The sequence below is a fragment of the Sphingobium sp. TomTYG72 genome (assembly GCF_055394715.1).
In genome coordinates this window covers 1-111,579 of the sequence record NZ_AP027336.1, presented here as the reverse complement: position 1 = coordinate 111,579, position 111,579 = coordinate 1, and the positions used below count along the sequence as shown (strand labels likewise).

Genomic DNA, 111,579 nt, shown 5'->3' with positions numbered 1-111,579 from the left:
AGCGCGCGGAAGAAGGCGGCGGCGATGGGAAGACCCGCCAGCGTCACCGCGTCGCGGCTGTCCATCACGCCATCGAAGATCGCGTCTGCGGGGATTACCGCTTCGCTGGTGACGTCGCGGGCTTCCGAACCGAGGTCTTCGGCAAGGGTTGAGGCGATGAAGGCATCGAGGTCGAAGCCGGGTAAGGTGAAGGTCATCGCGTCGCTCATCCTAGCTTCATTTCTGCGAACAAGGCAGAAAGTCCATGGAAATGACCAAGTATTTTCAAGCGATGGGTTTCTGCAACTTCCGCCGTACCATGGCTGTTCTCAAAAAGGTAATTGTCCGCATCGCTCTTGATTGCTTTGAGCCCAGCCAAAACCTGCGGCTCAAACAAAAATTTAGCCTCACCCATAGCGGCAAAGAAACCTAGGTTAGTCACTTCATCCGGCTGATCCGCGTGCTGTAAAATTTGCAGAATATAGCCTTCAGTCCGTTTGAAGACCGAATAGCGCCGATCAAACAAGGATTCCTTAACTGATATCTTTTGTAATTGGGTCTGCTTCTTGCCGATATAAAAGGCCGCCCCAACGGCCAAAGCGCCTGTCACCAACGTTGCAAAAGCTTCCCAATTAAAGCCGCACCAATTTATCCCCCCGGGGCACATCAGCGATTACCCACATCGCCCTTCCCTACCGTGCCGCTGGCGAGTTCCAGCATGCGGTCGAGGCTCTTCTTGGCGGCGAGACGCAGGCCCTCCTCCATCTCGATGCGGGGCTGAAGGTCGCGGAGGGCGAGGTACAGCTTTTCCATCGTGTTGAGCGCCATGTACGGGCAAACATTGCAGTTGCAGTTGCCGTCAGCGCCGGGCGCGCCGATGAAATTCTTGTCCGGCACCGCCTTTCGCATCTGGTGGATGATGTGCGGTTCGGTGGCGACGATCAGCGTGTCGCCGGTCATCGTCTTGGCATATTGCAGGATGCCGCTGGTCGAGCCGACATAATCGGCATGATCGACGATGTAAGGCGGGCATTCCGGGTGCGCGGCGATGGGGGCGTCGGGATGCTGGGCCTTGAGCTTCAGCAGCTCGGTTTCGCTGAACGCCTCATGGACGATGCAGACGCCGGGCCAGAGCAGCATGTCGCGGTTGAATTTGCGCTTCAGGTAACCGCCCAGATGCTTGTCGGGGCCGAAGATGATCTTCTGGTCGCGGGGGATCTGGCTGAGGATCGTTTCGGCGGACGAGCTGGTGACGATGATGTCGGACAGCGCCTTCACCTCGGCCGAGCAATTGATGTAACTCAAGGCGATATGATCGGGATGGGCCTCACGGAACGCCTTGAACTGGGCGGGCGGGCAGCTGTCTTCTAGCGAACAGCCAGCGTCCATGTCGGGCAGGACGACGATCTTTTCCGGGCTTAATATCTTGGCGGTCTCGGCCATGAAGCGCACGCCGCAGAAGGCGATGACGTCGGCGTCGGTTTCCGCCGCCTTGCGCGAGAGTTCGAGGCTGTCGCCGACGAAGTCGGACAGGTCCTGGATTTCAGGCTTCTGGTAATAATGGCCGAGGATGACGGCGTTGCGTTCCTTGCGCAGGCGGTCGATCTCCGCGCGCAGGTCGGTCCCCTGCGGGATTCCGGTGATGGCGTTCATGTCCCTAACTCCTCACGGCCTTTGAACGCGCCCCTAGCGGGCGGCGCGACGGTTGGCCAGTAACTGTTTCCCCTAGCGCAGTTGCCAGCGGCCATCCCCTGCCACCTCCGCCACGCCCCGGCCGTCGAGGTCGATGAGGTGGGCAAGGACCGAACGCCCGGCGGCGGGATGAAGGCGCGGATCGACGCCTTTATACATTTGCGCCACCATCGCCGGGATTTCGGATGCGCCATTACGCTCAAGGAAGCGCATGATCTGCCCTTCGCGCTGCTTGCGATGCCCCATCATGCCGCGCACCAGACGGCGCGGATTGGACACCGGATCGCCATGGGCGGGATAATAGATCGCATCCTGCCGATCGAGCAGGCGCTGCATCGATCGCATATAATCTGCCATGTCGCCGTCCGGCGGCGAGATGACGCTGGTCGCCCATCCCATGACATGATCCCCGGTAAAAAGGGCGTTCTCCTCTATCTGGGCGAAGCAGAGATGATTGGAAGTGTGGCCGGGCGTGGCGACGGCTTCCAGTGTCCAGCCCTCCCCCGCCACTTGTTCGCCATCGGCGAGGATGCGGTCGGGTTTGTAGGATGCGTCAAAGGGTGCATCGGCGCGCGGGCCGTCGTCGTGCAGCACCAGCGGCGCGCAACCGATGACTGGCGCGCCAGTCTGCGCGGCGAGCGGCCCGGCAGCCGGGCTGTGATCACGATGCGTGTGAGTGCACAGAATCGCGCGCACTGGCCGATCGCCGATGGCGGCGAGCAGCGCGACCAGATGATCGTTAGAGGCTGGACCGGGATCGATAACCGCAAGCTCCTCCGTCCCGACCAGATAGGTCTGCGTGCCGGTGTAGGTCATGGGCGACGGATTGGGCGCCAGAACGCGGCCGATGCGCGGGGAGATTTGCAGCAGCGTGCCCGTGGGCATGTCGGCCATGTCAGGTGCGGTTGCCATGCGCCTCATGTGCCTATCTGGCCGGGATTTTCAAGGGCCGGTTATCGGGGGGATTCCGTTTGGCGGACGTGTACGGTAGGATTGCCATCACAAGCCCTCCGTTCGTGTCGAGCGAAGTCGAGACATGTGGCGCACTTCCGCTTCTCGACTTCGCTCGAAGCGAACGGCGGTAGGGAGTTGGGTGTTGCAGAACCTCGTAGAAGCATGGCGGCAGCATCTGGCGCTGGACCGGCGGCGATCGACGCATACGGTGCGCGCCTATATGGCGACGGCCGAGCGACTGATCGCTTTCCTGACAGAGCATCGCGGGGAAGCGATGACGGCGGCGGCTCTGGCCCGTGTGGATCAGGCGGATCTGCGCGCCTTCCTGACGGCGCGGCGGATGGACGGGATCGGCAACAGATCGGCGGCGCGGGAATTGTCGGCGGTGCGCGGATTCCTGAGGTTCGTGGGCGGCGAGGATGCGCGGGTGCCGGTATTGAAAGGCCCCAAGGTGAAGCGGGGTCTGCCCCGGCCGATCTCGCCCGATGAAGCGGTGGCGCTGGCGGGAGAGATTGCGGAGACGGCGCGGGAGGGATGGATCGGTGCGCGCGACTGGGCGGTGCTGCTGCTGCTCTATGGCGCGGGGCTGCGGATCGGCGAGGCGATGGGGCTGATGGGCGATGTGCTGCCGCTGGGCGATACGCTGCGGGTGACGGGCAAGCGGGGCAAGACGCGAATTGTGCCGCTGCTGCCGCAGGTGCGGGCGGCGATCGAGGCTTATGTGGCGGTTTGTCCTTATCCTGTGGAGCGGGATGAAGTGCTGTTCCGGGGGGCGCGGGGGGGGCCTTTGTCGGCGGCTTTGATCCGGCGGGCGGTGCAGGGTGCGCGGGGAAGGCTGGGGCTGTCGGATCGGACGACGCCGCATGCGTTGCGGCACAGCTTTGCGACGCATTTGCTGGGGCGCGGGGCGGATTTGCGGTCGTTGCAGGAACTGCTGGGGCATGCGAGCCTGTCATCGACGCAGATTTATACTCAGGTGGATGCGGCGCATTTGCTGGATGTTTATCGGAATGCGCATCCTCGGGCTTGAGGGGGGCGGTGGGTGGCATGGACCTGTCCCCCTCCCGCAAGCGGGAGGGGTTAGGGGTGGGCGCGAGCGTAGCGAGCTTTCCGGCCTTTGCGGTTGCAGAACGCCTCTGACGTTGCGCTGACCCACCCCCTAGCCCCCTCCCGCCTGCGGGAGGGGGAACAAACGACTGTCAGCCCCTCGGCTTCCACGTTGCCAAGCGCCAGAGGTAGAGCGCAATCGCGCCCACCACGCACGCCGTCGCCACAGGCCCCACATATTTGTCGATGTCGCGGAAATTCTGGCCGAGGACATAGCCTGCATAGGCAAGGATGATGTTCCAGATCAGTGCACCGCCAGCCGTCCAGGCGAGGAATTTCACATGCCCCATGCGGAATAGCCCGGCGGGCAGCGAGATCATGGTGCGGAAGGCGGGCAGGAAGCGGAACACGAACACGACGATCTGGCCATATTTGCCGAAAATATGGTCGAGCGCCTCGACATTCCGCCATTCCAGCGTGGCCCAGCGGCCATAGCGGTCCACCAGCGGCTTGAGCCGTGCGAAGCCCAATATGTGGCCGACCAGATACCAGAAATAATTGCCCACCGTGGTGCCCAGCGTTCCCACGAGCAATAGCCACTCCATCGCCATGCGGCCCTGACCCACGCGGATGCCGCCGATGCCCATGATGAGTTCGGACGGAATCGGGGGAAAGACATTTTCCAGCACCATGAGGGCGAAGATGCCCCAATAGCCGCCCGCATCGATGAGATGGAGGACCCAGTCAGTCAAAGGTCGGCTCCCCCGCTTGCACGTTCACGTGCTCCTGCGAAGGCAGGAGCACATTGTGCTATCCAGATCAGACGGCAGCCCTTGCCGCCAGACGCGCATCGATGGCATCCCAAATCATGGCGCCCGTGTCCGTGCCGTTGAATGCATCTATCGACACGATGCCGGTCGGGGACGTCACGTTGATTTCGGTCAGCCATTCGCCGCCGATCACGTCGATGCCGACGAAGAGCAGGCCCCGGCGTTTGAGTTCTGGCCCCATGGCGGCGCAAATTTCCAGCTCCCGATCCGTGAGTTCGGTGCGCGCGGCCGATCCGCCCACCGCGAGGTTGGAGCGTATCTCGCCCGCGCCCGGAATGCGGTTGATCGCGCCTGCGATTTCCCCGTCGATCAGCACGATGCGCTTGTCGCCTTGCGCGACGCCGGGGATGAAGGCCTGAACCATGAAGGGCTCGACCCATGAAGCGTTGAACAGTTCCACGAGCGCGGAGATGTTCGCGCCGGACTGACCGACATGGAAGACCGCGTTGCCCGCATTGCCATAGAGCGGCTTCACGACGATCTCGCCATGTTCGGCAAGAAAGCTCTTCACCTCGGCCAAATCGCGGGTGATCATCGTGGGCGGCATGAACCGCGCATAGTCGAGCACGAACAGCTTTTCGGGCGCGTTTCGGACGGACGCGGGATCGTTCACCACCAGCGTTTCTTCCTGCACCCGCTCCAGCAAATGGGTGGCGGTGATGTAGCTCAGGTCAAAGGGCGGGTCCTGCCGCATCAGCACAACATCGACGTCGCGGCCAAGGTCCAGCAGTTCGGGCGCACCAAGGGCGAAATGGTCGCCCTCTTGCCTTTGCACCTTCACGGGACGTGCCTTCGCCAGCACGCGACCGTCGCGATAGGTGAGGTCGGGCGCGAGATAATGATAGAGGCGGTGCCCCCTCGCCTGCCCCGCCAGCATGATGTGGAAGGTGGAATCGCCCGCGATGTTGATCCCTTCCATCGGGTCCATCTGCACGGCGACGGTGAGGGGGTTGAGCTCAGTCATCCAGAAAAGGCCTTTTCAACAATCTCCGTTCGTTTCACGCGCAGTCGAGAAACGCTTGGGCAACGTCTCCCACTTCTCGACTGCGCTCGAAGCGAACGGGTGTGGAGCATGAGGCGGGTTTCACCCCCCATGCCAGACATTCGCCAGATGGCGTGGCGGGCGCCCCGGCGCAAGGAGGATCACGTCGATCCGCATGTCATCGCCGGGTTTGGCGAGGTCGTAGAAGAGCATTTCAGCGGCGGACGCGACACGGGACAGGCGGCGTTCGTCTATCGCAAGGTCAAGATCGGCGGCGGTGGCGCGGGCCTTTACCTCGACAAAGGCGAGCATCGCGCCCCGTCTTGCGACAAGGTCCACTTCCCCCGCAGGCGTGCGCAAGCGGCGGCCGACGATCTGCCAGCCTTTAAGGCGCAGCCACCATGCGGCGATCCGCTCCGCCTGCCGTCCGCGTTGTTCGGCCTGTTGGCGCTTCACCCTTTCAGTTCCAGCGCGCGGTCGTAGAGGGCGCGGCGGTCTAGGCCGAGTTTCTTGGCGACTTCTCCGGCCGCCTTGGAGACGGGGAGCCGCTGCATCGCCTCGATCAGCGCAGCGTCGGCGTCCTCGGCGCTGGCGGGCGGGGCTTCGCCGGGTGGGCCGACGATAACGACAATCTCTCCCTTGGGCGGGGCGTCGGCATAGCGGGCGGACAGTTCGCTCAATGTGCCGGTGCGGGTTTCCTCAAATGTTTTGCTGATTTCTCGGCTGACGGCGGCTTCGCGGTCGCCCAACCCCTCCGCCATGGCGGCGAGGCTTTCCGACAGGCGCGGGCCGCTTTCGTAGAAGATGAGCGTGGCGCGCAGGGCTGCGACCTCGGCGAGCGTGTCGGCGCGGGCCTTTTGCTTGGCGGGGAGGAAGCCCATGAAGAGGAAACGGTCGGTGGGAAGCCCCGACAGGGTAAGCGCGGCGATGGCGGCGCTGGGGCCGGGCAGCGTTATGATGTTGCGACCGGCGGCGCGCGCGTCACGGACGAGCTTGTAACCGGGGTCGGAGATCAGCGGCGTTCCGGCGTCGGACAAGAGCGCGACCGATTCGCTCGCCATCCGCTCGATCAGGCGGGCGCGGACGCCTTCGGCGCTGTGGTCGTGATAGGGGATCATCGGGCGATCCGATCCCGCATGGCGCAGCAAACGTGCGCTCACCCGTGTATCTTCCACGGCGATCACATCGGCAAGGCGCAGGACTTGCGCGCCGCGCGGGCTAAGGTCTCCGAGGTTGCCGATCGGCCCCGCAACGATGTAAAGCCCGGGCTCCAGCCCAGAAGTTGTATCTTCCATAAGGACGCCAGATGACAGAGACGGATGCCCTCCGGCAAGCGGACATGTTCGCGGCAATGAAGCGCGGTGCGCGTATCCTGTTTGCTGCCAGCGCTTTGCTGGTCGCCGCCTGTCAGTCGATCGTGCCGCGTGGACCGGGTCCGGTGCGGCCGACGGAGCCTGTTCCGAGTGGCCCTGACGTGACGCAGGGCCTGCCCACCGACACGCTGCGCCATCGCGTCGCACTGCTGGTGCCGATGAGCGGTCCTAATGCCGGTGTTGGCCAGTCGATCGCCAATGCGACCACGCTGGCGCTGCTGGATACCAAGGCGGACAAGGTGCGCATCACCACCTATGACACCAGCATGGGTGCGGCGGCGGCGGCGAGCAAAGCGCTGGCGGAGGGCAATCGCCTGATCCTGGGGCCGCTGCTGGCGGAAGATGCGCGGGTCGTGGGGCCGATCGCTGCAAAGGCCAATGTGCCGGTGATCAGCTTTTCCAATGATGTGAGCGTCGCGGGGAACGGCGTCTACATCATGGGATACAACCCCAACCAGTCGATCGAGCGCGTGGTCGAGTTCGCCAAGGGCAAGGGGCTGTCGAAGTTCGCGGCGCTGGTGCCCAAGGGCACGTATGGCGAGCGGTCGGGCACATCGCTGCTGCGCGCGGTCGAGGGCGTGGGCGGGACGGTCGTGTCGATGCAGACGTTCGACCGGACGCCTGCTTCGATGACGGCAGCGGTCAAGAAGTTGCAGGCGTCGTCCAGCTATGACGCGCTGCTGATCGCTGACAGCGGGCGCGTGGCGTTGCAGCTTGCCCCGATCGTGCGGAAGAATGGCGGCGCGACGGCGCGGCTGCTGGGGACTGAACTGTGGAATACGGATCGCGGGCTGGCGTCCGCTCCGGCTTTGCGGGGCGCATGGTTCGCCAGTGTGTCGGACGGGCTGTATGGGCAATTGGCGGGGAAGTATCGGGCGCGTTATGGCAGCGCGCCGTTCCGCCTGTCGGCGCTGGGTTATGACGCGGTGCTGCTGACCGTGCGGATTGCGCGGGATTGGAAGCCGGGGACGGTGTTCCCGACGGCACGGCTGCGCGATTCGGGCGGCTTTTCCGGCATTGATGGCGCGTTCCGGTTCGGGCGCAGCGGGATTGCCGAGCGGGCGCTGGAAGTGTCGGAGGTGGGTGCCGGGACCTATACGGTGGTGGCTGCGGCGCCCAAGGCTTTTGGGGAATAACTCACCTCTCCCCGTTCGGGCTGAGCTTGTCGAAGCCCTTCTCTTCAAGAACAAGAAATGGGCTTCGACAAGCTCAGCCCGAACGGGGTTGGTTTAGTTCTTGATCCGCCCGGTCGGGAGTATCAGCGGCCATTCGCCGTCAGCCTCGATGCAAGCCGATATGCCGTATACTTCGGCAAGGCTCTGTTCGGTAAGGACCTCCATCGGCTTGCCCTCGGCAATCAGTCGACCGTTGTCCATCAGCAACAAGCGGTCGCAATAGCGTGCCGCCATGCCAAGGTCGTGCAACACCGTGACCACCAGCGACCCGGCCCGCGCTTCGGCCTTGAGCAGGTCCATGACGTCCAGCTGATGCCCCGGATCAAGCGCGGCGAGCGGTTCGTCGGCGATGAGAGCAGGCGCGCCCACAGCCAGCGCGCGGGCGAGGAGGACGCGGGCGCGTTCGCCGCCTGATAGCTCGGTTGCGATTCGGCCTTTCAAATGCAGCACATCGGCGCGGGCGAGCGCGGCATCGACCATCGCTCCGTCTTCGGGCGAGAGGCGGGACAACGGACCCAGATGCGGCATGCGGCCGAGCGCCACCAGCCGTTCGACGAGCAACGGCCAGTGCAACGTCTGGCCTTGCGGCAGATAGGCAACCCGGCGCGCAATATCCTTGCGGCTGAGACTGGCGATGGGAAGGCCGTCGATCGACACACCGCCGCTTTCCATGCGGACGAGGCCGAGCAACGCGCGGATCAGCGTCGATTTGCCAGCGCCATTGGGGCCGATGATGCCGATCAGTTGCCCCGGCTCCAGCACCGTAGTGACGCCGGTCACGGCGGCATGGCGGCCAAGGCGAACGGACAGGTCTTGCGTGCGGATGGTCACCATAGCCGCCGCTCCCGCATCAAGTGGACGAGGAAGACGGGGACGCCGAGCAATGCAGTCAGGACGCCTAGCTTCAATTCGCTGCTGGTGGGGATGAGGCGCACGCCGATGTCGGCCAGCGTCAGTAGCGCCGCGCCGCCGAGCAGCGAGGGGAGCAGAATGGCCGAAGGGGAGCGATCCGTCAGTGGGCGGACGAGGTGAGGGACGATCAGGCCGACGAAACCGATCGCACCCGACACCGCCACTGCTCCGCCGACGCCGATGGCGACGCCCAGCATCATGCGCAGCCGCGCTTTGGACAGGTCAACGCCCAGCGCCTGTGCGCCCTCCTCCCCCAAGGTCAGCGCATCGAGGCTGCGGCCGTCGGCGATCAGCAGCGCAGCGCCGAGAAGGACGCAGGGCAGCGCGATCCATACATGGGTATAGCTGCGATTTTCGAGGCTGCCCATCAGCCAGCTCATGATCTCCATGGCCGCGAAGGGATTGGGCGAGAGGTTGAGCGACAGACTAATCCCCGCCCCGGTCAACGTCGCGACGGCGATGCCCGCGAGAATCAGCGTCAGCGGACTTTCGGACGGCCCCGCCAGCAGGAACAGGGCCGAGATCGCGATAAGGCTGGTGGTGATGGCAAGGACCGGCAGGATCGCAGGATGAAGCTGCGCAAGGCCGAAATATAGCGCGCACACGGCGCCGAGCGCAGCCGCGTTGGAAGCGCCAAGAACCGACGGTTCGGCGAGCGGATTGCGGAGGTAACCCTGAAGCGCGGCTCCCGCGAGACCAAGCATCGCGCCGACGATGAGGCCGAGCAGCATGCGCGGCAGGCGCAGGTCGATGAGGATGGCGCGCGCGACCTCATCCCCTCCGCCGGTGAGGACAGCAAGGATGCGGGCGGGAGAGAGAGGCACCGCGCCCAGCGTGAGCGAGCCCAGCCCCGCCAGCAGGGTAAGCATGATCAGGATGGGGAGCAGTAGCGGGCGGCGGCGGGCGCTCATGGCTTGCTTCTCCGCTGCCGCTGGCTAGAGCAGAGCGCGTGCGTGCTACAAGGATCATCGCGGCGCTGCTGGCGCTTGGCCTGACCGGCGCTGCGCCCGCGCCGCCACGCCGCATCGTGTCGCTCAACACCTGTTCCGACCAATATGTGCTGGCGCTCGCCGATCCGGGCCAGATCGCGGCTCTCAGCCCCTATGGTCACGACCCCGAACTGTCGGCGGCGGTCGCCAAGGCGCGGCGCTTTCCGGTCCTGAAACGCCCGGCCGAAGAGGTGCTGGCGTTGCGGCCCGACATTGTGATCGGCTTTCCCGATGGCGCGGGCAGCGTGGTCGGCGCGCCGGATGGCCGATGGCGCAAGCTGGGGCTGGCGAGCGCGGACAGCTTCGCCGCCATCCGCGACCAGATCCGGCAAGTGGCGGCTGTGGTGGGCCACCCCGCGCGGGGCGAAGCGATGATCGCGGGCATGGAGCGCGACCTTACCGCCCTGCCCCGGTCCCGGCGCGGCGGCGTCGCTGCCTATTATCAACGGCGCGGCTATATGACCGGGACCGGCACTTTGGTCGATGAGCTGATCCGGCGCGCGGGCCTCACCAACCTTGCGGCGAAGCTTGGCAAACCCGCGCTGGCGCAGGTGCCGCTGGAGCAGATGATCGCGGCCAAGCCCGACTATCTGATCGTGGAAGAGGGCAGCGAGAGGGTCGTCGATCAGGGGACGGAAATGCTGCATCACCCCGTGCTGCGATCCATCCCCCGCATCCGCGTGCCGCAAGCCTGGACCGTGTGCGGCGGTCCCGCCTATGTGCAGGCCGCGCGCAGCATCATCGCGCAGGCGGATGCCGCAAGCAAAGGCAGGGCGCAGCCAAAGGCCGCGCCCCTGCGATGAAGGGGGGCGGTCGCCCACCCCCTTCACCTTCTACCGTCAGAAGCGGACACGCACGCCGCCATAGGCCGACCGGCCGTAGGTGCTGTAGCCATAGACGGTCGCATATTCTTCATCCGTAACATTGTCGATGCGGCCGTAAATCTCCAGATGCTCGTTGATCGGCAGCGACGCGCGCAGGTCCAGCCGCGCATAGCCATCGATCCGCTGGGTGCCGGACGCATTATTGTAGCTGTCGCTGGCCATCAGCAACGTCGCTCCGGCCGACAGTCCGAACTGCCAGCGATAGTCGGCCGCGAGGCTGACAACATTCGTCGGGCGGCGCGGAAGGCGAGCGCCCGTGTCGCGGTTCCGCGCATCGACATAGCTATAGGAAGCCGTGACAGTCAGCGCTTCGACAGGCTTCAGCGTCAGCATGGCCTCCACGCCCTTGGCACGCGTGCGGCCCAGATTGAAATATTGCGAGGTGCCGAAGTCGAAATCGATCTGGCCGTCGATGGTGCGGCGAAACGCGGTGATCGAGATCGTGGCCTGATCGCCGCCAAGCTGCTGGTCGATGCCAATATCATAGCTTTTCGACCGCTCCGGATCGAGCGCTGCATTGCCATAAGTCGGATCGTAAAGCTGATACAGCGACGGGGCGCGGAACCCCTCGCCATAGCTTGCGCGCACATTGGTGAGGCCCTGATTGGGCGAATAATTGGCGTTGGCGCCGAAGGTGGTCGCTCCGCCGAACTGGCTGTGATCGTCATGGCGCACGCCGCCGGTCAGGGACAGACCGGCGAAGGGCTTGACCACGGCCAGCGCATGAACGCTGTCGATATTCGCGCCAGCATCGCTGTAGACATTCTGGCCTGCGAAGGAATCGAAGAAGAAGGAGTCATATTCCGGCCGTTCATGGTCATATCCCAGCAGCAGCTTGGCCCTGTCGATGGGTTGGAAGACGGCTTGATATTCGAACCGCAACGTCCTGCCAGTAAAGCCGGAAGGCCCGAAGGGAGACTCATAGCTGCGCTCCGCGCGGAACCAGGTGACCGCCGCCCGCTGCGTCAATTTGGCGTCGAAAGAGGCAAGGTTCAGCCCTGCATAGCCGATATATTGGTCAAGCTTGCTGCTGTCGGTTGTGTCCGCAGGCGCGCCGAAGAAGATGTCGGTGTCGAGGTCCGCATGGATATAATAGCCGCGCAGGTCGAGGCTGAGATTGTCGGTGAAGGCGAGCTTCAGCTTGGCATGGGTGGCGATGTTCTCATAGCCGTCCTTCTCCGTGCCGCCTTTGGCCGCGGAGATGCCATCGGTACGGAAATAGGCGACGCCAGCGCTGGCTGAGGCAATCCCCGCGCTGCCCGAGATGTCGGCTTTCGCATTCAGCGTATCGGCATAGCCATATTCAACCGAAGCGTTGCCGCCCAAGCCTTCGCCCGGTTCGGCGGACATGATGTTGACGACGCCACCGATGGCCTGGCTGCCATAGACGACCGAGTTGGAGCCACGCAGGATTTCGATGCGACGGATGTTGCCGGTCAGCAGATTGCCGAAGTCATAGGCGTCGCCGATGACGCTGGGGTCATTGATCTTGACGCCGTCGAGCAGCACCAGCGTCTGCGTCGTTTCCGCGCCCCGGATCGAAATGCCAGTCACGCCGCCAACGGCATCGGCGCGGTTGAGGCGAATGCCGGGGGTCGTGATCAGCAGGTCCGCGACGCTGACATTCTGGCGCGTTTCGATCGTCTTTTCGTCGATCACGGTCACCGCCTGACCGACCTCGTCGGTGGGTTGCTCGATGCCGAGCGCGGTTACGACGATCTCGTCCGCGTCTGCGGCGAGCGCGGGGGTGGCGGCGAGGAGCGCCAGCAGTGAAATTCCGGTCCTGATCATGTTCTGTCTTCCCTGAGCGCCATGCGACATGAGCCCAGGGCCTGCCGCTTGCGCGGCCGGTGTGCGGGAAGAAGAGACGCCAGCCCCGTCACGCGCACCGATGCGGCCCTGCGCCGCTTCGTCGCTCAGACGGAAAACCGTGCCCGGACCGATCCCTGGACCCAAGGCAAGAGCGACCATGCGCCGGTAGGTTTCCTGGCTCGCGGGTCGTCGCGGTGATGCACGCCTTCCCGGACTTTTGGTCCAGTGGCTGGTCCCCCTCGCCTCCCCCTTTGAAGGCTTGCGGGTTTCCCTGTGCATCGCGCTCGCCGCTTACAGTTGCAGGGACAGCCGCGGAGTTGGACGGTGATCCCGTCCGCACCGCATTCCCTTTCCCGCGCGATCTTCATGTCAGCGGTTGCCCGCTCACGCGGCGCGCCATAGGGGAAAGTGAGGCTATTGCCAAGGAGTGGATCGATGCGATTGCTGGGCGCGGTGCTGGCGGGTGGGCAATCCAGCCGGTTCGGGAGCGACAAGGCTTTGGCGCTGATGCCGGACGGGCGCACGCTGATGGAGCATGCGGTGGCGGCCATCGCGCCGCATGTGGAGGCGGTGGTGGTCTGCGGGCGGAGCGTCGATGGGCTGACGGGGCTGGCGGATCGGCCAGCGGCGGATATGGGGCCGCTGGGTGGGCTGAACGCGGCGCTGCATTACGCGCTGGGCCAAGGCTATGACGCGGTGCTGACGACGGGGTGCGACATGCCCTTCTATCCGGCGGCGCTGGTGGAGGCGCTTATGGGTGAAAGTGCGGCAGTGTTGAAGGGGCAGCAGTTGGCGGGCTTCTGGCCTGCGTCGCTCGCGGACGAACTGGACGCGCATCTGGCGGAAGAGAATAGCCGCTCGATCTATGGCTGGCTGGATCGGATCGGCGCGCGGCTGGTGGAGCGGCCGGAACTGGTGCTGCCGAATATCAATCGGCCGGAGGACTTGGCGCACTGGCGCGAGCCGAACTGAGCTTGCCGAAGCCCCCTCCCTTCCTTCCAACTAAGTTCGGGGGCGTTCGGCAAGCTCAGGGCAAAAGTTGCGGCGAGCCGGTCTTCAAAGCGGAAGAGCGACGCTGGCTGCAACCTCTACTGGCATGGACGTGCCCGCCACCGCTTCGCCGATCAGCAGCAGGGTCGGGTCTTCGTCGCTGATCGTGGCAACGAGGAAGGCAAGCGCAGACAGCTTCCCCCGGATCAGGCGTTCGGTGGGGAGGGAGACGTTGACCGCCACCATAACCGGCGTTTCGGGATCGCGTCCGGCGGCGATCAGCTGGCGGCTGATCTCTCCAGCGGCGGCACGGCCCATATAGATGCCGAGCGTACCGCCGGGACGGGCCAGCGCTTCCCAGTCGAGCTTGAGCGGTTCACCGGCTTTCAGATGCGCGGTCACCAGCGTCAGGCCCCGTGCCTTGCCGCGCAGGGTGAGCGAGGCGCTACCGCTTGCGGCCGCTGCGCTGGCGGTGGTGATACCGGGGCAGATGTGGAAACGGATGCCGTCGGCGGCCAGATGCTCCATCTCTTCGGATGAGCGGCCGAATACCGACGGGTCGCCGCCTTTGAGGCGCACGACGCGCTTGCCTGCTTTGGCGGCGGCGAGGAGGAGGTCGTTGATGCTTTCCTGCGCCTTGCTGTGGCGGCCGGAGCGCTTGCCGACGCTGACCCGCTCGACGCCTTGCGGGATAAGGTCGAGGACGCCGGGGCCGACGAGGGCGTCGTAGAAGACAATCTCGGCGGCGGCGATCAGCTTTTCGGCCTTGCGAGTGAGGAGGTCCGGGTCTCCCGGCCCTGCGCCGACCAGCCAGACTTCACCGGGGGCGATAAGGTCATTCTGCTGCATGAAGGGCCTCCTGCGGGATTTGGGCGAGGATGTTGGCGAGTGCGGGACGGCAGGACCCGCAATTGGTGCCCGCGCCGATCGCCTTGCCGATGGCGGGCACGTCGACCAGGCTCTGGTCGCGGATGGCGGCGACGATCTGGTTCAGGCCGATGTCGAAGCAGACGCAGATGGTCGGCCCCTTGTCGGGCTGGTTACCGGGACCACGCGCGGCGAGGACGGATGCGCCAACCTCTTCCGCTTCCAACTGGCCAATGAGCCAGTCGCGTGAGGGGAGCAGGCCGGTGCGGGTGACGAAGAGGACCGCTGCCAACTTGCCTTCGCGGATGATGGCGATGCGGCGGGTGCCGCGCGTCATGTCGACGGCCTCGACACGGTCGCCCTTGGGCAGGCAGGCTTCAAGACGCACGGGGTCGCCATTGCCCGCGACTTCGTAGAGCGCACCGCCCGGAACGGTCACCTTCGTGGCCCATAGGCAGGGGATTTTGGCGGGCTGCTCTCCGCGCAGGATGAGGAAGCCCTTCCACTCCGTCGCGACCTTTTCGATGCTGGCGGGCGTCGATTTGAAGCCCGGCTGACCCGAATGAGGATCGACCAGCGGGCGCGGCAGCAGGCCGGTGCGACCGCCGGTCGAGACCTGATCGGTCCAGTGGATCGGGGTGAAGATTTCGCCCACGCGCTGGCCTTCGCTGAAAGCCACGCGGAAGATGCTGTTGCCCTGCGCGGTCTGGACCCGGGCGAGGTCGCCGTCGCAAATGCCCAGTTCCTCGGCATCCTTGGGGTGGATATCGACCAGCGGCTCTTCGCGATGGCGGGCGAGCTTGGGCGACAGGCCGGTGCGCGTCATGGTGTGCCACTGGTCGCGATAGCGGCCGGTGTTGAGCGTCATCGGCCACTGCTTGAGCGGCTCCTGAAGGTCCATCTGCTTGGTGAGGACCATCCGCGCCTTGCCGTCCGGCGTTGAGAAACGGCCGTCGGCGAAGGGCTTCTCACCACCCCAACGGAATGGCTCCATCGCTTCATAGGCATCATTGCCGATGGTGGCGTGAGCGCGCAGGTTGAGGACACGCTGGCCGTCATTCTGATAGGCGGTCAGGCGCGCATGTTCACGCCAGATATCGGCAGGCCGGTCATAGGCAAAGGCATTGCGCCAGCCCATGCGGCGGCCGACTTCCTTGATGATCCACCAGTCGGGCTTCGCCTCGCCCGGCAGCGCCAGGAAGGGGCGCTGGCGGCTGATGGTGCGGTCGCTATTGGTGACGGTGCCATCCTTTTCGCCCCAACCGGCAGCGGGCAGGCGCACATCGGCATGGACGCTGGTGTCGGTGTCAGCGATGATGTCCGACACGACGAGGAAGGGGACGGACTCCAATGCCTCTCGTACGCGACCCGCGTCGGGCAGCGAAACGGCGGGGTTGGTCGCCATGACCCAGAGCGCCTTGACCCGGCCTTCGTTGATCGCGCGGAAGAGATCGACGGCTTTCAGGCCCGGCTTCGTAGCCATGTTCGGCGCGGCCCAGAAGCGGCCGACGCGTTCCACATTTTCCGGCGCGAAGTCCATGTGGCTGGCGAGGGTCGAGGCAAGGCCGCCGACTTCGCGGCCGCCCATGGCGTTGGGCTGGCCGGTGATCGAGAAGGGAGCAGCGCCCGGCTTGCCGATGCGGCCCGTCGCAAGGTGGACGTTGATGATCGCGTTGACCTGATCGGTGCCACGGATCGACTGATTGATGCCCTGGCTAAACATCGTGACGGTACGCGGGGTGGCGGCGAACAGCTTGAAGAACTGCTCCAGCAGCGCGGGGGCAATGTCGCAGGTCTTCGCGGTCGTCCACAGGTCGTGGCCGGTGCGGATATGCTCCCAGAAGCCTTCGGGCGCGTTGACGTGATCGCCCAGGAAGGCGGGATCGGTGATCCCCTCTGCGTCGCACCACGCCAGCAGGCCGTTCATCAACGCGACGTCGGTGCCCGGCTTCACCGGCAGATGGAGGTCCGCGCCTTCGCAAGTCTCTGTGCGCCGGGGATCGATCACGACCAGCTTGGTGCCGCGCGCCGCACGGGCGGCCTGAATGCGCTGATAGACGATCGGATGGCACCAGGCGGTGTTCGAACCGACCAGCACGATCAGGTCCGCTTCCTCCAGATCGCCATAGGTGGCGGGCACCACATCTTCACCGAACGCACGGTTGTGCCCCGCCACCGCGCTCGACATGCAGAGGCGGCTGTTGGTGTCGATATTGGACGTGCCGATGAAGCCCTTCATCAGCTTGTTGGCGACATAATAATCTTCGGTCATCAGCTGACCGGAGACATAGAAAGCCACGCTGTCGGGACCGTAGCGGTCGATGGTATCGCGGAACTTCTTCGCGACGAGGTCCAGCGACTTGTCCCAGCTGGCGCGCTTGTTGCCGATCATCGGGTGCAGCAGGCGGCCGGTCAGGCCCACCGTCTCGCCCAGATGCGTGCCCTTGGAGCAGAGGCGCCCGCCATTGGCCGGATGCGCCTCATCGCCCTTGATCGTAACCGACCGGGGGCCGGTCGGCGTGGCCGAGATGCCGCAACCAACGCCGCAATAGGCGCAGGTGGTGCGGATGGCCTCTGTCATGTTCTTACCTCTTCGTCCCGAGGAACAGGAATTGGGTGGAGGCGCTTGCCGCAAGGGATGGCCAACAAGACACCCCCACCCGGGTCCCCGCCGTTATGGCTAGGGACCGGAAGCTTGATGCTCGTCAGGCTGCTGCCTTCATCGCCGTCGGGCGAGCGATCAGGATGCGACCGCCCTCCTCTTTCACGGCGATCGTCGGCGTGCAGCCTTCGTCATTGCCCTGCGCCTCGCCCGTTTTCAGAGCGATGTTCCAGTTGTGGAGCGGGCAGGCGACGCTGTGGCCATGGACGATGCCTTGGCTGAGCGGACCCTGCTTGTGCGGGCATTCGTTGACCAGCGCGAAGACCTTGTCGTCGCTGGTGCGGAAGACGGCGATTTCCTTTTCGCCAGCGATTTGCACCGTGCGAGCGCCGCGCTGGGGAATGTCGGCCAGCGTTCCGATGTCGATCCATGTCGTCATGTCGTTCACTCCGCAGCGATGGCGATGGGGTCGAGATGCTGGTGCAATTCTGCATTCGCACCGGCTGCGCGTTCGGCCCAGGGATCTTCCTGAGAGAAGCTCTGCGAGTAGAGGAAGCGTGCCCGCAGAGCCTCACGGCCTGCTTCATCTTCCACGATACGCTGCTTCACATATTCGACGCCGACACGCTCGATCCAGGGCGCGGTGCGCTCCAGATAGCGCGCTTCCTCGCGGTAAAGCTGGGTGAAGGCGGCGCAATAATCCAGCGCCTCCTGCTCGGTCGCGACCTTGCAGAGGAAGTCGGTGGCGCGGACATGGATGCCGCCATTGCCGCCGACATGCAGTTCATAGCCGGAGTCCACGCAGACCACGCCAAAGTCCTTGATCGTCGCCTCCGCGCAGTTGCGGGGGCAGCCGGATACGGCGATCTTGAACTTGTGGGGCATCCACGACCCCCAGGTCATCCGCTCCGTCTTGACGCCAAGGCCGGTGGAATCCTGCGTGCCGAAGCGGCACCATTCGGACCCGACGCAGGTCTTCACCGTGCGCAGCGACTTGCCATAGGCGTGGCCCGACACCATGCCAGCGGCATTGAGGTCGGCCCAGACGGCGGGCAGGTCTTCCTTCTTGATGCCGAAAATGTCGAGACGCTGGCCGCCGGTGACCTTCACCATCGGCGCATCATATTTCTCGACCACATCGGCGATGGCACGCAGTTCCTTGGGATTGGTCAGGCCACCCCACATGCGCGGTACGACCGAGTAGGTGCCGTCCTTCTGGATGTTCGCGTGCATGCGCTCATTGACGAAGCGGCTCTGCTGATCATCGACATACTCGCCGGGCAGCGCGCAGAGCAGATAGTAATTGAGCGCCGGGCGGCAGGAGGAGCAACCGTCGGGGGTCGACCAGTGCAGCTTCTGCATCACTTCGGGGATCGAGCGCATATTCTGCGCGACGATCTCGCGGCGAACATCGTCATGGCCGAAGCTGGTGCATTTGCACATCGTCTTGGGACCGGACTGGACGTCGTCGCCCAGCACCACCGCCAGCAGGTTCTCGACCAAGCCGGTGCAGCTGCCGCAGCTGGCCGACGCCTTGCAGGTGGCGCGCACCGCATCAAGGCTGCATGCGCCCTTTTCGATGCAGCCGACGACCTGGCCCTTGCTGACGCCGTTGCAGCCGCAAATCTCGGCATCGTCCGAGAGCGCCGCAACGGCCGCCTTAGGGTCCAGCGCGCCTCCTCCAGAGGCGAAGGCCTGACCGAAGATCAGCAGGTCGCGGATTTCGCCGACATCCTCCTCGCGCTTCAGGAGGTCGAAATACCAGCCGCCATCGACGGTATCGCCGTAAAGAACGGCGCCAATGATCTTGTCGCCCTTGACGATGACGCGCTTGTAAACACCGCGCGAGGCGTCGCGCAGGACGATGTCCTCGCAGCCTTCGCCGCCCGAAAAATCACCGGCGGAGAAGACGTCCAGACCGGCGACCTTGAGTTTGGTCGAGGTGACCGAACCCTTGTAGCCGGTGTGCTGATCGGTGAGGCCGTCGGCCAGGCTGCGGCACATGTCCCACAGCGGCGCGACGAGGCCATAGACATTGCCGTCATGCTCGACGCACTCGCCGACCGCCAGCACGTCGGGGTCGCTGGTGACCATATGGTCATCGACCTTGATGCCGCGATTGACTTCCAGACCGGCTTCCCGGGCCAGCGCCGTCGAAGGACGGATGCCCACGGCCATGACGACCAGGCTCGCGGGGATTTCCGTGCCGTCCTTCAGGCGGACGCCCTCGACCTTGCCGTCGCCATAGATGGATTCGGTGTTGGCACCGGTCAGGATAGTCTGGCCCCGGCCTTCCAGCGCGGACTTCAGCAACCAGCCAGCCGCTTCGTCCAGTTGCCGCTCCATCAGCGTGTCCATGAGGTGGATCACGGTGACCTTCATGCCGCGCAGGGTCAGGCCGTGTGCGGCTTCCAGACCCAGCAACCCGCCGCCGATTACCACTGCATTGCCGCCCTTTCCGGCGGCTTCCAGCATGGTATCGACATCCTTCATGTCGCGGAAACTGATGACGCCCGGCAGGTCCTTGCCCGGAACCGGGATGATGAACGGATCAGAACCCGTCGCGATCAGCAGCTTGTCATAGCCAACAGTGCGACCCGACTGACTCGTGACGGTTTTTGCGGTGCGGTCGATTGCCGTCACCGGATCACCAGCGATCAGCTCGATGCCGTTCTCATCATACCATTCGCGGCTGTTGATGACGATGTCGTCAAAGCTCTTCTCGCCCGCCAGAACCGGCGAGAGCATGATGCGGTTATAATTCACATAGGGCTCAGCGCCGAAGATCGTGACGCGATAGCGCCCCGCATCCCGTGCCAGCAGTTCCTCGACCGCGCGGCAACCGGCCATGCCGTTGCCCACAACAACCAGATGTTCGCGAACATCGTCGGAGGGCACGAAGATATCCTCTTCGTTGGCCGTCTCCGGTCCGGTGTTGTTCTGAAAATCCATCCCTTGACTCCAGACAATAAAAAAAGCCGCCATCCGGACCCCTGGGCTTTGAACCCAGGAGTCTGGATGGCGGCTTTGCCATCATTAACGCTTTGACGATCCAACCGTGGATCACCGCAGCTATGTCAGTAGAGGACAACCTTGTCCTTCGCAGCGCAGCATAAATGAAACGTAGCTGGGGTCAAGCGATTCGGCAGAAAAGTTAGAGATTGCGCTCAGCTTCCACCTTTTCACCGTTCGCCCTGAGCTTGTCGAAGGGCTTCACTTCTGAGGAAGAAAAGGGCTTCGACAAGCTCAGCCCGAACGGAGGTAGAGCGGTTCTCATTGCCCAAAAACAAGGGCGGCGGCTCCTCTTTCGAGTGCCGCCGCCTCTCCTCTCCGGTAAGCGTTGATCAGATGCGCGCGCCGGTGCTCCAGGTCGCGCGCCACTTGGCACGCACCAGCGAGATGCCGAGGAAAGCGACCACGGCAAGGCCCGCGAAGATCAGGAAGCCGGGCGCGAAGCTGCCGGTGAACTGCTTGGCGATACCCAGCGAGGAAGCGAGGTAAAAGCCGCCAATGCCGCCCGCCATGCCGACCAGGCCGGTCATGACGCCGATTTCTTCCTGGAAGCGCTGCGGCACCAGCTGGAACACCGAGCCATTGCCCACGCCCAGCGCGAGCATCGCGGCGACGAAGAGGCCCAGAGCAGCGACCAGCGTCGATGCATAGGACACGCCCGCCAGCGCCAATGCAGCAGCGATATAGACGATCATCAGCGCCTTCACGCCACCGATCTTGTCAGCCAGCGCGCCGCCCATGGGGCGAACCAGGGAGCCAGCGAACACGCAGCCCGCGGTGCAGTAACCCGCGATGATCGGGGTAAGGCCGAACTGGTCGGTGAAGTAGATCGGCAGCGAGGCGGCCAGACCGACGAAACCGCCGAAGGTCACCGAATAGAAGCCCATCAGCCACCAGGCGTCGGCGGTCTTCAGCGGGCGGAAATAATCCACCAGCTTCTTGGGCGCGGGCGCGTTGGGCGCATTCTTCGCCATGAACATGTACAGGACAAACACGATGGTCAGCGGAATGCAGGCAAGACCAAGCACCGCGTTCCAGCCGAACAGCTTGCCAAGGATCGGCGCGAACAAGGACGCCAGAACCGTGCCCGAATTGCCCATGCCGGCAAGACCCATCGCCTTGCCCTGATGCTCAGGCGGATACCAGCGGCTGGCCAAGGGCAGCGCAATGGCGAAGCTCGCCCCGGCAAAGCCCAGGATCACGCCCAGCGCCAGCGTCCCGCCGAAGCTGTTCACGCCCATGAACCAGGCGGTGAAGAGGCCAACGATCACGATGACCTGGCTGATCGCGCCTGCTTGCTTGCAACCGATGCGATCCACCAGCAGCCCGTTGACGACGCGCAACAGCGCCCCCGCCAGCGTGGGGACAGCGACCATCAACCCCTTTTCAGCGGGGGTGAGGCCCAGCGTCATGGAAATGGAGGGCGCAAGCGGCCCCAGCAGCACCCACACCATGAAGGCGAGGTCGAAATAGAGGAAAGCGGCAATCAGGGTCGGCGTGTGGCCAGCTTTCCAGAAGCTGGTCGGGCCGGTTTCCCCCTCGGCGCCTTTCTCGCGATCCCAATAAGCAGTTGCCATGACGAGGTCCTTCAATCTTTGTGAAATGGACACAAAAAAAGCCGCTCTCCGGACGCCCGTTTGCGACGGGACCCGGCCAGCGGCTTTGCTGCAAATAGTGTTTGGGGAGAGCGCGACCCCATCCTTGGGCGTGCTCATCCATAAACGCGCTTCGTCGCGCGACCTTTGCCTTATCTAATGATTCGCTTCATGTTGCAAGGCACAATTTTTCTGATCCTCCCTGCGCCGAAGGCGTGGGGAGGGGGACCAGCCGCAGGCTGGTGGAGGGGACAATGCGCAACGTTGCGAACTTCCCCTCCACCACTCGCTGTGCGAGCGGTCCCCCTCCCCATCTGCCGATGGGGAGGGTTTAGAAACTCTTCAGGAAATCCTCGATATGTTCGGGGTCGAATGTGCGGCCGTCGAAGAAACGATCGGGGCCAAGCGTCAATTCGCCCCGCTTCGAGCCCACCGCCAAAGGAGATGCGACGGCGCCTTCCACCTTCATGCTGGCGCCGGGAATCGGCACATTGCTTTCGGCCAGCGCGCGGCGGAAGATGTCGGGGCGGAATACCGATGCCGCCTTGGCCGCGTTTTCAGGCGTATGATCCACCATCTTCCAGCGGGCGAGTTGCGAATAGAGCCACAGCGCCTGACTGCGCCAGGGAAAGGGCGTCGCTTCGCGGGAGAACAGCATGAAGTCCGGCCTGTCGAGCGGTGGCATTCCCGGCCGTGCGACAATGCGGCCAGACAGTGCGCGCAGGATAAGGTCGGCGGGCTGATCGACAAAATGCGGCTGCGACAGGAGGTGCGCGAGCGCTTCATGATTCGCCGGGTCGTCGCACCATGCGGCGGAACGGACGAGCGCGCGGATCAGCGCATCGACGGTTTGCGGATTTTCCTCCAGCCAGGGCGTGCGGAAGGCCAGCACCTTTTCCACGCCGCGCCGCCAGATGCGCTCGCCAATGGCGACAGCTTCGGCAAGGCCCGCTTCGACGGCAGCGCTGCCCCAGGGTTCACCAGCGATGAAACCGTCAATTTCGCCCCCGCGCAGGGCCTCCACCGTCAGCGAGGGCGGCACCACGCGCAACAGCACGTCGCGATCCGGATCGACGCCCGCGCTCGCCAGCCAGTAACGCAGCATGATGGCATGGCTGGAAAAGCGGTGGACGACGCCGATCACCGGCTTGCGTTTCCACAGACCGATGGCGGCAGCGAAGTCATGGGCGGTGCCCAGCGGATCGTCGAGCCGGGCGGCGACATCCGGGTCGAGCGCCTGCGCGAACTCGCGCGCCATCACCAGCATGTTGCCATTGACATTGAGCTTGTAGGGCGCGGCAAGCGGCGCGGGCTGCTGGCTCAAACCCAGCGTTACCGCGATGGCGAGCGGGGCGAGCATGTGCGCGGCCTGCACCTGACCGAAGATCAACCGATCGCGCAACGTCGCCCAGCTGACCGTGCGGACGAGATCGAGGGCAATCCCCTCCTCCTCGGCGAAACCCTTTTCCCGCGCAACCGCCAGCACGGCGGAATCGGTCAGCGGCAAATAGGCGATGCGCAGGCAAGTCGTCCCAATGCTCGTCATAACCCCCCTCCCAACAGGTCGCTGGCGGTGATCAGTGCCTGGGCGACATCCACGATCTTTTTCCCCTGATTCATCGCACTCGACCGCAACAGCGCATAGGCGTCCGGTTCGCTGATACCACGCTGGCTCATCAGGATGGACTTGGCGCGGTCGATGATCTTGCGGTCGGAAAGCTGCGTCCGCGCCTCGTCCAATTCGGTCTGGAGCCGGGCGAAGGCGTTGAAGCGGCGGACGGCGAGCTCCAGCACCGGCTTCACGCGCTCCTTGCGCAGGCCATCGACCACATAGGCTGACACGCCCGCGTCGATCGCCGCGCCGATCATGGACTCGTCCGACTGATCGACGAACATCGCAATCGGCCGGGCGAGCGCGCGGCTGACCGACAGCATTTCTTCCAGCGTGTCGCGGCTGGGGCTGCCAAGGTCCATCAGCACGACGTCGGGCGCCATGCGTTCGAGCCGCGCGACGAAGCCGCCGCGCGGGGGGACGATGTGGATATCGTCATAGCCCGCCTCACGCAGTCCTTCTTCGAGAACCGTCGCGCGCAGGCCGCTGTCATCGATGATGACGATTCGCATTTGGACCCAGCCCTTTTGGCCCTTCAGTGACGGCGATGCTGCGCCGCGTCAATCGGGGCAAACGCCGCCGGTTGCCAGTGGAACGCCCCTGCTATATTAGCACAAGCCTGTTTCCGGAGGATCATAATCATGGACTTGCACCTGATCGCACAGCCCCAACGCTCTGCTTTCAGGAAGTTTTTTGTCCATGCCTGCGATTACTCTCTCTCATATCAGCTGGTCCGCGCCTGACGGGACCACCGTCCTTAGCGACCTTGATTTTCGTTTCACTTCCGAGCGGATCGGACTTGTCGGACGCAATGGTGTCGGCAAATCGACGCTGCTCGCGCTCATTTCGGGAAGGCTGAAGCCCAGCGGCGGCAGTGTCCAGCTGGACGGGACGGTGGCCGAACTGCGGCAGACGGTGCAGGTCGAGCCGAGCGAGACGATCGCCGACCTGTTCGGCGTGCGCACAGCGGTGGAGCTGCTCTCCAAGGCCGAGCGGGGCGACGCGGACATGGCCGAGCTGGAGGCGTGCGACTGGACGCTGCCTTCCCGCATGGAGGAGGCGCTGGCGGAGGTGGGGCTGAGCGTTGGACCCGATGCGCTCCTTTGCCAATTGTCAGGCGGCCAGCGGACACGGGCGGCGCTCGCGGGGGCGATCTTTGCCCGGCCCGATTTCCTGCTGCTGGACGAGCCCACCAATAATCTGGATGCGGAGGGGCGCGCGGCGCTTATCGCTTTGCTCGCGCGATGGCGGGCGGGCGCGATCGTGGTCAGCCATGACCGGGCGCTGCTGGAGGAGATGGAGGCGATTGCCGAGCTGACGACGCTGGGCATCAGCCGTCATGGCGGGAATTTCTCGTCATGGCAGGCGCGCAAGGCGGTCGAACTCGCGGCGGCCGAGCAGGACTTGGCCCATGCCGAACGGCATCGGAAGGACATCGCCAAGCGGACGCAGGTCGCGGCAGAGCGAAAGCAGCGGCGCGACGCCGCCGGGGCGCGCAAAGGGGCCAAGGGCGACATGCCGCGCATATTGATCGGCTTGAGGAAGGACCGGGCCGAGGGCTCAGGTGGAGAGGCGGCGCGGCTGGCCGAGCGTCTGCGCCGGGAAGCCATACAGGCGGCCGAGACCGCGCGGCAACGGATCGAAGTGGTCGAGAGCCTGACCGTCGCCCTGCCCTCCACTGCCGTTCAAACGGGTCAGAGGATCGTGACGCTGGACCATGTTACCGCAGGACATGATGCCGACGCGCCGGTCCTGCGAGAATTGTCCCTGCGCGTCAACGGGCCGGAACGGATCGCGATCAGCGGGCCTAATGGCGCGGGCAAATCCACGCTGCTCCATGTGATCGCGGGTAGCCTGCCTCCCCTGGCGGGGAAGGTCGAGCGGCCGGTGGCCTGCGCGCTGCTGGACCAGAAGGTGGCGCTGCTCGATCCGGGAGCCAGCATCGCGGATAATTTCGCCCGCCTGCACCCAAATGCGACACATAACGAAGTGCGGGCGGCACTGGCGCGCTTCCGCTTTCGGGCGGATCTGGCGTTGCAACAGGCGGGTAGCCTTAGCGGCGGGCAGCTGCTCCGCGCCGGGCTGGCTTGCGTGCTGGGAGATGCCAGCTTGCCGCCGCTGCTGATGCTGGACGAGCCGACCAATCATCTCGACCTCGACAGCATCGCGGCGATCGAACAGGGCCTGCTGGGCTATGACGGCGCGCTGATCGTGGTGAGCCATGACGCGGCTTTCCTGCGCGCCATTGGCATCAGCCGGGAGATAGGCTTGCCTTAAGGCGTAACCCTTAGTGAGCCGCCGACATATCCACCTGCCCGGTCGGCTTGGGCGCGAACCAGACCAGCGCGCCCGCCAGGAGCAGCACCAGCGCGGCCACGAAGAAGACATGGTTCATCGACAGGATCGCTGCTTGCTGATCGACCAGATTGGCGATCATCTGCGGCGTCTGCTCAGCCGACAGCCCGGAACCCGCGAGCTGCGAACCCACGTTCGGATCCAGCGCGGACACCATCTCGTTGCGCGCGACACGCTGGCCATTGCCCCAGCCCGTCAGGACGATGGATGTAGAAATCGCCACCGCCAGCGTGCGCAGGAAGCTTTGCATGCCCGCCGCCGACGCCATCTCTTCCGGCCGCACCGATCCCAGCGTCAGGGTGGTCAGCGGGATCATGAAGAACGGCATGGCAAAACCCTGGACGATCTGCGGCATCGACAAAGTCCAGAAGTCGGCCGTGCTCGTCCATTCCGATCGCCACATGGTCGCCATGCCCATCCAGATCACCGACCCCGATATCAGCAGGCGCACATCAATCCTGCCGACCGAGCGACCGGCAAAGGGTGCGGCGACGATCGCGGTCATTGCCGTGAAGGCGGTGACGAACCCTGCGGAATAGGCAGGATAGCCCATGGACATCTGAAGCCATTGCGGGGTGATGACGATCCCGGCGAAATAGGCGCCGAAGCATAGCGACAATGTCAGTACGCCCGATGTGAAGCCGACATGGCGGAATACCCGCAAATCGACGATCGGATGCTCCTCCGTCAGTTCCCAAATGATGAAGACGAGGAAGCCGATCGCGGCCATCACGGCCAGCGCGACGATCATCGGATCGCCGAACCAGTCATGATCGCGGCCGGTGTCCAGCATGATCTGGAGGCAGCCGATCCAGAATATCAGCAGGGCAAGGCCGATAAAGTCGATGGGGAGCTTATGCCGTTCGGTTTCGGCGGGGCGCAGCAGCGCCATCGCTGCGAATACGCACCCCGCCGCGATCGGCACGTTGATGAAGAAGATCCAGTGCCAGCTCCAATTGTCGCTGATATAGCCGCCGACGATCGGCCCGACCGCCGGCCCGGCGAGCGTGGTCATGGCCCACAGCCCCATCACCTTTGCCCGCTGTTCGGGTGGGTAGATGCGCATCAGCAGCGTCTGCGACATAGGCATCAGCGGGCCGCCGCACAGCCCCTGCCCGATACGGCAGGCGACGATCATGCCGAGCGTCGTCGAAAGGCCGCAGAGCAGCGAGAATAGCCCGAAGCCGATCATGCCCCAGATGAACAGGCGCACCGTGCCGAACCGCTGGGCGAGCCAGCCGGTCAGCGGCACGCAGATCGCCTCCGCCACGGCATAGGATGTGATGATCCAGGTGCCCTGGTCAGGCGTGATGCCCAAATTTCCGGCGATGTGCGGCACCGACACGTTCGCGATCGTCAGGTCCAGCACGACCATGAAATTGCTAAGCGCCAGCACGAACCCGGCCAGCATTCGCCGCCGGGGGTCGAGGAAAAATCTCTCCGCCGCCTCGGTCACGCCAAGCTACCTCAAGCGCCCGAAAGGTCGATCTCGACCTCGGTCGAGAGGCCCACGCGGAGCGGATGCGCAGCAAGTTCCTTGGGATCAAGCGCGATGCGCACGGGCAGGCGCTGAACCACCTTGATCCAGTTGCCCGTCGCATTTTGCGCGGGGATCAGCGCCAAAGACGATCCGGTTCCTCCCGAAAAACCGACAACCTTGCCATGATAGACGACGTCGCCGCCGTAGATGTCAGCCACGACCGTGGCGGGCATGCCGACGCGCACCCGGCGCAACTGCCGTTCCTTGAAATTGGCATCGACATAAACTTGGCTGAGCGGGACGATGCTCATGATCGGGCTACCCTGCGCCACCCGCTGTCCAACCTGCACCTGACGGCGTGTCACCACACCATCGATCGGCGCACGGATGATCGTGCGGCCAAGGTCGAGCCGCGCATTTTCCAGCTTTGCCTTGGCGGCGAGGACGGCGGGGTCCGTTTCGACCGTAGAGCCACTGACTAAGGCATCATTCGCGGCAAGCTGTCCTTCGGCAGCGCCCTGAGTCGCGCGTGCCGTCGCCACGCCTGCGCGTGCCTGTTCAAGGCCCGCTCGTGCGGCGGCAAATGCCTTGCGCGCGCTGGTGACTTCTTCACCCGACACGGCTCCTTCGGGTGCCAACGCCTCGCGCCGCTGAAGATCGACGCGCGCCTTGTCATAGTCCGCCTGCGCAGCGGCGAGCTGCGCGCCCGCCTGCGTGATGTCGGCACTGCGCGCCTGCACCTGAGCAGCGAGCGATGAACTGGTCGCGGCGGTCTGGCGGAAGCGGCGGCGCGCTTCGGCAAGGTCAGCCTCCGCCTGCGCGACGGCGATGCGGGCGTTTGTGGGGTCCAGCCGCACCAATATGTCGCCGCGCTTCACCGCCTGCGTGTCGGTCACCCGCACTTCGATCGCCTGCGCGGAGATGAGCGGCGTCACCTGCGCGATCTCGGCATTCACATAGGCATTGTCGGTGCCGACATGATTGCGGCCGATCAGCAGATACCAGAGGGCATAGATCGCGCCGATGACGAATACGGCCAGGGCGAGGCGAACCAGCCACTTCTTGCGCTGCTCCATCCGCGCGCTCTTGTCGGCACTGCCGGTATCAGCTGTAAATTCGGGGGCTGCATCAGCCATTGGGCAGGTCCTTGGACGATGTGCCGCTGGTGGCGAAGCCGCCGCCCAGCGCGCGAATGAGGGCAATATCGGTCGAAAAGGTGAGGGCCTCAAGCTCCGCAACGGACTGGCGGGCCGAAAGCAACTGGTCCTCGACATTCAGCACGTCGAGGAAGGTGAAAAGGCCGCCTCTGTAGCGCTTCTGCGCTATGGCATAGGCTTCTTCCGATGCGGCCAGCGCGGCGCGCGCCTCCGTCAGCCGCTGACCCAATATCCGGCGGCCGGTGACGGCGTCGGCCACGTCGCGATAGGCGCCAAGGACGGTCTTGTCATAATTGGCGACGGCTTCGTCGAAAGTCGCCCGCGCGCCACGATAGCGACCACGCAGTTCCCCACCATGGAAGATAGGCAAGCTGATCGCTGGCCCGACATTGCCGAACAGCGAATCCTTGCTGAACAACGTGTCGAGGAAAGAACGGGGACCCGTCACCGACTGGTCCGTGAAAGATGTGTTGTAGCCAAGCGACTGCGCCCCGACGAGGGCACTCAGGCTGATGGCGGGGAAGAAGTCGGCGCGGGCAACCTTGATGCGCTTGGCAGCGGCTTCCGTGCGGGCGAGCGCGGCGGCGACATCGGGGCGCCGTGCCACCAGATTGGTGGTGACATCGGCGGGCAGGCCCAAATCCGCGACCTTGCCCAGATGCGGCTGCGCGATGGCAAGGCTGCGGTCGGGGCCTGCACCGATCAGCGCCGCGATCTGATGCTGCCGGACCGCGATGGATTGGTCGATTCCCGCCAGCACGGCGCGGGCGGCGGACACGGTCGCATCGGCTTGCCGCACGCTACCCCGCGTTTCCAGCCCGTTACGCTGCCGCTCCGTCACGAGTTTCTGGCTGGCGGATCGGATGTCCAGCGCGCGCTGCTGGATCGCCCGTTGGTCGAACAGGCGGGCAAGGTCAGCATAAGCATCGGCGATCCCCGTCGTCAGCGCCAGCCGCGCCTGCTGCGCATCGATGCGCGCGGCCTCCGCTTCCGAAGTTGCGGCGGCCAGCGCCGCCCGGTTCCGGCCCCACAGATCAAGGTCGAAATTCATATCGAGCGCGACTTGCCCCGTGCCCAGCCAACCTTTGGGCACGAAATCCTTGGGGAAGCCCATATTATAGCTCTGCTTCGTCGCGGCAGTCGATCCGGTGAGATCAACCGACGGCAAAAGCGGGGCTCCGGCCTGCTGCGCGGCGGCGGATGCCTGACGAAAGCGGGCCGAGGCGGCGGCGATGTCGGGGGAGGCGGCGAGCCCCTCCTCCATCAACGCATCGAGTTGCGAGTCGCCATAGCTTTTCCACCATCCATCGGCTGGCCACAGCGCCTCGCCCTGCCCCAGCGTTTGCGATGCCGCGATGCTGGACGCTGTCCGGGGCGTTGGGGCCTTGCCCAGGTCTGGCACCGCCGCGCAGGCGGAAAGCGCCAATATCGCCACCGGCAAAAGACCGGCTCGCGTGGAACGAATGAGACAATGCAGGGACATAAGAAACCGTACCATGTGGTATGAAAACCGCCTTTGCGCCTGCCGCACGGGCTTGTCAACAATATTATCGTACTCTATGGTACACCTTTATGACTGACCAGACAGACATGGCCACCCTATCCCGTCGTGAAGCGAACAGGCGCGATCGTCGTGACGCGATCGTCGCGGTCGCCCGGCGGTCGTTCCTGGAAAATGGCTATGCCGCGACCACCATGTCCTCCATCGCAGCCGAATTGGGTGGGTCGAAGGGCACCTTGTGGAGCTACTTCCCCGGCAAGGAAGAATTGTTCGCCGCCGTCCTGCGGGACGCGACGGAGACCTATCATGCCAGCCTTGCCCAGCTTCTCGATACGGGTGGCCCGCTTGAACAAAAGCTCCTGCGCTTTAGTCATGACCTGTTGCGCAAGGTAACATCGCCTGACGCGATCGCGCTGCATCGGCTGGTGGCCGCAGAATCGAGTCGCTTTCCCAAAATGGGGGAGATTTTCCTGGAACTGGCGCCTTTATATACCCGCAACCTGCTGGCCCGTTTTCTGGAGGTAGCGATGGAGCGGGGGCGGTTGCGGCGTGCCGATGCCCTGCTTGCGGCGCGGACGCTGATCGTGCTCACCTTGTCGGGCAGTCACCAGCAGATGATCTGGGGCAATGGTCAGCCGCCCACGCCCGAACAGGTGGACGCCGACGTGGCCTTCGCGGTCGATTGCTTCCTGCGCGCCTATGCGCCCGAAGCGGAGGCACCTTCACAGGGAAGATCGCATTAACCATTTATTTGCGCACTTATCCTAGATCAAGGCGTGTGAGGAGACGCACGCCATGCAGTTTTTCAAATCCGCTGCGAGGACGCTCAATACAGACAGCGACAAGGTAAAGAGCGCTCGCCCGCTCCGCCGCCGCAAGCTTCTACTGATCGAGGAAGACGACACGGCCCGGGCCGTGATCGCGCGCCGCCTCTCCCATCTCCATTATGATGTCGTGCTGGCCGAAAACGGCTTCGTCGCGCTGAACCGCCTTCTCTCTCGCTCGGTGGACATCATCCTGATCGACATGGGACTGGCGATCCTGCCGGGCATAGCCACCATGAAGAAAATCCGCGCCGCTGGCCTTGCCGGTCAGGCGAGCTTCGTGATGATCGCGGGCAAGCAGGATAACGCCAGCGTCGTGGAGGCTTTGGAGGCAGGCGCGGACGATTATGTGACCAAGCCTTTCGACTTCGATGTGCTGGACGCGCGGCTGCGCCATCTGTGCCAGCGCGCCGATGAGTTGAACGCCCTCACCCGGCACAATGCCGAACTCGACGCTCGCATTGCGCGACGCGCCGTGGAATTGGGCGAGACACGCGACGCGCTTGAGGAAATGCAGGTCGATAGGGCGCGACTGGTCTCGTCGATCCAGGCGTTGAATGATGAAATCGCCCGGCTGAGTGCTGCCCGAACCTGAAACGATCAGAGCTTCAGCGCTTCAACCAGCGAGTCGCGGTGAACCAACCGCCAATCCCGATCGCCATGGCGACGCAGACCGCCACCACGCCCCAAAAGGCCCACGCTTCATGGGCAAAGGGAATGCCGTTGACGTTCATGCCGAGCAGCCCCGTCAAAAAGGTGAGCGGCAGGAAAACCAGCGCCACGACCGATATGATCAACGCCTGCCGGTTCATCTGTTCCGCGCGCAGGTCCGTCAGCTCTTCATGCGCCAGCGCCGATCGCTCGCGCACCGCCTCCAACTCCTCCGCCATGCGGGCGCAGCGATCCGCCGCTTCCTGCAAATGCAGCCGGTCATCGGGATGAAGCCAGGGCGCATCCGCCGCCGACAATCTTTCCAGCGCCTGACGCTGCGGTGAGATGAAGCGGCGATAGCTGATCGCCGACGCACGAATTTCCGAAACCTGCCGCCGTACCTCCGCCGCGCCATTATCGCTTAGCGTGCTTTCGATCTCGTCCAGATCATCGCCAAGCTGCGCCACTTCCGGATCAAGCGCTTCGGTGATTTCCTGCGCAAAGGCCGCGATGAGGTCGCCCGGATCGCGAATCTCTCCGGCAAGCATCTGCTTCACCACCGGCTCCATCGCCGCGAGCGGACGGTAGCTGACGGTGATGACGCGCGCATGTTCCGCCCATAGCCGGATCGACACCAGCGGATCGCCGCTTGCCTCGGCGTCCGCCCCCAGGCCGCGCAGGTTGATGAGCGCGCCATGCGCCATCACCGTGCAACGCGGCCGGGTTTCCTGTGCCAGCAGCGCGGACAGTGCCGCCTGCGGCATATGGTCGCAGCGCGAGACGATGCTCTGCGCATCCTCTCGCCAGCCATCGGCATGAATCCAGCTGAAAGGCGCATGGTCGGCCTGCGCGCAAAAATCATCGAGGGAGATTTCGCGAGCATGGCCGCCTTCATTGACGAACACCCGGCTCATTGCGGCATCTCCAGCCAGAGCGAGAGCCCCTCCCCCGGTGTTTCCGGCGGCGTGGTGGCGGGAATGCGCACAGCGTCGGCGCGGGCACGGTCGAGGATCGCCGCTGGCACATCGGGCCTATGATAAATGCGATCGGCCTCCCCGAGCAGGCGCGCCGCGCGGAGCGTCAGGTCATCGGGATCGCTCGACAGCAGGCGCAGCGCGACAAGACGGGAGGGTTCCGCATCGCCCTGCTGAGCAAGCCAACGGGGCACCTCGTCAGCGGCATCCTCGCGCAACGGATCGATCAGGCCGCCAGCCGACAGCCCAGCATCGATCGCGCGGCGGCGAGCGCTGGCATCGGGCCAGCGTGCGCGGATGGCGTCTCGGGCAGCGTGCAACGCGGTCGCGAGCGCGCCCAGCTTTTCCGGCAATATTGCCTCGATCCGCTGGCGCAGCGCCTTTGCCAGCCCCGCCGACGCACCGCCCGTGCCGATGGCGATCAGCACCGGCTCACGGTCGATGATGGCTGGCAGAGTGAAGTCGCAAAGCTCCGGCCGGTCGGTCGCATTCACCAGCACGCCCCGCGCCTTCAGCCGCGCAGCCGTCGCATCATCGCCATCCGCGACAATCGCGATGGCCGCGTCCTCAGCCTCCCCGACGACGCGCGCGCCCGCCCGTTCCAGCAACCGCCGCTTGGCATCCACAGCCTCGCCGCTCCCCGTCAGGATGACGGCCCTGCCCTTCAACACCAGGAAGACGGGCAGGCTTTGCATCAGCCCTGCACCCAGTCGGGGATCTTGTCCGCCTCGATCAGCGCCTCGATCGGCGGGCGGGCGCGGACCACGGCCCATTTGTCGCCGGACACCAGCACCTCGGGCGTCAGCGGGCGGCTGTTGTAGGTGCCCGCCATGGTCGCGCCATAAGCGCCCGCCGTCATGAAGGCGACGAGATCACCCGCCTGCACCACGTCCATGTCGCGATGCATGGCGAAGGTATCGCCTGTCTCACAGACCGGCCCCACCACATTGGCGGTCTCCCGCGCGCCCGAAGGATCAACGGCGCGAATGTCATGCCAGGCGTCGTAAAGGCTAGGCCGCATCAGGTCGTTCATCGCCGCATCGACGATGACGAACGGCGCCTGCGCGCCTTGCTTCACGCGCACCACCCGCGACAGCAGCGCACCCGCATTGCCGACGATGACGCGGCCCGGCTCGAACATCAACCGCACATTCCAGCCCTGCGTCACCCGCGTCACCATCTCGCCATAGACAGCCGGCAGCGGCGGAATCGGGAGCGACGGGTCGTACGGGACGCCCAGTCCACCGCCCAGATCGGCGGTGCGGATAGCATGCCCAGCGGCGCGCAGCTGCTCGATCAGGACGCCGACCTTCGTGAAGGCCGCCTCAAGCGGCGCAAGATCGGTCAGCTGGCTGCCGATATGGACGGCGACGCCCTGCACATCCAGACCCGGCAGGTCGCGGGCAGCGGCATAGCTTTCCAGCGCCCGATCATAAGGAATGCCGAACTTGTTTTCCGACTTGCCGGTCGAAATCTTGGCGTGCGTCCCCGCGTCCACATCGGGGTTGATGCGATAGGCGACGGGCGCCTTCTTCCCCATCGACAGCGCCACCTCGGACAGCATCTCGGCCTCCGGCTCGCTCTCCAGATTGAACTGGAAAATGCCATGCTCCAGCGCCAGCCTCATCTCTTCGGCGGTCTTGCCGACCCCGGAAAAGACGATGCGATTGGCCGGAATGCCCGCCGCGATCGCCCGTAGCAACTCCCCGCCCGACACCACATCAGCGCCCAGCCCCAGCTTGGCCAGCGTCGCCAGCACCGCGCCATTGGGATTGGCTTTCACCGCAAAGGCGATCAGCGGATCGTCCAGCCGCGACAGGGCATCGCGAAAGACATTGACGTGGCGCGTCAGCGTCGCGGTCGAATAGATATAGACCGGCGTGCCGACCGCCTGCGCGATGTCCGCCATCGGCACCTGCTCCACATGCATGGCGCCGTTCACATAGTCAAAATGGTCCAAGGCTTGTCTGTCCTAGCGAAGCGTATCAGGGCTGGTTTTCAGGCGGCAGGTCGAACGCGTCATCCTTGCGCTCCTCCGACTGCGAGAGGATGTCGACGCTGCGTTCCGGCCGCGACTGCATGGATGGCGTCATCAGCTGCTGCGCGGTGGGTGAGGCTGCGGCCCCGACCGGCACGGCGGGCAGTTTCTGCCCTTCGACGGGTTTCAACGGCTGACGGCCACCGCAGGCGGCGATGGCGAGCGTCAGCACTGTGACGGCGATTGCGCGACCGATGCCGATCCTCATGCCTGTCCGTCCTTCCGTGCTTGGGCGATACGCGCGCGCACCTGATCGGGCGCGGTGCCGCCATGGCTCTTGCGGCTGGCAACCGACGCATCGACCGTCAGCACCGCATAGATGCGCTCATCGATGCGGGCGTCAATGGCTTTCAGCGTCTCGATCGGCAGGTCGGCGAGCGGCGTGCCCGCGCTCTCCGCCGCCGCGACCGCGCGGCCGGTAATATGATGCGCCTCACGGAACGGCACATTGGCCTCGCGCACCAGCCAGTCGGCAAGGTCGGTGGCGGTGGCAAAGCCGCTCTCGGCAAGGCCGCGCATCCGATCGGTGCGGAACGTTACCGTCTCGATCATCCCCGTCATCGCCGCGATCGACAGGCCCAGCAGATCATGCGCCTCGAACACCGGCGGCTTGTCGTCCTGCATGTCCTTCGAATAGGCGAGCGGCAGGCCCTTCATCGTGACGCAGAGCGCCGTCATGCAGCCCATGATCCGCCCGGCATGGCCGCGCACCAGTTCGGCCGCGTCCGGATTGCGCTTCTGCGGCATGATCGAGCTGCCGGTCGAATAAGCGTCGGGCAGCTTCACGAAGCCGAAGGGCTGGCTAGCCCAGATGATGAATTCTTCCGCCAGCCGCGACAGATGCAGGCTGCATTGCGTCGCCGCCATCAGATAATCGAGCGCGAAGTCGCGGTCGCTGACGCTGTCGAGGCTGTTGTCAGTCGGCTTGGCAAAGCCCAGCGCCGCCGCCGTCGCATGGCGATCGATCGGAAAGCCCGTCCCCGCAAGCGCCGCTGCGCCCAGCGGACATTCATTCAGCCGGTCGCGCGCATCGGCAAAGCGGCTGCGATCACGGCGGATCATCTCATAATAAGCCATCAGGTGATGGCCCAGCGTCACCGGCTGCGCGGATTGGAGGTGCGTGAAGCCAGGCATCACCGCATCGGCATGTTCCTCTGCGCGGGCGAGCAGCGCCTGTTGCAGCGCCCACAGCCCCGCCGCCACCTCATCAATGGCATCACGCACCCACAGGCGGAAGTCGGTCGCCACCTGGTCATTGCGCGACCGCGCCGTGTGCAGCCGCCCCGCCGCCGGGCCGATCAGTTCGGCCAGCCGGGACTCGGTCACCATGTGGATGTCTTCAAGGTCCAGATTCACCGGCACGCCGTTCGCTTCATATTCGGCAGCGATGCGGTTCAGCCCTTCGGTGATTGCCTGCGCGTCCTCGCCTTCGACGATGCCCTGTTTGGCCAGCATCGCGACATGCGCCTTGGACCCGGCGATGTCCTGCTTCCACAATCGCTTGTCGAACGGGATGGAGGCATTTATCTCGCGCATGACCGAAGCCGGACCAGCTGCGAAGCGTCCGCCCCACATGCTGTTGGAGCCGTCTCCCGTGCGACCTTCCCCGTCCCGATCAACTTTGCCCTGCGTAATGACACTGCTCCTGCTGGCTGGCCTCGGCGCGTGCGATAGGCAATCGCCGGGCGCGGGGCAAGATCAAGCCAATAGCAGCGCGCCAGTCCCCCCGACAAGCGGCGAGGCAACAGGTGCCCCGCAAAGCGGCAAGGGCGCGTTCAGCTTCACGCTCGACCGTTCAAAGGCAGGCACCCCTGCCCCCGATTTCGCCTTCACCGGGCCGGATGGCAAGGACGCCACCTTGCAGGATTTCGCGGGCAAGCCGTTGCTGGTGAACCTGTGGGCAACATGGTGCGCACCCTGCATCGCGGAAATGCCGACGCTCGATGCCGTCGCCAAGGCTTACGGGGCCAAGGGTCTGGCGGTGCTGACCATCTCTCAGGACAGCCAGGGCGAAAGCGTGGTGAAGCCGTTCTTCGCCAAGCACGCGCTGCCGCACCTTAAAAGCTTCATCGATCCGGAAAACCAGTTCGGCTTCCACTATGCGACCGGCATGCTGCCCACGACCGTGCTGTACGACCGGCAGGGCAAGGAGATGCTGCGCGTCGTCGGCGCGATGGACTGGAACAGCAAGGAAGGTCGGGATCTGATCGAGGCGGCGTTGGAGTCTTAGAGTCAAATCCTCCCCATGCCGAGCATGGGGAGGGGGACCATGCGAAGCATGGTGGAGGGGAAAATTGCACGACCTGCGCGTTCTTCCCCTCCACCACCGCCATTGGCGGCGGTCCCCCTCCCCATCTTTCGATGGGGAGGATTTTCTAGCCTAGCGACCGCGCCTCGCGCACCACCATCACTGGCACGCCATCCCGCACCGGAAAGGCCAATCCCGCCGCATCCGACACCAGCTCGCTCCTTTCCGCATCCCACCGCAACGGCGTCCGCGTCACGGGACACACAAGCTTCGCCAGCAAATAGGGGTCAGGCGAAATCATTGCATCGTCGCCCCGCCATCGGGCTCCATCCGGCCGACGATCTGCATCAGCTGAATGATCCGGTCGCACCGCTCGCTTAAGCTGTCCGCCTCCAGCAAGGTCTGCTTGGCGGCAGGATCGAATGGCGCGATCTGGGCAATGCCGTTCACCAGCGACGTGTCGTCAAGCCGCGACACGGCGGTCCAATCCACGACATAGCCCAACGCGTCGGCAAAGCGTCGCGATTCCTGTTCCAGCGCCGCGCGTTCGACGGAGTGCAGCACCTCATCCTCCGGCGCCTGCTCGACATCGGCCTCGATCTGGCGGAAAGCGGTGGTGACGTCGAGTTCGCGGATCACCCGGAAACGCGCCAGCCCTTCCAGGATGATGTTGAAACGGCCGTCATCCAGCACCTCGAACTCGCTTATGCGGCCCAGGCATCCGACATCGTACAGGGCGGGCTTGCCCCCCTCCCCGCGCGGCTGGATCATGCCGATGCGGCGGTCCCGCGCCATGGCGTCATGGATCAGCGCCCGGTAACGCGGCTCGAATATATGCAGCGGCATGTCCATGCCCGGCAGCAACAGCGCCCCGGACAGCGGAAAGATGGAGACGCGGGCGCGGTTCACCGGCCGCGCCGTCAGGAAAAGAGGATCTGCGACAATTTGCGCCGCTGTCCCGCGACCCACGGATCTTCAAGGCCCGTAGCCTCGAACAGCTTGAGCAGTTGCGCCTTGGCCGCGCCTTCATTCCATTCGCGGTCGCGGCGGACAATCTCCAGCAGTTCCTCGGCGGCCCGGTCCCGCTCGCCATTCGCCATCAGGCCGCCCGCCAGTTCGAAACGCGCCCCATGATCGTCTGGATTGGCGGAGACCTTCGCCTCGACCCCGGACAGGTCGGCGACGGGCTTTGCGTCGCGCGCCAGAGCAATGGCGGCGCGGGCGCGGTCGATCGCCTGATCCTTGGCGACATCGGCGGGCAGCGCGGCGAGCACCGCCTCCGCCTCGTCCAGTCGCGCAAGCGCCACCAACGCGCGGGCATGGCCCGACGCAACCTCACCATTGTCCGGCGCCATCTGGCCGATCTGCTCGAACACCGAAAGCGCCCGGTCGGGCTCCCCACCCGCCAGCATTTCCTCGCCCATTTCAATGAGCGGGGCGATTTCCTCCAGCTGCGTCTTCTCATCCGATTCGATCGGCAACTGCGCCAGCAACTGGTCGAGATATTGCTTCAACTGCCCCTCGGTCCGCGCCTGGCTCAGGTCAGCGACCGGCTGGCCCTGGAACACGGCATATACGGTCGGGATCGACTGGACGCGGAACTGGGCGGCGATGAACTTATTCTCATCGACGTTGATCTTCACCAGCTTCACGCCCTTCGGCGCATAGTCGGCGCAGACCTTCTCGATGACCGGCGTCAACTGCTTGCACGGGCCGCACCATTCCGCCCAGAAATCGACGATGACGAGGCTGGTGCGCGACGGATCAACGACGTCGCGCCGGAACGCCTCCACCGCTGCCTTATCGGTGTCGCTCATTCCTAGGGTCGCCACTGCCGTATTCTCCTGCCTTGCTGCGCTTGGGTGCCGCGTCCATACAGCGCCTTATGTGGGGCGTCACCCTATCCGCACAAGATCAGAAGGTATAGCCAACGCCGACCGCGCCGATCCATTGGTTCTTCGACCCCACGATGCTCACAATGGGCGAGTCCGCATAGTCGCCCAACATCCGCGAATAGCCGCCCAGCGCGAACAGCGCCCAGCCCTTGCGGATATCGCCCGACAATGACACGCCACCTGTCAGATTGACGCCGACCTTCTTGAAACCCGCCCCATCGCCCGCGCGCGAATATTCCGGCAGGCCGGATGCCAGCGCCCCGGCGGCATCGACATCATAATAATAGCGGCCATATTTCTTGCCCACATAATCGGCCGAAACGCCCAGGCCCACGAAGCTGCGGGTGGAAAGCGGGGTGAAATATTCGATCGCTGGCGTTACGATAAAGCTTTCATGCGCGCCCGCGACATCCTTCGTCATCGCCACGCGCACCGACAGATTGTCGTAGGCGCTGGTGATGATGCCGGTCTTGCCGATGCCGACAAAGCCGCCAAGCTCCACCGCCCTATCGCGTTCGCCAAGCGCGCGCACTGCGTCATCCTTGATATTCTTGCGGCTCGACCGATCGAAACGGACGCCCGCCACCGGCCCCAATTGCAGGTCGATGTCCTGCCCCCGATTGGGGATGACATCGAAATAAAGGCTCGGCCCGCGCGTCCAGAAAGCGAAATCACTCACCTTGCCACGCAGTTGGGGCACGGGGATCACCCGATAGTCGTCCGACCCTTCATAGCTCGGAACAACGGCGGCGCCGATGCCGACCGTCAGCGCATTGCTGTCCTCTACCTCCTGAGCAAAAGCGGTGTCGGCGGCACCCAGCGCAATAAAGGCGAGGCCCGCGAACAATATCTGTCGATGATTCATAAATCCCCTGTTCCCAGCAATATGGTCAGCGCCTAGAATGTTTCGCTGTCATTACAGTTCCGGCGGCCCACAGTCAGAGGAAATATTTGACCTTTATATCCTGACGCATCGCTGCCCCCGTCACGGTAAATTGCGCGGAGCGGAAGCTGGGCGCGCCGAACCTTATGGCGGGGTTCCGGGAAAAGCCCACGCCCTCGCGCGGGATGCCGACGAACGTGTCGAGCTTCCCATTGCCATTTTCATCATGAATGATCGCGACGCTATAGGTGCCGGGCGCCAGATCGCCCAGCGGGATCGCCGCTGATGTCGTGGCGACGACCAGATGGCGCTTGTCCGGATCATCGCTGCAATCGGGAAAATAGGCGGGCGACCGGGCGACGCAGACGAGCAGGTTTCCCTTGTGCGATCGCAGGCCTTCAACCCCGATGCTGATCGGCTGCGGCTGTCCCACGGGCGCGGCGCCGGGCAGGATCATCATGGCCACGACCGCGAGCAGCAATTTTTCCTTCATCCGTGCGTCTTCCTAAAATCGCCCAGTCCCCGGTCGGTCCCACACAGACGGTCCCAGACACGGAAATAAAGCCCGTAGTTGCAGCTATATTGTTCATGATGCCGCTGGTGATGGCTGGCTGTGATCAACCAGCGCCCCGCAAACCCATGCACGATCCAGCGCGGAAACATCTCCCACCCCATATGGTTCGACACGCCCATGATTGTCATGATCGCCAGCACGGCGCCCAGCGCTGCCACATGGATGGGAATAAGGAAAACCAGCGCCGGGACGACGATGGCGCCGCTCAACGCTTCCCATGGGTGAAAGCTCATCGCGGCCCAGGCCGTTGGCGGGCGGCTCGCATGATGCACGGCATGCGCGACCCGGAACAGGCGCGGCCGGTGCATCCAGCGATGCGTCCAGTAAAACCAACTGTCATGCGCCGCGAGATAGAGCAGCACCGAAACCAGCAGATACCAGAGCGGATAGGCGGCAGCGTCAGTATAGATGCGCGTCCAGCCCTGCGCCTGCCAACCCCATGCGACCACGCCCGCCGGGATGCCGTAGACCAATGCCGACGCCAGCGACCAGCCGATCTCCCGCCGGATCTGCGGGTCCAGCCCGGCATAGAGTCCCGGCTGCCGGACACGCGTCGCCAGCGCAAAGCCACCACTGGTGATCAGATAGCGCACCGCCACGATCGCGCTCATGGCAAGAGCGGAAAGAAGGATCGCGGCCAGCATGGGATCGACTATAGGCAGCAGCGCCCGACCCGTCACCCCATCAGGTCCGGGGCCGCGCCTGACGATAGCTGCCCAGCATGCGCACCCACTTGCTGTGGAATTCCAGTTCGGCCAGCGCGCGATCCACGGCGGGGTCGCCCGGCATGCCCTCAATGTCGCAGAAAAACTCCGTCGCGGCGAAGCTTGCGCCCCGCTGGTAGCTTTCCAGCTTCGTCATGTTGACGCCGTTGGTCGCAAAGCCGCCCATCGCCTTGTAGAGGGCAGCGGGCACATTCTTCACCTCGAACAGGAATGTCGTCATCACCGGACCATCATCGGCCTCCGGCATGGTCGGCTCGCGCGACAGCACCAGGAAGCGCGTCATATTGTCGTCGCTATCCTCGATATTCTCCGCCACCATCTTCAGGCCATAAAGCTCGGCCGCCAGATAGGGCGCAACGGCGCCCTCCCCCGGCTTGCGCGATTCCGCCACCAGCGCCGCCGCCCCCGCCGTATCGGCATAGGTGACCGGCTGAATACCCCGCTCGCGCAGATAATGGCGGCACTGCCCCAGCGCCTGCGGATGGCTGATCGCGCTTTTGACCGGGCTATCGTCGATGGCCATCAGGCAGTGGCGGATGCGCAGGAAATATTCGTCAACGATATGCAGCCCCGATTCGGGCAGCAGGAAATGCATGTCGGCGACCCGGCCGTGCAGGCTGTTTTCGATCGGAATGATCGCCCGCGCCGCCAAACCATTGCGCACCGCGTCGATCGCATCTTCAAAGGCAAAGCAGGGCAGCGGCACCCAATCGGGCGCATATCCCAGCGCGGCAAGGTGCGAATTGGCGCCCGGCGCGCCCTGGTAGGCGATGGCGCGCGACGGGTCGGCTGCGGCCTTTTCGGCGAGTTCCGCGACCAGCGCGCGGGCGGGGGCAGGATAGTTTTCCATGGATGAAGCGCGCTTAGGCACTCCTCCGCGCGCGCGCAAGCGTGTCGAAATCCCCGACTGAAACCGGGCAAGGTGCCATAGCTGCCAACCATGCTTGCACGTTCGCTCTTGCGTCATTATGGCAGCGCGCTAGAGGGGGCGCGGAAACCAAGCCGCCAGAACAGAAATTCAAGGGAATCCAAGCGAAATGGGTGATCGTTTCAACACAGTTGCAGGCTGGGCGTTGTTTGCGGGGATCATTGCGCTGGGTGGCGGCATCGTCAGCTCCAAATTATTCCATTCCGAACGGCCCGAAAAAATGGGCTACGCAATCGAAGGCGTGGAGGCTGAGGGCGAAGGCGGCGCAGCTGCTGGACCGGGCCTGAACACCCTGCTCGCCAGCGCCGATGTTGCGGCCGGTGAAAAGGTCTTCGCCAAGTGCGCGGCCTGCCACACCGTCAACCAGGGCGGCGCCAACGGCATCGGCCCCAATCTTTTCGCAACCGTCGGCGAACCGATCGGTCAGGGCAAGGGCGGCTTCGCCTTCTCGGACGCGCTCAAGGGCAAGGGCGGTAACTGGACCTTCGAGAATCTGGATCACTGGCTGAAGAGCCCGCGTGAATTCGCGCCCGGCACCAAGATGACCTTCGCGGGCCTGGGCAACCCGGCCGACCGCGCGAACCTCATCGCCTGGATGAACACGCAGGGTTCCAACCTGCCCCTGCCCGCCGCCGATGCCGCACCCGCCGAAGCGAGCGCAACGCCTGCCGAAGCTGCTGCGAACGCCACGAACGCCGCCGAAAGCGTCGAGGGCAAGGCTCCCGCCAACGCGGCTCCCGCGACTGGCCCGGCTGCTGCTGGCAAATAAACCGGAGGGGTCAGCCCCTCCTGTTGAACCTGACGGGCGCGGCACTGATTGCCGCGCCCGTTGCGTTTGGGAAGTGCGCCTTTGTGAACCTCGGGTCGCCTCAGGGCTTTACGATCTCACCATCCTCCTTGGTGAATCGATCGGGCTGGCGGTCCAACAGGGTCAATACGACCTCTGATGGACGACACAGTTTTGTGCCCAGGGGGGAGACCACAATGGGGCGGTTCACAAGGATGGGATGCTCAACCATCGCCGCCAGGATTTGATCATCCGTGGCATCCGCGCCCATCAAGCCGAGTTCCGCGGCAGGCGTGCCCTTTTCTCGCAACAGATCACGCGGCGACACGCGCATATCGGCGATCAGCTTCTCCAGTAGGGAACGGGTCCAGCCGATGTCGCGATACGCAATGACCTCGGGACGATAGCCCGCAGCCTCGATCATCGCCAACGCGTTACGCGACGTGCCGCAATCGGGATTGTGATATATCGTAATGGGAAAGGCATCAGACACGATGCGGGTCCTCCTGTAAAAGCCAGCCAAACACCATCAGCGCGACTATGGCGCCTGCACTTTGGCCGCCGATGAACAAGGGGATCGATGATGGCGCAATCCCCGCAAAGCTGTTCGTAAAGCCACGAGCCACGGTCACGGCAGGATTGGCAAAGGATGTGGACGCCGTGAACCAATAAGCGGCGGTGATGTAGAGCCCCACCGCCGTCGGCGTGAATTCGGGTCGGGACCGCTGCGTCGTCAATATCGTTCCGATCAGGCCGAAGGTGGCGACGGCCTCCGCAAAACCTTGCCCCCAGCCGTCGCGCAATTTGGTCGAGATTTGCAACACCGGCTCGGCGAACATTGCGTGCGCCATCCATACACCAACAACAGCGCCGCAAATCTGTGCGACCACATATTGCAACGCCTTTTGGAGGGTGACTTCACCCCGCAGCAGGAAAACAAGCGTTACCGCCGGATTGAAATGTGCGCCCGACAGCGGCGCGAACATATGGATCAGGACGACAAGGCCCGCCCCGGTCGCGACCGTGTTCGCCAATAATGCAATCGCATCATTACCGGCGGCAAGTCGCTGTCCCATGATGCCCGATCCCACGACGACGGCCAGCAGCATGGCCGTGCCCAAGGCTTCAGCGGCAATGCTGCGGATGACTGTCATTGAGGCGAACAGCAATTTGCGGTGTCCACCATGGCGACCAAAGGTGCGCAGATTTCCGGACGTCCTGCGCAGCAGTCGGAAACGAGAAACTTCAAAAGATCACCCATCCCCTCAAAATCGGCGGAGTAGATCACCGATCGCCCCTCCCGTCGGGACTGGATCAGGCCAGCATGTCCCAGAATAGTGAGATGCGTCGAAAGCGTGCTTGGCAATGCGCCCACTTCGCGCGCTATTTCTCCGGCCGGGATACCTGAGGCGCCTGCACGAACAAGCAGGCGGAAGACGGCCAGCCTGTGATTATGCGCCAATGCCGACAGTGCCTCGACGGCATCCGGTAACGAAATCTGCTGACTTTCACCTGCCACGGACGGCGACCTTCCGATTCGACTATTCGATAAAATCCGAAATATCGAATTATACTGCCCAAGCCAATGGGTGCGTTCGGCTAATCAAACGTCCTTATGACCGGCCTTGGTCCTTAGTCGCCGTCCCCCAGATTTGAGACATTAGCCCCTCTCCTTCAGGGGAGGGGTTGGGGTGGGGGCACGCCGTTACAGGTCAGCTTTCCCTTGGGGCACGCCCCCACCCCTCAGTCCCCTCCCCTGAAGGAGAGGGGACGAAGGATGTCCGCGACCGGTCACACGCCAACCCCTAATCTCCTGCAACGTCGCCAGAAGGCCCTTCTAACGCGCCGCCACCAGCAGTTTGTCGATCTTCCGCCCGTCCATATCGACAATCTCAAATCGCCATCCCTGATCGTCGATAAAATCGCCAACCTCGGGCAAGCGCTTGAGTAGCCACAGGGCATGGCCCGCGACCGTGGCATAATCGCGGTCTTCGGGCAGGTCGATGCCGATCCGGTCGGCGAGCAGGTCGACGGGCATCTGGCCCGATACCAGCAGGCTGCCATCGTCCCGTTCCACAATGTCGGGTTCGTCATGCAGGTCGCGATCGGATGCGAAATGCCCCGCGATCGCTGACAGCAGGTCGGCAGGCGTCGCGATGCCTTCGAAATGGCCATATTCGTCATGCACCATTACCATCGGCACATCGGCCCGGCGCAGCACTTCCAGCGCGTCCATCGCGTCGACCTGATCGGGCACCACCTCCACGCGGCGCATCAACGACCCCAGGTCAAGCCGTTCTCCCCGGAACAGCGCCGTCATGATGTCGCGTGCCTGCACCACGCCGATAATATCCTCGACCGTTCCACGCCCCACCGGCAGACGGGTGTGCGGCGTTTCGAGCAGCCTTGCCCGGATGGTCTCCTCATCCGCGCCGATGTCGATCCAGTCGACGTCCATGCGCGGCGTCATGACTTCGCGCACCGGCCGGTCGGCCAGCCGCACGACGCCTGAAATGATCGCGCGCTCGCTTTCCTCGATCACGCCCGACCGGCTCGCTTCCGCGACGATCAGGTGCAATTCCTCGGCCGTCACATGATGTTCCGACTCCCGCCTCATGCGCAGCAGACGGAAGATGATCGCGCTCGATCCGTCGAGCACCCAGACGATCGGCGCGGTGATCCGCGAGAGCAGCAGCATCGGCGTCGCCATGAGCACCGCGATGGGTTCAGGCGAGCGCAGCGCGAACTGCTTGGGCACCAACTCACCAATAATCAGCGAGGCGTAGGTGGTGAGGCCAATGACAATCGCAAAGCCAAGATTTTCGGCCGCATTGGACGACAGCCCCAGCAGTTGCAGCCGCTCGCCCACCGGCCCACCAAGGCTCGCGCCAGAATAGGCGCCCGCGACGATGCCGATCAGGGTAATGCCGATCTGGACGGTGGAAAGGAACTTGCCGGGATCGCTCGCCAGCAGCAGCGCCGTGTTCGCGCCGCGACGACCCGCCTTCTCCATCGCCTGCAACCGGGGGCGGCGAGCCGACACGATCGCCAGTTCCGACATGGCGAAAACGCCATTCAGAGCGACCAGCGCCAGAATGATGACAAGGTCTGCCCAGGGAAAGGGCGTCGGAGCGTGCGGGGGGATCGTGGCCATGGTGGTCAGCTACGCCCTATAAACCTGTTCCTTACAGTTTCACAACCATCGCATCACCTGCCGTTCAGTTCGCCTGTGGAACAAAAGCATGGCTTTGACGATTGGGGCCTGCATCCGCGCTTTCGGGTGCAAGACAAAAAGGGAATTGAATCTATGCGGATTTCTCATCGCATCATGGGTACGGCAGGTCTGGCCGCCATGCTCGCCACCGCCGCTTGCACGACGGATCCCAACACCGGACAGCGTCAGATTTCCAAGGCAGCGATCGGCGGCATCGGCGGCGCACTGGGCGGTTATCTGCTCGGCGATCTGGTCGGAGGCAAGCGTGACCGCACGGAAAAGATCCTGGGCGCAGGCATCGGCGCGGTCGCAGGCGCGGGCATCGGCGCCTATATGGACGCGCAGGAACGCAAACTGCGTGAGGAAACCGCCGGCAGCGGCGTCGATGTGATCCGCGATGGCGACAATCTGGTGCTGCGCATGCCGTCGGGCATCACCTTCTCGACGGACAGCGCGGCCGTGCAGCCGCAATTCCGTCCCACGCTGGACGAAGTATCGTCAGTCCTCGCGCAGTACCCCAAAACCTATATCGACGTGTACGGCCACACCGACAGCGATGGCGCCGACGCCTATAACCAGACCCTGTCCGAACGCCGCGCCCAGTCGGTCGCCGACTATCTGACCAGCCACGGCGTCCAGTCGGCCCGCATCGCAACGCGCGGCTTTGGCGAAACCCAGCCCATCGCCTCCAACGCGACGGCAGAAGGCAAGGCCAGCAACCGCCGCGTAGAAATCAAGATCGCGCCGGTCACGGAAAGCGACGTCAGGGCTTAAGCCTGTCGCAACACCAAACGGAGCCGGGACGCGCCCCAAGCGCTCCCGGCTTCTTTCGTGGGCGAGGCACCTCCCCAAAAAACTCCGTTCGCCCTGAGCCTGTCGAAGGGCTCTTCTTTTCTTAAGAGGAGTGAGTGGCTCCTAACGGCTCAGCCCCACGGGCAGGGCTTTGATAAAACGAACCGAACCTCAAAAACTCGCCTTCAACCCATCGATCACGAACTGCGCAGCCAGCGCCGCCAGCAGCACCCCCAATAACCGCGTAATCACTGCCTCGATCTTGCTGCCCAGCCGCGCCATGATCGGCCCCGCCGCCAGCAACGCGCCCAGCATCAGCACCAGCGTCACCAGCACCGCGCCCATGACGACCAACCGCTCGCTCAATCCTTCGGCCTGCGACATCAGCAGCATCACGGTGGCGATCGACCCCGGCCCCGCGATCATCGGCATCGCCATCGGGAATACCGACACATCCTCGACCTCGGGCGTCTCGGCGATCTTGTGCGCCCGGTCCTCGCGCCTTTGGGTGCGCTTTTCGAACACCATGTCCATCGCGATGATGAACAGCATGATCCCGCCCGCGATCCGGAAGCTGTCGAGCGCGATGCCCAGCACCCCCAGCAGCTGCTTCCCCCACAGCGCGAAGATAAACAGGATCACCGCCGCGATCCCAACCGCGCGGATCGCCATCGCCCGCCGCTGCGCATGGCTCGCCCCGGTCGTCAGGCTGGCATAGATGGGCGCGCAGCCGGGCGGATCGATGACCACGAACAGCGTGACGAAAGCGGAGATGAACAGCTCGATCATGCTCCGGGCGCCGCCACCCTGTCGTCGATCACCACATCATACCCCGCGCCGTTCCAGACGCGCACCATGACATGGCGGCTACCATCGGCCGCAACCTCCGCATTCCACAACAGGCTTTCATCGGCAGGCGGCACCGCTGCTTTCGCCTCGGCTCCCACCGCCTCAGGCGCTTTACCTCGTTTGCAAGTCGCGACCTTCCCCACCAGAAACTCCGGCGCAGGACGCGGCGCGGCAAGCGTATCGCCATGATCCAGCACCCATTTCCACGCGCCTTGCTTGTCCCGCCGCCAGATCGTCGTGAAATAGCCGACAGAGCCATCCGGCCGCTGCCAGTTACCCGTACTTGCCGCCAGATTGCCGTCGCACGACACATATATGGTAGCAGGCGTCCAACTCACCGGCTTGGGCGGATCGGCCCGCCCTTTCAGCCATTGTTTCGCCATCACCCGCTGCGGCACGAACATCACCGCATCCTCGGCCGCCGTTTCGCGAAAGGCGGTCCACTGCCCCTTGTCCCGCGCCAGACGATTAAAGGCGATCTCTGCGGCGAAGACGGAACTGGGATCAGGCTGGTGCCGCATCGGCGGCCGCGCCGCGACCAGCCCGACAAGGCAAGCCGCGATCAGGACGGTCCGCCTTGCCGTCACAGCCCCTCCGGCTTTGCCAGCCCCGCGCGCGCATGCGCCGCCACCAGCGTATTACGCAGCAGCACCGCGATCGTCATCGGCCCAACCCCGCCCGGCACCGGCGTGATCGCCCGCACATGGGCCAGCGCCTCGGCCGTGGCGACGTCGCCTACGATCCGGCTCTTGCCATCCTCGGTATCGGTCACGCGGTTGATGCCGACGTCAATCACGGTGGCGCCCGGCTTGATCCATTCACCCTTCACCATCTCGGCGCGGCCTACGGCAGCCACCACAATGTCGGCGCGATGCACGACCGAAGCCAGGTCCCGCGTGCGGCTATGCGCAATCGTGACAGTGCAATTCTCGGCAAGCAGCAGCTGCGCCATCGGCTTGCCCACGATGTTGGACCGGCCCACGACCACCGCCTCCATGCCGGACAGATCGCCCAGCTCATCCTTCAGCAGCATGATGCAGCCCAGCGGCGTGCAGGGCACCAGCGCCTCCTGCCCCGTCGCCAGCCGCCCGCTATTGACGACATGGAACCCGTCCACATCCTTGGCCGGGTCGATCGTGCCGATCACCGCCGCCTCGTCAATATGGTCGGGCAGCGGCAACTGGACGAGGATGCCGTCCACCCGGTCATCGGCGTTCAATTCCTCGACCAGTTCGAGCAACGCATCCTCGCCGATGCTGGCGGGCAGCTTGAACTCCAGGCTTTCCATGCCGGCCTCGACCGTCATCTTGCCCTTGTTGCGGACATAGACCGAGCTGGCCGGGTCCTCGCCCACCAGCACGACGGCCAGACCCGGCTTGCGCCCCGTACGTTCGACAAAGGCGGCGACGCCGTCCGCCACTTTCGCGCGCAGCGTGGCGGCGAAGGCTTTTCCGTCGATGATCTTGCCGATGGTCATGCTGCCTCAACCCGTTCCTTGATAATGGCGGACAGGCGCGCCAGCGCGTCGATACCGCCCTTGATACGAAGCCGCTTTAGCCGGTTGCTGTCACCCGATTCCAGCGAAATCGCGCTCCTCGGCCAGTCCAGTGTCTTGGCGAGCAGCGCAATGAGCGCCACGTTCGCCCTGCCCTTTTCCGGGACGGCGCGGACGCGCGCGCCCAGCCATTGCGCATCCTTCTCATCCGTCCAGCACCCGCTTATGTCTTCACGCGCCGCGCCCGGCGTCAACCGGACAGACAGCAGCAGGTCGTTACCGTCCTGCCTCCAGACGCTCACACCAGCCCGAAGAGCGGCGGCAATATGGCCTGTCGGATGATCAGGATGGCGAGCAGCACGACCATCGGCGACAGGTCGAGCGCGCCAAGATCAGGCATCACCCGTCGGATCGGATTGTAGATCGGCGCCGTCATCCGGTCGAGCGCCACGATGATCGTGCGCACGATGTCGCTGGACGTGTTGATGACATTGAAGGCGATCAACCAGCTCATGATCGCCTGGATGATGATGATCCACCACAGCACATCGAGCAGGATGACAATGATCTGATAGAGCGCGTAGGCCATGCGGTCTCCAAATTGACTGCCGCTGCTCTAGCCGAGGGACAGGCTCCGCGACAAGCCGGGAGCAGGTGCTTTCCGATGATTGGGATTTTGCGACCCATCCCCGTTCGTATCGAGCGAAGTCGAGATACGGATGCGCATACAGCTTCTCGACTTCGCTCGAAGCGAACGGTCGCTGCTTCCAAAACCCCGGCTCACCGCCGCACTAAAGTACCGGCACCGCGCTTGGTGAAAATCTCCAGCAGCATCGCATGCGGCACCCGTCCGTCCAGGATAACGGCAGCATCCACGCCGCCCTCGACCGCCTTCACGCAGGTTTCCAGCTTCGGGATCATCCCGCCGCTGATCGTGCCATCCTCTTGCAGCACCTTGATCGCCGCCGGGTCGAGGTCAGTCAGCAACTGCCCCTGCTTGTCCAGCACACCCGCCACATCGGTCAGCAGGAAGAAGCGCGAAGCCTGAAGCTCCGCCGCGATCGCGCCCGCCATGGTGTCGGCGTTCACATTATAAGTGTGCCCGTCAGCGCCAATGCCCACCGGCGCGATGACCGGAATGATGCCGCTCTGCGTCAGCGTGTCGAGGATCGACCGGTCGACCTTCACCGGATCGCCGACAAAGCCGAGATCGACATTGCGCTCAATACCCGAATTGGGATCGGGCGCGCGCGTATCGCCAACCTTCTCGCACAGGACGAGCCCGCCATCCTTGCCGGAAATGCCGACAGCCTTGCCGCCAGCTCCGGAAATCCAGCCGACAATCTCCTTGTTGATGGAGCCCGCCAGCACCATTTCGGCGATTTGCGCGGTTTCCCTGTCGGTGACACGCAGGCCGTTCACAAAGTGCGATTCGACCCCCAGCTTCTTGAGCATCGCGCCGATCTGCGGCCCGCCGCCATGGACGACGACGACATTGATGCCGACCGCCTTCATCAGCACCACATCCTCGGCGAAATCGCGCGCCGCTTCGGGATCGCCCATGGCGTGGCCGCCATATTTCACGACGAAGGTCTGCCCCGCATAGCGCTGCATATAGGGCAGCGCCTCCACGAGCGTTTCGGCCTTGGCGAGGAGAGCGGGGTCGGGGGCGTGCTTGCTGTTCATGGGCGCGCGCAATAGGGCCTTATAGATGCGGGGGCAAGTTGGTGGGTAAATGCTGTCATTTCCACTCTCCCCTTTAGGGGAGAGGGTGCCGAGCGAAGCGAAGGCGGGAGAGGGGACTGTCAGACACTGGCGTTGCCCCGGCCCTGTCCCCTGAAGGGGAGAGGGAGCAGGCCGTCCTTAGTACCCACTCACCAAGCCATCCGATACTTAACCCCCATGGCCTGCGCCAAATGCCGCTGCCGCCGCTCGACCGCCTCGCCGAACAGGTCCATGTCCACGCCTTTCAGCCGCAATTCGAGCGTGTCGCCCACCATCTCCAGCTTCGACGCCAGCAAAGGCCCCTCGACCCCGCCCGACAAGCGCTGACCAAGACGAATCGCCAGCCCCCATAAGGTCGCCCGCTTGAGCGCCGCGGCAGAGGCCAGTTCGCCAATGCCAGCGACCGGCGCGGCAGCCCCTCCGAAATTGCTATGCAACGCCTGCGCCAACATCGCCCGTTCGGGCGCCGTGATGCCCACCCAATTGCTGTGCAAGGCAATCTCCACCCCACGTTCCGCGCGGAAATCCGGATTGGCGCGCCAGCCGACATCGGCCAGCAAGCAAGCCGCCCTACGGATGCGCCGCCATGACGGCTCATCGTCCCGGAACAGCGGCCCGATCCAGCGATCGATCATGTCCCCATGCCCCGCGAAGCGCCCCTGCGCCTCGCCCTCCGCCTCTGCCGCGACCAGCAGCGGGTCATGCGTGCGAATGTCGGGGGGCAGATCTTCGAACAACAACCCTTCGCGCAGGCCATAGGCCGACACAACCAGTTCACTGGATTTCAGCTGCCGGACGACCACCGACAGCAATGCCGCCGCATCGGGCAAAGTCGGCACGCGCGATCCGGTGATCGACGGAATATCCTTCAACCGCGCCCGGCCCACATGGGACACGATGCGCGTCAATTGCTCCGCGCGCGCGGCGGGCATGGCATATTGATGCACCACCGGCAGCGGGAAGTTGGTCAGCTGCATGTCGAACCGGGCCAGCGCGCGCCACGACCCGCCCACCAGATAGAAGGGCAGGTCAGGCCCGGCATTCCAGCCCGCCTTCGCCAGCATCTTCTTCACCTGCCGCTCCAGAACGGCCGGCCCCTTCGCCCGGATCTGCGGCAGGCGCAGCACACCCAGCGGCAGCGAGATGGTCTCATGCACCGCACCGTCGCGCACCCGCGCAAGCTCCAGACTGCCGCCGCCCAGATCACCGACGATGCCATCCGCACCGGGTATGCCCGACAAGACGCCATAGGCCGCCGCCACCGCCTCCTGCCTCCCGGACAGCAACTCGACTTCGAGGCCCATGTCCTTGGCGCGCCGGATAAACTCATCGCCATTGGCGGCGTCGCGCACGGCGGCGGTGGCGACGCAGCGCACGTCCCGCACCTCCATCTCGCGGCACAGATGCGCAAAGCGCCCCACCGCCCGCAATCCGCGCTCCATCGCCTCCGGCTCGATCCGCCCCGTTCGCCCAAGCGACGCGCCCAGCCCCGCCATCACCTTTTCATTGAACAGGATGAAGGGAATGCGGCGCGGCCCGTCATAGACGACCAGCCGAACGCTGTTGGACCCGATGTCGATGATCGCCGTGCGCGCCTTGGCATGGGCGGGTGAGGTCACCATCGTCTCGGCGATGGCGCGCACCTGGCTCAGCATCGAATTCATGACCGTTCAGGCCCGTCTGCGCAGGCGCAATGTCGGCACCGCCCCGCTGTCCAGCGCCGCGCCCCGGCCCGAAAGCGACGGATTGGTCATGAAATAGCGATGCAGGTTGAAGGGCCGGTCGGTCGGATCGAGCCGGTCATAATGGCCATCGCTGTCCAATTCCCAACTCTGTTCGGTGTCGATCAGGTTGGCGACCATCACCTGGTCCAAAATCTGGTCGTGAACGGTCGGGTTCTCCACAGGAGCCAGAAATTCGACACGGCGGTCAAAGTTCCTCGGCATCCAGTCGGCTGAACTGATGAACACCTTCGCCCCGTTGTTCGGCAGCGCCTTGCCATTGCCGAACGCCGTGATGCGGCTATGTTCCAGAAAGCGGCCGACAACCGATTTCACCCGGATATTTTCCGACATGCCCGGCACGCCCGGCCTCAGGCAGCAGATGCCGCGCACGATCAGGTCGATCTGAACCCCCGCATTGCTGGCCGCATACAGCTTCTCGATAATCGCCGGATCAACCAGCGAGTTCATCTTGGCCCAGATATCGCCGGGGCGGCCAGCGCGGACATGCTCGATCTCCGCATCGATCAGCTGACAGAGCCGATCGCGCAGGTCGCGCGGGCTCATCACCAGCTTCTCCAGCGCCTGCGGCTCGACATAGCCGGTGATATAGTTGAACAACGCGGCGGCATCGCGGCCATAAGCCGGATCGGCGGTGAAGAAGCTCAAATCGGTATAGATGCGCGCCGTCACCGGATGATAATTGCCGGTGCCAAAATGGCAGTAGGTGCGGAACGCTTCGCCCTCGCGCCGTACGACCATCGACACCTTGGCATGGGTCTTCCAGTCAATGAAGCCATAGACCACCTGCACGCCAGCCCGCTCCAGCGCGTCGGCCCACATCAAGTTCTGCTCTTCATCGAACCGCGCCTTGAGTTCAACGACCGCCGTCACCGACTTGCCCGCCTCCGCCGCGTCGATCAGCGCACGGATGATCGCCGACTGCTTGCCCGCGCGATACAGCGTCTGCTTGATCGCCACCACATCCGGGTCAGACGCTGCTTGTTTCAGGAACGAAACAACCACGTCGAACGCTTCATAGGGGTGATGGACGACAATGTCCTTCGCCCGGATCGCCGCAAAGCAATCCCCGCCATATTCGCGAATGCGCTCAGGGAATCGCGGCGCATAGGGTTCGAACTTCAAATCCGGCCGGTCTTCCTCGACAATGCCGCTCAGGTCGCCGATGCCGACAAAGCCCTCGACCTCGGCGATGATCGCCTCATGCCCCTGAAGCATGTCCTGCAACATTTCCTCGACCGGCTCGGGAATGCGCTCCTCAATCTCCATGCGGATCACGCGGCCCCGGCGGCGGCGCTTGATGGCGCTGCGGAAATAGCGGACCAGATCCTCCGCCTCTTCCTCAATCTCGATGTCGCTGTCACGGATGATTCGGAACACGCCGCTGTTGCGCACCCGGTATCCGGGGAAGAGATCGCCCGAAAAGCGACGGATCACCGCCTCCAACGCCATGTAGCGCGCCGGATTGCCAGGCATACGCACGAAGCGGGCCAGCGAAGACGGGATCATCACCAACTCGCGGATCGGCTGCTTGTCCGACAGCCTTTCGAGGTCAAAGACGATCGACAGGCCCTGATTGGGGATGAAGGGAAAAGGATGCGCCGGGTCCAGCGCCTGCGGCGTCAGGATCGGGAAGATCTGGCCCAGGAAATGCTCCCGCAGCCATGTCTCGCATGACGGATCGAGCGGGCTCGACGGGCCGATAACCTCGATCCCGACCCGCGTCAGCTCACCATGCAGCGCGCCCCAGACCTTCTGCTGCGCCGTCATCAGCCGCGCGGTTTCATCGGTGATCGCGGTAAGCTGCTGCGCCGGGGTCAGCCCATCGGCCGACCGCATGTCGACATCCTGCAACTGCTGGCCTTTCAGCCCCGCCACGCGCACGCTGAAAAATTCATCCAGGTTCGCGCCAGAAATCGACAGGAATCGCAGCCGCTCCAACAATGGATGGGCGCGGTTCATCGCCTCTTCCAGCACGCGCTGGTTGAACGCCAACCAGGACAGCTCCCGGTTGAAATAGCGGTCGGTGGGCAGTGTCAGGCTGGCGGACGGATCAGCTTCGGCCACGTCTCTCTCACTATGATGAGGGGTGCGGATCGTCCGCCACTATAGGCAGGAAACCAGCCGCTTGCAGACTCTCTTTAGCCATAGCGACAGAAATTTTACGTCCCGATGACAATGCCGCCTCATTCAGCAGCCGCGTCACCGACTCGATCGCGGCGTAGCTGCGCTCGATTCGGCGCAGCAGCCACTCCGGCAAATCCTGCGCATATCGCGAACCGGCGCGGCCCAGCGCCCGTTCGACAAGCGCCCGGGCAAGCGGTTCGTCAGGCTGCTCGATCGCGACATGCGGCGCGGCGGCCAGGCGCGATCGCAGGTCCGGCAGAGCCACACCCCACAACGTCGGCGCGCTGTCCCCGATCAGCAATAGCGGCTTGCCGCTCGTCTGCGCGTCATTCCAGGCGTTGAACAGCAGCCGGTCTTCCTGACCCTGCGCATCGTCGATCGCCATGCCGCCGCTCATGGCAACGAAACGGCGGCCGAGCATCGATCGCCCCGACCGGGCCGGACCACTCAACACGCTGATCGCCAGCGGCCATTCGCGCCAATTTTCCAAATGGCGGACGGCCACCTGATTGGCGTCGCTGACCAGGAAGTCATCGTCCGTCCCCTGCCCTGGCCATTCGAACGGCAGGCTGATCTGGCTCATTGCGGCGCCGATGCTCCCGCTCCAGAAGGCGCCGCGCCGCCCCGCCGAATGCGTAGCACATTTCCGGAACCGGACACGGTGAAGCCCCGCGCCTGAAGCCCGGCGCGCAAGGCATCGACGCTACCGTCGAAGCTGACCTGCATCACCGAAGTTCCGCCAAGCGCAAGGCTGCTGGTCGCCGCCGACCTGACGCCCAGGATGGACCGCACCGCCGCCTCGCCCTGCGCCACCGATCCCACATCGGGCGTGTCGAACTGGATCGAAACGCTGCTGCTGGTCGCGGATGACGTCGGCGTGTCGAGCGTCTCCAACGGCAGCTCGGTCGCATTTTCGATATCGAGCGCGTCCGGATCGACGGGCTCTTCAATGATCAACGACGGGTCGGGCCGCAAACGGCCGTCATTAAGGGCAGCGGTATAAAGCTGATCGATTCGCCGCGCCGCTTCATCCATCATCTGAGGGATCGCGCTCTCGGCCGACGCGCGCAGGGAAAAGCTGCCGATCAACGTATCGTCCGGCCCATAGCGCGCCGTAAAAGTGCCCCTCACCGGACCACCTGGATATTCGCGCACAAGCCGCGCGATCGGCACCACCACATCGGCCGCGCCATATTGATCCAGCAACACGCGCCACCACAGCCGCCCGCGCCGCCCCACCTGCCCCGCATTCAGCAGGATCGGGTCGGCGATCGATCCGCTCACCCGCACATAGTCGATCGCGCTGTCCCCGGTGCGGAACCGCGCCCAAGCCTTCTGCCACTCATTGATCCGCTCATAGGAAACAGCGGACCCGCCATCCCACATCACCGGAATCACCAGCAGCGGCGGCGAGCGCATGACATGGCCGGATACGCCCAGCAGCTGCCCCGTCCGCGCGCGATCGAACAAAATGCCGAGCGTCGCAACATAGCGGGTCGGCCCGATCTGCTCATATTCGATCTCGATGCCGGAAATCATCGCCTCCAGCTGCGAATCGGACAGGTTCGGCACCCCGGCCGCGCCATGGGTGCGCGTCCAAAGCATCCGCCAGCCCTGCCGCTGCGCCAGTCGCCAGCCCGCGACGCGCGCGCTATTGGCGTCCTTGCCCAGCACATCGACCTTGATGCCGCCAACCTGATAATCGCCCCCGCTGGCGATCGGCGGCACGCCGCGTTCGCCCTCCATCTGCGCGAACAAGGCTGCGGCAGCGAGGCCCAGCATGATCGCGCCCAGAATCTGGACGGGCCGCGACAAGCGGCGGATCAGCGACGAAGGCCGGAAAATCTGGCTTTGGAAGGCAGTGGACAGGCTCACGCGCGCCCTTTTGGCGAGATTTCCCCCATCTGCCAAGCGGCAACCCATTTGCCGTTCCGTTTTCCGCATCATTGCTATAGTGGGCGCGGGCATGAGCGACACCGAATCCTACAGCTACGCCAAGGCTGGCGTCGATATCGCGGCAGGCAATGCACTGGTCCGCGCCATCGCCCCCTTGGCCAAGGCCACCCGCCGCCCCGGCGCTGATGCTGAACTGGGCGGCTTTGGCGGTTTCTTCGACCTGAAAGCCGCTGGCTATGACGACCCGCTGCTGGTCGCCGCCAATGACGGCGTCGGCACGAAACTCAAGCTAGCGATCGACCATGACCGCCATGACGGTGTCGGCATCGACCTCGTCGCCATGTGCGCCAACGACCTCATCGTGCAGGGCGCCGAGCCGCTCTTCTTCCTCGACTATTATGCCACCGGCAAGCTGGAGAGCGGCGTCGCCGAACGCGTGATCGCTGGCATCGCCGAAGGCTGCAAGCAGGCCGGTTGCGCCCTCATCGGTGGCGAGACCGCCGAAATGCCGGGCATGTACGCGGCAGGCGACTATGACCTCGCCGGATTCTGCGTCGGCGCGGTTGAACGGTCGAAGGCGCTCACCGGCAACAAGGTGAAGTCAGGCGACGTCCTGCTCGGCCTCACCTCCTCGGGCGTCCACTCCAACGGCTTCTCGCTCGTCCGCCGCCTCGCCGCGGACAAGGGCTGGAAGCTCGACCGCCCCGCGATCTTCGACAATGAAATACTGCTGATCGACGCGCTGATGGCGCCGACGCGCATCTATGTGAAGCCGCTGCTGCCGCTGGTGCGCGGCGGCAAGATCAACGCGCTGGCCCACATCACCGGCGGCGGCCTACTCGAAAACATCCCCCGCGTCCTGCCCGAAGGCTGCCATGCCGTGGTGGACGCCGACGGCTGGGAACAGCCCCGCCTGATGGCGTTCCTGCAAGCGCAAGGCCATATCGAACCGGAAGAAATGGCCCGCACCTTCAACTGCGGCGTCGGCATGGTGCTGGCGGTGGACGCTGACGCGGCGGACGCCGTTACCGCCGAACTCGAAGCCGCAGGCGAAACCGTCGTCCGCGTCGGCATGGTCGAAGCGGGCGACAAGGGCTGCACCGTGAAGGGAAGCCAGGAGACCTGGAGCGCCAAGGCCGACTGGACCGCCACGCATTTGGGGTAATCAGACGCCCAAGATAGGAAAAACCGTTCGCCCTGAGCTTGTCGAAGGGCTTCACTTCTCTTCAAGAAAGGGAGGGGCTTCGACAAGCTCAGCCCGAACGGGGAATCGATGCAAAAGGCCAAAGTCGGCATTCTCATTTCCGGGCGAGGGTCCAACATGGCAGCGCTGCTCTACGCCGCCAAGCATCCCTCCTGCCCCTATGAAATCGTCCTCGTCGCCGCCAACGACCCGCAAGCCGCTGGCCTCACCCTCGCCCAAGCGGAAGGCATCCCCACCTTCGCCCAAAGCCATAAGGGCCTGAAACGCGCCGAGTTCGACCAGATCATCGACGCGCAGCTACGCAAGGCTGGCGCGGAATATGTCGCGCTCGCCGGTTACATGCGCCTGCTCTCCCCCGAATTCGTCGCGGGATGGGAAGGCCGGATGCTCAACATCCACCCCAGCCTCCTCCCCAAATATAAGGGCCTCGACACCCACCAGAAGGCGCTCGACGCAGGCGACAGCCATGCAGGCTGCTCCGTCCATGTCGTCACCAGCGAGCTGGACGACGGCCCGGTACTCGCCCAAACGGAGGTCGCCATCCTCCCCGGCGACACCGCCGACACCCTCGCCGCGCGCATCCTCATCGCCGAACATCAGCTTTATTCCCGCACCCTCGCCGACTTCGTGACCCGCGAGCGTCACCTGCCCCTTTCAAAATAGGATTTCCCCTGATCTATCCTGCCGGATGGAACAGCCTTCCCCGACCACGCCCGCCGCGCGCGACCTGACGCCGCAATCCAGCCATGTAACTCGCCCGACAACGGTGTGAACTTCGCCCCGCCCACCTCTTTCCTTACCCGCCCGCGATCCCCATAGAGATCAGCCATGACCGAAACGACCCAAGCCGCGATCGAGATCACCAACCTCACCAAAGTCTATGCTGGCGGCAAGCGCGCGCTCGACAATATCAGCCTCACCATCCCGCGTGGCCAGATTTACGGCCTGCTCGGCCCCAATGGCGCGGGCAAGTCGACCACGATCAACATCCTGGCTGGCCTCGTCAACAAGACCAGCGGCACCGCGAAAATCTGGGGCTTCGACATCGACCAGAACCCCCGCAATGCCAAGAACAGCATTGGCATCGTACCGCAGGAGATCGTCTTCGATCCCTTCTTCACGCCGTTCGAAACGCTGGAGAATCAGGCAGGCTATTATGGCGTGCCAAAGGAACGCCGCCGCTCGCTCGAACTCCTGCGCGCCGTCCATCTGGAGGACAAGGCGAACGCCTACGCCCGCACCCTGTCCGGCGGCATGAAGCGCCGCCTGCTGGTGGCAAAGGCGATGGTCCACTCGCCCCCGATCCTCGTGCTGGACGAACCGACCGCAGGCGTCGATGTCCAGCTTCGCCAGCAGCTCTGGGCCTATGTCCGCGAACTTAACGCGCAGGGCGTGACCATCGTCCTCACGACGCACTATCTCGAAGAAGCCGAAGAGCTGTGCGACCGCATCGGCATCATCAATCACGGCCGATTGATCACCGACAAGCCCACCCGCGAACTGATCGCGATGGCGCAGGAAAAGGTCGTGCAGGTGACCGTCGACCGCGACATCACCGCCGCGCCGGACGCCCCCTGCTTCGAAAAGGTCGAACTCTCCGACCCGCGCACCCTGACCATCACCTACATGAAGGACCGCGCCAACGCCGGGCAGGTATTGAGCGCCGTGCAGGCGAGCGGGCTCTCCATCGTGGATGTGGTCACAAGGGACCCGGACCTGGAGGATGTATTCCTCAACCTGACGGCAGCGGCGTGACAGGTGGCATACCTGTTCCCCCTCCCGCTGGCGGGAGGGGGTTAGGGGGTGGGCCAGCGCAACCTTTCAAACCACGCAACACCCCTCGCGCCAAAGAGCTCAGAAACACCGCCCCGACTCCCGAACGCCTTCTGTGGCAACAACTCCGCGCTCGCAAACTCGGCCACAAATTCAGCCGCCAGATGCCGATAGGTCCTTACTTCGCCGATTTCCTGTGTCGCGAACTGGACCTCATCATCGAGATCGATGGGGGAAGCCATGACCACCGCGTAGCGTATGATCAGCATCGAGAAGATTACTGTCGCTCCCTAGGCTATCAAATCTTGCGCTTTTCCAATGCCGATGTGATGAAAAATCTTGAAGGCGTCGTGTCGCACATTCAAACCACCCTTGCGCAGGCCCACCCCCGGCCCCTCCCGCAAGCGGGAGGGGAGCAGTAGAAGTAATGCCCACCACCACCCACGACGTCGTCATCATCGGCTCCGGCGCAGCAGGCCTAACCGTCGCCATCAACCTGGCGCAAGACCGCAAGGTCATCGTCCTCGCAAAGGCCGCGCTCGACAGCGGCTCGACCAACTGGGCGCAAGGCGGCATCGCCGCCGTCCTCGACGCGGGCGACAGTTTCGAAGCGCATGTCAACGACACCATGGTCGCGGGCGCAGGTCTCAACAACCGCGAAACGGTGGAGTTCGTCGTCTCCGAAGCCCCAGCCGCCATCGACCGGCTGGCGGCACTCGGCGTCCCCTTCAACGGCGGCGAGGAGTTCGGCGAACGCTGGCACCTGACCCGCGAAGGCGGGCACAGCCACCGCCGCATCGTCCATGTCGACGACGCCACCGGCCACGCGGTGCAAGTCGCGCTGCTGAAAGCCGCCCGCGCCAATCCCAACATCACCTTGATCGAAGACATGGTCGCCATCGACCTCATCACCTCCCGCCATGGCGAGCGCTATTCGGGCGACGGTCATGTCTGGGGCGTCTACGCCTTCAACAAGCGGACCAAGCATGTCGACGCGCTGCTGGGCAAGGCGACGATCCTCTGCACCGGCGGCGCGGGCCGCACTTACCTTTTCTCCACCGCCCCGCGTGGCGCCACGGGCGATGGCATCGCCATGGCCTGGCGCGCGGGCTGCCGCGTCTCCAACATGGAGATGAACCAGTTCCACCCGACCTGCCTCTATAATCTGGAGGTCAAGAATTTCCTGATCACCGAAGCCGTGCGCGGCGAAGGCGGGCATCTGAAGCTCCCCCCCGGCGTCCCCGGCGGCGGCGAGCGCTTCATGCCCCGCTTCGACCCCCGCGCCGAACTTGCGCCGCGCGATGTCGTCGCCCGCGCCATCGACCATGAAATCAAGCGCCTCGGCCTAGACTATGTCCATCTCGACATCAGCCACAAGGAACCGGAGTTCGTCAGGCAGCACTTCCCGACCATCTACGCCCGGCTGCTCGATCTCGACATCGACATCACCAAGGAGCCGATCCCCGTCGTCCCGGCGCAGCATTATACCTGCGGCGGCGTGATCATCGATCTGGATGGCCGCACCGACATGCCCGGCCTCTATGCCGCTGGCGAAGTCACCGAAAGCGGCCTCCATGGCGCCAACCGTCTGGCCTCCAACTCGCTGCTCGAATGTTTCGTGTTCGGCGAGACGGCGGCGCGGCACATCCGCGCCCATTGGGACGATCTGCCCGCCCCCCCGCCAATCCGGCCATGGGACGAAAGCCGCGTCACCAACAGCGATGAAGAGGTCATCGTCCAGCATAACTGGAAGGAAATCCGCCGCTTCATGTGGGACTATGTCGGCATCGTCCGCACCACCAAGCGGCTTGAGCGCGCCCAGCACCGCATCGACCTGCTCGCCAAGGAAGTGGACGAATATTACGGCCATTTCCGCGTGACGCCCGACCTCATCGAACTGCGCAACCTGCTGGAAGTCGCCCGTCTGGTCGTCCGCTCGGCGCTCCGCCGCAAGGAAAGCCGTGGCCTGCACTACACGCTGGACTATCCCGACATGTTGCCTGAAGCAGTGGACACGGTGCTGGCGCCCTGACGGTGGGCGGCTCAACTGGACAGGAATTGCTTCACCGCCGCGCTGAACCGCGCAGGCTGATCCGCCATGATGACATGGCCGCCCGGCCCGATCGGCGTCAGCGTCAAATCCTTCTTGGCAGCATAGGCCGCGCGGAAGTTGCGGCCGATCTGCGCCGCTTGGGCGGCATCGGCCCCGGTGGCATAAATAACGTCCATGGGCACGCTGATGCGGCCAAGCTGCGGACCAAGGTCGATATTGGCGAGGTCGCGAAGCGCATTGGCGATGACGTCCGGGTCACTGCCCCTCGCACCGGGAGCTTGCGCCAATATCTGCGCAAGGTAACTCCGTCCCGCCTTGGTCCCGGTAAAATATTGGCTAAGTTGATCGGCCAGATAGCCCATGCCGCGCGCCGTGCCGCCCACCATGGCCGCGCCGTCCGGCAGCATATCGACCACCATCAGTCTGCCAGCCACCCCTTTCAGCCCCAGCATCATCGCCAGCGTGCCGCCCATGGAATGTCCCACGACCGCTGGCCGCCGCAGCCCGGTCGCACTGATGTAGCGCGCAATCTCGTCTGCCAGCGGCTGGATCAAAGGTCCGCTGGCATTGGCATCGGCGGCCAATCCGGCAAAGCCACGCACATGGACAAGGTGCCAGCGATAGCCCGGCAAAGCCGCCATCACGCCGTTCCACAGCCCCGGCCCGCTCGCCAGCCCCGCTATCAATATCACGTCGCGTCCGGCGCCCCGAACCGTCACGGCGATCCTGCGCGACGCGAACGGCGCCGCCGTGGCGGCACTGCCGAACATCAGTGTGCCCGCCGCAGCCGCGCCACCCAGCAAGAGCGTTCGCCGGTCCATAACCTCGATTTTCATCCCGTCTCCATCACCGGCCACGGCTTAACCTTAACTGAGCGCAAGAAGCATTCCGTTCAGGCTCCTTACATCGCAATTGTGGAATCATTCGTCGCATGAACCTTGTCAGCCGAAGGGCTCGCGCCACCAAGAGAGGTAGGGAGAGCGCGGGGACGCAGATGAAGAATGGAAATGACGGGCGCGACGCGCGTCCTTATGGCGGTTCGGTCCGTCTTGTGTTGTTGATGGCGGCGCTTTCGGCTTGTGTCAGCGCGCCTGTTGAACATCAGGCCCGTGCCACGCAGCGGGTACAACCGACGACATCAACCTTCCCCATCAAGCCTGTCGCCAATCCGCCAAAGCCTTTCCAGGCGCTGGACGTCGATCAACGCGAAACGCCGCCCCCTGCGCTCGTCAGCGTCGTCCGCAATCTGGGTCAGAGCTTCAACGGGAAAGTCGGCATCGCCGTTCGCCGCATCGGCAGTGATTGGACGGTAGCGTGGAATGGCAACTCGCTCTTTCCGCAACAGAGCGTGTCGAAGCTCTGGGTATCGATGACGTTCCTCGACGCGGTGGATCGCGGCAAGATCCGCCTGTCCGATTCGGCAACAATCACGCGGAAGGATCTGACGCTGTTCCACCAGCCAAGTGCCGCGCTGGTGGGGAATAGCGGTTGGACGACGACCTATTCCGACCTGATGCGCCGGGCGATGATGCAAAGCGACAATACGGCGAACGACACCCTGCTACGCGCGGTTGGCGGGCCGGAGGCTGTGCGATCCTATCTTTCCCGGCGCTACATAAAGGATGTTCGCTTCGGGCCTGGGGAACGGCTGCTGCAGGCCACCACCGCCGGCCTTGAATGGCGGCAGGATTATTCGATCGGCCGCAATTTCTACGCGGCCCGCGCCAGGCTGCCGATGGCGGCACGAGCGAAGGCGCTTGATAATTATCTCGCCAGCCCGCCCGATGGCGCGGCACCGGTTTCGATCGTCAATGCGCTCGCAAAGCTCAAGGAAGGCGACATGCTGTCCCCCGCTTCGGCCCAATTGCTGATGTCCATCATGAGCGAAGCAAAGACCGGGCCGCAGCGTATCAAGGGCGGCGTGCCCGCTGGCTGGCGCTATCTGCACAAGACGGGCACGGGTCAGCAGTTGGGCGCCCGCTCCACCGGCTATAACGACATCGGCATCATGACTGCGCCCGACGGCACCAGCTATGCCGTGGCGGTGATGATCGGCAGCACGACCGAGCCCATCCCGGTCCGCTGGCAACTGATGCAGGCAGTGGCAAAGGCCGTCGCGGCGAACCACGAGAAGCGATAGCGCAGGCTTATTTGTCCAGCATTCGGTCGAGCGCGTCGGCGATCGCCGTCATGCCCGGCAGCGTCGGATGATAAGGCGCGCCGACCGTTTTGCCGGGCATCGGATAGCCGCTCATCCACGGATCGGGCGCGCAGGCGTCATGCCCGGCCGTCAGCCGTGATGCGGCAAGGATCGACCCGCCCGCCTCCTTCGCCACGCGCGCCGTCAGCGCGGCCAGTCGCTTCGCCATGACACGCGCCGCATCCGCCTGCTCGGCAGTAAGCGGCGTCGCCGGGCAGATGCCCCGCTCGGGCAACACGACGGGATAGTCGACCCACACCAGCCGTGCCTGGGACGAACGCTGCCGCACCTCGGCCGCGATCCGGCGCAACGCGGCCTCCAGCGCCGCCCATTTCTCCTCGGTAGCTGGAAGCGCAGGTGGACAGCGGACACTGCTCGCCGCGTTCGCTTGGGCACAGGATGCCGCCATCAATCCGCCGATATAGCCCACGTCATTGCCGCCGATGGTGATCGTGACCAGCCGCGTCTCAGGAGTCAGCGCATTGATCTGAGGCGCAATCCCCGCCCACCCATCAAGCACGCCGCGTGTCGTCGCCCCACTGCAACTGACATCGGCAAGCCGCAGCCCCCGGCGCTTCGCCAGCTGCTGAGCATAATTATTGGCCGACCGCGCGCACATGACCGGCTTGCTGCCGGCAGAAGGCGCTATGCCCGGCCCTGCGGCAAAGGAACTGCCCATCGCCACATAAGACGCCCCGACAGGAATCGCAGTATCGGGGCGGCTGTCCCGATCATGCGCGCAACCCGCTGCGGCGACGATCAGCCCCGTCAGCAGAAACAATCTTGAGGCATATAGGGTCAAACGGTGACGCTCCCTCAATCCAGGTTCGGCCGCAACCAACGCTCCGCTGTTTCCAGGTCGATCCCGCGCCGTTGCGCATAATCTTCCAACTGGTCCCTGCCCACGCGCGCCACGCCGAAATATTCGGCCTGCGCGTGACCAAAGTAAAAGCCGCTGACCGCTGCGGTCGGCAGCATCGCGAAGCTCTCCGTCAACGTGATGCCCGTCGCATGATGCGCATCGAGCATGTCGAACAGCAGCGACTTCAGGCTGTGCTCCGGACAAGCCGGATAGCCGGGCGCCGGACGAATACCGCGATATTGCTCGCGGATCAGCGCCTCGTTGGTCAGCTGCTCGCCTTCCGCATAGCCCCACAGAGCAGTGCGGACATAATGATGCAACCGCTCGGCAAAGGCTTCCGCCAGACGGTCGGCCAGCGCCTTTAGCAGAATGTCGGAATAGTCATCGATAGCCGCCTTGAAGCGGGCCAGATGCGGCTCGATGCCGTGAATCGACACGGCGAACCCACCCATCCAGTCACCATTGGGGCTGATGAAGTCGGCAAGGCACATATTCGCCCGGCCTTCGCGCTTGGCGATCTGCTGGCGCAGCATCGGCAGCGTGACATGCTTTTCATCCTCGACATGGACGATGATGTCATCGCCCTCGCGACGGCACGGCCACAGCCCCACGACCCCGCGCGCCGTCAGCCACTTCTCGCTGACGATCTTGTCCAGCATCTTCAGTGCATCGTTGAACAGGCTGGTCGCGCTTTCGCCGACGACCTTGTCCTCAAGGATAGCCGGATAATTGCCCGCCAGTTCCCACGCGCGGAAGAAGGGCGTCCAGTCGATATAGTTGATCAGGTCCTTTAGGTCCCAATCAGGGAAGCTGTGAATACCGGGCAGCAGCGGACGGGGCGCCTTCAGCGTTTCATCCATCTCGAATGCGTTGGCACGGGCATCCTCGATCGACAGCAGCTGGCTCTGCCCCTTGCCTTCGCGCGCCTTGCGGACGTGGTCATAATCGTCCTTGGTCTTCTGGACGAAGTCGGCCTTTTGCGTTTCGGACACGAGCGCCGTCGCCACGCCCACCGCGCGGCTGGCATCCAGCACATGGACGACCGGCCCGGTAAAAGCGGGATCGATGCGGAGCGCCGTATGCACGCGAGAAGTCGTCGCCCCACCGATCAGCAGCGGCATGGTCATGTTGGCGCGCTGCATTTCCTGCGCCACCGTCACCATCTCATCGAGCGACGGCGTAATCAGGCCGGACAGCCCGATCATGTCGGCATCATTCTCGTTCGCCGCCTTGATGATGTCCTGCCACGGCACCATCACGCCCATGTCGATCACTTCAAAGCCGTTGCACTGGAGCACGACGCCGACGATATTCTTGCCGATATCATGGACGTCGCCCTTGACGGTCGCCATGATGATCCGGCCCTTGCCCTTCGCGCCCGGCTCCTTCGACGCTTCGATGAAGGGCAGCAAGTGCGCCACCGCTTTCTTCATGACGCGGGCGGATTTCACCACCTGCGGCAGGAACATCTTGCCCGCGCCGAACAGGTCGCCGACGACATTCATGCCGTCCATCAGCGGGCCTTCGATGACTTCGATCGGCTTCACGGCGGCCAAGCGGGCTTCCTCGGTATCCTCGACCACATACATGTCGATGCCCTTGACCAGCGCATGCTCCAGCCGCTTGGCGACCGGCCAGCCGCGCCATTCCTCGGCCGCCTTTTCGGACGCCGCATCCTTGCCCTTGAAGCTTTCGGCCAGTTCCACCAGCCGGTCGCCCGCCTCGGGATCGCTGTTCAGCAGCACATCCTCGCACGCCTTGCGCAGCGCGGGGTCGATGGCGTCATAGACGTCCAGCTGCCCGGCGTTGACGATCGCCATGTCCAGCCCCGCCGGAATGGCGTGGTAGAGGAAGACCGAGTGCATCGCCCGGCGCACCGGCTCATTGCCACGGAAGGAGAAGCTGAAGTTCGACAGCCCGCCCGAAATATGGACATACGGGCAGCGCGCCTTGATCTCCCGACACGCCTCGATGAAGTCGACCCCGTAATTATTATGCTCCTCGATCCCCGTCGCCACCGCGAAAATGTTAGGATCGAAGATGATATCCTCCGGCGGAAAGCCGATCGACATCAGTAGCTTGTAAGCGCGCTCGCAAATTTCGACCTTGCGCGCCTGCGTGTCCGCCTGCCCCGTCTCATCGAAGGCCATGACGACCACCGCCGCGCCATAGGCCATGCAGAGGCGGGCATGATGCAGGAAAGCTTCCTCGCCCTCCTTCATGCTGATCGAGTTCACGATCGGCTTGCCCGACACGCATTTCAGCCCCGCCTCGATCACTTCCCATTTGGAAGAGTCGATCATCACCGGCACGCGGCTGATGTCCGGTTCCGACGTCATGAGTTTCAGGAAGGTCGTCATCGCCTCCACGGCGTCGAGCAGGCCTTCGTCCATGTTCACATCGACGATCTGCGCGCCATTCTCCACCTGATCGCGGGCGATATCGATGGCGGCGGCATAGTCGCCCGCCATGATCAGCTTCTTGAACTTGGCCGATCCGGTGACGTTGGTGCGCTCACCGATGTTGACGAAAGTGGCGGTCGATTGGGTCATTTCATACTCTTCCCCCCTCCCGCAAGCGGGAGGGGCCGGGGGTGGGCTTTCCTGGGAGCAGCGCCTGGACCGGCCCACCCCTAACCCCTCCCGCCTGCGGGAGGGGGACTTTCTAATTACGCCGCGATGTGCATGGGCTCCAGCCCGGCAAGCCGCGTCACTACCGGCAACTCAGGCACCACTCGAGGCTTATGCCCCGCCAGCGCCTTCGCCACCGCGCCGATATGCGCGGGCGTGGTGCCGCAGCAGCCGCCGACCATATTGACCAAGCCCTCATCCACCCACTGACGGATGAGCGAAGCGGTCGTCTCCGGCAACTCATCATATTGCCCCAGCTCATTGGGAAGCCCCGCATTGGGATAGGCCAAAATCAGCGTATCCGCATTCTTCCCCAGTTCGCTCAGATAAGGCCGCAGCAAATCCGCCCCAAAGGCGCAATTCACCCCGATGGTCAGCGGCTTCAAATGCCGCAGAGAATACCAGAAGGCGTTGATCGTATGCCCCGACAGGTTCCGCCCCGACATGTCCGTAATCGTAAAGCTCAGCATCAGCGGCACGGGCCGCCCCGCCGCCGCCTCGGCCTCCCGCGCCGCCATGCCCGCCGCCTTGGCATTGAGCGTGTCGAAGCAGGTTTCGACCAACAGGAAGTCCACCCCACCCTCGATCAGCGCGTCGCACTGCTCGCGATAGTCGGCCTTCAACGTGTCATAATCGACCTCGCGATAGGCCGGGTCGTTCACATCGGGCGAGATCGACAAAGTCTTGTTCGTCGGCCCGATCGACCCCGCCACGAAGCGCGGACGTCCATCCTTCGCCGTTGCCGCCTCGCAAGCCTTGCGGGCGATCTGCGCGGCGGCGATGTTGATCTCCCGCACCAGATGCTCGCAGCCATAATCGGCCATGGCGATCTTCGTGGACGAGAAGGTGTTCGTCTCGATCATGTCCGCGCCCGCGTCGAGATAGGCGGTATGGATGCCCTCGACGATGTCCGGCCGGGTCAGGCACAGCAGGTCGTTATTGCCCTTCTGGTCCTTAGCGAGATCGAGCGACCCCCGATAATCCGCCTCGGTCAGCCCATGCTTCTGGATCGACGTGCCGTAGCCGCCGTCGAATATCATGATCTTTTCAGCGGCCACTTTACGAAATTGTTCTTCGGCAGTCATTTTCGCATCCTTCTCCCTCTCCCTTCAGGGGAGAGGGTCGGGGAGAGGGGAATATCAGGAGAAGTCGCCCCACGGCCCCTCTCCCGCTGCGACTAACCTTGCCTTACGGCTCGGCAAGTCTCGCTTCCCTCTCCCCTGAAGGAGAGAGGGAAAATTTGGTCACGCTGACTTTGGCTCCTTCGCCTTCGGCCTCAGCCCCAACAAATGGCAGATCGCATAGCTCAATTCCGCTCGGTTGAGCGTATAGAAATGAAAGTCACGCACCCCGCCCGCGTACAGCTTGCGGCACAGTTCCGCCGCCAGCGTCGCGGACACCAGCTGCCGCGCTGCGGGCAGGTCGTCCAACCCTTCGAACAGCTTGCCCATCCAGCCCGGCACATCGGTGTTGCACATCGCCGACATGCGCTGAACCGCCGCGAAATTGCTCACCGGCATGATGCCGGGAATGATCTCCGCGTCGATCCCCGCTGCCGCGACCGTGTCACGGAAGCGGAAGAAGGTTTCGGGCTCAAAGAAGAACTGCGTGATCGCCCGCGTCGCACCGGCATCCAGCTTACGCTTGAGATTATCGATATCGCTCTCTGCGCTCAGCGCGTCCGGGTGGGTCTCGGGATAGGCCGCCACCGAAATCTCGAACGGGTGACGCTTTAGCAGCCCCTCGACCAGTTCGGCGGCGCCTTTATAGCCCTCAGGATGCGGCTCGAACTTCGCGCCCATTTCCGGCGGATCACCGCGCAACGCGACGATATGCCGCACGCCCGCTTCCCAATAGGCGTCCACCACCTCGTCGATCTCGGCCTTGCTCGCCGCCACGCAGGTAAGATGCGCCGCTGCCGACAAGGGCGTTTCCTTCGCGATCCGCGCCACGGTGTTATGCGTCCGCTCCCGCGTCGAACCGCCTGCGCCGTAGGTTACGGAAACGAACTTCGGCGCCAGCGGCGTCAACGTCTCGATCGCCGACCAGAGCTGCTCCTCCATCTTCTCCGTCTTGGGCGGGAAGAATTCGAAGCTGACATTCAGATCGCCTGCCAGATCGGCGTAGAGCGGCGCTTGCCAAGCCCGCGCGGCTTCTTCGACGGATGGAAAGCTAAGGGTCATAGGGAAAGTCGTCCTTCGATAGGCAGGATTCGCGCGCCCCGGCGGCGGCCCAGCCATAATACTACCGTCAATTCCTGGCCGGGCAGAACCTCCACCCGTTCCAGCTCCAAACCTGCGTCCGCAAACCAGCTTTCGATCTGCTCGTCCGAAAAGCCAAGCCGCGCATGTTGATCGCGCAGCCGCAATTCTTCCCGTTCATGCGCCGCGAAATCGGCGATCAGCACCCGGCCGCCAGCCCCGGTGACGCGCGCCGCTTCCGCAATCACCGCTTCTGGCGCCTGCGCATAATGCAGAACCTGATGCAGAACCACGGTGTCCACGCTGCCCGGCTCCAACGGCAGAGCCCCGAAGTCGCCCAGCACCAACGCATATTTGTCACCTGCATCGGCAGGCAGCTTGGCCCGCGCCAGCCGCAACATATCGGGGCTGCGGTCGAGCGCTGTAACCTGATCCGCCGAGCGCCCGAACAGCTCGATCATCCTGCCCGTACCCGTGCCGATATCGAGCAGATGGCCGATGGCTTCAGCGCCCAAGAGCGCGGTCATGGCCGCTTCGACATCGACATCGGGCACATGCAGCGACCGGATCGCGTCCCATTCCTCGGCATGTTCCGCAAAGTAGCTTTCTGCGGCCCGTGACCGATCCGCACGGACCGCCGCCAGCCGGGCAAGGTCGGCCTTCTGCCACAAATCCTCGCTTTCCGACGGCACCAACTGATCGAACAGGGTCAGGAAAGGCACCATGGCTTCACCCCTGACCAGTCGCAGGAAAACCCAATTGCCTTCCTTGCGCCGTTCGACCAGACCCGCCTCCGCAAGGATACGGACATGACGGGACACGCGCGGCTGGCTTTGCCCCACGACCTGCGCGATTTCACCAACCGCAAGCTCCATGGCGCGCAGAAGATAGATGATGCGCAGCCGCGTCGGATCGCCAAGGGCGCGAAAGATGTCGAGTGCGGCGCTCATGGGCACATCATATAAAGAAATCTTTATATACGTCAATGGGCCTGCGGCCTTCCAAACAGGCCATAGAAGTGGAAGCCCGGAAATTGGCGAGTCGCACTATGGGGATTGCCTTGAGTGATCCAAGGCATTACGAATCGGCCCCGCAGGCGCAATGGGGGGTGAACTTTTCTCCGAGAGTGGTCTGCGACGTTTTTATCTCTGAGAGGGGTTTGCCCATGTCCAAGTCGATTGCTCTTTCGCTCGTTCTCGCCGCTTCGCTCGGCCTCGCCGCTTGCTCGAAGGGCGAAGACAATGCCGCCAATGCTTCGGCCAATGCTGCTGAGAACGCTTCGAATGCTGCTGACAACGCCATGAACGCTGCCGAGAACGCTGCTTCGGACGCCGCCAATGCTGCTTCGAACGCCAGCAACACTGCCGCGAACGCAGTTGCGAACGCGATGTAATTCCCTTCTCGGGATATTATATTGGAAACAGGGCCGCACCGGCGACGGGCGGCCCTTTTCTATTGGGCCGCGTAATTTCAATGAAAAGGGCCGCCCTTTTGGGGCAGCCCTCCTCTATCCAACATCAGGCGACGATCAGCAGTCCCGGTCGATCGCCCGTCCGGCCAGCGCACCTACGCCCGCGCCGACAATCGCGCCCGTGGTGCCGTCACCCCGGCGCCCGTAGCGGCCACTACCCTTGCCGATCTCATTGCCGAGCAGACCACCGGCGATTGCACCTATGATCGTGCCGCCCGTGCCATTGTCCCGGCAGCGATAGCCGCCGCGATAGCCGCGATAATAATTGTCGCGATAATAGCGGTCGCCACGATAGCCGCGATAATAGTCACCCCGGTATCCGCGATAGCCTCGATCGCCCCGATAATAGTCGCCGCGATCATAACGGCCCCAGCCGTCACGGGCCTGCGCAGGCGCTGCGGTTACGGCCAAGGAAGCAACGCCCATTGCCAGCGCGGCCCCCATATTGATCAGAAACTTGGTTTTCATGGCGTGCTCCTCAATCATCTCGTTACCGACTCCGGCGCGCCTTCGCCGCCCCATCGATTGCACCCCTTTTGGCCGATTCGCATTGAGCCAAGCCTGAATGGGCGTGTCAGCCACCGTTCAGATAGAAAAGCACCCTCTCCAGCCGATGCCGCTCATCAAGACCTGACCGAAACGCTCTTCACCATAATGGAAAAATTGGCCTCTGTCCCGCAAGCGAACAGCGTACAGGGGTAATCAGCCGTTGGTCCGGCGGGCCGGATTGCCTATGGCGGGGCGATGCGCCGTATTCTGATCGTCCTGCTGCTTGCGATCCTGCTTTTGCCGGCGCCCCACAAGAACAAACCTGAACTATTTGGGCCTGGTCCGCTGCTCGTTACCACGCGCGCCCTGCCACTAAACGCGTCCGATCCAGCTGTTCGCAGCGTCGGCGCTCTCGATTATCTGGGAGGCTGGCAACTCAGCAGCCCGCACCATGGATTTGGCGGCATCTCTTCCCTGCTTATAGATCAGCAGGGACAGGTCCTGGCGCTGAGCGATTCCGGCACTCTCCTGGGTTTCGCAGTCAATCCCGCACGCGATAGCCGCCATCCCTTCATCGCTCCCCTGCCAATCAGGGCGCAGGACGGATCGCAGCCGTGGTGGGCGTGGGATTCAGAGGCGATGGCGCATGATCCGGAATCGGATCGCTATTGGGTCGGCTTCGAAATGCTTCAGCGCATCTGCCGCTACGCCCCCGGCTTTTCGCGGGTGGAAACGTGCCGCACATGGCCCGAGATTGAAGCCTGGCCGGAAACGGGCTCGATCGAATCCATGGCGCGCCTGCCCGACGGGCGCTTCCTCGTGATCGCGGAAATGGGAATGACGGCGGATGGAAGCCATGACACGCTGCTCTTTGCCGGAGATCCGGCGGAGCAAAGCACCGCATCACCCCTACGCCTTCGCTATGTAGCGCCACGGGGCTATCGTCCGACGGATGCCGTCGCTCTGGATGATCGCCACCTTCTGGTGCTCAATCGCCGCGTGACGCTGCGCGATCTGTTCACGGCCACTCTGGCCCTCATAGAGCTGCCATCCCATCCGGAATCCGGCGATCGGTTGACCGCCCGCACGATCGCCCGCCTTGCTCCGCCCCTGCTGGCCGATAACTTCGAAGGGCTGGCTATCACGCGTGAGACCGGGCGCACTATCGTCTGGATCGTGTCAGACGATAATCATGAATTTTTCCAGCGCACCCTGCTGCTGAAATTCGCGCTGCGCGGGGCGAGCCGGACCCGTTGAGAGAAAAGCGGCATCAGGCAGCGCCGCACATGCAGGAATAATGCGCGGGCGCATCCTCCCGGCACGCAAAAAAGCGGCCCGTCGCCAGGCCGCTTCTTAAAGCCGAAACGAATCGAACCGAATCAGGCGGCTGCGGCAGCCTGCTTCTTCACGATGTCGCGCTTCAGACGGCGCGCCTTCAGCGACAGCTTGTCGTCGTTGGTCTTCAGCAGCCAGTTGTCCAGCCCGCCATTATGTTCAACCGAACGCAGGCCATGCGTCGACACGCGCAGCTTGACGGTGGTTTCCAGCGTTTCGGAAATCAGCGACACATTCTGCAGGTTGGGCAGGAACACGCGCTTCGTCTTGTTATTGGCGTGGGAAACATTGTGACCCACCTGGCGGCCCTTGCCGGTCAGCTCGCAAATGCGCGACATAGTCAATCAACCTTGTAGTTCATGTTCGTTCGGAAAGCGGCGCCAGTAGCGGGATTCCGGAAAGCCGTCAACCCGCCCACCGGCCAGATCGGATCGCTTTCGCAACCCTTTCCACGGCTCGGACGTTTGCAGCCGATAGACGAAAGGAGGGCGCAATGCGACTCATTGGTGGCTTGTTGGTGATTGTTTTGCTGGTGTTGGCCGCTGGCATCGCGACCGGCTTCATCGATCTGCAAAAGACCCAGGAGGGCAGCCTGCCCAAAATCGCCGTGGAAGGCGGGCAAATGCCAAAGTTCCAGGCCGACGTGGCCAAGGTCGAAGTGGGCACGCGGAACGAAACCGTCGAAGTGCCGACCGTCGATGTGAAGAAGCCCTGATCATTCCGTAGACGATGGCTATGCTGTAAGGGCTGGCGGATGGCATCGCCCTTTCCGCTTCCCGAACCCATGCGCCGCGCGCTCGACCTCGCACGCGCCGCCGAACTTGCGGGCGAGGTGCCGATCGGCGCCGTCGTTACTCTCGATGGTCGGGTCGTCGGCGAAGGAGAAAATCGTAACCGGCGCGACTGCGACCCCACCGCCCATGCCGAAATCGTCGCGCTTCGGGCAGCGGCGGAACGGCTGGGCGATTTCCGCCTCACCGGCTGCGACCTTTGGGTGACGCTGGAACCCTGCCCGATGTGCGCGGGGGCCATATCCCACGCGCGCATCGCCCGGCTATACTATGGCGCTGCCGACCCCAAAGGTGGCGCGATCGAGCAAGGTCCTCGACTTTTCACCCAACCCCAATGCCTGCACCGCCCTGAAGTCTATGGCGGACTGGGCGAAGCGGAAGCGTCAGCGCTGCTGCGTGACTTTTTCGCTGCCCGCCGCTGAATAATCGATGCGATAGAGGGTGTAGGGCAAGGCAAAGCCGCTCTTCAACGCCACGGGATGCAGCCATCCGGGAACATCGCCCCGCATCAACCCGGCATAAAAGCCGCGCGGGCTGCGGGATTGGTAAACCGTCCCTTCCGGAAAGCCGGGGCAGATCAACAGGTAGGTCGCATGATGCCGCGCGGCGATCGGCCGGAATGCGTCCGGCGGTCCGTCGAAGGCATGATGCAGGTCCAGGATAACCTTGCCGTTGCGATGATAGGGACCCGCGATCGCGCTATGATGCGTGGTCGCGATCAGGCGCGGCCCCAGGTCCACCATCGTGAAAATGGTAGCGGAAGGAAGCTGGTTCAGCACCTCCAGCGCTGGCAGCGACCGGCAGCGGCCATTGGCCTTGCTGATCGATTGTAGTCGAGCCTTCGCCGCTGGGCGCTGCACTTTGGGCTTTTCGCCAGTCGCTGCTGCCCAGAGCTGGTTGATCTGCGGGTAAAGCGGCGTCGCGAACGCTGCTACGGCGAGCAGCGCGGTTCCAATGATGCCGAACACCCGCGCGAGGGGCCTACCAAAGAAGACAAGCTGAAGCACACGATGCGCCGCCCATGCCGCCGCCGGGATAGCGAGCAGCTGCGCCGCTGGTCCGGCCCGCAATTGCCAGAACAGCAGCGCCGTCGAGAACAGCATCATCAGCCCGACCGTCGCCCAGGCCCACAGCCGGTCGCTGTCACGCCGCGACTCCCAAAGCGCCCAGATCAGGCCGAACAGCCCCGCAACCGGAATGGCCATCAGCGGCACGATCAGGCTCCACGCTTGAACCGTGATCGGCTTGGCCTCACGAATATTGGCGAGCCACAGCCGCTCCAGTTCCGGCGAAATCTGATAGGCGCCCGTCAGGCATTGCGGCCAACTGAGCCATGCAAAGGCCGCGACGGCACCCCCCACCAGCACGCCCGCGCCCAGTCGGGCCTGCCAGCTGCGTAGTGGCAGCAGTGCCAGCAGCGTCATGCCCGCGCCAACCGCGCCGAATATGGCAACCCAGATGGGCGAGATGGCGTCGCAAACCATCTGCCGGTTTGCGTAGCTGGCAAACAGCAGGAAAAGGATGGAAACCGATCCGGCAAGGCTCAGCGCATAGGGCAGCATCCGCCTTGCCGCGCCTTCCTTGAATACCCAGCGAAGCGCGATCAGCGCCCCGCCCGCCGCCAGATAGACGATCATCTCCATGCCGATGGTGATCGACAGCGCGCTGCTCACCCCGGCCACGATGCCGCCGCGCAGCCAGTTACGGTCGATCAGCCCCGCGAGCATCAGTACCGTCAGCGCCAACTGCCACCCATGATGATCGATCCGCATCGGCAGGAACATGCTGATGCCCATCTGCGCCGCGAAGGGTGCCAGGGCGGCCAGTATCCAGCCATTGCCGCCAGCGAGGCGGCGCGCAATGAAACCCAGCCCCAGCATCAGCGGCAATAACGGGATCATCGGCGCAATCGCGCAGGCCAGCCGATCCGCCAGCCCCTGCTCCAGAAAAGCGCGGAAAAACAGCATCAGCGCCGCAATCGGCAAATCGACCAGCCGCGACCAGTGGATGTTGAACCCGGCAGGCGGGTCCAGCCGATATTGCTTCAGATCGTACCAGCTCTGCCCCGCCAGCCAGTCCTTGACCTGCAAATACCGCATATTGTCGTCGGTATCGTTCAGCGTCAGCCAGTGGATGGAGGGCCAGCGCGAATAGAGCAGCCAGGTCACGGCCGCGACCCAGATGAGGAAGGTCAGCCATTTCCAGTGCACCTGCGCCCGTGCAGACGTCCAGACCAGGGCGCGCCGGGATCTTTCCCGCAGGGTGAAGCCGCTTTGCAAGTTCATGGCCGGTGGATTAGAGCGTTCGCATCAAATCGCAACGGGGCCTTCATGAAATTGCTGTCACGTCTGACGCCGGAACGGCAGGCCCTGTTCTGGCAGATCGTGCGATATGGCCTCAGCGGCCTGTTCATCACCGCCTGTCAGGCCACCATCTACTGGACGCTTGCGGCTCTAGCCGGATGGCATCCGCAGCTTGCCAACACGACTGGTTATGTGGCGGCGGTCCTGATCGGCTATGTCACCCACAGCCTCTTCACCTTCCGTGATCAGGATAGCGACGGAAACCATGCCGCGCGCGGCGTCAAATTCGTGGCCGTGTCCCTGCTGAGCTATGCGCTGAACGCCCTCTGGGTCTTCCTCTGCGTCACCCATATGCGATGGCCGGAATGGTCGCCCATCCCGGCCATGATATTCGTGACGCCAGCCATAGTGTTCGGCCTCAACCGCCAATGGGTATTCCGCTAGACGCGCCTCAATGGACGAAGCGGGCGACGACATCCCTGTACGACCGGCTGACCTTCACCTGAGCGCCTGATTCCAGCACCAGGAAGCATTCGCCATTGGTGTGCGGCTTCACCTGACGCACTTGGCTGAGGTTCACGATGGTCGATCGATGCACCCGCTGGAAATTGCGCGGGTCGAGCCGCTTCTCCAGATCCTTCATCGTCTCGCGCAAGATGAGCGAATTGTCGGCCGTATAGATGCACATATAGTCGCCCGCAGCGTCGATCCGCTCGATCGAGTCCACATCGACGCGGAAAATCTGCCCCCGGTCCTTGATGTTGATAAGCTTCTCGAACCGATTTGAAGACGGCGCCTCTTCATCCGCATTGAAATCGTTCATCGCGTCGGGCGCGACCTCCGCCAGCACCTCGCGCAGCTTCTCTGCTTCCTGCACCTGCTTCTTTTCCGACAGTCGCTGACGCACGCGGTCCAGCGCGTCGGCAAGGCGGCCTTCATCGACCGGCTTCATCAAATAATCCACCGCCTGCGCCTCAAAGGCACGAATCGCATGATCGCTATAAGCGGTGCAGAAGATGAACAGCGGCGGCTCGACTTCCATCAGGCCCTGAACGACCGAAAAGCCATCGAATCCCGGCATCTGAATGTCGAGGAACACAAGGTCGGGTTTATGCGTCTTTATGGCGCGGATGGCTTCGCGGCCATTCGAGCAGGTTTCAACAATTTCGACATCCTCATGCGCTTCCAGACGGAGCTTGAGGCCTTGGATAGCCAGGCTTTCGTCATCGACGAGGATTGTTCTGATGGTCATGCGGCCACTTTCGATGGTTCATCCAGATTAAGCGGCATTTCGATATGGACCGAAAAGCCGCTTGGCGTGGAACGCGTTTCAAAGCTCTGTCGTTCCCCGAACGCCTGAATCAGGCGATCGCGGATATTCGCCAGGCCAACGCCTGTTCCCTCGCTCATGGGGATGTTCGGGCGAGTGAACCCCTCGTTCAATCCCGGGCCGCTATCCGATACGACGATCCGGACATTTTCACCGGCAGGCTGCGCCGTAATGGAGATTTCGGCGCCTTCTTCCTTGGGGGTGACCGCATATTTGATGGCATTTTCCACAAGCGGCTGGAGCAGCAGGGAAGGCAATCGCGACTGCGCGACGGCCGGATCGATGTTGAACACCGGCCGCAAGCGGTCCTCGAACCGCATCTTCTCAATCTCCAGATAGAGTTTGAGCGTCTCCACCTCCTGCTCGATCGTCACTTGCGCCGTAGGTTCATTGATCAGTGTATAGCGCAAAAAGGACGACAGACGTGAGAGCATAGCGTTCGCGCGATCCGTCTGCTTCAACAGCACCAGCGTCGATATGCTGTTCAGCGTATTGAACAGGAAATGCGGATTGAGCTGATAACGCAGCATCGCCAGTTGCGCGCTCGACGCCTGATTTTCCAGATGCAGCAGCTGATCCGCCTGCTCCTCCACCTGAAGGTAGAAGTTGATCGCATAATAAAGCGCCGACCAGGCACCCAGCAGCGTTATGCTGAGATAAAAGGCGCCCAGAAAGAGTTGCAGCCCGGCCGTATCACTCCCCCGGTTCTGGGTCGAAAAAACCCAGGCGTCGATAAAGGCCACCAGTCCAGCCGCCATCACCACGGTCACGATCGATGCGCCCCAGGTGATGATCGGCCGCTGCCTTTGCAGAAATCGGAAGATGACCGCGATCAGCAGGGTCACCGAATATCCCGACACCGTAGAAATCATCACCGGGATCAGGCTGGAAAGCGGCTGGCCATTGGCGATGGTGGAGGAGCCGCGCAGCAGAAACGCACCCGCCCAACCGACGGATTGCAGGTTCCAGAAAGCGCGGTTCTTGTCAGCGAAAAAAGGCTGAGGCTGAATGGGTTGAACAGACATCGCCACCAGACTAGGCGAATTCAGGCCCAGGGTGAAGCCACCCCCGTCACGCCGCCGTAGCAGCTTCCTGGTCCATGGGCGTTACTTCATCGGGGCAAAGCCAGACAAGGTCCTTCAACTCCAAAGGTCGGCCGTCATGCGCCTGAACCGTCACCCGGCGGATCGGCTGGCCGTCGCGCTTGTCGGCCAGCACCTGGCAGGACAGGGGACCGCATCCCCATTTTTCGCCCCATTGGCGCAGTGCGATCATGACGGGGGCCAGCTCCTGCCCCTTTTCCGTCAAACGATACTCGATCTTGCGCCGGTCGCACTGCATCGGCTGACGCACCATGATCCCATTCTCGACCAGCCGCGAAAGCCGGTTCGCCAGGATGTTGCGCGCAATGCCGAGCGACGACTGAAAATCTTCAAAATGCCGGATGCCCGACAATGCGCCGCGCAGAATGAGAAACGACCAGCGCTCGCCCATCGCTTCCAGCGCGCTGGGGAGCGCGCACTGTTCCAGGTCCTGCGCCAGATTATGTTTCATCGTCCGTCTAGATAGCTCAAAGCCACAGCCCATGCAAAAGAGCAGCCATTTTGCGCCAAGATGGGATTTTTTTGTTGCACAGCAAGATGCTTCCCGGACAATCGGGCTACGATGCTGCGTCAATATGAACTTGTTGAACGGGTGAAGCGCTACGATCCGGATGCGGACGAGGCGATGATCAACCGCGCCTACGTTTTTTCCGTCCAGAAACACGGGTCCCAGAAGCGCGCCAGCGGCGACCCCTATTTCAGCCATCCGATTGAAGTCGCTGGTATTTTGACGGATTTCAGCCTGGACGACCAGACCATCGTCACCGCCCTGCTGCACGACACGATCGAGGATACGCTCGTCACCTATGACGAGATCGAAAGCGCGTTCGGCAAGGACGTCGCCAAGATGGTCGATGGCGTCACCAAGCTGTCGAAGATCGAGGCAATGTCGGAAAATGAGCGGGCGGCGGAAAATCTTCGCAAATTCCTGCTCGCCATGTCGGACGACATCCGCGTTCTGCTGGTGAAGCTCGCCGACCGCCTCCACAATATGCGCACGCTGCACTTCATCAAGAATGAGCAGAAGCGCCGCCGCATCGCCCGCGAGACGATGGACATCTACGCCCCGCTTGCCGAGCGGATCGGCATGTACGACTTCATGCGGGAGATGCAGCTGCTCGCCTTCCGGGAACTTGAGCCCGAAGCCTATGACAGCATCACCAAGCGCCTCGAACAGCTGAAGGAAGGCGGCCACGGCAAGGTCGATCGCATCGGCGCGGAGCTGCAACTGCTGCTCGGCGGCAAGAACCTGTCCGTCACCGTGTCAGGCCGCGAAAAGCATCCCTATTCCATCTGGAAAAAGATGCAGGAAAGGCACATCAGCTTCGAACAGCTGACCGACGTCATGGCCTTCCGCGTGATCACCGAAACGACAGAGGATTGCTACCGCGCGTTGGGCGTCATCCACCAGACCTACAAAATGGTTCCGGGCCGGTTCAAGGATTACATCTCTACGCCCAAGCGCAACGGCTACCGTTCATTGCACACCACGGTGATCCATCAGGATAACGCCCGCATCGAGGTGCAGATTCGCAGCCGCGACATGCACAACGACGCCGAACTCGGCCTGGCCGCACACTGGGCCTACAAGCAGAAGGGCGACGCGGCCGACCATCATGCGGCATGGCTGCGCGACCTCGTCGAAATTCTGGAACAGAGCCAGGATGCGGATGAACTGCTCGAACATACCCGCATGGCGATGTATCAGGACCGGATCTTCGCCTTCTCACCCAAAGGCGAGCTGCACCAGCTACCCAAGGGGTCAACGCCGGTGGACTTCGCCTATGCCGTCCATACCTCGCTGGGCAACCAGACGGTCGGCGCCAAGGTAAACGGCCGCGTCGTGCCCTTGCGTACCGGCCTTGAAAATGGTGATCAGGTCGAAATCCTGAAATCGGAAGGACAGGAGCCGCAGCCGGGCTGGCTCACCTTTGCCATCACCGGCAAGGCCCGCGCCGCCATACGCCGTTATATCCGCCAGAAACAGCGTGGCGAGGAAGTGGCGCTGGGTGAGAAGCTCTATGAGGAAATCATCGGCCGCTTCTCGCCCGAACTGGCGAGCGAATTGGGTGACAAGGCGCTGAAGGCGGCGCTGAAGCGGCTGAAGCTGGATGATCGGGCCTCGCTGATGGTGGCCATCGCTACCCATCGCCTGCTTGATTCAGAGGTGATGGAAGCTCTTATCCCCGGCTCCACCAGCGTAGACGGGATAGAGGAAGCCCATCCGCGCCAGCACGCGCCCGTCTCGATCCGTGGCCTGACGCCCGGCATCGCCTATAATCTGGGCGACTGCTGCCACCCCGTACCCGGCGACCGCATCGTCGGCGTTCGCCGCACGGGCGAACCGATCGAGGTGCACACCATCGACTGCCGGTCGCTGGAAGCCGGGCAGGACGACGATTGGGTCGATCTCAGCTGGGACAGCAAGTCCAAGGGCGGAACCGCCCGCCTTCAGGTCATCGTCAAGAACCAGCCCGGCGCGCTTGCCGCCGTCGCCAACGTATTCGGGGCGACCAAGGCGAACATTCTGAACCTTCAGCTCGTAAACCGCGAAGGCCCATTCCACACCGACATCATCGACCTGGAAGTCAACGACGCCCAGCACCTGAACCGCATCCTCTCGGCGCTGCGTGCACTGGACGCGGTGGTGCAGGCCGACCGGGTCTAACGCGGAGGCGTACCTGCTCCCCCTCCCGCAAGCGGGAGGGGGTCAGCCTGGTCTCTCCCCCTCCCGCAAGCGGGAGGGGGCCGGGGGGTGGGCTAGCGCAACGCCGGAGCTTATTCATCAGCGGCCTCGCCAAAGGCTCGCTACGCTCGCGCCCACCCCTAGCCCCTCCCGCTAGCCGGAGGGGAATAAAGCGCACTAAACACCCCCTGCCCGTCACTCACCCCCCCACCTGTATCCCCCAAACCACACCCCCCACAAAAACCATCCTATTTCCCCAACACCCTCCCAATTCCGCTGTCCTACACAGCCCAACCCGCTTATCCCCCAGCCGTCTTTGAAAACGTCGAACCGCTTCCCACGACGCCCACGCGCGCCCGGGCACGCGCGCGCATATGGTGTGAACTTCGGGACAAAAATGGCGCTTTTCCGCCATTCCCTACGTCACTTTCAACTTTCGCGTGACAGGAAACCTCCAATTCTGTAGAGGCCCGCGCAGCAGACCCTTCGGGGTCTTCCGTCCGAGACAGTCGGTGAAGGGAATTTGCCCTTCTTAATTTCCGGCCTAGACGGGGAAAAGCTCTTTACCGGCCGGGCCTTGCGTCCTGTCCGGGTCTGCCTGTTCTCCTCAAGGGATACGGGCCAGTCGATCTCTCCCCTTCGGACTTTAAGTGCCCCGCGTTCGCGCGGGTTTTAGTCGTTTGCTGGTTCGCCAGCGAACATGAAGTGGAGAATGGCATGGATCGTAATCAGAAAGCTGAGGTCGTTTCCGCGCTGAACGCACATCTGGCAGAAGTTGGCGTGGTCGTCGTGACCCGCAACCTCGGGCTGACGGTCGCCCAGTCGACCCAGCTGCGTCAGAAGATGCGGGAAGCCGGTGGCACCTACAAGGTTACGAAGAACCGCCTCGCCAAGATCGCCTTTGAAGGCACCAGCTACACCAACCTCAGCGATCTGCTGACTGGTCCGGTTGGCCTCGCCTCCTCTGCCGATCCGGTTGCAGCCGCCAAGGTTGCAGTCGATTTCGCCAAGACCAACGACAAGCTTGAGATCGTTGGCGGCGCAATGGGCGAAGTGCTGCTGAACGCGGAGGGCGTCAAGGCGCTCGCCTCGATGCCGTCGCTGGATGAACTGCGTGCGAAGATCGTTGGGCTGCTCGTTGCACCCGCGACCAAGCTCGCGACCGTCACCCAGGCACCGGCTGCGCAGCTCGCGCGGGTCTTCAACGCCTATGCGGAAAAGAACGCGGCCTAATCGCCGCGGTCCTACCGACAAGACAGGTTATCAACTTTCAATTGAGGGGCATATGCCCCGCCCAGAAGGGAATGTATTAACATGGCAGACATCAACGCACTGGTCGATCAGCTCTCGGCCCTCACCGTCCTCGAAGCCGCTGAGCTCTCCAAGGCTCTGGAAGAAAAGTGGGGCGTTTCGGCCGCCGCTGCCGTCGCCGTCGCCGCTCCGGCCGCTGGCGGCGCTGCTCCGGCTGCTGAAGAGCAGACCGAATTCGACGTGATCCTGACCGGCGACGGTGGCAAGAAGATCAACGTCATCAAGGAAGTCCGCGCCATCACCGGCCTGGGTCTGACCGAAGCCAAGGCGCTCGTCGAAGGCGCGCCCAAGGCTGTCAAGGAAGGCGCCAGCAAGGACGAAGCCGAGAAGATCAAGAAGCAGCTGGAAGAAGCCGGCGCGACTGTCGAGCTCAAGTAATCGGCTTTGCTCCGCTTCGCGCGGAGCACCGATCCAGCTCAGCTGGAACAAGGGCGGTGTCTTCGGATGCCGCCCTTTTTCTATACGGATACAGCGCAGCAGCCTGCCTGAGTCCTTCTGGATCAGTCGACCCTAAACGCGCCCCAGCGCTTCTATAAGCGCCTGCCCAAGTCCCTTTACGGCCGCATCACCAACGCCCGCGTCCAAAGCCTCCTCCAACGCGGACGCATGACCGCCAATATCGGCATAGCCAAAAATCCCGGCCACGCCCGCCAATCCATGGGCAAGATGCAAAAGGCGGGAGCGATCCTCTGCTTCAAGCGCCGAAATGATGGCACTCAGATCGGACGCGGCCCGCGCATGGAAGCGCTGTCGCAACTTCTGCATTTGCGCTTCAGCATCGCTCATGGCTCCAGCAATGTCCGCACGGTCCCCGCAAGGCTCATCGGGTCGAACGGCTTGGCAAGCACCGCTCGCGCACCGAGGGCCTTGAGGTTCGTCACGTGCCGTGGATGCGTTTTGGCCGTGATGAATGCGACGGGAATTGTCGCGGTGGCGGGGTCAACCTGCAACGCCGCCAAAGTCGCAGGCCCATCCATGCCCGGCATCATCACATCAAGCAGGATGAGAGCAGGCTGCCACTGTCTCGCCTGCTCCAGCGCTTCCGCACCCGAGGCCGCCGTTCGCACCTCGAACTCCGGGTCCAGCTCAAGCGACATGGCCGCGATCTCCCGCAGGTCTGCCTCGTCATCAACATAAAGAATGCGGGTCAACTCGGGCCTTTCTGTCAATTCGGCATCACAGCGGCAATTCGACAATAAACGTCGCCCCTGTATCCGCCGCAGAATCCAGCGCGATGCTTCCGCCATGCGCCTCTACGATGCCCTTGCTGATCGCCAAGCCAAGGCCGGTGCCCGCATGGCCATGCTGATGCGCACCATCTTCCTGCTCGAAACGCTTAAACAGCCGCGCACGAAACTCCGGCGAAATCCCCGGCCCCTCGTCAGCGACGCTGATCCGCGCGACATCCCCCGCCCGCTTAAGGGAGACATGGACGGTCCCACCCGAGGGCGAGAATTTGCAAGCGTTGGACAAAAGGTTGGCCATCACCTGACACAGGCGATTGCCATCAACCTTCGCGACGACTGCTTCAGCCGGGCGATCGAATTCAACCTTAACGCCGAAACGCTCCGCATATGGCCCAATCTGTTCGATCGCCTCGGTCAGCAGCAAGCCCAATTCCCGCTCGTCAAAATGAAAGACCAGCTTCCCGGATTGAAGCTTGTCCATGTCGAGCAGGTCATTGACCAGATGAATCAGCCGCTCCGCATTCTTGCTGCCGATCGCGACCAGTTGTTTGGCCCTGTCAGGCAATTCCCCAGCAACGCCACCCGCCATTAGTCCCAATGCGCCAGAGATCGCGGTCAACGGCGTGCGCAATTCGTGACTGACGGTCGATACCAGTTCGTCCTTCAGGCGGCTGATCTGCCGTTCCTGCGTCACATCACGCGCCGTCATGATGAACCGCCCCCCACGGATCGACTCGCGCCGTATATCGAGGATGCGCCCGTCCCTGCGCTGAATCTCCAACCGACGACTGTCGCTGGTGCGGATGGACTCGACGAATCCCGCGACAATCTGATCCGGATCGCCGGGTCCCAGTTCGCCGCGCTGTGCGGTCAGACGGATAAGCTCACGTGCGTCCCTTCCGCCCGTCACGCTATCGGGAGCATAATCGAACAGATCGACAAAGGCCTGGTTCCACAGCATCAGCCGCAGGTCCCGATCTACCACCGCGACGCCGCCGCTCACATTCTCAACTGTCAGCTTCAGCAACTGGCGTTCGTCATCAAGCTTGCGTCGATGTTCGTCAGCCGCAAATCCTTCGACCCGCAATTCTATCAGGTCGATCACCGTTCGTGCCAGCTGGGCTAGGCGCTGCCGATCCGCCTCGCTGAAATCACGTGGCTTGTAATCGATGATGCACAAGGTCCCAAGCGGCTGGCCATTGGTCACCCGCAAGGGCGCACCGGCGTAGAAGCGGACATGCGGCGGCCCCGTGACCAATGGGTTGCCGCGAAACCTCGGATCCTTCGTCGCATCCGGCACCACCATGACCTCCGGTTGCAGAATGGCGAAGGCGCAAAAAGCAACATCCCGCGAGGTGTGGGTCTCATTGATGCCGCACGCACCGCGAAAACATTGCGTGTCAGATCCCACGATCGACACCAGCGACATGGGCACATCGAACAGGTCGGCTGCGAACTGGGTTATATGGTCGAACGGGCGTTCCCGCCCGATGCCGCCAAGCCGGTAATGTTCCAGTGCTCGCAGTCGATCCGCCTCATCCGCCGGGATGGGAGGCTTCACCGCCTCGGTGCCCTCGGGCTGGCGCTCCTGCATCGTTGGCATCGGTCCTCAGGTCCCGCTCATGATCACGGCACCAATCGACACCTTAACTGGAATGAAATCAACACCTTCCTTGAGGATCAATGTCAAAGCGGGTCGGGATCGAGATGATCGCGGGTAACGCCGGTGCCATTGTGAAGATCGAAATGAAGGCGGCGCATGGCATGGGGAACGCCGCCTTTGACGGTAAGTGTCACGCTGCTCAAGACGCACATTTCATGCCGCGCGCCTGGAGCCGCCTCTTTCACTATCTAGCGCGCCGCGAGGAGGATCGGCCGATCGGCGGCCGCCTGCGCAAAATGTTCGGCGCGCAAGCTGCTCAGCATATTGTCCCTCTCCGTCGCATCATTCGCCACAATCACCCATGCCTCGAACTTCGACCCAGGGCGCACCTCCTGCGGTAAGGGGTAAAGCGATCCCATCGATCGGATAGCGCGCATCGATATGCGATCGACACTGCGGGATGCCGAAGAACCCGCCAGAGAAATATTCTCCGGCCGACCCTGTTCGCTCAGCCGGAACTGCACGCGGGAATATCCGACCGATGCTCCGTCACGATAAAGGGACGTTGCCTGACGGATGCTCCGCGACAATCTTGATGCTGTTCGATCCGTCCACTTTTCATAGCTTATGGCGCTTTTATCGGGCGCTACCACCGTCAGTTGCCCAGATCCCTGCCTGGCATCTGCCACCATCGGCACCGCCAAGCAGACGCAAAGCGCCGCCATCACAGGCTTGGCATACATAGAGGCCTCCTCTGTTTCTCTAGCAATTTTTTACTGAAAGGCCGCTGCGGCAGCGTCGGACCAGCCGAGAGCAGCGGATGCTTATATATTGCAAAGCCGAGTGGGCGGGTAACAAATTATCGCCAATGAAGTCATGGGCATAAGAATTATTTCATCGGGGCTTAATTTATCGATCAAAAGTAACTTGCGCGCTTAACTTGTTTGAGCTTGCCAGAAGACAGCGTTAAACTGCTACCCTCATTGGATTTTGATGGACTTCTCGTACGGCGACGCTGCACGACTCAGGTGGAAATCGCCAAGCCGACGGCTTCCCCAACCTTGATGCCATCAATGGCCGCCGACAATATGCCACCTGCATAGCCTGCGCCCTCACCAGCCGGATAAAGTCCGGCCACGTTGAGGCTCTGAAAATCCTTGCCGCGTGTGATGCGGATGGGGGATGAGGTTCGGGTTTCGACACCAGTCATGACCGCATCGGGGTGATCATAATTGGCAATCTGTCGGCCAAATGCAGGCAGCGCCTCGCGAAAGGCGTCGATCGCAAAGTCAGGCAGGCAAAGGGACAGATCGGTCATGGTGACGCCCGGCTTGTAGGAAGGAACGACCTCCCCCAGCGCCGTGGAGGGACGCCGCGCCATGAAATCGCCAACCTTTTGGCCTGGCGCCCAATAGGAGGAGCCGCCCGCGACAAAGGCCTGGCTTTCCCAATGCCGCTGAAGGTCGATGCCCGCCAAAGGCCCTCCCGGAAAATCCCGCTCCGGCTCTATGCCAACCACCAGACCTGAATTGGCGTTGAATTCCGCACGGCTATATTGGCTCATGCCGTTGGTGACGACACGTCCTTCTTCAGAGGTGGCAGCGACCACGCGCCCACCGGGACACATGCAAAAGCTGTATACGGTGCGGCCATTTTCACAATGGTGCGCAAGGCTATAGGCAGCCGCCCCGAGTACCGGATGTCCCGCACATTTGCCGTAGCGAGCTCGATCGATCCAGCTTTGTGGATGTTCGATCCGCACTCCTATTGAAAAGGGCTTGGCTTCGATATGAACGCCGCGCCGGTGCAACATCTCGAAAGTCGGGCGGGCGCTGTGTCCGACGGCAAGCACAACATGGTCGGCCTCTATAAAGCTTCCGTCGGAAAGGTGCAGTCCGCGCAGGCGCTGCGTTCCGTCGCCTTGCCGCTCCATTTCCAGTTCATCGACCTTGTGCTGCCAGCGATATTCGCCGCCCAGCTGCTCGATCTGGCGGCGCAGGCTTTCGACCATGCTGACAAGGCGAAACGTCCCGATATGGGGATGCGCTTCGGTCAATATGTCTTCAGGCGCGCCCGCAGCGACAAATTCCTCCAGCACCTTGCGACCCAGGAATCGCGGGTCCTTCACGCGACAATAGAGCTTGCCATCCGAGAAGGTACCCGCGCCACCTTCCCCGAATTGAACATTGCTATCGGGGTTCAGCTCGGCCCGCCGCCACAGGCTCCAGGTGTCCTTGGTCCTCTCTCGCACAACCTTGCCACGGTCGAGGATGATGGGCCGGAAGCCCATCTGCGCTAGGATCAGTCCCGCGAAAAGCCCACATGGACCTGCGCCCACGACGACCGGGCGCTTCCCCGACCAGCCTTGCGGCGCATGCGTGACAAAGCGGTAGTCGGTGTCCGGGCGGCGGCGAACGTCATGGTCACCCCCAAGCCGTTCAAGCACCGCAGCCTCGTCCACCAGCTGGACATCGACGGTGTAAACCAGCTGGATTGCACTCTTTCGCCGGGCATCATTGCCCCGGCGCACGATTACATGGCGTAGGAGGTCCGATGCCTCAATTCCCAGCCGCTCGCAAATGGCGGCAGGCATCGCATCGGCCGGGTGGTCGAGGGGCAGCTTGAGGCCGGAGAGACGCAACATGGCGCCGCCTCTAGCCCCATTTACCGCCCCGCTCCACCCCCTCATGAGGATAGGCCGCTGCCTTTTCAGAGACGCGCGCGCAGGCCCGCGTAGACCGCCCGGCGTTCGATGGGATAGAAGGCCGCACTGGCCTGGTTTCCCGGCGTAAGTGGATCATCCGGCTTGTAGCTTACGAGCGCTCCGATATCGCCTATCGCTCGCTTACCCGTCAGATTGCGTGCATCGACGAACAGGCTGATGCCCTTCGTCAACTGCGCCTGCGCCCCGAGGCTGAAAGTCGCATAGTCATCAACCCGCTTGCTATTGTTATAATCGACCCAGGCACCCTGCGGCACCCATTCCACAGCCGGAGCGATGCTGGCGCGATCGGTTCCCAGTTTCACTTCAGCGCGATAGAAGTGGCGCGGCACGACGGGTAGGCGGTTATCGCCGAACTGCGCGTCATTCCGGAAACGGAAGTCGCTATACTGGTAGACCTGCCGCAACGTCGCCCACGGCGCGAGGGTCAGGTCCAGCGCGGCCTCGATGCCCTGGTGCCGTGTCCGGCCCGCGTTGAATGTTGCCGCCGGAATGACGCCCGGCTGGACACTATATTGCAGCAACTCGCCTTTCAGGTCCGCGCGATAGAAGCTTATGTCCCATCGAGCTGGGCCAACGCTGCCGCGCGTACCGATTTCCGCCGTCCAGGCCCGCTGCGCATCAAGGGGCGTGAAGCCGGGCAGCGGCCCACTTGGTCCAGCGGCAATCTGGCCCAGTTCGATGAAGCCAGGCAACTCCACAGACCGGCTGTAATTTGCGTAGACCTGCACCGCCTGAGAGGGTGCATACAGAAGCCCGAATTTAGGAGAGAAACTATCGAACTTCGCCTCGCCGCTGCGTAAAGGCAGCAGGCGATTGTCCAGCCGCCTCTCTCCATGCGTATAGATGCCACCTGCGATCAGCCATAAGCCCTGAACCGGAGCGATCCTCGCCTCCGCATAGCTATTGATCGTCCGCGCCCGTGCCTTTTGAATGGACGTGAGAGCGCCCGAATTGCCGTTGATATTAACGAACTGCCGGAAGTCACCATGGCCAAAGCGTGCCTGCGTCCCCACGGTCAGCTCGACCGGGAGGCCTTGCACCTCTCCCGAAAGGTCAAAGCTGGCGAACAGCCCACGATCCTCTGATTTCTGATCGACCACCTGATAAATGGGATGGTTCAAAGCCTTCGCATTGAAATATGCGCCAAAGGCAAGTTGGCCGCCGTCCAGTTCAACCGTGGTGCGGTTTTGAAACCGGATGGAATCGATGTTGCGCGCCTGATCACCTGCGAAATTGCCCTTTGCCGGATCATTCAGCGCATCCGCTTCGGTCAGCGCTCCCGACAGCTTCTGCCGGATCGTCTGGGCGCTGACATAGAAACGGGTTTCCACCCGATCGTTCAGCTTGATTCCAACATTGCCGTTGAAACGCAGCGCGCGCCGCGCGCCATGATCGCGGTCCCCATCGGACCTGTCGGCGGTAATCGCTGCCCAGACGTCACCACGAGCATCGGCGTAACCATAGGCCGCCTTCGCACGCAGCGTATCGAACGAGCCGCCATCTATGCGCAATTCCGTGCCCGGCATCGTCCGTCCGGTGGGTGTGACCGCATTGATGGCGCCACCCAATGTCGATCCGCCAAATCGCAGCGCATTACCGCCGCGATAGACTTCCAGATGCTGGAACACCTGCGGATCCAGCTCCTGAAAGTCTCCGTTGTCGTCGGCCATGTTGATCGGGATGCCATCCTGTAACAGCGTGAGGCCCCGCATATGGAAGCTCCGTGACAGTCCGGAACCGCGTATCGAAATGCGCACCTCCTGACCAAAGCGCGGTTGCATGTAGACACCTGCGGAGAAGGCCAGCGCGTCGCGCAGCGATACGGCCAGCTTGTCTTCGAAATCCTTGGCAGCAACGACATCGGCGCCGCCCGCCGTCCGGCTTATATGGGTAGCGGCGTCCTCTACCGTCGGACTGGCGGTAACGATGATACGACCCTGATCGCCAGCTTCATCAGCGAAAGCAGGGGTGGCAAGCAGCGAACAGGCAAGGGCGCACAGCGACACGCTGCGCAAGGCGGTAAATGCAGACATGAATTCATCCTCAAGAAAATCGTGCCGCGCTCAGCGCAGCATTAACGACAGCTTCAGGAGGATAGTGGGGGACCGGATGATGGCGGGGGCGGTGCGGCAAGTCGGGCGATCAGCCCCGTCTTGAGCGCGAATGCGATAGGTCCGAAAACAGTTTGCCACGCTGGCAGTGGCAGATCGGCTAGTATCAGCGGGGGAACCACCGGCTGAACCGAGGCGGCAAAGGAGCAATGTTGCTGAACGGGGACGCCGTCATCCTGCGAATGATTCGCTTTCCCCGGGGTCTGTTCACGATCGACCAGGACGCTGACCGCGCCCTGCCCCGTACAGAGGGTCACCATCACGCCCCAATCCGTACGAACCGGCATAAAACCGGCGGGCGTAATCAACTGGATGGCCAGGACAAGCAGCGCCAACGCGGCCAGCAAGCCCCGCGCGACTTCCGATTGTCTGATCGCCCCCGTCATCAGGCGCCGCTTAACCTCCCCCGGTGCTTCTGTCATCAGGTCAAATTGACCCAGATCATACTTGACGTTAACGTCAACCTTTCCTAGCTAAGACGCCATGGACCAGCGCAGCAGCATTGCGGGCATTGAATTGCCCGACAACAAAGAACGACAAAGCTACACCATCACCGACTTGTCGGACGAGTTCGGCGTCACGGCCCGCGCCCTGCGTTTCTATGAGGATGAAGGGCTGATCGCACCGGAACGCCATGGCCTCGCCCGCATCTATTCGCGCCGTGACCGAGCCCGACTTGCGTGGATCCTGCGTGGTAAAAGGGTCGGCTTCAGCCTCGCCGAGATCCGCGAAATGATCGACCTTTATGATGCGGATGAGGAGCATGAGGAGCAGCGACGCGTCACAGTCGCCAAATGCAAGGCGCGCATCGAACTGCTCACCCGCCAGAAAAGCGACATAGATGCCGCCATCGCGGAACTTTCGGGCTTTGTCGCAGCTCTCGACAAGCCCTGAACATTCGCGACGAAAAGATAACCGGAGAAGATTGATGCCCAGCTATTCCGCCCCGATCCGCGAAACGCGCTTCATACTCGACCATGTGGTGGGCCTTGATCGCTATACCAATCTGCCCGGCTTTGAGAGCGCGACGCCGGATCTGGTGGATGCCATCCTCACAGAGGGCGCGAAGATTGCTGAGGAAGTACTCTTTCCGCTCAATGCCGTCGGCGACAAGGAAGGGTGCGTTCGAAACCCGGATGGCAGCGTCACGACGCCACCGGGCTTCAAACAGGCATTCGACACCTATGTGGAAGGTGGATGGACCACGCTGCACGCGCCGGTCGAATATGGCGGACAGGGCCTGCCCAATGTCGTCGCGTCGGCTGTCGGCGAATATGTATTGTCGGCCAATCACAGCTTCGAAATGTATCATGGCCTGACCAGCGGGGCCGTGTCCGCCCTGCTCGCCAAGGGCAGCGAGGAGCAGAAGCAGAAATATATCCCCAACATGGTGTCGGGCAAATGGACCGGCACGATGAACCTGACCGAGCCCCATGCCGGCACGGACCTTGGCCTCATCAAGACCAAGGCGGTGAGGCAGGATGACGGCAGCTATGCCATCACGGGCACGAAAATCTTCATTTCGTCGGGCGAGCAGGACCTGACCGAGAATATCATCCACCTCGTCCTCGCCAAGACGCCGGACGCGCCGGAAGGCAGCAGGGGCATATCGCTGTTCGTGGTGCCCAAGCTGCTGGTGAATGACGATGGGTCGCTGGGTGAGCGCAATGCGGTGTCCTGCGGTTCGCTCGAGCACAAGATGGGCATTCACGGCAACGCGACCTGCGTCATGAATTATGACGGAGCGACCGGCTGGATCGTGGGCGAGGAGAATAAGGGCCTCGCCGCGATGTTCATCATGATGAACGCGGCGCGCATGTGGGTCGGCATGCAGGGTCTGGGCCAGGCGGAAATCGCGTTCCAGAATGCCGTCCATTATGCGCGCGAGCGGCGTCAGGGCCGTGCGCTGACGGGGCCTAAGGATGCGGCGGAGAAGGCCGACACGCTGTTCGTCCACCCTGATGTGCGGCGGATGCTGATGGAGGCGAAGGCGCTGACCGAGGGGCTGCGCGCGCTGATGTTGTGGGGCGCCTTGCAGGTCGATCTGGCGCAGCACGCCGCGACGGAAGAGGAACGGCAGGCCGCCGATGATCTGGTGCAGCTGCTGACCCCGGTGCTGAAAGGCTATGGCACCGACAAGGGATTCGATGTTGCGGTCATGTGCCAGCAGGTGTTCGGCGGCCATGGCTACATCTGGGAAAATGGCGTCGAACAATATGTGCGCGACGCCCGCATCGCCCAGATCTACGAAGGCACCAACGGCGTGCAGGCGATGGACCTTGTCGGACGCAAGCTGCCGATGAATGGCGGCCGGGCTTTGCAGTCTTTTCTGAAGCTGGTGGCTGACGAGGTCGCGCAGGCGAAGAGCAATGAGAAGCTGGCCGGCGTGGCCGAGGCGCTGGAGAAGGCGAGCGGACAGCTGGGCGCGGCGACAATGTGGCTGATGCAGAATGCGATGCAGAACCCCGACAATGCGGGCGCTGGCGCGGTGCATTATATGCACATCCTCGGCATCGTTTCGACGGGCCTCATGTGGCTGCGCATGGCGAAGGCGGCGGCTACGCTGCTGGAAGCGGGCGAAGGCGATGCGCGCTATCTGGAGGCGAAGCTGGTCACGGCGCGGTTCTTTGCCGAGCGGGTCATGCCGGATGCGGGCGCGTTGAGGCGGAAGATCGAGGGCGGGGCGGAAAGCCTGATGGCGATCGATCCGGATATGTTTTTGGCAGCTTGAGCTGAGGCATTCGCATCACTTGTGGTGATGGGGATGAGTAGTAAATATAGTGTGTCCGCTGCCACCTCCGTTCGTGCGTGAAGGCTCATGAAAAAGTCCGTATCTGACGGCTTAACGCCAAAGGAGCGAACCATCCATCATTGACGCATGAGAAATAGAACCATAGCGTGCGATATCTGCAACTAGAGGGCTGGGAAGCGATCGCGGCGATCATCCGCTGATCCTATGGGGGAGGATAGTCATGCGTCACATGATCTATAGTGTTGGCCTGTTGATCGTGGCTGCCCTGCAGGGAGTCAGCCCAGCCTCAGCCCAGTCCAAGCCTAACCCGATTGAAGCGGACGGAACGGTGAACGTGCCGGCGTTTCGCTTCCCGCCCTCGGTCTATCTGAGCGACGAGGCGAGGAAGTCCCTGCCCCGCCGCCCTTTCGACGCCAATGACATGCTGACCCAGCTGATCGAAAAGGGGCGCGTCCCGGCCGCCCGGCAGACGATGGCGCGCAACATGGCATCGGCCGTCCAAAAATTGGCGGAGCAGCATCAGGTCACCTATCGCGAAGTCACTATGGGCGGCGTGCATGGCTATCTGGTCACGCCCGCCAAGCGGAGTGCGGGCGGCAAGCACGGCAACATCCTGATCAACCTGCCTGGCGGCGGTTTCATCATGGCCAATGCAGCGGGAGGCGGGCTGCAGGAATCCATTCCGCTGGCCAGCCGCACCGGATTCGAAATCCTGACCATCGATTACAGGCAGGCTCCGGAAGTCGTCTTCCCCGCAGCCAGCGAAGACGTCGCGGCGGTCTATCGGGAACTGCTCAAGACACGCAAGCCTTCACAGATCGGCATTTTCGGCAGCTCCGCAGGTGGGCTTCTCACCGCCCAGGCCATCGCCTGGTTCCAGCATGTGAAACTGCCCTCACCCGGCGCGGCGGGCATATTCTGCGCGTCGGCGGACGCGCGCTGGGCAGGCGACAGCTGGTATTCGTTCAAGCCGATGCAGGGTTTGACCACGCCCGCCACGCTCGATGAACGCTTCTACTATGGCGATCACGACCTGTCGGACCCGCTCATGTCGCCGATGATGTCGAGCGACGTGCTGCGCTTCTTCCCGGCCACCTTATTGGTGACATCCATGCGCGCGGGCGAAGTGAGTGCTGCCGTCAACACGCATCGCGAATTGATCAAGGCCAAGGTCGATGCCGACCTTCATGTGTGGGACGGTCTGGACCATTGCTTCTTTGCGAACCGGAATCTGCCTGAAGCGCAGGAAGCGCTGGGTGTGATGACGGACTTTTTCCTGCGAAACCTGCGGAAATAGCGGCGCAGCGACGATAGGAAAAAGGCCGGGGCAGATGATGCTGCGCCCGGCCTTCTGATATCAGGTCTGGAACGGCGCGCTTAGTCGCCCCACAATTCCTTGAGCTTGCTAAAGAAGCCGGTCGATTGTGGGCATTCCTCACCGGTTTCCGTATCACGGAAAGCCTCAAGCAGTTCCTTCTGCTTGGCGGAGAGGCGGGTCGGGGTTTCGACATCGACCTGGATGACGAGGTCGCCCTGCCCCCGGCCGTTCAGCACGGGCATGCCCGCGCCGCGTTGGCGGATCTGCTTGCCGGACTGGATACCGCTCGGGATCTTGATCTCATGCCGCTGGCCGTCGAGGCCGGGCACTTCGATGCAGCCGCCGAGCGCGGCGGTGGTAAAGCTGACGGGCGCGCGGCAGAAGAGCGTCGTGCCGTCGCGTTCGAAGAGGGTATGCCGCTTCACATGAAGGAAGATGTATAGGTCGCCCGATGGTGCGCCGCGCGCGCCAGCCTCGCCTTCGCCGGAGAGGCGGATGCGGGTGCCTTCATCGACACCGGCCGGAATATTGACGGACAGTGTCTTGGGCTTGTCCACGCGACCTTCGCCACGGCAGGTGCGGCAGGGGCTTTCGATGACCTGACCCGCGCCGTGGCAACCGGGGCAAGTGCGCTCGACAACGAAAAAGCCCTGTTGCGCGCGGACCTGGCCGTGGCCGCCGCAGGTGCCGCAGGTCTTGACGCCGGTGCCGGGCTGCGCACCCGATCCGTCGCAGCTTTCGCAGGAGGCGGAGACTTCGATCTCGATCTCGGTCTTCTTGCCATGATAGGCTTCGTCGAGCGTGATCTCCATGTCGTAGCGCAGGTCGGCGCCGCGCCGCTGCGCCTGACGGCCGCCGCCGCCAAAGCCGCTCTGGCCGAAGATCGTCTCGAAAATATCGCCAAGGTCGGAAAAGCCGCCCGCGCCGCCACGCCCGTTGAAGCCACCGCCGCCGCCGCCATTTTGGGCGTTGGTATAGGCCGCATGGCCATAGCGGTCATAGGCCGCGCGCTTTTGCGGGTCCTTCAGGCACTCATAGGCTTCGGATACGGCCTTGAACCGGGCCTCGCCGTCGGTGCATCCCCCGGTCTTGTCCGGGTGATATTTCATCGCCAGCTTGCGATAGGCGCTCTTGATCACGCCCGCGTCGGCGGTGCGCTCGACCTCGAGCAGTTCGTAATAGTCCAATTCGCTACTCATTTCGCCCCCGGCGCGCGCACGTCCCTCGGCTTCGCCCGGCACGAACGGCTACCATAACCGTTCCGTTCGAGCGAAGTCGAGAACCGTTTCATCGGGCCTTATGCCTTGTTGTCGTCTACTTCCGAAAATTCGGCGTCCACGACATCATCATCAGCCTTCGGAGCTTCAGCGCCCGGAGCCGAGGCCTGAGCCTGTTCCTTCTCGTAGATCGCCTGGCCAAGCTTCATCGCGACCTGGGCGAGTTCCTGCGCCTTGGCCTTCATCGCTTCGGCGTCGCCGCCTTCGACAGCGGATTTGGTCGCGGCGATCGCGGTTTCGATCTCGGACTTGAGGGCCGCGTCCACCTTGTCGCCATGCTCGCTGAGCTGCTGCTCCGTGGTGTGGATCAGGCTTTCGGCGTTGTTCTTCGCCTCTGCGCCCTCGCGCCGCTTCTTGTCCTCTTCGGCGAAGCGTTCGGCGTCCTTGACCATCTGGTCGATGTCGGCGTCGCTGAGGCCGCCCGAAGCCTGAATGCGGATCTGCTGTTCCTTGCCAGTGCCCTTGTCCTTGGCATGGACGTTGACGAGGCCGTTGGCGTCGATGTCGAAGGTGACCTCGATCTGCGGCACGCCGCGCGGCGCAGGCGGGATGCCGACCAGGTCGAACTGTCCCAGCAGCTTATTGTCCGCCGCCATTTCACGCTCGCCCTGGAACACGCGGATCGTCACCGCCTGCTGATTGTCGTCGGCGGTCGAATAGACCTGCGACTTCTTGGCAGGAATGGTGGTGTTGCGATCGATCATGCGGGTGAACACGCCGCCCAGCGTCTCGATGCCGAGCGACAGCGGGGTCACGTCGAGCAGCAGCACGTCCTTGACGTCACCCTGCAGCACGCCCGCCTGAATCGCAGCGCCCATCGCGACGACTTCGTCCGGGTTGACGCCGGTGTGCGGTTCCTTGCCGAAGAATTCCTTCACGGCCTCGCGCACCTTGGGCATGCGGGTCATGCCGCCGACGAGGACGACTTCGCTGATCTCGCTCGCGGAAATGCCAGCGTCGGCCATAGCCTTCTTGCAAGGCTCCATGGTGCGCTTGATGAGGTCCGTCACCAGACGCTCAAGATCGGCGCGGGTAATATTCTTGACGAGGTGCTTCGGCCCGTTCTGGTCAGCGGTGATGAAGGGCAAGTTGACTTCGGTTGACTGCGCCGAGGACAGTTCGATCTTCGCCTTTTCGGCCGCTTCCTTCAGACGCTGGAGAGCCAGTTTGTCCTTGGTGAGGTCGATGCCCTCATCCTTCTTGAAGCCTTCGGCCAGATATTCGACCAGCTTGGCGTCGAAATCTTCACCGCCCAGGAAGGTGTCGCCGTTGGTGGACTTCACTTCGAACACGCCATCGCCGATCTCCAGGATCGAGATGTCGAAGGTGCCGCCGCCAAGGTCATAGACAGCGATCGTCTTGCCGTCCTGCTTCTCCAGCCCGTAGGCGAGTGCAGCCGCGGTCGGCTCGTTGATGATGCGCAGCACTTCAAGGCCCGCAATCTGCCCGGCGTCCTTGGTCGCCTGACGCTGGGCGTCATTGAAGTAAGCGGGAACGGTGATGACCGCCTGAGTGACCGTCTCGCCGAGATAGCTCTCGGCCGTTTCCTTCATCTTCTGCAGGGTGAAGGCGGAAATCTGCGAAGGCGAATAATCCTTGCCGCCCGCCTGGACCCACGCGTCGCCATTACCGCCCTTCACGATGTGATAGGGGACGAGCTCCATGTCCTTCTTGGTGGTCGGATCATCAAAGCGGCGGCCGATCAGGCGCTTCACCGCGAAAATCGTGTTGTCCGGATTGGTGACGGCCTGTCGCTTGGCGGGCTGGCCGATCAGGCGCTCGCCATCCTTGGTGAAGGCCACGATCGACGGCGTGGTGCGCGCGCCTTCCGCATTTTCGATCACCTTGGGCTTGCCGCCATCCATCACAGCCACGCAGCTGTTGGTGGTGCCAAGGTCAATGCCGATTACTTTTCCCATCTTGTCCTCTTAAACCCCAATTTCATTCAGCGGTTGACGGCCCCATACCTCACGAAAGCGCCAAGGCAAGGCCGTTTGCGGATGGGATATAGGCGTGATCTTTCTTGGCACAAGAAGCGCGGGCGATTACCGTAACAACCGACCGGAAACGAGACAGTCACGAAAGCCTCCTGATGCGCGCATTCTTCAGCCTCCTTGCCCTTGCCGCCCCCTTCACGCTTGCGGCATGCGGCGATCCTGCTCCGACCTATATCGACCAAGCCTGGGTCCGCCTGAGCCCCAACAAGGACACGCCATCGGCCGGATATTTCGTGGTGCATGGCGGTGACGCAGCGACGCAACTACGCGGCGTGCTCACCGATTACGCGCTCAAGGTAGAGATGCATGAGAGCATGGATCACGACGGCATGATGATGATGCAGAAGGTCGATTCAGTCGACATTCCCGCCAAGACGAAAGTCGCCTTCGCGCCGGGCGGCAAGCATCTGATGATCTGGGGAGTCAATGATACGGCTATCAGCCGGGGCAAGATGACGCTGACCTTCCTCCTCGCCAATGGCGACCGCCTGCTGGTCGATGCCGCGATCCAGAAGCCCGCAGCGCCAGCTCCCAAAGCCGGGGGAGCCAAATAAGATTTGACCAGCCGACCCCTGACCTCGGGAGAAGTCGCGCTCGCCCGATCAGTGTTCGGCGACGCAATCGCCTATGATCGGGTACTGGCACATCACCGCAAATGGTGGCCATTTCAGCCCGCCCGCGTGACGATGTCGCCGGACGGGCATCTTTGGTTCAATCCCAAGAGCGGCCTCTTCTGCGCGGATTTCTGCGACCAGGGGCTGCATTTGCAGGGTCATTTCATCCACGAGATGACCCATGTCTGGCAGGCGCAAAGGAGCGGCAAATGGTATCTGCCGCTGATGCGCCACCCCTTCTGCCGCTATGGTTACGACATCATGCCGGGGCGGCCCTTCAGGCGATATGGACTTGAACAACAGGCGGAAATCGTTCGCCACGCGTTTCTGATGCGGAAAGGCGCGCATGTGGAGGGCAAGCCGCCACTGCAAGTCTATGAGGAGCTGCTGCCTTTCAGCGGGGCCTGGTCGTAAGACAGGTTTTCGTCGCCAAAATCTGTTATCTTGGCTCGCATGCGGCTGATCGCACCCTTCCTACCGCTGGTGGCCTTCTTCGCCACACCAGCAATGGCAGAGCCTTCGCCCACCCAGCGTACGGGCCACTATTATCTTCGGGGAGTCATGGAAACCGGCTCTGAGCTCATGCTCCATCCGGATGGGCGGTTTCAATGGTATCTTGTCTATGGCGCGCTTGATCTTTTCGCTGAAGGGCGCTGGCTGGAGGCAGATGGCGCCGTGCGGCTCGTGGCCGAACCAACGAAAGACGTGCCGCAGCCCGGTTTCAATATGCTGACACTGACCATCCGGGGTAGCGAACTGATCCCGCCCGATGGACGCGGAGCTTACATCCGTCCCTCGGACGAGGGGGACTGAAGTCCTCAGCTAACCGCCGCCTCCAGCAAACGGATGCTCCCCGCATCAGCATCAATTTCAGCGCGCACGCCCAACGGCAGGCTGAACTGGCTCGCGACATGACCTATGGCAGCGCCTTGAAACGCGGGAACGCCAAGGGGGCCGAAATGCTGCTGTAGCACTTCGGACAAGGTGAAACCGCCATAGGACGCCTCGCGTGCGCTACAGCTTGTGCATTGACCAAACACAACGCCCGCAACCTTGCCAAGAATGCCTGCCTGCGACAGCTGGGTCAGCATCCGGTCTGTCCGATAGGGTGCCTCATCCACATCCTCCAGAAACAGGATGGCACCTGTAAAGTCGGGCAGCCAGCCCGTGCCCATCATGGCCGCCAGCACGGTCAGATTGCCCCCCAGCAATCGCCCGCTGGCACGGCCTGCGCCAAAGGTCCGGATGCGCCCGCCCAATGGAACCAGCCGGTCCTCCTTGGGCTGCGGATTGATCAAGGTCGGTGTGGCGCCTTCAAAGGCAATCGCGCGGAAGGCGTCCCAACTGAATTGCGGCCAACTGCTTGCGGCATTGGGTCCATGGATCGTCGTGAAACCCGCCCGAGCCGCAAAGGCCATATGTAGCGCGGTAATATCGCTGAATCCGATCAGCAGCTTGGGGTTCGCGCGAATCGTTGCGAAATCCAGATGAGGCAAGATGCGCGCACATCCCCATCCGCCGCGAACAGCAAACACGGCCCGGACCTCCGGATCGGCAAACATCGCGTTCACATCGGCGGCCCGGTCCTCGTCCTTGCCTGCCAGATAGCCATATCGCTCGACCAGATGCCGGGCAGGCTTGGGCTTCAACCCCATCGCCAATATCGTTTCCCGCACGACAGCCAGATCGAACATGTCATCCGTAAAGCCCGCTGGCTCAACCAGCCCCACGACATCGCCCGGACGCAAACGTGGCGGCTTGATGAGAGTCGGAGCGGGCGCCCTGGCGGCCAGCAGGGCGGTCCCCATGCCCGCCAACATCATCCGCCTGTCGAAGCCCTGATAGCCGCTCAAAAAGCGCTCCCGTCCTTGCGCCGATAGCCCCCCATCGACCATCGAAGATCAATGTCAGGATAATGCGCGTCTCCCTGCGGCACCCGTCCGAAAGCCAGGAACTCGCAATCGCCCTCGCTTTCATTGATCAGTTGATGCCCATTCGGCTCTCCCTTGGGGAAAGCAGCCATGTCACCTGCCTGCATCGAAAAGCGGCCTTCTTCTTCGATCAGCACGGCATGTCCGCTCAGCATGACGACGAATTCATCTTCGTCCTCATGCCAGTGTCGCTGCGATGAAGCCGCGCCTGGTTTCAATATCACATGACTGATGCCAAAATCGGCGAGCCCGCAACCATGGCCGAGCTTTCGCACCCAACGTCCATCTACTACCGCAGCATAGGGAGCCGGATAACCGGTCCTGTTGTTCTGCTCTATGGCTGCAAGATCGATCTTGGGCATGATCTCTTCCTCCGCTGGCAAAGGCGCTCGGCTTTCGCTAACGCAGCCCCATGAGCATGACCAGCACCAATGCCGACACAGTGGACATAGCACGAAAGCTGATTGCATGTCCTTCGGTAACGCCTGCACGGGGTGAGGTTTTCGCCGTTTTGGAAGCGATGCTGGTTCCGCTCGGCTTTACCGTCGACCGCTTCCTTGTCGGGGAGGAGCCCGACGGCCCGGTCGAAAATCTGCTCGCGTGGCGCACGACCGGAGCGGGTCCGCACTTCGCCTTTGCCGGGCATCTGGACGTCGTGCCGCCTGGGGATGGCTGGACAAGCGATCCCTTCACACCCGAACTTCGCGGCGACCTGCTCTATGGTCGCGGCGCGGTTGATATGAAGGGGTCGATCGCTGCATTCGTCGCCGCGCTCGCCAGCATTCCGGAAGACTTGCCGGGTACGGTCAGCCTCATCATCACTGGCGACGAAGAAGGCCCTGCGATTTTCGGCACGCTGGCGCTCATGGATCGCATGGCCGCGCATGGACTGCGGCCAGACCTCTGCCTGGTTGGCGAGCCCACCTCGTCCCAGCGGCTCGGAGACGTCATCAAGGTGGGCCGACGCGGTTCGGTGAACATGTGGATCCGGGTGGAAGGCGTACAGGGCCATGTCGCCTACCCTCATCTGGCCGACAATCCCGTGCCACGGCTCGTTCGCATTCTTGCCGCCATCGATGCCGTGGTGCTGGACGAAGGCACCGACTGGTTTCAGCCAAGCAATATCGAGATCACGGACCTGGAAGTCGGCAACCCCGCAACCAATGTCATTCCAGCCGCAGCCAACGCGCGGATCTCCATCCGCTTCAATGATCGACATAGTGGCGCGCAGTTGATTGACCGGATCGACGCGATCGCCGCAGCGGAGGGCGGCACCGTCACCGCAAAGATCAGCGGCGAACCATTTCTGACCGAACCCGGAGCCTTGTCCAGTCTTGTCGCAGGAGCGATCAGGGAAGTGACCGGGGTGGAAGCGGAACTGTCCACCACTGGCGGCACTTCGGACGCGCGTTTCCTCTCGCGCCTCTGCCCCGTTGTCGAATTCGGCTTGAATAATGCGACGATGCACAAGCTGGATGAGGCCGTGGCCGTGCAGGACCTGCAAGATCTAACGCGCATATACGCGCTTATTGTCCGCCGGGCCTTAGCGGCCTGATCTTCAAACCATTCGGCGCTGGATGGCCTGCTTTGGTGCAAAGCGGGCCAGATAATCCTGTTCGCTGGTGGGTCGGGCGAAATGATATCCCTGGAACAGCGTGCAGCCGATAACGCGCAGCATCTCCATTTGCGCTTCCGATTCGACGCCCTCGACCACGACCTCCATCCCCAGCCCCTGGATCAAGCCGACAACGGCACTGCAAATGGTACGTGCCTCGGCTGATACGGCGATGTCGCGCACCAGACTCCGGTCGATCTTGATCCGATCGACAGGCAGTTCCTTCAGGCGGGACAGGTTGGAATAACCAGTGCCAAAATCATCGATGGCGATCCGCACGCCTTCCTCACGCAGCGCTTTCAGCTGCGCACGCACCCGATCGTCCATTCCCATCGCCAGCGATTCGGAAATTTCCAGCTCCAGCATGTGCGGCGGGGTCTGATGTGCCGCCATGGCATGCCGCAGCCGCAGGAAGAAATCCGCCTGGGACAGTTCCCTTGAGGAGATGTTGACCGCAATGCGCTGCCCGATCTCGGCCTTCGACCAACGCGCCGCCGTTTCGCAAACGCGACTCATTACCCAATCGCCCAACGCCACAATGGCGCCGCTTTCCTCCGCAACAGGTACGAAGAAGCCTGGCATGACCATGTCACGTTCGGGATGTGCCCAGCGGATCAAGGCTTCGGCCGTGACGACCCGGCCACTCACTGCCTCCACCTGCGGCTGGAACTCCAGAATGAACTCGTCCCGTTGCAGCGCCAGCAACAGATCTCGCTCCAGCTCGGCGCGGTCGGCGGCTTCCAGCGCCAGTTCCGCGGTGAACATCTCGGCCCGGTTCCGTCCCCGATGCTTGGCATGATACATGGCGATATCGGCGGATCGCAGCAGGGCAGAGAGGGTATCGCCATGATCCGGGTAGCAGGCGATGCCGATCGATGCGCCCAACTCTATATGCTGGCTGCCCAGATCAAAGCGCTCGCTCAGCGCGAACTGAATGGCGCGCGCGATGCGGTTCGCAGCCTCGGGACCGGCCAAGCGGGGGAAGAACATCGTGAACTCGTCACCCGCGAGGCGGCCAATGACGGCGTCACTATTGCCAGCACTGACCTGCGCCATGACAACTTCGCGAAGACGGCCCGCAACCCGGGCTAGGATCTGGTCGCCCGCAGCATGGCCCAGCGTGTCATTGACCCCCTTGAAGCCGTCGAGGTCGATGAAGAGCAGCGCCGCCGCGCAGGTCTCTTCCCGCTCGGCAAGCAGCCTTTCAACCTGTCGGCAAAAGCTGGTGCGGTTGGCGAGGCCCGTCACCTGGTCAAACAATGCGAGTGTTTGCACATGGTCGAGGTTGGTGCGGACCTGACTGAACAGGCTGGTCATCGCCACCGACAGGTCGGGCAATTCGACGGCGATCTCAGGCGGTACGGACGATTGCAGATCACCATGGGCAGCGGCGATTAGCCTTTCGGTTGCGACATCAATGGCGCTCGCAGTCGTGGCGACTGTCTGGCGTGCCGACGCCCAGCTCAATGTGCCGCACAGGATCGCTACGATCAGCGATCTGCCGATGCCCAGGATGTCGTCGGCCTGATCCTGCCCAAGCACAAGCGACAGGATGAACACCAGCGCCCCCGCAGCGCAGGCGAAGGCAGTGGCGCGGCTTTTCAATGTCACGCCCTGCATGTGCCTCCTGCCCAGAGCGTAGCTCGCTAATGAGCCACGGATCGGGATGCTTATGAGGGACGCTGGTTAAGAAAAGGTCAGTGGCAGAGCTTGGCGCGCCTATTTTTTGCGCCGCAATATGATATAGATAGCTCCGTCCCCGCCATGGCGGGGGTGGGCCTGTCTAACGCTCGCGATCCGGTCGGCAAAGGGGCTGGTTTCCAGCCAGTGACCGATCTCACCCCGGATTGCGCCCCGCCGGGATTCGCGGTTTGGAGCGGCCGTTTTCGGAGGCTTCCCTGTAATCACCAGCAAGATGCGCAGTCCACGGGCGAGCGCGGAAGACAGCGCCTGGTTCAGCATTGCATGCGCGCTCGACAGGGTATGGCCGTGAAGGTCGATCGCCATGTCCGGCACCAGCGTCCCACCACGGATGCGGCGCTCCCATCCACTATCGAGAATAGCTGCCGGGGAGCGGGATGGACGGGTTTCTATCGGCCGCGAAGGCACAGGCGGCAAAGGTCGATTGCCTGGCACCGTTACGACAGGCTCAGCCATATCGACTTTATGCCGTCCGGGCCGCAGTGGGCGAACGGATCGAGTAAGAGCGCTCCAAAGCGCCTGTTCCTCGGAGGAAAGATGCCGACGGGCCATCGCCAGCAGCAATTATTGTGACGCCAACCGCGCCGCCGATCCAACGGGCAGCAGGATTAGCGCGCTACCGCGTGCCGACATGCCCCCGGCGATCGACCGCGCGCGGCTACCTGCACCCCAGAAACTGTCGAACCGATTGGCGCCTTTGATGGCACCGCCCGTATCCTGGGCGATCCAGACGCCATTGGGCTCCGCGCGATCAAGCGAAAGCAGCACTGGCGCCCCGAGTGGAACATATCGCGGATCAGCGGCCACGGTCGCCTCAGCCGTCACCGGCACCCCCATGGCGCCAATCGGTCCCGGCCCTGTCAGCTCGCGAAAAAACACGAAACTCTTGTTTTCATTCATGATCTGCGCGCCCTCCACCGGATTGGCGCGCAACCATGCCATGATATCCTGCATCGACCCCGCCTGGATCAGTCCGCGATCCTTCATCAGCTTGCCGATGCCTGTGTAATCGCGGCCATTCTGCCCGTCATAGCCGATCCGCATGACATCGCCGCCGGGCAGCAGCAGGCGTCCACTGCCCTGCACCTGAAGAAAGAAGAATTCGACCGGGTCCGCCGCCCACGCAAGTTCGAGCCCACGACCGGCGAGCGCACCAGCAACGATTTGGGAACGCTCGTCAAAGGGGACAAAATTGCTCCCTTGCACCTTGCCGCGAATGGTCTTGCCCTTCAAACTATCGCTGAACAAGCCAAGATTGACGTCGATCAGCTCGGGCGGACGGCGATAGATCGGGATCTGGTAGCCTGCTTGCTCATTTCGCGACCCGGAGATTCCAGGCTCATAATATCCAGTGACGAACGCTGTGCCTGGGCCAACTTGCACCGCCTCGAAATAGCGGGCGAAAAATTCGTTGGCGCTCGCTTCAGGCCAGCTGGACGCGGCGGCACAGGCGTTATTCCAGTCCGACCCTTTTGTAAGGCCGCTCTGATCGATACGCTTCATCAGCGACGGGCAGGAAACACGAAATGCCTCCAGCGCCTTGCGTGACCGCTCTCCCGCTTCGATCAGTGGTGCAATGTCGGGACCACGCGTAACTCCGGCGGCGACCGCAGTTAAATTGTCTGTCACAGGGGCCGATGTCGTCGCGGGTGGCAAAGCGGGACGCGGCGTAGAAGGAACTGAGCGAACCGAGGTCTCGCCATCGACCACCGGCCGTGACGGACCGGGACCTGTCGCTCCGGGTGGGATGACACCGCCCGCGCATGCCGACAAGAGCAGCGCAGCCGACAGCGCTGCCCACGGCTGCCTGAAGTTCATGCGGCCTCGTCGGTTTCGCTAAGCTTCCAGTTTGGATCGGTGCTGCGCAAGTCGCGCGTGAATGTCCAGATATCGTTGGTGCTCACCGCATCGGTCAACGAACCAGCGACAACATCGCCGTCCTTGTCCCTGGTCACCGCTGCAATATCGGCCTCGAACCGAAGCGAAACTTCGGCAACACGTCCATCTACGCTGGCGCCCACGATCTGCGCCTTCTCGATGCGAACAAGCCGATTGTCGAGCACATGACCAGCCGCCTCACGCTGTGCGATCGATTCCTCGAAAGAGGTCAGAACATCTGTATCGCACAGCCATTCCAGTTCCGAACGATCGCCCCGCCAGAATGCCTCAAGCACCATCTTGTAGGCTGCTTTCGCACCCTCGACAAATTGCGGCACATCGAAATTCCGGTCGGCCGCGATCAATGCGCGCACGCCAGCTTCGCTACCTTGGGCAATCAAGCCATCGGCCAACCGCACCGAATCACCGGCCATGTCCGTCATCGTGCGGGGCTGAAGGACAGTTACCTTCGCCCTTTCCTCGGCCGGCCGCAGTGCAGGTTCCTGCTCATGCCCCGTCCGCTTTCCCAGTACGGAGTAGAGCCGCAACGCCAGAAAACCGGCGATGAGGGCGAGGATCACGATTACATACACGGGGCAATGAACCCTTTAGACTAGATCTGAAAACGACAACGCAATCAACATAGGCATGTTTCCGCCCATATTCAAATGGCGCCTTTTGGCGGCGGCATTGCCCTGCCCCGCCGCCCCTGCTAAGCGCACGGGCCAATGTCTTGAGGCTGGTTGCCCCCGGACCAACAGGAAATTCAGGGAACTCAAATGGCCGACGAAGCCGATACGATCCAGACCAGCGCGGGTAACGGCGCCGACACGAGCCCACAGATCGCGCTCATCAGTCAATATGTGAAGGATCTCTCGTTCGAGAACCCTAATTCGCCCGCCGTCTACCAGTGGCCGGACCAGCCCCAAATCGATGTTCAGTTCAACATCGGGGCCGACAAGGTCGGTGATGAAGTCGTAGAAGTTTCCTTGAAAATCGAGGTGAAGGCGCTCGCTCCGCAGGGCACGGCTTTTGCCGTCGAACTGTTGTACGCCGCGCTCTTCGGCATGCGCAATGTGCCGGACGAACAGCTTCAGCCGTTCATGCTGGCAGAAGCGCCACGCTTGCTCTTTCCCTTCGCCCGCCGCGTGCTGGCCGATGCGATCCGCGATGGCGGTTTCCCGCCACTGTTGCTCGACCCGATCGATTTCGGTGGCCTTTACGAGCAGCAGGCTCAGGCGATCGCACAAACCGCTGGCGAACCGGCTGGTCACGCCTGAAGCACATATGAGGCCGCACTCCGCTCCCGCTGGGCTCGCCAAGCTTGCGGTAAGCGGAGTAAGCGGTCTGCCCTGCGCTTCGGCCGTAAGCAGAACGGACCAGCCCAACCTCGCTCGGCGGGAGAGATAACCCCATGAAGTTGGTCAAGGCGCTTGGCTCGGTAGGCGGGCTGACGCTCGCCAGCAGGGTGCTAGCGCTGGTCCGTGACTCATTGGCCGCGCGCTATGTCGGCGCGGGCTTTGCGTCGGACGCCTTCAATGGCGTAGCTTTCCGTCTGCCCAACATGTTTCGCGCCCTGTTTGCGGAGGGCGCTTTTTCCGCCGCCTTCATTCCGATGTTCAACCGTAAGGCGGCAGGCCCCGGCGGAGTCGCGGATGGCTATCATTTCGCTGAACGTGCGCTGGCCGTCCTGCTGCCGGTGCTTATCCTTTTCACCCTCATCCTGATTGCTGCGGCATATCCGCTCACCTGGCTATTATCCGGCGGTTTCTCACGCCAAAACCCGACACCCGAGCAATTCGCCTTTGCGGTGCTGCTATCGCGCATCACGCTGCCCTATCTCGCGCTGATCAGCCTTGCTTCGTTGCTGGGCGGGATATTGAATTCGCTCGATAAATTCTGGGTAAATGCCGCAGCGCCCATATTGTTGAATGTGGCCATGATCGCGGGGCTGTGGCTTTTCCACGGTGCCGACGAATATCAGACGGCCCGGGTCCAAGCCATTTCGGTCACCGTGGGCGGAGCTCTCCAACTCTTGTGGTTGATCTGGGCCTGCCGTCGCGCGGGCGTTTCAATGAAGCTCAAACGGCCTCGCCTCGATGGCGATGTGCGTGAGTTGCTACGTCTTATCGTGCCAGCTGCCGCCGGTGCTGGCGCTTCACAGATCAACCTGCTCATTTCCACGGCCTTGTCCGGTTGGCTGCTAGCCTCCGGGTCGATTACCTATATCTACTATGCCGATCGATTGAACCAGTTGCCGCTCGGACTGATCGGCATCGGCCTCGGCACCATATTGCTGCCGACGATTTCCCGGCTTCTGTCGACGGGGCAGGAGCAGGTGGCCATGGAAACGCAAAATCGCGGCGTCGAACTGGCCCTCTTTCTCACATTGCCGGCGACGATCGCATTCATCACGGTCGCCGAACCGATCGTTCGCGGCCTTTTTCAATATGGCCGTTTCACCGTTGAGGATGCGCGTCGCTGTGGCTGGGCATTGTCCGCTTTCTCGATCGGCCTCCCTTCCTATGTTCTCGTGAAGGTTCTGACGCCCGGCTATTATGCACGTGGCGACACCAAGACCCCGGTGCGTTATGCGATGCTGTCGATCCTCATCAACATCATCGGCAATATCGCACTAATTCCCCTGCTCGGGCATGTAGGCCCGCCGCTGGCAACTGCGATGTCCTCGACCGTCAATGTCGCGATGCTTTATGCAACGCTGGTAAAGCGCGGCCATTTCACCGCTGATGCGCAGCTGCGCCGACGGCTTCCTCGACTTGCGCTGGCGGCACTGGTCATGGGCGGCGCGCTTGTCGCGGGCGAAAGCTTTCTTGAACCATGGTTGGCCGGGGCAATGATCCAGCGTTATCTCGCGCTGGCCGTGCTTGTCGGCGCGGGGATAGCGCTTTACGGGATAGCCTGTTTCCTGACGGGCGCCTATCGGGTGTCCGACCTCAAGGCACTCATGCGCCGACGGGGTTCAACCACAACCCAAGAGAATGGATAGAAGAATGCGCGTCCTTTCCGGCATCCAGCCGACCGGTAATCTGCACCTGGGCAATTATCTGGGCGCGATCCGCAATTGGGTGCGGATGCAGGACGAGATGGATGCGGCAAGTCAATGCTTCTTCTTTCTGGCCGACATGCATTCGATCACCGTCCATGAGGGGCGCGAGCAGCGCATCCGTAATGTCCGCGATATGGCGGCGGCGCTTGTCGCTGCGGGGATTGATCCGGATCGCTCTGTACTTTTCAACCAGGCGCGGGTCCCCGCCCATGCGGAGCTATGCTGGTTGCTGAACGGCACGGCGCGGATTGGCTGGCTGAACCGCATGACGCAGTTCAAGGACAAGGTCGGCAAGGATCGCGAGGGCGCCTCGATCGGCCTGTTCGTTTATCCGGTGCTGCAGGCTGCCGACATCCTTGTCTACAATGCTACGCATGTGCCTGTGGGCGAGGACCAGAAGCAGCATCTCGAACTGGCCCGGGACATCGCCACAAAGTTCAACACGGATTTCGGGGTAGAACTGTTCACCTTGCCTGATCCGATCATACCCAAGGAGTCGGCGCGCATCATGTCCTTGCGCGACGGCACTGCAAAGATGTCGAAGTCCGATCCGTCGGACATGAGCCGCATCAACCTCACCGATGAGGATGACGCGATCATGCAGAAGGTGAAGAAGGCCAAGACTGATCCGGAACCATTGCCCGAAACGGCAGAGGGTCTGCAGGGTCGGCCGGAAGCGAATAATCTGATCGGCATCTACGCGACTTTGACCGGAAGAACGGCCGACGCCGTGTGCGCCGATTTTGCGGGCAAGGGTTTTGGGGCTTTCAAACCCGCCTTGGGCGAACTGCTGGTTGAAACCCTCCGGCCTATCCGTACGCGTTTCCTTGAGCTACGCACGGATGACGCGGCGCTCGACGCCATATTGGAAAATGGTGCCGCGAAGGCGCGAGCCGCCGCTGAGCCCACGCTGCGAGCGGCCTATGATGCGATGGGCCTGATGCGCTGAAACGCTGCCCGTCGTCGTCGACGGAATAACGATCGCCGTGGCGTCCTGCCTATAGCTGACATTTATTGCGTCCGCCCGCCTTGTTCGAGCGTTCAAATGATGTTCAGTTGCGTTCTGCTATTGTCGGGCGCAAGGTTGAAATGGCTCTCTGCCTTAGGGACGCAGAAATATGAAACTTATCAAAAAGATTGGTATGGTTGCGGCACCGACGTTGGCGCTGGTCGCCCTTTCTGGCTGTGCTTCATCCTTCAAAGCGAATGTCGCGCGCTTCCAGCAATTGCCTGCACCAGCCGGGCAGAGCTTCACCATCGTTGCCGATGACCCCCGTCTCGCCGGTGGCCTTGAATTTTCTCAATATGCAGGGATGGTAGGTCAACGTCTGGCGCAGACAGGCTACACTCCCGCATCTGATCCGGCCCGTGCGGACCTGATCGTCCGCGTCGCCTATCATGTCGATAATGGGCGTGAGAAGGTGCGCTCTACGGGCTTCGGCCCGCCCGACCCCTATTTCTATGGCGGCTGGGGCTGGCGCGGCCGGTGGGGTAGGCCCTGGGGCTACGGCTTCTATGACCCGTGGCTGTTCGGCCCCGGCTACAACGACGTCAGCAGCTATACCGTATATACCAGCGACCTCAGCATGAAGATCGATCGGGCAGCTGACAACCGGCGGCTGTTCGAGGGCAAGGCTTCCGCGCAGTCCCTGTCGAACAGGTTGACCTATCTGGTTCCCAACTTGATTGACGCGATGTTCACCGGCTTTCCAGGGCAGAATGGCGAGGATGTAAAGATCACCCTGCCGCCGGAACGGAAGGGCTGACCTCGGACGAAACGCTCGTCGGCGGTCTTCTCCTCAGAGTAGGAGACCGCCGAATTCCTCTGCTCGGCGGGATCAGGGAAGCCGACGGGCTGTCGTGATCCTTATGGGTTGCTGAAGCATCTGCCCCTTCATAACCCCCTCGCCCGCAGTCGGCGACTTTGGTGCCGACAGGATCGCGCGGACCACATCCATACCCTCCACCACATGGGCAAACACAGCGAAGCCCTGATTATCGCCCGGCGAGGCGGGTTGCGCGTCCATGCTGGGCATCTTGCCAAGGACGATGAAGAAATCCCCGGTGGCGCTTCCCGGCGCATAGCGTGCCATGGAAAGCGCGCCTTCATCATGGGTAAGCCCGGTTTGCGTGGTGGGTTCATGGGCGATGGGTGGCAGTGTGCGCGCGGGATCATTCTGCGTTCCGCCCTGGACGAAACCATAATCAGCTGTCCCCACAGCGCGGTAGAATGTGGTGCCATCCAGCCGCTTCTGATCAACGTAGCGCAAGAAGTTGCGCGCGGTGATCGGCGCCCTGGCTACATGGACGGCGACGATGATGCGGCCAGTACTTGTATCGAACGCGACCTGCACGTCCTGTAAAGGAGCAGAAGCCGTAACCTGAGCGGCAGCGGCCGTGAAGGAAAGTAGAGCGGCCAGCAGCAGGGCGACATATCGGATCACCGCTGCACCCTAATCCATCGTCCCATTGCTGTCAGCGTCAGTTTTCCAGCTGGCGCAGGAGGGTACGGACGTCGGCGTCGATGTCAGCGTTCGTCTGCCGCAATTCCTCGATCGTGCGCACGGCGTGGATGACGGTGCTATGATCGCGGCCACCGAAGATGCGTCCGATTTCGGGCAGCGACCGGGGCGTCATCTTCTTGGCGAGATACATGGCCACCTGACGGGGTCTCGCCACAGCGCGAGCGCGGCGCTTGGACCGCATTTCCGAAGCGTCGATCTTGTAGTGCGCCGCGCAGACCTTCTGGATCTCGTCTACCGTGATGCGGCGGGCGTTGGCGCGCACGGCGTCGGCGAGCATGCTTTGGGCGAATTCCAGATCGACGGAGCGGCCGGTGAGTTGGCCGTAGGCGATCAGTTTGTTGAAAGCGCCTTCTAACTCACGAATGTTTGAGCGAATTGAACGCGCCAGGAAATCGACGACCGCGTCAGGGACTGGCGGGTCGCCGGCGATGGCACGCTTGGCTTCCAGGATGGACAAGCGCAGGTCTAGGTCGGCCGGGCGGATGTCGGCGACCAGCCCTCCGGCGAGGCGGGACAGGATGCGGGCGTCGATCGAATCGAGCAGTTGCGGGGCGCGGTCGGCGGTCACGACGATGCGGGCACCGGAATCGATCAAGTCATTGATAGTGTGGAGAAATTCCTCCTGCGTTGAACCCTTGCCCGCGATGAACTGGATATCGTCGATCAGCAGCAGGCGGGCGGCGCGCAAGCGAGCCTTGAACATCATGGTCTCGTTCGCGCGCATCGCGTTCACGAACTCCATCATGAACCGCTCCGCCGACATGTAGAGCACAGGCGCGGCCGGTGAATGGGTGGAGAAGTGCTGGGCGATGGCGTGGAGCAGGTGAGTCTTGCCCTGTCCCGTGCTGCCATGGATGAACAGCGGGCTGAAGCGGGGCTGCGCTTCTGCCGCGATCGCCTGCGCCGCGGAAAAGGCGAGATGGTTGGATTCGCCGGTTACGAAATCGGCAAAGCTGTGGCGCGGTTGGAAATTGCAGGCGGGGGTCGCATCGAGGGAAACCGGATCGGCAACGACGGCCTCCTCGACCGGAGCAGCTTCGAGCAGGCGCGGGCCGACGGAGTTAGGCGCGCGGCGAAGCCGGACCTCCCGGACCCCTACGCCAGCACAGCGCCATGCCATGCAAAGGCGGTCACCAAAATGACCGGACACGAAATTGGCCGTGAAGTCGGAGGCGAACAGCAGGTCCAGCGTCTGGGATTCGGGGCAATAGTCGCCCAGCCGAGCGGCCTTCAGCCACTGATCGAACATGCGCGGGCCGATGTCGCGGCGAAGCCCGGCGCGGATCGCGTCCCACGCCGATTCCAGACGCGCATCATCATGCGATGCCTGAACGCTCAAACTATCCGCCACTGCCGTGAAACCCTTCAT

At 63.1% G+C, this 111,579-nt stretch carries 110 protein-coding genes, 1 pseudogene and 1 riboswitch (1 of these 112 only partly in view); of the genes and pseudogenes, 35 read left to right on the top strand and 76 right to left on the bottom strand.

Translation table 11 applies throughout. From position 1 onward, the window contains the following. From nadC to ACZ5U1_RS00540, 4 genes are all read right to left on the bottom strand, one after another. Positions 1-197: the start of a carboxylating nicotinate-nucleotide diphosphorylase gene (gene nadC, locus ACZ5U1_RS00555; protein WP_464779922.1), read on the bottom strand. 652 nt of this gene lie to the left of the window's left edge; 197 of the gene's 849 nt are visible here — the first part of the coding sequence; it begins with the start codon at positions 195-197; the stop codon falls past the left edge of the window. 8 nt (positions 198-205) lie between these two features. Continuing rightward, positions 206-589 carry a hypothetical protein gene (locus ACZ5U1_RS00550; protein ID WP_464778921.1) on the bottom strand — a complete coding sequence of 128 codons (384 nt, stop codon included), beginning with the start codon at positions 587-589 and terminating at the stop codon, positions 206-208. 56 nt (positions 590-645) lie between these two features. Then, a complete protein-coding gene (nadA, locus tag ACZ5U1_RS00545; RefSeq protein WP_460987449.1) occupies positions 646-1,632 on the bottom strand; it encodes a quinolinate synthase NadA in 987 nt (328 codons plus the stop codon). A 72-nt stretch (positions 1,633-1,704) separates the two neighbouring features. Beyond that, the gene (locus tag ACZ5U1_RS00540; RefSeq protein ID WP_464778920.1) at positions 1,705-2,583 is read right to left on the bottom strand and encodes an MBL fold metallo-hydrolase; all 879 of its coding nucleotides are present in this window, start codon (positions 2,581-2,583) and stop codon (positions 1,705-1,707) included. A gap of 184 nt (positions 2,584-2,767) precedes the next feature. Between ACZ5U1_RS00540 and ACZ5U1_RS00535 the strand changes: the two genes are divergently transcribed. Then, entirely contained in the window at positions 2,768-3,655 is an 888-nt protein-coding gene (locus ACZ5U1_RS00535) for a tyrosine recombinase XerC (RefSeq protein WP_464778919.1), read from the top strand. Between the two features lie 169 nt (positions 3,656-3,824). On the opposite strand, the gene ACZ5U1_RS00530 is transcribed toward ACZ5U1_RS00535, so the two are convergent. The 4 genes from ACZ5U1_RS00530 to rsmI all read right to left on the bottom strand — a co-directional run bounded on the left by ACZ5U1_RS00530 (position 3,825) and on the right by rsmI (position 6,779). Beyond that, positions 3,825-4,424 carry a DedA family protein gene (locus tag ACZ5U1_RS00530; protein ID WP_464778918.1) on the bottom strand — a complete coding sequence of 200 codons (600 nt, stop codon included), beginning with the start codon at positions 4,422-4,424 and terminating at the stop codon, positions 3,825-3,827. Between the two features lie 67 nt (positions 4,425-4,491). Beyond that, complete coding sequence (gene gshB, locus ACZ5U1_RS00525; protein WP_464778917.1) at positions 4,492-5,466, bottom strand: glutathione synthase; 975 nt, start codon at positions 5,464-5,466, stop codon at positions 4,492-4,494. Positions 5,467-5,586: 120 nt separating this feature from the next. Further along, positions 5,587-5,940: a YraN family protein gene (locus tag ACZ5U1_RS00520; protein ID WP_464778916.1), complete on the bottom strand. Its 354-nt coding sequence runs from the start codon at positions 5,938-5,940 to the stop codon at positions 5,587-5,589. Then, the gene (gene rsmI, locus ACZ5U1_RS00515) at positions 5,937-6,779 is read right to left on the bottom strand and encodes a 16S rRNA (cytidine(1402)-2'-O)-methyltransferase (RefSeq protein ID WP_464778915.1); all 843 of its coding nucleotides are present in this window, start codon (positions 6,777-6,779) and stop codon (positions 5,937-5,939) included. The genes ACZ5U1_RS00520 and rsmI overlap by 4 nt, the downstream gene beginning before the upstream one ends. 11 nt (positions 6,780-6,790) lie before the next feature. Between rsmI and ACZ5U1_RS00510 the strand changes: the two genes are divergently transcribed. After that, positions 6,791-7,993: a penicillin-binding protein activator gene (locus ACZ5U1_RS00510; protein ID WP_464778914.1), complete on the top strand. Its 1,203-nt coding sequence runs from the start codon at positions 6,791-6,793 to the stop codon at positions 7,991-7,993. A 93-nt stretch (positions 7,994-8,086) separates the two neighbouring features. Here ACZ5U1_RS00510 and ACZ5U1_RS00505 read toward each other — a convergent pair whose 3' ends face one another. Beyond that, positions 8,087-8,866, bottom strand: a complete 780-nt coding sequence (locus tag ACZ5U1_RS00505) for an ABC transporter ATP-binding protein (protein WP_464778913.1) — start codon at positions 8,864-8,866, stop codon at positions 8,087-8,089. Then, positions 8,860-9,855 carry a FecCD family ABC transporter permease gene (locus tag ACZ5U1_RS00500; RefSeq protein ID WP_464778912.1) on the bottom strand — a complete coding sequence of 332 codons (996 nt, stop codon included), beginning with the start codon at positions 9,853-9,855 and terminating at the stop codon, positions 8,860-8,862. The genes ACZ5U1_RS00505 and ACZ5U1_RS00500 overlap by 7 nt, the downstream gene beginning before the upstream one ends. Positions 9,856-9,893: 38 nt before the next feature. Here ACZ5U1_RS00500 and ACZ5U1_RS00495 point away from each other — a divergent pair, with 38 nt between their 5' ends. Next, on the top strand, positions 9,894-10,736 hold the full coding sequence (locus ACZ5U1_RS00495) for an ABC transporter substrate-binding protein (protein WP_464778911.1): 843 nt from the start codon (positions 9,894-9,896) through the stop codon (positions 10,734-10,736). 36 nt (positions 10,737-10,772) lie between these two features. Here ACZ5U1_RS00495 and ACZ5U1_RS00490 read toward each other — a convergent pair whose 3' ends face one another. After that, positions 10,773-12,608 carry a TonB-dependent receptor plug domain-containing protein gene (locus ACZ5U1_RS00490; RefSeq protein ID WP_464778910.1) on the bottom strand — a complete coding sequence of 612 codons (1,836 nt, stop codon included), beginning with the start codon at positions 12,606-12,608 and terminating at the stop codon, positions 10,773-10,775. A gap of 168 nt (positions 12,609-12,776) precedes the next feature. Further along, a riboswitch (cobalamin riboswitch) is annotated at positions 12,777-13,037 on the bottom strand. A 27-nt stretch (positions 13,038-13,064) separates the two neighbouring features. On the opposite strand from ACZ5U1_RS00490, the gene mobA reads away from it, so the two are divergent. After that, positions 13,065-13,601 (top strand): molybdenum cofactor guanylyltransferase, encoded by a 537-nt coding sequence (gene mobA / locus ACZ5U1_RS00485; protein ID WP_464778909.1) that lies wholly within the window; start codon positions 13,065-13,067, stop codon positions 13,599-13,601. 84 nt (positions 13,602-13,685) lie between these two features. Here the strand turns inward: mobA and cobA are convergent, their stop codons facing one another. The 7 genes from cobA to ACZ5U1_RS00450 form a co-directional block, all read right to left on the bottom strand. Then, positions 13,686-14,468, bottom strand: a complete 783-nt coding sequence (gene cobA / locus ACZ5U1_RS00480) for a uroporphyrinogen-III C-methyltransferase (RefSeq protein WP_464778908.1) — start codon at positions 14,466-14,468, stop codon at positions 13,686-13,688. After that, complete coding sequence (locus ACZ5U1_RS00475) at positions 14,455-17,067, bottom strand: molybdopterin-dependent oxidoreductase (RefSeq protein WP_464778907.1); 2,613 nt, start codon at positions 17,065-17,067, stop codon at positions 14,455-14,457. Before ACZ5U1_RS00475 ends, cobA begins: the two co-directional genes overlap by 14 nt. Positions 17,068-17,191: 124 nt before the next feature. Continuing rightward, positions 17,192-17,527, bottom strand: a complete 336-nt coding sequence (nirD, locus tag ACZ5U1_RS00470) for a nitrite reductase small subunit NirD (RefSeq protein ID WP_464778906.1) — start codon at positions 17,525-17,527, stop codon at positions 17,192-17,194. A 5-nt stretch (positions 17,528-17,532) separates the two neighbouring features. After that, positions 17,533-20,040 carry a nitrite reductase large subunit NirB gene (gene nirB, locus ACZ5U1_RS00465; RefSeq protein ID WP_464778905.1) on the bottom strand — a complete coding sequence of 836 codons (2,508 nt, stop codon included), beginning with the start codon at positions 20,038-20,040 and terminating at the stop codon, positions 17,533-17,535. 392 nt (positions 20,041-20,432) lie between these two features. Beyond that, a complete protein-coding gene (locus tag ACZ5U1_RS00460) occupies positions 20,433-21,677 on the bottom strand; it encodes a nitrate/nitrite transporter (RefSeq protein ID WP_464778904.1) in 1,245 nt (414 codons plus the stop codon). A gap of 349 nt (positions 21,678-22,026) precedes the next feature. Beyond that, positions 22,027-23,241 (bottom strand): CmpA/NrtA family ABC transporter substrate-binding protein, encoded by a 1,215-nt coding sequence (locus tag ACZ5U1_RS00455; protein ID WP_464778903.1) that lies wholly within the window; start codon positions 23,239-23,241, stop codon positions 22,027-22,029. Next, entirely contained in the window at positions 23,238-23,819 is a 582-nt protein-coding gene (locus ACZ5U1_RS00450) for an ANTAR domain-containing response regulator (protein ID WP_196225292.1), read from the bottom strand. Before ACZ5U1_RS00450 ends, ACZ5U1_RS00455 begins: the two co-directional genes overlap by 4 nt. A 187-nt stretch (positions 23,820-24,006) precedes the next feature. Between ACZ5U1_RS00450 and ACZ5U1_RS00445 the strand changes: the two genes are divergently transcribed. After that, entirely contained in the window at positions 24,007-25,584 is a 1,578-nt protein-coding gene (locus tag ACZ5U1_RS00445) for an ABC-F family ATP-binding cassette domain-containing protein (protein ID WP_464778902.1), read from the top strand. A 10-nt stretch (positions 25,585-25,594) separates the two neighbouring features. Here ACZ5U1_RS00445 and ACZ5U1_RS00440 read toward each other — a convergent pair whose 3' ends face one another. Genes ACZ5U1_RS00440 through ACZ5U1_RS00430 form a run of 3 tightly spaced genes read right to left on the bottom strand, consistent with a single transcriptional unit; the run spans position 25,595 to position 29,782 of the window. Further along, entirely contained in the window at positions 25,595-27,073 is a 1,479-nt protein-coding gene (locus ACZ5U1_RS00440; RefSeq protein ID WP_464780060.1) for a DHA2 family efflux MFS transporter permease subunit, read from the bottom strand. A gap of 56 nt (positions 27,074-27,129) precedes the next feature. Continuing rightward, positions 27,130-28,278 (bottom strand): EmrA/EmrK family multidrug efflux transporter periplasmic adaptor subunit, encoded by a 1,149-nt coding sequence (locus tag ACZ5U1_RS00435; RefSeq protein WP_464778901.1) that lies wholly within the window; start codon positions 28,276-28,278, stop codon positions 27,130-27,132. Then, positions 28,271-29,782: an efflux transporter outer membrane subunit gene (locus ACZ5U1_RS00430; RefSeq protein WP_464780059.1), complete on the bottom strand. Its 1,512-nt coding sequence runs from the start codon at positions 29,780-29,782 to the stop codon at positions 28,271-28,273. Before ACZ5U1_RS00430 ends, ACZ5U1_RS00435 begins: the two co-directional genes overlap by 8 nt. A gap of 89 nt (positions 29,783-29,871) precedes the next feature. Here ACZ5U1_RS00430 and ACZ5U1_RS00425 point away from each other — a divergent pair, with 89 nt between their 5' ends. Further along, a complete protein-coding gene (locus tag ACZ5U1_RS00425) occupies positions 29,872-30,543 on the top strand; it encodes a TetR/AcrR family transcriptional regulator (RefSeq protein WP_464778900.1) in 672 nt (223 codons plus the stop codon). 52 nt (positions 30,544-30,595) lie between these two features. After that, a complete protein-coding gene (locus tag ACZ5U1_RS00420) occupies positions 30,596-31,219 on the top strand; it encodes a response regulator transcription factor (RefSeq protein WP_464778899.1) in 624 nt (207 codons plus the stop codon). 13 nt (positions 31,220-31,232) lie between these two features. Here ACZ5U1_RS00420 and ACZ5U1_RS00415 read toward each other — a convergent pair whose 3' ends face one another. The 5 genes from ACZ5U1_RS00415 to argH are packed head-to-tail and all read right to left on the bottom strand — an operon-like array spanning position 31,233 to position 35,862. After that, on the bottom strand, positions 31,233-32,189 hold the full coding sequence (locus ACZ5U1_RS00415; RefSeq protein ID WP_464778898.1) for a zinc transporter ZntB: 957 nt from the start codon (positions 32,187-32,189) through the stop codon (positions 31,233-31,235). Continuing rightward, positions 32,186-32,944 carry a precorrin-2 dehydrogenase/sirohydrochlorin ferrochelatase family protein gene (locus ACZ5U1_RS00410; protein ID WP_464778897.1) on the bottom strand — a complete coding sequence of 253 codons (759 nt, stop codon included), beginning with the start codon at positions 32,942-32,944 and terminating at the stop codon, positions 32,186-32,188. Before ACZ5U1_RS00410 ends, ACZ5U1_RS00415 begins: the two co-directional genes overlap by 4 nt. After that, a complete protein-coding gene (gene lysA / locus ACZ5U1_RS00405; protein WP_464778896.1) occupies positions 32,944-34,209 on the bottom strand; it encodes a diaminopimelate decarboxylase in 1,266 nt (421 codons plus the stop codon). Before lysA ends, ACZ5U1_RS00410 begins: the two co-directional genes overlap by 1 nt. Positions 34,210-34,234: 25 nt before the next feature. Then, a complete protein-coding gene (locus ACZ5U1_RS00400) occupies positions 34,235-34,495 on the bottom strand; it encodes a hypothetical protein (protein ID WP_464778895.1) in 261 nt (86 codons plus the stop codon). After that, positions 34,492-35,862: an argininosuccinate lyase gene (gene argH / locus ACZ5U1_RS00395; RefSeq protein ID WP_464778894.1), complete on the bottom strand. Its 1,371-nt coding sequence runs from the start codon at positions 35,860-35,862 to the stop codon at positions 34,492-34,494. The genes ACZ5U1_RS00400 and argH overlap by 4 nt, the downstream gene beginning before the upstream one ends. Positions 35,863-35,920: 58 nt before the next feature. Here argH and ACZ5U1_RS00390 point away from each other — a divergent pair, with 58 nt between their 5' ends. Beyond that, positions 35,921-36,517 (top strand): TlpA family protein disulfide reductase, encoded by a 597-nt coding sequence (locus ACZ5U1_RS00390; protein WP_464778893.1) that lies wholly within the window; start codon positions 35,921-35,923, stop codon positions 36,515-36,517. A 145-nt stretch (positions 36,518-36,662) separates the two neighbouring features. On the opposite strand, the gene ACZ5U1_RS00385 is transcribed toward ACZ5U1_RS00390, so the two are convergent. From ACZ5U1_RS00385 to ACZ5U1_RS00355, 7 genes are all read right to left on the bottom strand, one after another. Next, positions 36,663-36,836, bottom strand: coding sequence for a Trm112 family protein (locus ACZ5U1_RS00385; RefSeq protein WP_464778892.1), 174 nt, complete (start codon positions 36,834-36,836; stop codon positions 36,663-36,665). Then, complete coding sequence (locus tag ACZ5U1_RS00380; RefSeq protein ID WP_464778891.1) at positions 36,833-37,444, bottom strand: LON peptidase substrate-binding domain-containing protein; 612 nt, start codon at positions 37,442-37,444, stop codon at positions 36,833-36,835. Before ACZ5U1_RS00380 ends, ACZ5U1_RS00385 begins: the two co-directional genes overlap by 4 nt. An 11-nt stretch (positions 37,445-37,455) precedes the next feature. Continuing rightward, positions 37,456-38,367 (bottom strand): tetratricopeptide repeat protein, encoded by a 912-nt coding sequence (locus ACZ5U1_RS00375; protein WP_464778890.1) that lies wholly within the window; start codon positions 38,365-38,367, stop codon positions 37,456-37,458. An 82-nt stretch (positions 38,368-38,449) separates the two neighbouring features. After that, the gene (locus tag ACZ5U1_RS00370; protein WP_464778889.1) at positions 38,450-39,295 is read right to left on the bottom strand and encodes a MipA/OmpV family protein; all 846 of its coding nucleotides are present in this window, start codon (positions 39,293-39,295) and stop codon (positions 38,450-38,452) included. Between the two features lie 73 nt (positions 39,296-39,368). Beyond that, a complete protein-coding gene (locus ACZ5U1_RS00365; protein WP_464778888.1) occupies positions 39,369-39,806 on the bottom strand; it encodes a DUF2141 domain-containing protein in 438 nt (145 codons plus the stop codon). Beyond that, positions 39,803-40,531, bottom strand: coding sequence for a sterol desaturase family protein (locus ACZ5U1_RS00360; protein ID WP_464780058.1), 729 nt, complete (start codon positions 40,529-40,531; stop codon positions 39,803-39,805). Before ACZ5U1_RS00360 ends, ACZ5U1_RS00365 begins: the two co-directional genes overlap by 4 nt. A gap of 40 nt (positions 40,532-40,571) precedes the next feature. Continuing rightward, complete coding sequence (locus tag ACZ5U1_RS00355) at positions 40,572-41,462, bottom strand: prephenate dehydratase (protein ID WP_464778887.1); 891 nt, start codon at positions 41,460-41,462, stop codon at positions 40,572-40,574. A gap of 187 nt (positions 41,463-41,649) precedes the next feature. Between ACZ5U1_RS00355 and ACZ5U1_RS00350 the strand changes: the two genes are divergently transcribed. Further along, positions 41,650-42,309: a c-type cytochrome gene (locus ACZ5U1_RS00350; RefSeq protein WP_464778886.1), complete on the top strand. Its 660-nt coding sequence runs from the start codon at positions 41,650-41,652 to the stop codon at positions 42,307-42,309. Positions 42,310-42,409: 100 nt separating this feature from the next. Here the strand turns inward: ACZ5U1_RS00350 and ACZ5U1_RS00345 are convergent, their stop codons facing one another. The 4 genes from ACZ5U1_RS00345 to ACZ5U1_RS00330 form a co-directional block, all read right to left on the bottom strand. After that, on the bottom strand, positions 42,410-42,751 hold the full coding sequence (locus ACZ5U1_RS00345) for an ArsC/Spx/MgsR family protein (protein WP_464780057.1): 342 nt from the start codon (positions 42,749-42,751) through the stop codon (positions 42,410-42,412). Positions 42,752-42,812: 61 nt separating this feature from the next. Beyond that, entirely contained in the window at positions 42,813-43,481 is a 669-nt protein-coding gene (locus ACZ5U1_RS00340) for an aquaporin (protein ID WP_464778885.1), read from the bottom strand. Continuing rightward, positions 43,478-43,846: an ArsR/SmtB family transcription factor gene (locus tag ACZ5U1_RS00335; protein ID WP_464778884.1), complete on the bottom strand. Its 369-nt coding sequence runs from the start codon at positions 43,844-43,846 to the stop codon at positions 43,478-43,480. The genes ACZ5U1_RS00340 and ACZ5U1_RS00335 overlap by 4 nt, the downstream gene beginning before the upstream one ends. A 318-nt stretch (positions 43,847-44,164) precedes the next feature. Further along, entirely contained in the window at positions 44,165-45,481 is a 1,317-nt protein-coding gene (locus ACZ5U1_RS00330; RefSeq protein ID WP_464778883.1) for a hemolysin family protein, read from the bottom strand. A 153-nt stretch (positions 45,482-45,634) separates the two neighbouring features. Here ACZ5U1_RS00330 and ACZ5U1_RS00325 point away from each other — a divergent pair, with 153 nt between their 5' ends. After that, positions 45,635-46,315, top strand: a complete 681-nt coding sequence (locus tag ACZ5U1_RS00325) for a YiaD family glycine zipper/OmpA-like lipoprotein (RefSeq protein WP_464778882.1) — start codon at positions 45,635-45,637, stop codon at positions 46,313-46,315. A gap of 189 nt (positions 46,316-46,504) precedes the next feature. Here the strand turns inward: ACZ5U1_RS00325 and ACZ5U1_RS00320 are convergent, their stop codons facing one another. The 10 genes from ACZ5U1_RS00320 to ACZ5U1_RS00275 form a co-directional block, all read right to left on the bottom strand. Beyond that, positions 46,505-47,122, bottom strand: coding sequence for a MarC family protein (locus ACZ5U1_RS00320; protein WP_196225271.1), 618 nt, complete (start codon positions 47,120-47,122; stop codon positions 46,505-46,507). Continuing rightward, the gene (locus tag ACZ5U1_RS00315) at positions 47,119-47,769 is read right to left on the bottom strand and encodes a Cif family virulence factor (RefSeq protein ID WP_464778881.1); all 651 of its coding nucleotides are present in this window, start codon (positions 47,767-47,769) and stop codon (positions 47,119-47,121) included. Before ACZ5U1_RS00315 ends, ACZ5U1_RS00320 begins: the two co-directional genes overlap by 4 nt. Then, positions 47,766-48,659, bottom strand: a complete 894-nt coding sequence (folD, locus tag ACZ5U1_RS00310) for a bifunctional methylenetetrahydrofolate dehydrogenase/methenyltetrahydrofolate cyclohydrolase FolD (protein ID WP_464778880.1) — start codon at positions 48,657-48,659, stop codon at positions 47,766-47,768. The genes ACZ5U1_RS00315 and folD overlap by 4 nt, the downstream gene beginning before the upstream one ends. Beyond that, positions 48,656-48,979 (bottom strand): DUF167 domain-containing protein, encoded by a 324-nt coding sequence (locus tag ACZ5U1_RS00305; RefSeq protein ID WP_464778879.1) that lies wholly within the window; start codon positions 48,977-48,979, stop codon positions 48,656-48,658. The genes folD and ACZ5U1_RS00305 overlap by 4 nt, the downstream gene beginning before the upstream one ends. Continuing rightward, a complete protein-coding gene (locus tag ACZ5U1_RS00300) occupies positions 48,976-49,266 on the bottom strand; it encodes a YggT family protein (protein WP_196225267.1) in 291 nt (96 codons plus the stop codon). The genes ACZ5U1_RS00305 and ACZ5U1_RS00300 overlap by 4 nt, the downstream gene beginning before the upstream one ends. 191 nt (positions 49,267-49,457) lie before the next feature. Beyond that, the gene (gene argB, locus ACZ5U1_RS00295; protein ID WP_230463238.1) at positions 49,458-50,363 is read right to left on the bottom strand and encodes an acetylglutamate kinase; all 906 of its coding nucleotides are present in this window, start codon (positions 50,361-50,363) and stop codon (positions 49,458-49,460) included. Between the two features lie 188 nt (positions 50,364-50,551). After that, a complete protein-coding gene (locus tag ACZ5U1_RS00290; RefSeq protein ID WP_464778878.1) occupies positions 50,552-52,066 on the bottom strand; it encodes a Ppx/GppA phosphatase family protein in 1,515 nt (504 codons plus the stop codon). Between the two features lie 6 nt (positions 52,067-52,072). Beyond that, on the bottom strand, positions 52,073-54,211 hold the full coding sequence (locus ACZ5U1_RS00285; protein WP_464778877.1) for an RNA degradosome polyphosphate kinase: 2,139 nt from the start codon (positions 54,209-54,211) through the stop codon (positions 52,073-52,075). Positions 54,212-54,221: 10 nt separating this feature from the next. Further along, the gene (locus ACZ5U1_RS00280) at positions 54,222-54,854 is read right to left on the bottom strand and encodes a P-loop NTPase family protein (protein WP_464778876.1); all 633 of its coding nucleotides are present in this window, start codon (positions 54,852-54,854) and stop codon (positions 54,222-54,224) included. Continuing rightward, the gene (locus tag ACZ5U1_RS00275) at positions 54,851-56,053 is read right to left on the bottom strand and encodes a heavy-metal-associated domain-containing protein (RefSeq protein WP_464780056.1); all 1,203 of its coding nucleotides are present in this window, start codon (positions 56,051-56,053) and stop codon (positions 54,851-54,853) included. Before ACZ5U1_RS00275 ends, ACZ5U1_RS00280 begins: the two co-directional genes overlap by 4 nt. Before the next feature lie 184 nt (positions 56,054-56,237). Between ACZ5U1_RS00275 and purM the strand changes: the two genes are divergently transcribed. From purM to nadB, 5 genes and pseudogenes are all read left to right on the top strand, one after another. After that, complete coding sequence (purM, locus tag ACZ5U1_RS00270; RefSeq protein WP_464778875.1) at positions 56,238-57,332, top strand: phosphoribosylformylglycinamidine cyclo-ligase; 1,095 nt, start codon at positions 56,238-56,240, stop codon at positions 57,330-57,332. Positions 57,333-57,440: 108 nt separating this feature from the next. Further along, positions 57,441-58,013 (top strand): annotated as a pseudogene (purN, locus tag ACZ5U1_RS00265) (phosphoribosylglycinamide formyltransferase); the annotation flags it as partial. Between the two features lie 186 nt (positions 58,014-58,199). Next, positions 58,200-59,126, top strand: coding sequence for an ABC transporter ATP-binding protein (locus tag ACZ5U1_RS00260; RefSeq protein WP_464778874.1), 927 nt, complete (start codon positions 58,200-58,202; stop codon positions 59,124-59,126). Next, a complete protein-coding gene (locus ACZ5U1_RS00255; RefSeq protein ID WP_464778873.1) occupies positions 59,123-59,566 on the top strand; it encodes an endonuclease domain-containing protein in 444 nt (147 codons plus the stop codon). The genes ACZ5U1_RS00260 and ACZ5U1_RS00255 overlap by 4 nt, the downstream gene beginning before the upstream one ends. A 5-nt stretch (positions 59,567-59,571) precedes the next feature. Continuing rightward, a complete protein-coding gene (nadB, locus tag ACZ5U1_RS00250) occupies positions 59,572-61,176 on the top strand; it encodes an L-aspartate oxidase (RefSeq protein WP_464778872.1) in 1,605 nt (534 codons plus the stop codon). A gap of 11 nt (positions 61,177-61,187) precedes the next feature. On the opposite strand, the gene ACZ5U1_RS00245 is transcribed toward nadB, so the two are convergent. Beyond that, a complete protein-coding gene (locus ACZ5U1_RS00245; RefSeq protein ID WP_464778871.1) occupies positions 61,188-62,033 on the bottom strand; it encodes an alpha/beta fold hydrolase in 846 nt (281 codons plus the stop codon). A 158-nt stretch (positions 62,034-62,191) separates the two neighbouring features. Here ACZ5U1_RS00245 and ACZ5U1_RS00240 point away from each other — a divergent pair, with 158 nt between their 5' ends. Then, positions 62,192-63,337 (top strand): serine hydrolase, encoded by a 1,146-nt coding sequence (locus ACZ5U1_RS00240; protein ID WP_464778870.1) that lies wholly within the window; start codon positions 62,192-62,194, stop codon positions 63,335-63,337. Between the two features lie 7 nt (positions 63,338-63,344). On the opposite strand, the gene ACZ5U1_RS00235 is transcribed toward ACZ5U1_RS00240, so the two are convergent. The 5 genes from ACZ5U1_RS00235 to ACZ5U1_RS00215 form a co-directional block, all read right to left on the bottom strand. Beyond that, positions 63,345-64,199 (bottom strand): SGNH/GDSL hydrolase family protein, encoded by an 855-nt coding sequence (locus ACZ5U1_RS00235; RefSeq protein WP_464778869.1) that lies wholly within the window; start codon positions 64,197-64,199, stop codon positions 63,345-63,347. Positions 64,200-64,213: 14 nt separating this feature from the next. Beyond that, entirely contained in the window at positions 64,214-66,811 is a 2,598-nt protein-coding gene (gene metH, locus ACZ5U1_RS00230) for a methionine synthase (protein ID WP_464778868.1), read from the bottom strand. Between the two features lie 116 nt (positions 66,812-66,927). After that, positions 66,928-67,974 carry a homocysteine S-methyltransferase family protein gene (locus ACZ5U1_RS00225; RefSeq protein WP_464778867.1) on the bottom strand — a complete coding sequence of 349 codons (1,047 nt, stop codon included), beginning with the start codon at positions 67,972-67,974 and terminating at the stop codon, positions 66,928-66,930. Positions 67,975-68,133: 159 nt separating this feature from the next. Next, positions 68,134-69,072 carry a methylenetetrahydrofolate reductase gene (gene metF, locus ACZ5U1_RS00220; RefSeq protein ID WP_464778866.1) on the bottom strand — a complete coding sequence of 313 codons (939 nt, stop codon included), beginning with the start codon at positions 69,070-69,072 and terminating at the stop codon, positions 68,134-68,136. Further along, positions 69,069-70,040: an ArsR/SmtB family transcription factor gene (locus ACZ5U1_RS00215; protein ID WP_464778865.1), complete on the bottom strand. Its 972-nt coding sequence runs from the start codon at positions 70,038-70,040 to the stop codon at positions 69,069-69,071. Before ACZ5U1_RS00215 ends, metF begins: the two co-directional genes overlap by 4 nt. 215 nt (positions 70,041-70,255) lie before the next feature. On the opposite strand from ACZ5U1_RS00215, the gene ACZ5U1_RS00210 reads away from it, so the two are divergent. Beyond that, on the top strand, positions 70,256-70,483 hold the full coding sequence (locus ACZ5U1_RS00210) for a circumsporozoite protein (RefSeq protein ID WP_464778864.1): 228 nt from the start codon (positions 70,256-70,258) through the stop codon (positions 70,481-70,483). A 135-nt stretch (positions 70,484-70,618) separates the two neighbouring features. Here the strand turns inward: ACZ5U1_RS00210 and ACZ5U1_RS00205 are convergent, their stop codons facing one another. Then, positions 70,619-71,029 carry a glycine zipper 2TM domain-containing protein gene (locus ACZ5U1_RS00205; RefSeq protein ID WP_460987385.1) on the bottom strand — a complete coding sequence of 137 codons (411 nt, stop codon included), beginning with the start codon at positions 71,027-71,029 and terminating at the stop codon, positions 70,619-70,621. Positions 71,030-71,305: 276 nt separating this feature from the next. On the opposite strand from ACZ5U1_RS00205, the gene ACZ5U1_RS00200 reads away from it, so the two are divergent. Then, positions 71,306-72,307: an esterase-like activity of phytase family protein gene (locus tag ACZ5U1_RS00200; protein WP_464778863.1), complete on the top strand. Its 1,002-nt coding sequence runs from the start codon at positions 71,306-71,308 to the stop codon at positions 72,305-72,307. 122 nt (positions 72,308-72,429) lie between these two features. Here the strand turns inward: ACZ5U1_RS00200 and rpmB are convergent, their stop codons facing one another. Then, a complete protein-coding gene (gene rpmB, locus ACZ5U1_RS00195) occupies positions 72,430-72,723 on the bottom strand; it encodes a 50S ribosomal protein L28 (protein WP_460989635.1) in 294 nt (97 codons plus the stop codon). A gap of 155 nt (positions 72,724-72,878) precedes the next feature. Between rpmB and ACZ5U1_RS00190 the strand changes: the two genes are divergently transcribed. After that, positions 72,879-73,100 carry a hypothetical protein gene (locus ACZ5U1_RS00190; protein WP_196225247.1) on the top strand — a complete coding sequence of 74 codons (222 nt, stop codon included), beginning with the start codon at positions 72,879-72,881 and terminating at the stop codon, positions 73,098-73,100. A 39-nt stretch (positions 73,101-73,139) separates the two neighbouring features. Further along, complete coding sequence (locus tag ACZ5U1_RS00185; protein ID WP_464778862.1) at positions 73,140-73,598, top strand: nucleoside deaminase; 459 nt, start codon at positions 73,140-73,142, stop codon at positions 73,596-73,598. On the opposite strand, the gene ACZ5U1_RS00180 is transcribed toward ACZ5U1_RS00185, so the two are convergent. Beyond that, entirely contained in the window at positions 73,560-75,461 is a 1,902-nt protein-coding gene (locus ACZ5U1_RS00180) for a hypothetical protein (RefSeq protein ID WP_464778861.1), read from the bottom strand. The two genes, ACZ5U1_RS00185 and ACZ5U1_RS00180, sit on opposite strands and share 39 nt — an antisense overlap. A gap of 45 nt (positions 75,462-75,506) precedes the next feature. Here ACZ5U1_RS00180 and ACZ5U1_RS00175 point away from each other — a divergent pair, with 45 nt between their 5' ends. Beyond that, on the top strand, positions 75,507-75,923 hold the full coding sequence (locus tag ACZ5U1_RS00175) for a GtrA family protein (protein ID WP_464778860.1): 417 nt from the start codon (positions 75,507-75,509) through the stop codon (positions 75,921-75,923). A 7-nt stretch (positions 75,924-75,930) separates the two neighbouring features. On the opposite strand, the gene ACZ5U1_RS00170 is transcribed toward ACZ5U1_RS00175, so the two are convergent. From ACZ5U1_RS00170 to ACZ5U1_RS00160, 3 genes are read right to left on the bottom strand one after another with little or no spacing between them, the layout of a single operon-like run. Beyond that, positions 75,931-76,731: a LytR/AlgR family response regulator transcription factor gene (locus ACZ5U1_RS00170; protein ID WP_196225243.1), complete on the bottom strand. Its 801-nt coding sequence runs from the start codon at positions 76,729-76,731 to the stop codon at positions 75,931-75,933. Beyond that, the gene (locus ACZ5U1_RS00165; RefSeq protein ID WP_464778859.1) at positions 76,728-77,834 is read right to left on the bottom strand and encodes a sensor histidine kinase; all 1,107 of its coding nucleotides are present in this window, start codon (positions 77,832-77,834) and stop codon (positions 76,728-76,730) included. Before ACZ5U1_RS00165 ends, ACZ5U1_RS00170 begins: the two co-directional genes overlap by 4 nt. Positions 77,835-77,880: 46 nt before the next feature. After that, positions 77,881-78,363 carry a winged helix-turn-helix transcriptional regulator gene (locus ACZ5U1_RS00160; RefSeq protein ID WP_464778858.1) on the bottom strand — a complete coding sequence of 161 codons (483 nt, stop codon included), beginning with the start codon at positions 78,361-78,363 and terminating at the stop codon, positions 77,881-77,883. 111 nt (positions 78,364-78,474) lie between these two features. On the opposite strand from ACZ5U1_RS00160, the gene ACZ5U1_RS00155 reads away from it, so the two are divergent. The 3 genes from ACZ5U1_RS00155 to rplL all read left to right on the top strand — a co-directional run bounded on the left by ACZ5U1_RS00155 (position 78,475) and on the right by rplL (position 82,287). Next, positions 78,475-80,580 carry a RelA/SpoT family protein gene (locus tag ACZ5U1_RS00155; protein ID WP_449471022.1) on the top strand — a complete coding sequence of 702 codons (2,106 nt, stop codon included), beginning with the start codon at positions 78,475-78,477 and terminating at the stop codon, positions 80,578-80,580. A gap of 735 nt (positions 80,581-81,315) precedes the next feature. Then, a complete protein-coding gene (rplJ, locus tag ACZ5U1_RS00150) occupies positions 81,316-81,831 on the top strand; it encodes a 50S ribosomal protein L10 (protein ID WP_196225239.1) in 516 nt (171 codons plus the stop codon). A gap of 81 nt (positions 81,832-81,912) precedes the next feature. Further along, entirely contained in the window at positions 81,913-82,287 is a 375-nt protein-coding gene (gene rplL / locus ACZ5U1_RS00145; RefSeq protein ID WP_464778857.1) for a 50S ribosomal protein L7/L12, read from the top strand. A gap of 132 nt (positions 82,288-82,419) precedes the next feature. Here rplL and ACZ5U1_RS00140 read toward each other — a convergent pair whose 3' ends face one another. The 7 genes from ACZ5U1_RS00140 to ACZ5U1_RS00110 all read right to left on the bottom strand — a co-directional run bounded on the left by ACZ5U1_RS00140 (position 82,420) and on the right by ACZ5U1_RS00110 (position 89,921). Continuing rightward, on the bottom strand, positions 82,420-82,695 hold the full coding sequence (locus ACZ5U1_RS00140) for an Hpt domain-containing protein (protein WP_464778856.1): 276 nt from the start codon (positions 82,693-82,695) through the stop codon (positions 82,420-82,422). Further along, complete coding sequence (locus ACZ5U1_RS00135; RefSeq protein ID WP_464778855.1) at positions 82,692-83,060, bottom strand: response regulator; 369 nt, start codon at positions 83,058-83,060, stop codon at positions 82,692-82,694. Before ACZ5U1_RS00135 ends, ACZ5U1_RS00140 begins: the two co-directional genes overlap by 4 nt. Before the next feature lie 25 nt (positions 83,061-83,085). After that, positions 83,086-84,690 carry a GAF domain-containing sensor histidine kinase gene (locus ACZ5U1_RS00130; protein ID WP_464778854.1) on the bottom strand — a complete coding sequence of 535 codons (1,605 nt, stop codon included), beginning with the start codon at positions 84,688-84,690 and terminating at the stop codon, positions 83,086-83,088. A gap of 257 nt (positions 84,691-84,947) precedes the next feature. Next, positions 84,948-85,442 carry an energy transducer TonB family protein gene (locus tag ACZ5U1_RS00125; RefSeq protein ID WP_464778853.1) on the bottom strand — a complete coding sequence of 165 codons (495 nt, stop codon included), beginning with the start codon at positions 85,440-85,442 and terminating at the stop codon, positions 84,948-84,950. A 281-nt stretch (positions 85,443-85,723) separates the two neighbouring features. Beyond that, positions 85,724-87,343, bottom strand: coding sequence for an NAD(P)/FAD-dependent oxidoreductase (locus tag ACZ5U1_RS00120; protein ID WP_464778852.1), 1,620 nt, complete (start codon positions 87,341-87,343; stop codon positions 85,724-85,726). 65 nt (positions 87,344-87,408) lie between these two features. After that, complete coding sequence (locus ACZ5U1_RS00115) at positions 87,409-89,457, bottom strand: TonB-dependent receptor family protein (protein ID WP_464778851.1); 2,049 nt, start codon at positions 89,455-89,457, stop codon at positions 87,409-87,411. A 53-nt stretch (positions 89,458-89,510) separates the two neighbouring features. Continuing rightward, positions 89,511-89,921, bottom strand: a complete 411-nt coding sequence (locus ACZ5U1_RS00110) for a hypothetical protein (RefSeq protein WP_464778850.1) — start codon at positions 89,919-89,921, stop codon at positions 89,511-89,513. 97 nt (positions 89,922-90,018) lie between these two features. Between ACZ5U1_RS00110 and ACZ5U1_RS00105 the strand changes: the two genes are divergently transcribed. The 3 genes from ACZ5U1_RS00105 (at position 90,019) to ACZ5U1_RS00095 (ending at position 93,584) form a co-directional block, all read left to right on the top strand. Then, the gene (locus ACZ5U1_RS00105) at positions 90,019-90,429 is read left to right on the top strand and encodes a MerR family transcriptional regulator (RefSeq protein WP_464778849.1); all 411 of its coding nucleotides are present in this window, start codon (positions 90,019-90,021) and stop codon (positions 90,427-90,429) included. A 34-nt stretch (positions 90,430-90,463) separates the two neighbouring features. Next, positions 90,464-92,266, top strand: a complete 1,803-nt coding sequence (locus ACZ5U1_RS00100; RefSeq protein WP_464778848.1) for an acyl-CoA dehydrogenase C-terminal domain-containing protein — start codon at positions 90,464-90,466, stop codon at positions 92,264-92,266. A gap of 241 nt (positions 92,267-92,507) precedes the next feature. Next, entirely contained in the window at positions 92,508-93,584 is a 1,077-nt protein-coding gene (locus ACZ5U1_RS00095; RefSeq protein ID WP_464778847.1) for an alpha/beta hydrolase fold domain-containing protein, read from the top strand. An 80-nt stretch (positions 93,585-93,664) separates the two neighbouring features. On the opposite strand, the gene dnaJ is transcribed toward ACZ5U1_RS00095, so the two are convergent. Together dnaJ and dnaK are read right to left on the bottom strand one after the other, a co-directional pair. Next, entirely contained in the window at positions 93,665-94,804 is a 1,140-nt protein-coding gene (gene dnaJ / locus ACZ5U1_RS00090) for a molecular chaperone DnaJ (protein WP_464778846.1), read from the bottom strand. A gap of 98 nt (positions 94,805-94,902) precedes the next feature. Then, complete coding sequence (gene dnaK / locus ACZ5U1_RS00085; RefSeq protein WP_449470994.1) at positions 94,903-96,801, bottom strand: molecular chaperone DnaK; 1,899 nt, start codon at positions 96,799-96,801, stop codon at positions 94,903-94,905. 173 nt (positions 96,802-96,974) lie between these two features. Between dnaK and ACZ5U1_RS00080 the strand changes: the two genes are divergently transcribed. Genes ACZ5U1_RS00080 through ACZ5U1_RS00070 form a run of 3 tightly spaced genes read left to right on the top strand, consistent with a single transcriptional unit; the run spans position 96,975 to position 98,306 of the window. After that, a complete protein-coding gene (locus ACZ5U1_RS00080; protein ID WP_464778845.1) occupies positions 96,975-97,433 on the top strand; it encodes a copper chaperone PCu(A)C in 459 nt (152 codons plus the stop codon). Between the two features lie 3 nt (positions 97,434-97,436). Further along, on the top strand, positions 97,437-97,907 hold the full coding sequence (locus ACZ5U1_RS00075) for a vgr related protein (RefSeq protein WP_464778844.1): 471 nt from the start codon (positions 97,437-97,439) through the stop codon (positions 97,905-97,907). Positions 97,908-97,946: 39 nt separating this feature from the next. Next, positions 97,947-98,306, top strand: coding sequence for a hypothetical protein (locus tag ACZ5U1_RS00070; RefSeq protein ID WP_464778843.1), 360 nt, complete (start codon positions 97,947-97,949; stop codon positions 98,304-98,306). Positions 98,307-98,311: 5 nt separating this feature from the next. Here the strand turns inward: ACZ5U1_RS00070 and ACZ5U1_RS00065 are convergent, their stop codons facing one another. Continuing rightward, complete coding sequence (locus ACZ5U1_RS00065) at positions 98,312-99,316, bottom strand: S66 peptidase family protein (protein WP_464780055.1); 1,005 nt, start codon at positions 99,314-99,316, stop codon at positions 98,312-98,314. Positions 99,317-99,342: 26 nt separating this feature from the next. Beyond that, positions 99,343-99,786 carry a cupin domain-containing protein gene (locus ACZ5U1_RS00060; RefSeq protein ID WP_464778842.1) on the bottom strand — a complete coding sequence of 148 codons (444 nt, stop codon included), beginning with the start codon at positions 99,784-99,786 and terminating at the stop codon, positions 99,343-99,345. A 50-nt stretch (positions 99,787-99,836) separates the two neighbouring features. Here ACZ5U1_RS00060 and dapE point away from each other — a divergent pair, with 50 nt between their 5' ends. Then, positions 99,837-100,979, top strand: a complete 1,143-nt coding sequence (dapE, locus tag ACZ5U1_RS00055; protein ID WP_464778841.1) for a succinyl-diaminopimelate desuccinylase — start codon at positions 99,837-99,839, stop codon at positions 100,977-100,979. Positions 100,980-100,982: 3 nt separating this feature from the next. Here the strand turns inward: dapE and ACZ5U1_RS00050 are convergent, their stop codons facing one another. The 4 genes from ACZ5U1_RS00050 to ACZ5U1_RS00035 form a co-directional block, all read right to left on the bottom strand. Then, the gene (locus ACZ5U1_RS00050) at positions 100,983-102,659 is read right to left on the bottom strand and encodes a putative bifunctional diguanylate cyclase/phosphodiesterase (protein ID WP_464778840.1); all 1,677 of its coding nucleotides are present in this window, start codon (positions 102,657-102,659) and stop codon (positions 100,983-100,985) included. Between the two features lie 99 nt (positions 102,660-102,758). Next, a complete protein-coding gene (locus tag ACZ5U1_RS00045) occupies positions 102,759-103,292 on the bottom strand; it encodes a Smr/MutS family protein (protein WP_464778839.1) in 534 nt (177 codons plus the stop codon). A 12-nt stretch (positions 103,293-103,304) separates the two neighbouring features. Beyond that, on the bottom strand, positions 103,305-104,558 hold the full coding sequence (mltA, locus tag ACZ5U1_RS00040; RefSeq protein WP_464778838.1) for a murein transglycosylase A: 1,254 nt from the start codon (positions 104,556-104,558) through the stop codon (positions 103,305-103,307). Further along, the gene (locus ACZ5U1_RS00035; protein ID WP_464778837.1) at positions 104,555-105,211 is read right to left on the bottom strand and encodes a Tim44/TimA family putative adaptor protein; all 657 of its coding nucleotides are present in this window, start codon (positions 105,209-105,211) and stop codon (positions 104,555-104,557) included. The genes mltA and ACZ5U1_RS00035 overlap by 4 nt, the downstream gene beginning before the upstream one ends. Before the next feature lie 186 nt (positions 105,212-105,397). Here ACZ5U1_RS00035 and secB point away from each other — a divergent pair, with 186 nt between their 5' ends. The 4 genes from secB to ACZ5U1_RS00015 all read left to right on the top strand — a co-directional run bounded on the left by secB (position 105,398) and on the right by ACZ5U1_RS00015 (position 109,451). Next, entirely contained in the window at positions 105,398-105,898 is a 501-nt protein-coding gene (gene secB / locus ACZ5U1_RS00030; protein WP_460987336.1) for a protein-export chaperone SecB, read from the top strand. Positions 105,899-106,032: 134 nt separating this feature from the next. Further along, positions 106,033-107,625, top strand: a complete 1,593-nt coding sequence (murJ, locus tag ACZ5U1_RS00025) for a murein biosynthesis integral membrane protein MurJ (RefSeq protein ID WP_464778836.1) — start codon at positions 106,033-106,035, stop codon at positions 107,623-107,625. A gap of 4 nt (positions 107,626-107,629) precedes the next feature. Next, the gene (gene trpS / locus ACZ5U1_RS00020; protein ID WP_196225213.1) at positions 107,630-108,634 is read left to right on the top strand and encodes a tryptophan--tRNA ligase; all 1,005 of its coding nucleotides are present in this window, start codon (positions 107,630-107,632) and stop codon (positions 108,632-108,634) included. Between the two features lie 169 nt (positions 108,635-108,803). After that, complete coding sequence (locus ACZ5U1_RS00015; RefSeq protein ID WP_464778835.1) at positions 108,804-109,451, top strand: DUF4136 domain-containing protein; 648 nt, start codon at positions 108,804-108,806, stop codon at positions 109,449-109,451. A 72-nt stretch (positions 109,452-109,523) separates the two neighbouring features. Here the strand turns inward: ACZ5U1_RS00015 and ACZ5U1_RS00010 are convergent, their stop codons facing one another. Together ACZ5U1_RS00010 and dnaA are read right to left on the bottom strand one after the other, a co-directional pair. Beyond that, positions 109,524-110,129, bottom strand: coding sequence for a peptidylprolyl isomerase (locus ACZ5U1_RS00010; protein ID WP_464778834.1), 606 nt, complete (start codon positions 110,127-110,129; stop codon positions 109,524-109,526). 37 nt (positions 110,130-110,166) lie between these two features. Beyond that, positions 110,167-111,579, bottom strand: coding sequence for a chromosomal replication initiator protein DnaA (gene dnaA / locus ACZ5U1_RS00005; protein ID WP_464778833.1), 1,413 nt, complete (start codon positions 111,577-111,579; stop codon positions 110,167-110,169).

Coding starts and splice junctions, on each gene's coding strand:
- ACZ5U1_RS00455 (WP_464778903.1), bottom strand. CDS start 23,241: ATGACGAGCATTGGGACGACTTGCCTGCGCATCGCCTATTTGCCGCTG.
- ACZ5U1_RS00280 (WP_464778876.1), bottom strand. CDS start 54,854: ATGAGCCAGATCAGCCTGCCGTTCGAATGGCCAGGGCAGGGGACGGAC.
- ACZ5U1_RS00245 (WP_464778871.1), bottom strand. CDS start 62,033: ATGAAAATCGAGGTTATGGACCGGCGAACGCTCTTGCTGGGTGGCGCG.
- ACZ5U1_RS00210 (WP_464778864.1), top strand. CDS start 70,256: ATGTCCAAGTCGATTGCTCTTTCGCTCGTTCTCGCCGCTTCGCTCGGC.
- ACZ5U1_RS00410 (WP_464778897.1), bottom strand. CDS start 32,944: ATGCAAAGCCTGCCCGTCTTCCTGGTGTTGAAGGGCAGGGCCGTCATC.
- murJ (WP_464778836.1), top strand. CDS start 106,033: ATGAAGTTGGTCAAGGCGCTTGGCTCGGTAGGCGGGCTGACGCTCGCC.
- ACZ5U1_RS00320 (WP_196225271.1), bottom strand. CDS start 47,122: ATGATCGAGCTGTTCATCTCCGCTTTCGTCACGCTGTTCGTGGTCATC.
- ACZ5U1_RS00185 (WP_464778862.1), top strand. CDS start 73,140: ATGGCATCGCCCTTTCCGCTTCCCGAACCCATGCGCCGCGCGCTCGAC.
- ACZ5U1_RS00180 (WP_464778861.1), bottom strand. CDS start 75,461: ATGAACTTGCAAAGCGGCTTCACCCTGCGGGAAAGATCCCGGCGCGCC.
- ACZ5U1_RS00445 (WP_464778902.1), top strand. CDS start 24,007: ATGCCTGCGATTACTCTCTCTCATATCAGCTGGTCCGCGCCTGACGGG.
- nadA (WP_460987449.1), bottom strand. CDS start 1,632: ATGAACGCCATCACCGGAATCCCGCAGGGGACCGACCTGCGCGCGGAG.
- argB (WP_230463238.1), bottom strand. CDS start 50,363: ATGAACAGCAAGCACGCCCCCGACCCCGCTCTCCTCGCCAAGGCCGAA.
- ACZ5U1_RS00330 (WP_464778883.1), bottom strand. CDS start 45,481: ATGGCCACGATCCCCCCGCACGCTCCGACGCCCTTTCCCTGGGCAGAC.
- rpmB (WP_460989635.1), bottom strand. CDS start 72,723: ATGTCGCGCATTTGCGAGCTGACCGGCAAGGGCCGCCAGGTGGGTCAC.
- ACZ5U1_RS00415 (WP_464778898.1), bottom strand. CDS start 32,189: ATGAGCCGGGTGTTCGTCAATGAAGGCGGCCATGCTCGCGAAATCTCC.
- purM (WP_464778875.1), top strand. CDS start 56,238: ATGAGCGACACCGAATCCTACAGCTACGCCAAGGCTGGCGTCGATATC.
- ACZ5U1_RS00340 (WP_464778885.1), bottom strand. CDS start 43,481: ATGACAGTCATCCGCAGCATTGCCGCTGAAGCCTTGGGCACGGCCATG.
- ACZ5U1_RS00015 (WP_464778835.1), top strand. CDS start 108,804: ATGAAACTTATCAAAAAGATTGGTATGGTTGCGGCACCGACGTTGGCG.
- ACZ5U1_RS00425 (WP_464778900.1), top strand. CDS start 29,872: ATGACTGACCAGACAGACATGGCCACCCTATCCCGTCGTGAAGCGAAC.
- ACZ5U1_RS00345 (WP_464780057.1), bottom strand. CDS start 42,751: ATGATCGAGGCTGCGGGCTATCGTCCCGAGGTCATTGCGTATCGCGAC.
- dnaA (WP_464778833.1), bottom strand. CDS start 111,579: ATGAAGGGTTTCACGGCAGTGGCGGATAGTTTGAGCGTTCAGGCATCG.
- ACZ5U1_RS00130 (WP_464778854.1), bottom strand. CDS start 84,690: ATGCAGGAGCGCCAGCCCGAGGGCACCGAGGCGGTGAAGCCTCCCATC.
- ACZ5U1_RS00300 (WP_196225267.1), bottom strand. CDS start 49,266: ATGGCCTACGCGCTCTATCAGATCATTGTCATCCTGCTCGATGTGCTG.
- rsmI (WP_464778915.1), bottom strand. CDS start 6,779: ATGGAAGATACAACTTCTGGGCTGGAGCCCGGGCTTTACATCGTTGCG.
- ACZ5U1_RS00435 (WP_464778901.1), bottom strand. CDS start 28,278: ATGGCTGATGCAGCCCCCGAATTTACAGCTGATACCGGCAGTGCCGAC.
- ACZ5U1_RS00450 (WP_196225292.1), bottom strand. CDS start 23,819: ATGCGAATCGTCATCATCGATGACAGCGGCCTGCGCGCGACGGTTCTC.
- ACZ5U1_RS00370 (WP_464778889.1), bottom strand. CDS start 39,295: ATGAATCATCGACAGATATTGTTCGCGGGCCTCGCCTTTATTGCGCTG.
- ACZ5U1_RS00240 (WP_464778870.1), top strand. CDS start 62,192: ATGAAGAATGGAAATGACGGGCGCGACGCGCGTCCTTATGGCGGTTCG.
- ACZ5U1_RS00540 (WP_464778920.1), bottom strand. CDS start 2,583: ATGGCAACCGCACCTGACATGGCCGACATGCCCACGGGCACGCTGCTG.
- ACZ5U1_RS00355 (WP_464778887.1), bottom strand. CDS start 41,462: ATGGAAAACTATCCTGCCCCCGCCCGCGCGCTGGTCGCGGAACTCGCC.
- ACZ5U1_RS00385 (WP_464778892.1), bottom strand. CDS start 36,836: ATGATTTCGCCTGACCCCTATTTGCTGGCGAAGCTTGTGTGTCCCGTG.
- ACZ5U1_RS00105 (WP_464778849.1), top strand. CDS start 90,019: ATGGACCAGCGCAGCAGCATTGCGGGCATTGAATTGCCCGACAACAAA.
- ACZ5U1_RS00475 (WP_464778907.1), bottom strand. CDS start 17,067: ATGACAGAGGCCATCCGCACCACCTGCGCCTATTGCGGCGTTGGTTGC.
- dnaK (WP_449470994.1), bottom strand. CDS start 96,801: ATGGGAAAAGTAATCGGCATTGACCTTGGCACCACCAACAGCTGCGTG.
- ACZ5U1_RS00155 (WP_449471022.1), top strand. CDS start 78,475: ATGCTGCGTCAATATGAACTTGTTGAACGGGTGAAGCGCTACGATCCG.
- cobA (WP_464778908.1), bottom strand. CDS start 14,468: ATGCAGCAGAATGACCTTATCGCCCCCGGTGAAGTCTGGCTGGTCGGC.
- ACZ5U1_RS00100 (WP_464778848.1), top strand. CDS start 90,464: ATGCCCAGCTATTCCGCCCCGATCCGCGAAACGCGCTTCATACTCGAC.
- ACZ5U1_RS00045 (WP_464778839.1), bottom strand. CDS start 103,292: ATGGCCCGTCGGCATCTTTCCTCCGAGGAACAGGCGCTTTGGAGCGCT.
- ACZ5U1_RS00175 (WP_464778860.1), top strand. CDS start 75,507: ATGAAATTGCTGTCACGTCTGACGCCGGAACGGCAGGCCCTGTTCTGG.
- ACZ5U1_RS00095 (WP_464778847.1), top strand. CDS start 92,508: ATGCGTCACATGATCTATAGTGTTGGCCTGTTGATCGTGGCTGCCCTG.
- nirD (WP_464778906.1), bottom strand. CDS start 17,527: ATGACGACATGGATCGACATCGGAACGCTGGCCGACATTCCCCAGCGC.
- ACZ5U1_RS00115 (WP_464778851.1), bottom strand. CDS start 89,457: ATGTCTGCATTTACCGCCTTGCGCAGCGTGTCGCTGTGCGCCCTTGCC.
- argH (WP_464778894.1), bottom strand. CDS start 35,862: ATGTGGGGCGGACGCTTCGCAGCTGGTCCGGCTTCGGTCATGCGCGAG.
- secB (WP_460987336.1), top strand. CDS start 105,398: ATGGCCGACGAAGCCGATACGATCCAGACCAGCGCGGGTAACGGCGCC.
- ACZ5U1_RS00430 (WP_464780059.1), bottom strand. CDS start 29,782: ATGTCCCTGCATTGTCTCATTCGTTCCACGCGAGCCGGTCTTTTGCCG.
- ACZ5U1_RS00225 (WP_464778867.1), bottom strand. CDS start 67,974: ATGACTGCCGAAGAACAATTTCGTAAAGTGGCCGCTGAAAAGATCATG.
- ACZ5U1_RS00505 (WP_464778913.1), bottom strand. CDS start 8,866: ATGGTGACCATCCGCACGCAAGACCTGTCCGTTCGCCTTGGCCGCCAT.
- mobA (WP_464778909.1), top strand. CDS start 13,065: ATGCGATTGCTGGGCGCGGTGCTGGCGGGTGGGCAATCCAGCCGGTTC.
- ACZ5U1_RS00160 (WP_464778858.1), bottom strand. CDS start 78,363: ATGAAACATAATCTGGCGCAGGACCTGGAACAGTGCGCGCTCCCCAGC.
- ACZ5U1_RS00360 (WP_464780058.1), bottom strand. CDS start 40,531: ATGCTGGCCGCGATCCTTCTTTCCGCTCTTGCCATGAGCGCGATCGTG.
- ACZ5U1_RS00400 (WP_464778895.1), bottom strand. CDS start 34,495: ATGAGGATCGGCATCGGTCGCGCAATCGCCGTCACAGTGCTGACGCTC.
- ACZ5U1_RS00440 (WP_464780060.1), bottom strand. CDS start 27,073: ATGCTGGCCGGGTTCGTGCTGGCGCTTAGCAATTTCATGGTCGTGCTG.
- rplJ (WP_196225239.1), top strand. CDS start 81,316: ATGGATCGTAATCAGAAAGCTGAGGTCGTTTCCGCGCTGAACGCACAT.
- ACZ5U1_RS00065 (WP_464780055.1), bottom strand. CDS start 99,316: ATGATGTTGGCGGGCATGGGGACCGCCCTGCTGGCCGCCAGGGCGCCC.
- ACZ5U1_RS00050 (WP_464778840.1), bottom strand. CDS start 102,659: ATGCAGGGCGTGACATTGAAAAGCCGCGCCACTGCCTTCGCCTGCGCT.
- ACZ5U1_RS00390 (WP_464778893.1), top strand. CDS start 35,921: ATGACACTGCTCCTGCTGGCTGGCCTCGGCGCGTGCGATAGGCAATCG.
- nirB (WP_464778905.1), bottom strand. CDS start 20,040: ATGGATTTTCAGAACAACACCGGACCGGAGACGGCCAACGAAGAGGAT.
- ACZ5U1_RS00290 (WP_464778878.1), bottom strand. CDS start 52,066: ATGAATTCGATGCTGAGCCAGGTGCGCGCCATCGCCGAGACGATGGTG.
- ACZ5U1_RS00205 (WP_460987385.1), bottom strand. CDS start 71,029: ATGAAAACCAAGTTTCTGATCAATATGGGGGCCGCGCTGGCAATGGGC.
- metF (WP_464778866.1), bottom strand. CDS start 69,072: ATGACCCTTAGCTTTCCATCCGTCGAAGAAGCCGCGCGGGCTTGGCAA.
- dapE (WP_464778841.1), top strand. CDS start 99,837: ATGAGCATGACCAGCACCAATGCCGACACAGTGGACATAGCACGAAAG.
- rplL (WP_464778857.1), top strand. CDS start 81,913: ATGGCAGACATCAACGCACTGGTCGATCAGCTCTCGGCCCTCACCGTC.
- ACZ5U1_RS00500 (WP_464778912.1), bottom strand. CDS start 9,855: ATGAGCGCCCGCCGCCGCCCGCTACTGCTCCCCATCCTGATCATGCTT.
- gshB (WP_464778917.1), bottom strand. CDS start 5,466: ATGACTGAGCTCAACCCCCTCACCGTCGCCGTGCAGATGGACCCGATG.
- ACZ5U1_RS00060 (WP_464778842.1), bottom strand. CDS start 99,786: ATGCCCAAGATCGATCTTGCAGCCATAGAGCAGAACAACAGGACCGGT.
- ACZ5U1_RS00490 (WP_464778910.1), bottom strand. CDS start 12,608: ATGATCAGGACCGGAATTTCACTGCTGGCGCTCCTCGCCGCCACCCCC.
- ACZ5U1_RS00125 (WP_464778853.1), bottom strand. CDS start 85,442: ATGTATGCCAAGCCTGTGATGGCGGCGCTTTGCGTCTGCTTGGCGGTG.
- ACZ5U1_RS00420 (WP_464778899.1), top strand. CDS start 30,596: ATGCAGTTTTTCAAATCCGCTGCGAGGACGCTCAATACAGACAGCGAC.
- ACZ5U1_RS00070 (WP_464778843.1), top strand. CDS start 97,947: ATGCGGCTGATCGCACCCTTCCTACCGCTGGTGGCCTTCTTCGCCACA.
- ACZ5U1_RS00140 (WP_464778856.1), bottom strand. CDS start 82,695: ATGAGCGATGCTGAAGCGCAAATGCAGAAGTTGCGACAGCGCTTCCAT.
- trpS (WP_196225213.1), top strand. CDS start 107,630: ATGCGCGTCCTTTCCGGCATCCAGCCGACCGGTAATCTGCACCTGGGC.
- ACZ5U1_RS00110 (WP_464778850.1), bottom strand. CDS start 89,921: ATGACGGGGGCGATCAGACAATCGGAAGTCGCGCGGGGCTTGCTGGCC.
- ACZ5U1_RS00350 (WP_464778886.1), top strand. CDS start 41,650: ATGGGTGATCGTTTCAACACAGTTGCAGGCTGGGCGTTGTTTGCGGGG.
- metH (WP_464778868.1), bottom strand. CDS start 66,811: ATGACCCAATCGACCGCCACTTTCGTCAACATCGGTGAGCGCACCAAC.
- folD (WP_464778880.1), bottom strand. CDS start 48,659: ATGACCATCGGCAAGATCATCGACGGAAAAGCCTTCGCCGCCACGCTG.
- ACZ5U1_RS00260 (WP_464778874.1), top strand. CDS start 58,200: ATGACCGAAACGACCCAAGCCGCGATCGAGATCACCAACCTCACCAAA.
- ACZ5U1_RS00215 (WP_464778865.1), bottom strand. CDS start 70,040: ATGAGCGCCGCACTCGACATCTTTCGCGCCCTTGGCGATCCGACGCGG.
- ACZ5U1_RS00460 (WP_464778904.1), bottom strand. CDS start 21,677: ATGGCAACTGCTTATTGGGATCGCGAGAAAGGCGCCGAGGGGGAAACC.
- ACZ5U1_RS00325 (WP_464778882.1), top strand. CDS start 45,635: ATGCGGATTTCTCATCGCATCATGGGTACGGCAGGTCTGGCCGCCATG.
- ACZ5U1_RS00080 (WP_464778845.1), top strand. CDS start 96,975: ATGCGCGCATTCTTCAGCCTCCTTGCCCTTGCCGCCCCCTTCACGCTT.
- ACZ5U1_RS00275 (WP_464780056.1), bottom strand. CDS start 56,053: ATGCTGGGCCTCGCTGCCGCAGCCTTGTTCGCGCAGATGGAGGGCGAA.
- nadB (WP_464778872.1), top strand. CDS start 59,572: ATGCCCACCACCACCCACGACGTCGTCATCATCGGCTCCGGCGCAGCA.
- ACZ5U1_RS00510 (WP_464778914.1), top strand. CDS start 6,791: ATGACAGAGACGGATGCCCTCCGGCAAGCGGACATGTTCGCGGCAATG.
- ACZ5U1_RS00190 (WP_196225247.1), top strand. CDS start 72,879: ATGCGACTCATTGGTGGCTTGTTGGTGATTGTTTTGCTGGTGTTGGCC.
- ACZ5U1_RS00170 (WP_196225243.1), bottom strand. CDS start 76,731: ATGACCATCAGAACAATCCTCGTCGATGACGAAAGCCTGGCTATCCAA.
- ACZ5U1_RS00120 (WP_464778852.1), bottom strand. CDS start 87,343: ATGTTGCGTCTCTCCGGCCTCAAGCTGCCCCTCGACCACCCGGCCGAT.
- dnaJ (WP_464778846.1), bottom strand. CDS start 94,804: ATGAGTAGCGAATTGGACTATTACGAACTGCTCGAGGTCGAGCGCACC.
- ACZ5U1_RS00365 (WP_464778888.1), bottom strand. CDS start 39,806: ATGAAGGAAAAATTGCTGCTCGCGGTCGTGGCCATGATGATCCTGCCC.
- ACZ5U1_RS00165 (WP_464778859.1), bottom strand. CDS start 77,834: ATGTCTGTTCAACCCATTCAGCCTCAGCCTTTTTTCGCTGACAAGAAC.
- mltA (WP_464778838.1), bottom strand. CDS start 104,558: ATGAACTTCAGGCAGCCGTGGGCAGCGCTGTCGGCTGCGCTGCTCTTG.
- ACZ5U1_RS00200 (WP_464778863.1), top strand. CDS start 71,306: ATGCGCCGTATTCTGATCGTCCTGCTGCTTGCGATCCTGCTTTTGCCG.